This is a genomic window from Terriglobia bacterium, from assembly GCA_020072645.1.
Classification (GTDB): Bacteria; Acidobacteriota; Terriglobia; order Terriglobales; family Acidobacteriaceae; genus Angelobacter.
This window is the reverse complement of sequence record JAIQGK010000004.1, coordinates 24,117-139,459: the sequence shown is the minus strand read 5'-3', so window position 1 is coordinate 139,459 and position 115,343 is coordinate 24,117. Positions and strand designations below refer to the sequence as shown.

The 115,343-nt window shown below is 55.0% G+C and carries 96 protein-coding genes and 1 tRNA gene (1 of these 97 only partly in view); 31 read left to right on the top strand and 66 right to left on the bottom strand.

The genetic code is table 11. The features are described from left to right. Positions 1-9: the 3' end of a hypothetical protein gene (locus tag LAO76_07590; GenBank protein ID MBZ5490779.1), read on the top strand. 417 nt of this gene lie to the left of the window's left edge; 9 of the gene's 426 nt are visible here — the last part of the coding sequence; its start codon lies beyond the left edge, outside the window; it ends in the stop codon at positions 7-9. Positions 10-109: 100 nt separating this feature from the next. Further along, positions 110-1,237, top strand: a complete 1,128-nt coding sequence (locus LAO76_07585) for a hypothetical protein (protein ID MBZ5490778.1) — start codon at positions 110-112, stop codon at positions 1,235-1,237. A 269-nt stretch (positions 1,238-1,506) separates the two neighbouring features. Here LAO76_07585 and LAO76_07580 read toward each other — a convergent pair whose 3' ends face one another. Both LAO76_07580 and LAO76_07575 read right to left on the bottom strand, forming a co-directional pair. Further along, positions 1,507-2,499: an SCO family protein gene (locus LAO76_07580; GenBank protein ID MBZ5490777.1), complete on the bottom strand. Its 993-nt coding sequence runs from the start codon at positions 2,497-2,499 to the stop codon at positions 1,507-1,509. Between the two features lie 100 nt (positions 2,500-2,599). Continuing rightward, the gene (locus LAO76_07575; GenBank protein ID MBZ5490776.1) at positions 2,600-4,807 is read right to left on the bottom strand and encodes a multicopper oxidase domain-containing protein; all 2,208 of its coding nucleotides are present in this window, start codon (positions 4,805-4,807) and stop codon (positions 2,600-2,602) included. Positions 4,808-5,140: 333 nt separating this feature from the next. Between LAO76_07575 and LAO76_07570 the strand changes: the two genes are divergently transcribed. The 3 genes from LAO76_07570 (at position 5,141) to LAO76_07560 (ending at position 7,695) form a co-directional block, all read left to right on the top strand. Further along, positions 5,141-5,626, top strand: a complete 486-nt coding sequence (locus LAO76_07570) for a MarR family transcriptional regulator (GenBank protein MBZ5490775.1) — start codon at positions 5,141-5,143, stop codon at positions 5,624-5,626. Positions 5,627-5,817: 191 nt separating this feature from the next. Then, positions 5,818-6,657 (top strand): dienelactone hydrolase family protein, encoded by an 840-nt coding sequence (locus LAO76_07565; GenBank protein MBZ5490774.1) that lies wholly within the window; start codon positions 5,818-5,820, stop codon positions 6,655-6,657. A gap of 156 nt (positions 6,658-6,813) precedes the next feature. After that, entirely contained in the window at positions 6,814-7,695 is an 882-nt protein-coding gene (locus LAO76_07560) for a DUF4097 domain-containing protein (GenBank protein MBZ5490773.1), read from the top strand. A 48-nt stretch (positions 7,696-7,743) separates the two neighbouring features. On the opposite strand, the gene LAO76_07555 is transcribed toward LAO76_07560, so the two are convergent. The 8 genes from LAO76_07555 to LAO76_07520 form a co-directional block, all read right to left on the bottom strand. Next, on the bottom strand, positions 7,744-8,349 hold the full coding sequence (locus LAO76_07555; GenBank protein ID MBZ5490772.1) for a hypothetical protein: 606 nt from the start codon (positions 8,347-8,349) through the stop codon (positions 7,744-7,746). Positions 8,350-8,587: 238 nt separating this feature from the next. Then, positions 8,588-9,589, bottom strand: coding sequence for an SDR family oxidoreductase (locus LAO76_07550; protein ID MBZ5490771.1), 1,002 nt, complete (start codon positions 9,587-9,589; stop codon positions 8,588-8,590). A 36-nt stretch (positions 9,590-9,625) separates the two neighbouring features. Next, positions 9,626-10,408 (bottom strand): class I SAM-dependent methyltransferase, encoded by a 783-nt coding sequence (locus LAO76_07545; GenBank protein MBZ5490770.1) that lies wholly within the window; start codon positions 10,406-10,408, stop codon positions 9,626-9,628. 61 nt (positions 10,409-10,469) lie between these two features. After that, positions 10,470-12,185 carry a tetratricopeptide repeat protein gene (locus tag LAO76_07540; GenBank protein MBZ5490769.1) on the bottom strand — a complete coding sequence of 572 codons (1,716 nt, stop codon included), beginning with the start codon at positions 12,183-12,185 and terminating at the stop codon, positions 10,470-10,472. After that, positions 12,158-12,700 (bottom strand): C39 family peptidase, encoded by a 543-nt coding sequence (locus tag LAO76_07535; protein MBZ5490768.1) that lies wholly within the window; start codon positions 12,698-12,700, stop codon positions 12,158-12,160. The genes LAO76_07540 and LAO76_07535 overlap by 28 nt, the downstream gene beginning before the upstream one ends. 10 nt (positions 12,701-12,710) lie before the next feature. Beyond that, a complete protein-coding gene (locus LAO76_07530) occupies positions 12,711-13,115 on the bottom strand; it encodes a hypothetical protein (GenBank protein MBZ5490767.1) in 405 nt (134 codons plus the stop codon). A 235-nt stretch (positions 13,116-13,350) separates the two neighbouring features. Beyond that, positions 13,351-13,752 carry a hypothetical protein gene (locus LAO76_07525; protein MBZ5490766.1) on the bottom strand — a complete coding sequence of 134 codons (402 nt, stop codon included), beginning with the start codon at positions 13,750-13,752 and terminating at the stop codon, positions 13,351-13,353. A gap of 597 nt (positions 13,753-14,349) precedes the next feature. Then, positions 14,350-15,000: a TetR/AcrR family transcriptional regulator gene (locus LAO76_07520; protein MBZ5490765.1), complete on the bottom strand. Its 651-nt coding sequence runs from the start codon at positions 14,998-15,000 to the stop codon at positions 14,350-14,352. 220 nt (positions 15,001-15,220) lie between these two features. Between LAO76_07520 and LAO76_07515 the strand changes: the two genes are divergently transcribed. The 3 genes from LAO76_07515 (at position 15,221) to LAO76_07505 (ending at position 18,566) form a co-directional block, all read left to right on the top strand. After that, positions 15,221-17,263: a glycoside hydrolase gene (locus LAO76_07515; protein ID MBZ5490764.1), complete on the top strand. Its 2,043-nt coding sequence runs from the start codon at positions 15,221-15,223 to the stop codon at positions 17,261-17,263. Positions 17,264-17,357: 94 nt separating this feature from the next. Beyond that, entirely contained in the window at positions 17,358-17,942 is a 585-nt protein-coding gene (locus tag LAO76_07510; protein MBZ5490763.1) for a hypothetical protein, read from the top strand. A gap of 321 nt (positions 17,943-18,263) precedes the next feature. Then, entirely contained in the window at positions 18,264-18,566 is a 303-nt protein-coding gene (locus LAO76_07505) for a hypothetical protein (protein MBZ5490762.1), read from the top strand. A 346-nt stretch (positions 18,567-18,912) separates the two neighbouring features. Here LAO76_07505 and LAO76_07500 read toward each other — a convergent pair whose 3' ends face one another. From LAO76_07500 to LAO76_07480, 5 genes are all read right to left on the bottom strand, one after another. After that, positions 18,913-20,679, bottom strand: coding sequence for a hypothetical protein (locus tag LAO76_07500; GenBank protein ID MBZ5490761.1), 1,767 nt, complete (start codon positions 20,677-20,679; stop codon positions 18,913-18,915). A gap of 241 nt (positions 20,680-20,920) precedes the next feature. Next, positions 20,921-21,973, bottom strand: coding sequence for a CHAD domain-containing protein (locus LAO76_07495; GenBank protein MBZ5490760.1), 1,053 nt, complete (start codon positions 21,971-21,973; stop codon positions 20,921-20,923). Between the two features lie 17 nt (positions 21,974-21,990). Further along, the gene (locus tag LAO76_07490) at positions 21,991-24,033 is read right to left on the bottom strand and encodes a pyruvate kinase (protein MBZ5490759.1); all 2,043 of its coding nucleotides are present in this window, start codon (positions 24,031-24,033) and stop codon (positions 21,991-21,993) included. Between the two features lie 467 nt (positions 24,034-24,500). After that, positions 24,501-25,475 carry a hypothetical protein gene (locus LAO76_07485; GenBank protein ID MBZ5490758.1) on the bottom strand — a complete coding sequence of 325 codons (975 nt, stop codon included), beginning with the start codon at positions 25,473-25,475 and terminating at the stop codon, positions 24,501-24,503. Positions 25,476-25,767: 292 nt separating this feature from the next. Further along, positions 25,768-26,331: a hypothetical protein gene (locus tag LAO76_07480; GenBank protein ID MBZ5490757.1), complete on the bottom strand. Its 564-nt coding sequence runs from the start codon at positions 26,329-26,331 to the stop codon at positions 25,768-25,770. A gap of 479 nt (positions 26,332-26,810) precedes the next feature. On the opposite strand from LAO76_07480, the gene LAO76_07475 reads away from it, so the two are divergent. Then, positions 26,811-27,281 (top strand): DUF892 family protein, encoded by a 471-nt coding sequence (locus LAO76_07475; GenBank protein ID MBZ5490756.1) that lies wholly within the window; start codon positions 26,811-26,813, stop codon positions 27,279-27,281. 199 nt (positions 27,282-27,480) lie between these two features. On the opposite strand, the gene LAO76_07470 is transcribed toward LAO76_07475, so the two are convergent. Genes LAO76_07470 through LAO76_07460 form a run of 3 tightly spaced genes read right to left on the bottom strand, consistent with a single transcriptional unit; the run spans position 27,481 to position 28,667 of the window. Next, positions 27,481-27,963 carry a DinB family protein gene (locus LAO76_07470; protein MBZ5490755.1) on the bottom strand — a complete coding sequence of 161 codons (483 nt, stop codon included), beginning with the start codon at positions 27,961-27,963 and terminating at the stop codon, positions 27,481-27,483. Between the two features lie 18 nt (positions 27,964-27,981). Further along, the gene (locus LAO76_07465; GenBank protein ID MBZ5490754.1) at positions 27,982-28,407 is read right to left on the bottom strand and encodes a type II toxin-antitoxin system VapC family toxin; all 426 of its coding nucleotides are present in this window, start codon (positions 28,405-28,407) and stop codon (positions 27,982-27,984) included. Then, positions 28,404-28,667, bottom strand: a complete 264-nt coding sequence (locus LAO76_07460) for a type II toxin-antitoxin system Phd/YefM family antitoxin (GenBank protein ID MBZ5490753.1) — start codon at positions 28,665-28,667, stop codon at positions 28,404-28,406. Before LAO76_07460 ends, LAO76_07465 begins: the two co-directional genes overlap by 4 nt. 194 nt (positions 28,668-28,861) lie before the next feature. Here LAO76_07460 and tnpA point away from each other — a divergent pair, with 194 nt between their 5' ends. Continuing rightward, on the top strand, positions 28,862-29,305 hold the full coding sequence (tnpA, locus tag LAO76_07455) for an IS200/IS605 family transposase (GenBank protein ID MBZ5490752.1): 444 nt from the start codon (positions 28,862-28,864) through the stop codon (positions 29,303-29,305). 84 nt (positions 29,306-29,389) lie between these two features. On the opposite strand, the gene LAO76_07450 is transcribed toward tnpA, so the two are convergent. Then, positions 29,390-31,024, bottom strand: coding sequence for a UbiD family decarboxylase (locus LAO76_07450; protein MBZ5490751.1), 1,635 nt, complete (start codon positions 31,022-31,024; stop codon positions 29,390-29,392). Positions 31,025-31,394: 370 nt separating this feature from the next. Between LAO76_07450 and LAO76_07445 the strand changes: the two genes are divergently transcribed. Next, positions 31,395-32,480, top strand: coding sequence for a hypothetical protein (locus LAO76_07445; protein ID MBZ5490750.1), 1,086 nt, complete (start codon positions 31,395-31,397; stop codon positions 32,478-32,480). 91 nt (positions 32,481-32,571) lie between these two features. Here the strand turns inward: LAO76_07445 and LAO76_07440 are convergent, their stop codons facing one another. Continuing rightward, positions 32,572-35,127 (bottom strand): FecR domain-containing protein, encoded by a 2,556-nt coding sequence (locus LAO76_07440; GenBank protein MBZ5490749.1) that lies wholly within the window; start codon positions 35,125-35,127, stop codon positions 32,572-32,574. A 344-nt stretch (positions 35,128-35,471) separates the two neighbouring features. Here LAO76_07440 and LAO76_07435 point away from each other — a divergent pair, with 344 nt between their 5' ends. Continuing rightward, a complete protein-coding gene (locus LAO76_07435; GenBank protein MBZ5490748.1) occupies positions 35,472-36,146 on the top strand; it encodes a hypothetical protein in 675 nt (224 codons plus the stop codon). 136 nt (positions 36,147-36,282) lie between these two features. Here the strand turns inward: LAO76_07435 and LAO76_07430 are convergent, their stop codons facing one another. After that, a complete protein-coding gene (locus LAO76_07430) occupies positions 36,283-36,657 on the bottom strand; it encodes a hypothetical protein (GenBank protein MBZ5490747.1) in 375 nt (124 codons plus the stop codon). 222 nt (positions 36,658-36,879) lie between these two features. On the opposite strand from LAO76_07430, the gene LAO76_07425 reads away from it, so the two are divergent. Further along, a complete protein-coding gene (locus tag LAO76_07425; GenBank protein MBZ5490746.1) occupies positions 36,880-38,559 on the top strand; it encodes a M28 family peptidase in 1,680 nt (559 codons plus the stop codon). A 109-nt stretch (positions 38,560-38,668) separates the two neighbouring features. On the opposite strand, the gene LAO76_07420 is transcribed toward LAO76_07425, so the two are convergent. From LAO76_07420 to LAO76_07380, 9 genes are all read right to left on the bottom strand, one after another. Continuing rightward, the gene (locus tag LAO76_07420) at positions 38,669-39,982 is read right to left on the bottom strand and encodes a S8 family serine peptidase (protein MBZ5490745.1); all 1,314 of its coding nucleotides are present in this window, start codon (positions 39,980-39,982) and stop codon (positions 38,669-38,671) included. A gap of 638 nt (positions 39,983-40,620) precedes the next feature. After that, positions 40,621-42,006, bottom strand: coding sequence for a S8 family serine peptidase (locus tag LAO76_07415; GenBank protein ID MBZ5490744.1), 1,386 nt, complete (start codon positions 42,004-42,006; stop codon positions 40,621-40,623). A 44-nt stretch (positions 42,007-42,050) separates the two neighbouring features. Then, the gene (locus LAO76_07410) at positions 42,051-42,686 is read right to left on the bottom strand and encodes a hypothetical protein (protein MBZ5490743.1); all 636 of its coding nucleotides are present in this window, start codon (positions 42,684-42,686) and stop codon (positions 42,051-42,053) included. Positions 42,687-42,834: 148 nt separating this feature from the next. Next, complete coding sequence (locus tag LAO76_07405) at positions 42,835-45,711, bottom strand: CHAT domain-containing protein (protein ID MBZ5490742.1); 2,877 nt, start codon at positions 45,709-45,711, stop codon at positions 42,835-42,837. Next, entirely contained in the window at positions 45,712-46,308 is a 597-nt protein-coding gene (locus LAO76_07400; protein ID MBZ5490741.1) for an RNA polymerase sigma factor, read from the bottom strand. 25 nt (positions 46,309-46,333) lie between these two features. Next, positions 46,334-48,082, bottom strand: coding sequence for an ABC transporter substrate-binding protein (locus LAO76_07395; protein MBZ5490740.1), 1,749 nt, complete (start codon positions 48,080-48,082; stop codon positions 46,334-46,336). A gap of 23 nt (positions 48,083-48,105) precedes the next feature. Continuing rightward, positions 48,106-49,185 carry an ABC transporter permease gene (locus LAO76_07390; protein ID MBZ5490739.1) on the bottom strand — a complete coding sequence of 360 codons (1,080 nt, stop codon included), beginning with the start codon at positions 49,183-49,185 and terminating at the stop codon, positions 48,106-48,108. 67 nt (positions 49,186-49,252) lie between these two features. Beyond that, complete coding sequence (locus tag LAO76_07385) at positions 49,253-50,221, bottom strand: ABC transporter permease (protein ID MBZ5490738.1); 969 nt, start codon at positions 50,219-50,221, stop codon at positions 49,253-49,255. Then, positions 50,218-51,864: an ABC transporter ATP-binding protein gene (locus LAO76_07380; protein MBZ5490737.1), complete on the bottom strand. Its 1,647-nt coding sequence runs from the start codon at positions 51,862-51,864 to the stop codon at positions 50,218-50,220. The genes LAO76_07385 and LAO76_07380 overlap by 4 nt, the downstream gene beginning before the upstream one ends. Positions 51,865-52,308: 444 nt before the next feature. Between LAO76_07380 and LAO76_07375 the strand changes: the two genes are divergently transcribed. Then, the gene (locus LAO76_07375; GenBank protein MBZ5490736.1) at positions 52,309-53,145 is read left to right on the top strand and encodes a hypothetical protein; all 837 of its coding nucleotides are present in this window, start codon (positions 52,309-52,311) and stop codon (positions 53,143-53,145) included. A gap of 219 nt (positions 53,146-53,364) precedes the next feature. Here the strand turns inward: LAO76_07375 and LAO76_07370 are convergent, their stop codons facing one another. Continuing rightward, entirely contained in the window at positions 53,365-55,845 is a 2,481-nt protein-coding gene (locus LAO76_07370; protein MBZ5490735.1) for an ABC transporter permease, read from the bottom strand. A gap of 873 nt (positions 55,846-56,718) precedes the next feature. On the opposite strand from LAO76_07370, the gene LAO76_07365 reads away from it, so the two are divergent. Beyond that, positions 56,719-60,447 carry an SBBP repeat-containing protein gene (locus LAO76_07365; GenBank protein ID MBZ5490734.1) on the top strand — a complete coding sequence of 1,243 codons (3,729 nt, stop codon included), beginning with the start codon at positions 56,719-56,721 and terminating at the stop codon, positions 60,445-60,447. Between the two features lie 106 nt (positions 60,448-60,553). On the opposite strand, the gene LAO76_07360 is transcribed toward LAO76_07365, so the two are convergent. After that, on the bottom strand, positions 60,554-61,363 hold the full coding sequence (locus LAO76_07360) for a hypothetical protein (GenBank protein MBZ5490733.1): 810 nt from the start codon (positions 61,361-61,363) through the stop codon (positions 60,554-60,556). An 85-nt stretch (positions 61,364-61,448) separates the two neighbouring features. Here LAO76_07360 and LAO76_07355 point away from each other — a divergent pair, with 85 nt between their 5' ends. Both LAO76_07355 and LAO76_07350 read left to right on the top strand, forming a co-directional pair. Next, the gene (locus tag LAO76_07355) at positions 61,449-61,829 is read left to right on the top strand and encodes an RNA-binding S4 domain-containing protein (protein ID MBZ5490732.1); all 381 of its coding nucleotides are present in this window, start codon (positions 61,449-61,451) and stop codon (positions 61,827-61,829) included. A 242-nt stretch (positions 61,830-62,071) separates the two neighbouring features. After that, positions 62,072-62,746: an RluA family pseudouridine synthase gene (locus tag LAO76_07350; protein MBZ5490731.1), complete on the top strand. Its 675-nt coding sequence runs from the start codon at positions 62,072-62,074 to the stop codon at positions 62,744-62,746. A gap of 28 nt (positions 62,747-62,774) precedes the next feature. Here LAO76_07350 and LAO76_07345 read toward each other — a convergent pair whose 3' ends face one another. Then, on the bottom strand, positions 62,775-63,047 hold the full coding sequence (locus LAO76_07345) for a hypothetical protein (protein ID MBZ5490730.1): 273 nt from the start codon (positions 63,045-63,047) through the stop codon (positions 62,775-62,777). A gap of 289 nt (positions 63,048-63,336) precedes the next feature. Between LAO76_07345 and LAO76_07340 the strand changes: the two genes are divergently transcribed. The 3 genes from LAO76_07340 (at position 63,337) to LAO76_07330 (ending at position 66,308) form a co-directional block, all read left to right on the top strand. After that, entirely contained in the window at positions 63,337-64,938 is a 1,602-nt protein-coding gene (locus LAO76_07340; protein MBZ5490729.1) for a long-chain fatty acid--CoA ligase, read from the top strand. 315 nt (positions 64,939-65,253) lie between these two features. Continuing rightward, entirely contained in the window at positions 65,254-65,862 is a 609-nt protein-coding gene (gene yihA / locus LAO76_07335; protein MBZ5490728.1) for a ribosome biogenesis GTP-binding protein YihA/YsxC, read from the top strand. Positions 65,863-65,864: 2 nt separating this feature from the next. Beyond that, complete coding sequence (locus tag LAO76_07330) at positions 65,865-66,308, top strand: hypothetical protein (protein MBZ5490727.1); 444 nt, start codon at positions 65,865-65,867, stop codon at positions 66,306-66,308. A 191-nt stretch (positions 66,309-66,499) separates the two neighbouring features. Here the strand turns inward: LAO76_07330 and LAO76_07325 are convergent, their stop codons facing one another. The 5 genes from LAO76_07325 to hutU all read right to left on the bottom strand — a co-directional run bounded on the left by LAO76_07325 (position 66,500) and on the right by hutU (position 74,267). Beyond that, positions 66,500-69,190: a M1 family metallopeptidase gene (locus LAO76_07325; protein ID MBZ5490726.1), complete on the bottom strand. Its 2,691-nt coding sequence runs from the start codon at positions 69,188-69,190 to the stop codon at positions 66,500-66,502. A 54-nt stretch (positions 69,191-69,244) separates the two neighbouring features. Further along, complete coding sequence (locus LAO76_07320) at positions 69,245-69,766, bottom strand: hypothetical protein (protein ID MBZ5490725.1); 522 nt, start codon at positions 69,764-69,766, stop codon at positions 69,245-69,247. 33 nt (positions 69,767-69,799) lie between these two features. Further along, positions 69,800-70,891, bottom strand: coding sequence for a CapA family protein (locus LAO76_07315; GenBank protein ID MBZ5490724.1), 1,092 nt, complete (start codon positions 70,889-70,891; stop codon positions 69,800-69,802). A gap of 333 nt (positions 70,892-71,224) precedes the next feature. Then, entirely contained in the window at positions 71,225-72,514 is a 1,290-nt protein-coding gene (hutI, locus tag LAO76_07310; GenBank protein ID MBZ5490723.1) for an imidazolonepropionase, read from the bottom strand. Positions 72,515-72,575: 61 nt separating this feature from the next. Next, complete coding sequence (gene hutU, locus LAO76_07305; protein MBZ5490722.1) at positions 72,576-74,267, bottom strand: urocanate hydratase; 1,692 nt, start codon at positions 74,265-74,267, stop codon at positions 72,576-72,578. A gap of 114 nt (positions 74,268-74,381) precedes the next feature. On the opposite strand from hutU, the gene LAO76_07300 reads away from it, so the two are divergent. Next, positions 74,382-74,738, top strand: coding sequence for a hypothetical protein (locus tag LAO76_07300; GenBank protein MBZ5490721.1), 357 nt, complete (start codon positions 74,382-74,384; stop codon positions 74,736-74,738). A gap of 116 nt (positions 74,739-74,854) precedes the next feature. On the opposite strand, the gene LAO76_07295 is transcribed toward LAO76_07300, so the two are convergent. Genes LAO76_07295 through LAO76_07285 form a run of 3 tightly spaced genes read right to left on the bottom strand, consistent with a single transcriptional unit; the run spans position 74,855 to position 78,159 of the window. Next, positions 74,855-75,265 carry a type II secretion system GspH family protein gene (locus LAO76_07295; protein MBZ5490720.1) on the bottom strand — a complete coding sequence of 137 codons (411 nt, stop codon included), beginning with the start codon at positions 75,263-75,265 and terminating at the stop codon, positions 74,855-74,857. A 4-nt stretch (positions 75,266-75,269) separates the two neighbouring features. Beyond that, positions 75,270-75,737 carry a type II secretion system GspH family protein gene (locus LAO76_07290; protein MBZ5490719.1) on the bottom strand — a complete coding sequence of 156 codons (468 nt, stop codon included), beginning with the start codon at positions 75,735-75,737 and terminating at the stop codon, positions 75,270-75,272. Between the two features lie 52 nt (positions 75,738-75,789). Next, entirely contained in the window at positions 75,790-78,159 is a 2,370-nt protein-coding gene (locus tag LAO76_07285; protein MBZ5490718.1) for a type II and III secretion system protein, read from the bottom strand. Positions 78,160-78,364: 205 nt separating this feature from the next. On the opposite strand from LAO76_07285, the gene smpB reads away from it, so the two are divergent. The 3 genes from smpB (at position 78,365) to LAO76_07270 (ending at position 81,445) form a co-directional block, all read left to right on the top strand. Further along, positions 78,365-78,892 carry an SsrA-binding protein SmpB gene (gene smpB / locus LAO76_07280; GenBank protein ID MBZ5490717.1) on the top strand — a complete coding sequence of 176 codons (528 nt, stop codon included), beginning with the start codon at positions 78,365-78,367 and terminating at the stop codon, positions 78,890-78,892. A gap of 56 nt (positions 78,893-78,948) precedes the next feature. After that, positions 78,949-80,499 (top strand): leucyl aminopeptidase, encoded by a 1,551-nt coding sequence (locus tag LAO76_07275; protein MBZ5490716.1) that lies wholly within the window; start codon positions 78,949-78,951, stop codon positions 80,497-80,499. A 331-nt stretch (positions 80,500-80,830) separates the two neighbouring features. After that, positions 80,831-81,445, top strand: a complete 615-nt coding sequence (locus tag LAO76_07270) for a DUF4142 domain-containing protein (GenBank protein MBZ5490715.1) — start codon at positions 80,831-80,833, stop codon at positions 81,443-81,445. 140 nt (positions 81,446-81,585) lie between these two features. On the opposite strand, the gene LAO76_07265 is transcribed toward LAO76_07270, so the two are convergent. The 21 genes from LAO76_07265 to LAO76_07165 form a co-directional block, all read right to left on the bottom strand. Next, entirely contained in the window at positions 81,586-83,178 is a 1,593-nt protein-coding gene (locus LAO76_07265) for a DNA polymerase Y family protein (protein MBZ5490714.1), read from the bottom strand. Positions 83,179-84,196: 1,018 nt separating this feature from the next. After that, the gene (locus LAO76_07260) at positions 84,197-85,081 is read right to left on the bottom strand and encodes a tyrosine-type recombinase/integrase (protein MBZ5490713.1); all 885 of its coding nucleotides are present in this window, start codon (positions 85,079-85,081) and stop codon (positions 84,197-84,199) included. 351 nt (positions 85,082-85,432) lie between these two features. Further along, positions 85,433-85,726: a hypothetical protein gene (locus LAO76_07255; protein ID MBZ5490712.1), complete on the bottom strand. Its 294-nt coding sequence runs from the start codon at positions 85,724-85,726 to the stop codon at positions 85,433-85,435. A gap of 85 nt (positions 85,727-85,811) precedes the next feature. Beyond that, positions 85,812-86,573 (bottom strand): hypothetical protein, encoded by a 762-nt coding sequence (locus LAO76_07250; GenBank protein ID MBZ5490711.1) that lies wholly within the window; start codon positions 86,571-86,573, stop codon positions 85,812-85,814. A 124-nt stretch (positions 86,574-86,697) separates the two neighbouring features. Then, entirely contained in the window at positions 86,698-87,207 is a 510-nt protein-coding gene (locus LAO76_07245) for a hypothetical protein (protein MBZ5490710.1), read from the bottom strand. 28 nt (positions 87,208-87,235) lie between these two features. After that, positions 87,236-87,526 carry a helix-turn-helix domain-containing protein gene (locus LAO76_07240; protein MBZ5490709.1) on the bottom strand — a complete coding sequence of 97 codons (291 nt, stop codon included), beginning with the start codon at positions 87,524-87,526 and terminating at the stop codon, positions 87,236-87,238. Further along, positions 87,483-87,704 carry an HNH endonuclease gene (locus LAO76_07235; protein ID MBZ5490708.1) on the bottom strand — a complete coding sequence of 74 codons (222 nt, stop codon included), beginning with the start codon at positions 87,702-87,704 and terminating at the stop codon, positions 87,483-87,485. Before LAO76_07235 ends, LAO76_07240 begins: the two co-directional genes overlap by 44 nt. A 236-nt stretch (positions 87,705-87,940) precedes the next feature. Next, entirely contained in the window at positions 87,941-88,105 is a 165-nt protein-coding gene (locus LAO76_07230; protein ID MBZ5490707.1) for a hypothetical protein, read from the bottom strand. Between the two features lie 31 nt (positions 88,106-88,136). Then, positions 88,137-88,982, bottom strand: coding sequence for a hypothetical protein (locus LAO76_07225; GenBank protein ID MBZ5490706.1), 846 nt, complete (start codon positions 88,980-88,982; stop codon positions 88,137-88,139). 86 nt (positions 88,983-89,068) lie between these two features. Then, positions 89,069-89,821 carry a hypothetical protein gene (locus LAO76_07220; protein MBZ5490705.1) on the bottom strand — a complete coding sequence of 251 codons (753 nt, stop codon included), beginning with the start codon at positions 89,819-89,821 and terminating at the stop codon, positions 89,069-89,071. Positions 89,822-89,865: 44 nt separating this feature from the next. Then, the gene (locus LAO76_07215) at positions 89,866-90,072 is read right to left on the bottom strand and encodes a hypothetical protein (GenBank protein MBZ5490704.1); all 207 of its coding nucleotides are present in this window, start codon (positions 90,070-90,072) and stop codon (positions 89,866-89,868) included. Positions 90,073-90,286: 214 nt separating this feature from the next. Next, the gene (locus tag LAO76_07210) at positions 90,287-90,517 is read right to left on the bottom strand and encodes a hypothetical protein (GenBank protein MBZ5490703.1); all 231 of its coding nucleotides are present in this window, start codon (positions 90,515-90,517) and stop codon (positions 90,287-90,289) included. Between the two features lie 50 nt (positions 90,518-90,567). After that, the gene (locus LAO76_07205) at positions 90,568-90,879 is read right to left on the bottom strand and encodes a hypothetical protein (protein MBZ5490702.1); all 312 of its coding nucleotides are present in this window, start codon (positions 90,877-90,879) and stop codon (positions 90,568-90,570) included. Positions 90,880-91,073: 194 nt separating this feature from the next. After that, the gene (locus tag LAO76_07200; protein MBZ5490701.1) at positions 91,074-91,823 is read right to left on the bottom strand and encodes a hypothetical protein; all 750 of its coding nucleotides are present in this window, start codon (positions 91,821-91,823) and stop codon (positions 91,074-91,076) included. A 90-nt stretch (positions 91,824-91,913) separates the two neighbouring features. Next, on the bottom strand, positions 91,914-92,201 hold the full coding sequence (locus LAO76_07195) for a hypothetical protein (GenBank protein MBZ5490700.1): 288 nt from the start codon (positions 92,199-92,201) through the stop codon (positions 91,914-91,916). Between the two features lie 18 nt (positions 92,202-92,219). Continuing rightward, entirely contained in the window at positions 92,220-92,366 is a 147-nt protein-coding gene (locus LAO76_07190; protein MBZ5490699.1) for a hypothetical protein, read from the bottom strand. Beyond that, the gene (locus tag LAO76_07185) at positions 92,363-92,827 is read right to left on the bottom strand and encodes a phage virion morphogenesis protein (protein ID MBZ5490698.1); all 465 of its coding nucleotides are present in this window, start codon (positions 92,825-92,827) and stop codon (positions 92,363-92,365) included. The genes LAO76_07190 and LAO76_07185 overlap by 4 nt, the downstream gene beginning before the upstream one ends. Then, the gene (locus LAO76_07180; protein ID MBZ5490697.1) at positions 92,824-93,396 is read right to left on the bottom strand and encodes a hypothetical protein; all 573 of its coding nucleotides are present in this window, start codon (positions 93,394-93,396) and stop codon (positions 92,824-92,826) included. The genes LAO76_07185 and LAO76_07180 overlap by 4 nt, the downstream gene beginning before the upstream one ends. Positions 93,397-93,576: 180 nt before the next feature. Further along, positions 93,577-94,938 carry a hypothetical protein gene (locus tag LAO76_07175; protein MBZ5490696.1) on the bottom strand — a complete coding sequence of 454 codons (1,362 nt, stop codon included), beginning with the start codon at positions 94,936-94,938 and terminating at the stop codon, positions 93,577-93,579. 654 nt (positions 94,939-95,592) lie between these two features. Next, complete coding sequence (locus LAO76_07170) at positions 95,593-96,462, bottom strand: hypothetical protein (GenBank protein MBZ5490695.1); 870 nt, start codon at positions 96,460-96,462, stop codon at positions 95,593-95,595. Beyond that, a complete protein-coding gene (locus LAO76_07165) occupies positions 96,462-97,460 on the bottom strand; it encodes an alpha/beta fold hydrolase (protein MBZ5490694.1) in 999 nt (332 codons plus the stop codon). Before LAO76_07165 ends, LAO76_07170 begins: the two co-directional genes overlap by 1 nt. Before the next feature lie 72 nt (positions 97,461-97,532). Here LAO76_07165 and LAO76_07160 point away from each other — a divergent pair, with 72 nt between their 5' ends. Beyond that, positions 97,533-97,757, top strand: coding sequence for a zinc ribbon domain-containing protein (locus LAO76_07160; protein MBZ5490693.1), 225 nt, complete (start codon positions 97,533-97,535; stop codon positions 97,755-97,757). An 89-nt stretch (positions 97,758-97,846) separates the two neighbouring features. Beyond that, positions 97,847-97,921, top strand: a tRNA-His gene (locus LAO76_07155). Between the two features lie 23 nt (positions 97,922-97,944). On the opposite strand, the gene LAO76_07150 is transcribed toward LAO76_07155, so the two are convergent. After that, a complete protein-coding gene (locus LAO76_07150) occupies positions 97,945-98,958 on the bottom strand; it encodes a site-specific integrase (protein MBZ5490692.1) in 1,014 nt (337 codons plus the stop codon). A gap of 177 nt (positions 98,959-99,135) precedes the next feature. Next, entirely contained in the window at positions 99,136-99,534 is a 399-nt protein-coding gene (locus tag LAO76_07145) for a helix-turn-helix domain-containing protein (protein ID MBZ5490691.1), read from the bottom strand. A 185-nt stretch (positions 99,535-99,719) separates the two neighbouring features. Between LAO76_07145 and LAO76_07140 the strand changes: the two genes are divergently transcribed. From LAO76_07140 to LAO76_07125, 4 genes are all read left to right on the top strand, one after another. Next, positions 99,720-100,628, top strand: a complete 909-nt coding sequence (locus LAO76_07140; GenBank protein MBZ5490690.1) for a MoxR family ATPase — start codon at positions 99,720-99,722, stop codon at positions 100,626-100,628. A gap of 194 nt (positions 100,629-100,822) precedes the next feature. Continuing rightward, positions 100,823-101,299: a lytic transglycosylase domain-containing protein gene (locus LAO76_07135; protein MBZ5490689.1), complete on the top strand. Its 477-nt coding sequence runs from the start codon at positions 100,823-100,825 to the stop codon at positions 101,297-101,299. Beyond that, positions 101,296-102,213, top strand: coding sequence for a hypothetical protein (locus LAO76_07130; GenBank protein MBZ5490688.1), 918 nt, complete (start codon positions 101,296-101,298; stop codon positions 102,211-102,213). The genes LAO76_07135 and LAO76_07130 overlap by 4 nt, the downstream gene beginning before the upstream one ends. Beyond that, positions 102,210-103,550, top strand: a complete 1,341-nt coding sequence (locus LAO76_07125) for a TrbI/VirB10 family protein (protein MBZ5490687.1) — start codon at positions 102,210-102,212, stop codon at positions 103,548-103,550. Before LAO76_07130 ends, LAO76_07125 begins: the two co-directional genes overlap by 4 nt. Positions 103,551-103,785: 235 nt before the next feature. Here LAO76_07125 and LAO76_07120 read toward each other — a convergent pair whose 3' ends face one another. After that, positions 103,786-112,212, bottom strand: a complete 8,427-nt coding sequence (locus tag LAO76_07120; GenBank protein MBZ5490686.1) for a choice-of-anchor D domain-containing protein — start codon at positions 112,210-112,212, stop codon at positions 103,786-103,788. A gap of 377 nt (positions 112,213-112,589) precedes the next feature. On the opposite strand from LAO76_07120, the gene LAO76_07115 reads away from it, so the two are divergent. Next, positions 112,590-114,764, top strand: a complete 2,175-nt coding sequence (locus LAO76_07115; protein MBZ5490685.1) for a winged helix-turn-helix domain-containing protein — start codon at positions 112,590-112,592, stop codon at positions 114,762-114,764. A gap of 370 nt (positions 114,765-115,134) precedes the next feature. Here LAO76_07115 and LAO76_07110 read toward each other — a convergent pair. Next, a partial coding sequence (locus LAO76_07110; GenBank protein MBZ5490684.1) for a hypothetical protein occupies positions 115,135-115,343 on the bottom strand: 209 nt, incomplete at its 5' end.

Below are 115,343 nucleotides of genomic sequence, written 5' to 3'. Positions count from 1 at the left end.
ATTCACTAGAAATCTTTTGCGAATCGACCGATCTGCGAATCGCCAGATCACCCGATTTTTGCGCCTTCGGGGTACAATCGTTACCAATTTCCAACTCACAGAGGACCTTGTGCCTGAAAAGAACCGCTCTGCCGGGATCACCGTAATCGCCATTTTGCAGATCATTGGCTCTGCTCTGTTTCTGGGTTTGGCCGCGCTTATGGCGTTTGCCATGATTATGGCCACTCCACCCTCGAACGATCCCCGATTCCCGCGCATGTACTTCACAGCCATGAGGGTCGTGCTGCCGCTTTTTTATGCGCTGCCCGCTGTCTGGGGAATCATTACCTCGGTCGGCCTGCTACAGCTCAAAAACTGGGCGCGTATTTCCACCATTGTGATCTCCATTCTTCTCATCGTGTTTGGCGCGTTTGGAATCCTCACGTCCATGGTCTTCTTTCTCAAACCGCCTCCCGGCAATGGCGTGGACCCAAAAATGTTCACCATCATTGGAGCGGTCACGGCCGCATTCTCTCTGGCGCAAATCGGCACCGGCATCTGGTGGATGGTCTTTTTCAATCGCGCCAGCGTAAAAGCGCAATTCCAGCCGCAGCCATTTCCCTACCCATCCATAGGACAGGGAGCTGCGCCGTACGCCATTGACATGCCTCACTCCGCAACGCCGCCTCCACCTTCTCTGAGCACTTCAACGGAGGTCGCGAATCCGGCGGATGTCGCGCCAGTTCCCACTCCGCCCATCACGGCCCAACAACGCCCAACGCGTCCGCTCAGCATTTCCATCATCGCGTGGTTATTTTTAGTCGGCTGCTTCTTTATTCCTTTTAGCATTCTGCTCCACGCGCCTGCCATTGTGTTCACTGCCGTATTGACCGGATGGCCGGCCACACTCTACTTCCTGCTGTTTGCGGGGGTGCATATCTACGTAGGAATCGCTCTTCTGCAAATGAAACCTGCCGGCCGGCTCGTGGGCATGGGCTACTACATCTTTAGTCTCCTGAACGTTGCGGTCTTTTACCTGGCTCCGGGGAGAAGTGCCCGCATCGCAAGGTTTATCCAGCTAGAACAATCCATGTTTCCCTGGATGCGATCTGCGCAGACGGATTTTCCGTTTGCCGCTAACGTGATGCCTTTTGTAATCATCGGCGTAATTGGCGGGCTCGCCTTCTGCCTGGTAGTGCTTTACTTCCTAGCCGCAGCCAAGCCAGCGTTTGATAGAGCAGCGCAGCAGGCGGGATAGGGGACAGCGTCCAGCTTTCGATGATCTCCGCGTCTCCGCGGTGATGTTCTGCCTTTCCCATCACGCGCGATGTCGGCGATCCCTAAAGCCGCGCGGCGCAAATCGGGGCCCCCGACAAGCCCGCCATTTGGCGAGACGGATCAATTACGAAACAGGACAAGCCCCTGAAGAATCCCGCCCGGGAGAGGAATTTTCTTGGGAAAACCCTCTCCACTTAAAATTGGGCAGGCGCAGCCAAGGAGAAATTGTTAGGGCGCAACTTATGGCGATCAGTTTTCCAAGCCTTTTCTTTCAGCCTTCTCGTTTTCCCCGCTCTTTGTGGTGGACGCAACGTGACCTGACTTCGCGGTTTGACCCTCCAGATACTTGACCAGGGCTTCCGTATCATCGGGTCCCAGGCGGACATTGGGCATTCGTATTTCTTTGTATTGCTTGAAGAGCGCTGTGGCCAGCGGGTCTTTTTCCGTCAGCATCACATCTGGCTTTTGGATGAAACGCAAGAGCCATGTGCGGTCACGCATGCTGGTTACTCCCTGCAGGTCGGGACCAATCTTCACTCCATTGCCGATGGTATGGCACGGCGCACAACGCGTGGCGAACAGGTATTGCCCTCTGTCGGTCACGGCCAGCGGTTGGGCCTGGGCGTAGCTTTTGGCGGCAACTTCAGGCTTGTGCCGGTTCCAGCCGTCGATCAGGGTAGAGATATTTGTGGCAAGAAAACGGGCATTGTCTGTGGCGGAGTTGCGCAGCCATTGTCCTGTGGGCTCGTTGCCGATCATCAGATCAACGGTATGGCCATCACGGTTGAGGGTTGGGTCAGCGTCAAGACCAAGCTTTCTGCCCACCAGGTCAATGTCGGCCTTCTTGCCCGTGAGAAACAACCAGCCAGGCCCAACGTGAAATTTCTCAGCATAGGCTTTGAGCACAGCCGGAGTGTCATGCTCAGGGTCAATGCTGATCGAATAGAAAAACACATCTTTGCCAACATGGTCGCCCAGCATCTTCTGCACCTGCACCAGACGCGCTGTTTCCAGCGGACACGAATCCTGACACTCGCTGTAAAACAGGCTTACAACAACGGTCTTGCCCTTGAGTAAGTCGTCATAGAGGTGAACGGTATTTCCGTCCTGCGTGGTCAGGGGGACGTTGGGAAAATAGTTAGCTCCCCAGCGATTCGCAGCCGCGGCACGAGAGACGAAGATGCCAGCAAGCAAAAACAATGCAGCAAGCAGCGAAACACCTAATGGACCTATCCGTCGCATGATGAACTTCCTTTCCTTTGGACATCGCATTTCAGCGAGGGTCGGCGGAGAACTAATTAAAACACCGCCGGCCCTCACTCACCTTCTCCAAGAGACAGCCCTAGAAGGCCGTTGGGAGAATGTCATCCGGGTCTTCAAACGTCACTCCTTGCGGCTTGGGAATTGGCGTTGGCAGCGCTTTCAGGAACGCGCCGCCGGCATTATCAATTTCCCAGCGCAAGAGCATGGCATTGTCTTCGTGAACAGTGTTGTGGCAATGCTCCATGAACATGCCGCCGAAATCGCGGAACTGCATGGTTAAAGTGACACTGCCGCCCGGGCGCAGTCGATAAACGTCCTTTCGGCCCTTCTCCCATGCGGGCACGTTTGAAGCACTGCCGTTCCGCGCCAGAATCTGGCCTTCTTCAAAATGGATGTGGATCGGGTGGTCCCAACCACCACCTCCGTTCTGTAGGGTCCAGATCTCGCGCGTGCCGAACTTGGGCGCAGCGGAGATGCGTCCATAGTCCGCGTTCAGCGTGGCTCCCTGGTTATCAGTCTTGATGCCCCAGGGGCCAAAGAACGTGGACACAGGGTCGTTGGTTGTCTGGTTTCCACCGCTGCCGAACTCGAAAACACGTTCCCTTGTGACCGGGATGTTCGAGAGATCGGGGTTCGGAATCATTGTGGCCGGAACCTGGCTCACGTCAGGCGTAGCAGGATTCCGCACAATGCGGAATTCCAGGAATTTGCCGACACAAGGATCAGCCGATTGACCCGACAGGGCCTGAGCAATCGTGAGGTCATCTGCGGGTTTCTTTCCGTTTTGATGCTCGCACAGGTTCACCATCCAGACCTTGTCGCCGATGTTGTAACGAGAGAAGTCGATGACGATGTCATAACGCTCGGCAATCCCCTGCTCATCGAGCTGAGAGAGGACTACAGGACTCGGCATCAGGTTCCCATCATTGGCAATGAAGATCATCGGCGAGCCATCGCTCAACGCCACTTTGAAGAAGCGGGAAACAGCGCCGTTGAGGATGCGGAAGCGGTACTTGCGCCGTTCTACTTCGAAGAACGGCTTATAAACCAGGTTCACCGTCATGGCATCGCCCAGGAACCCGTCAAAGTCGAAAATATCGAAGAAGAGCTGTCCGTCCTGGTCCCATGCCTTATCAGCCAGCATGAGGTTGATGTCATACTCCTGATTGCCCCAGGACTTGGCGGTTCCGCTGGGCAAACGCAGGTTTACGCCGTCATTCAGTTCCTCATTGCCACGGTCAAGCGCGCTGTAGATGTTGAACATTCCGGCCATGCCCTTGTACACGTTCTGCGAAGTGAAGCTGAACATGTGGTCATGGAACCAGTGCGTGCTCATGGTCTCGTGCCAGTCGCCCGGGATCTTATTGATACCACCGCTGTCAGAAGGACCGCCGGCGCGAGGATCAGTGGCATCGGTATTTACGCTGTTGCGGCCCGCCAGAACGATTGGATAGTGGTAGTCGTAAAACTGGTTGGGAAAGAAATAAGCGCCGGTAAAGCCGTCATTCTCCGCTCCATGGTGGCCGTTATGCTCATGGGTGGAAATGCTGATACGGCCGAAACCTCCATTCTGGGTGAAGTCCGGCGGAAGTTTGTTGCTCAAGCGGAAGAGCACCGCATCGCCGCCGTACCGCACCTGCATAAGCTTGGGAGGAAAAGTTCCGTTGTAAGTCCAGAAAGACAGCGGTCCCTGGTCCGGCAGATTTGGGTGGAAGCGTGGATTGAACGGAGTGGTCGGATCGATGCCGGAATTGAAAGTCGAAGCAACGCCGGGATTGTAAACAGTGTTGACCTTGGCTCCCTCCATGGTGGCGGAAATAGCTACTTGAGGCGGAAGTTGAGTGAACTGCTGGTGGGCCCAGATTGGTCCAGGAGGACGGCCTTCAATCGGGCCGAAGCCGCCGCCCAAACTATCTGGCACTGCTTGTTGCGTCTGGTTGGATTCAGCCTGCGGCGCAGGGTTGAGAGATGTGAGTGGATTGCGCGGCAGCACGTCAAAACGGGGCATGGGTTGCGTGAAGGCCTGAACGCCGAAGAGCGGGCTTGGCGGTGCGCCGGTCGGTATGCTGCTACCGCCGTCTGCGTAAGCGCTTTGCACGAATGGATTCAGTCCGTGGATCGGTGCCAGAAGACCGCCGGTTGTGATGAGCCCCCATTTGATGAGATCGCGGCGTGAAACCTTGCCTTGAGAATATGCGCGCACAATTTCTGCGCGGTTTTTGCGCGCGTTTTCTGCTTCTCGCAGACGCGCTTTAGACGCTTTTTCAGGTAGATAAATAAAACTCATGGTTTGCGCTCCTAAAAGTCGTTCAATGAATTACCAAAGGTGGAACAAGGGCCGCCCTGAGGAAAGCCCGCTTGCTGCGTTGCGCGCTTTCGCCATGGTTCAACAATATCGCAATAGGATATATATGAAGAAAAAAAACAATATCGTAATGCGATATTGAATTGGGAGCAGCATACTACCAGCAGCACGCAGAGTCAATTACATTAAAAAGTCTTAAGTTGCTGCCCTTGGATTGACCGGCCCGGCGGTTATTCCCAACAGGATAAAATTGTTAGGTTTCTTAAGCAGTCCCTGAACATACTTCTGGAAAATATGGTAGAAAGTTTTCAACACATGCAAAATAAAAATCGCATTCGCGGCAATGATCAGGTTAAAACCCTGAGCCGGACAGAGTACAAGGCCCTGGCGGAGTTTCGTTATCAGATACGCCGATACCTGCGCTACATGGAGGAAAAGGCAAGGGGTAGAGGGTATAGCCCGCAGCAATATCAACTGCTGCTTGCCATTGAAGGCCTGCCGGAACACCAGATGCCCACCATCAAGACCCTGGCGGAACGGATGCAATTGAACCACAACACAACTGTGGGATTAGTGGACCGGTGTGAGCGGCGCGGTTTTCTTCGCCGTGAGCGTGTGGGGCTTGACCGGCGTGTGGTCACTTTGCTCCTGACGACTGCGGGGAAACGGATGATGCAGGAACAAGCGAGTGCTTCCAGGGCAGAGCTACAGGAAATCGGCCCCATCCTTTTTTCTTCTCTTCGACAATTGATTTCGAATCATCAAACAGGTCGGACGGCTCTGGTTCGCGGTGGCCGATGACCGCCTGCTCTGGGCCTGCCTGCTGCGCTTGGCCTTCTGACCCGTGATTTCTCGAAAAACAAACTGGCCGCAAGATATGACGCAAGACATGAAATGGCTCTCCTTACCTGCTACAGTTCAAATCTAAAAACTCCCCGCCACTAACGCCCTTCCATTTGTCCCACCCTCTCAATCCTAGTAAACTTTTCCGCATGAAAAGATCGCTTGCTGTCTCAATTGCGTTGTTGCTCTGCCTTTCCACGGGCTTTGCCCAGGACTGGGCCAAACAAAAACTGGAAAAATCTTCGCGGCATGGAGAATGGGTGCAGATCAAGCACGATAACCGCACCGTGCAGGCTTTCGTCGTTTACCCGGAGACCAAGGCGAAAGCGCCGGTGGTGATTGTGATCCATGAAATCTTTGGCCTTAGTGACTGGGCGCGTAGCGTGGCGGACGATCTGGCGGCCAACGGCTACATCGGGATTGCGCCCGACCTGCTTTCCGGCATGGGGCCAAAGGGCGGCGGCAGCAGCGAGTTTTCCAGCCAGGAAGTCGGGAAGGCAATCTCATCGCTGAACCCTGATCAGATTACCGCTGACCTGAACGCCGTGGCCGACTACGCCAAGAAGATTCCGGCCGCCAACGGCAAGATTGCGGTCGCGGGATTCTGCTGGGGCGGCGGACAGTCTTTCCGTTTCGCCACCAATCGCAAGGACCTCAGCGCGGCCTTTGTGTTCTACGGCCCCGGTCCGGACAACGTTTCCGCCATCACGGCGCCGGTTTATGGCTTCTATGCCGGCAATGATGCGCGCATTGGCGCCACGGTCCCAGCAACCACAGAGGCGATGAAGAAGGCCGGCAAAAAATATGATCCGGTAACCTATGAAGGCGCAGGCCACGGATTTATGCGCGCCGGTGAAGATCCCGCAAATGATGCGGCGGCTGCGAATAATGATCCTGCGGCAAAACAGAAGCACGATATGGCCGTCGCCAACAAAAAGGCACACGATGAAGGCTGGGCGCGCTGGCTGTCACTTCTCAAATCCATGTAAAAGCACTGCGGACGCCGGATTCCGTTCCGGCGTCCTTTTTTCCCTCCGCAACAGCCTCAATCGATTACCTTTGGCTTATTTTTTTGTCTGACGGAACCATGTGAGCTTCTCGCACGTATTCAACAGCAGGCAGAGTCTTGCCATCAGGAGGCGAATATGACCCCTCAGAATCAACGCACCATCGGCTGGCTCATTGCGATAGTGGGAATTGTTGCTTTGGCCACGCCCAGCTTGCTTAGCCAGTCCAGCACCAGTGCTGATCCGTCAACGCACTTTCAAAAGACTTTTAGCATTGCTTCCGGCGGCACGCTGGCCGTTGACAACTACAAAGGAACAATTCACGTTACCGGCTCTGACACGAACCAGGTCGCAGTCGACGTGAACAAGCATTTTGAAGGCAATGACGCTGATCGCAAATGGTGGATGGAAAACGTCCAGGTCAATTTCAAAAACGACAATAACCGCGTGAGCGTGGAAGTGAAATATCCGCAGTGGACTTGCACTTTCTGCTGGCAGGGCCATGACTACACGGCCGCTGTCGAGCTGGAGATTCATGTTCCCCGGCAGATTAATGTGCAACTTGAAAGTTACAAGCCCGACATCAAAGTGTCCGGGATTCAAGGCGACATTCGCGTGAAGAGCTACAAGAGCCCGATTGAGATTGCCGACACCACCGGCGCGGTGCGGATCGATACTTACAAGGAAACCGTGAAGCTGCGCAACGTGAACCTGCGCGGGCCGCTGGAAATCAAATCCTACAAAGCCGATGCCACAGTTGACGCGCGCAGCCTGGGCGAGTCCGTTACGCTGGAAAATGAAAAAGGCAGCATTGTGCTGCGCGTCCCCGCCAATGCCGGGATGGACGTGGATTATGACGGTGGACGCCGCTCCAGTTTCCGATCCGACTTCCCCATGACGTCACAATCCGGCAGCTTTAATTCAAGTTTCCACGGCAAGGTGAACCAGGGCGGCACGCGGCTTCGTCTGCGCACGGTAAAAGGATCGGTCTCTCTGGAGAAAGTTTCTGGAGCTTCGTAAAAAATAAAAAGCCATGCGACCCGCCGCATGGCTTTTCATTTCGTTGAGTTAGTACCGGCGCCAGCCGCCGCCGCTAATGTAACCTTCTTGGTATCCGCGTTCATAAGCTTGGCGATAGGCTTGTTTGTAGTAATTCCTGTCACCGTAGGTTGAGCTGTAGCCATGGTCGGCATGTTTGTAGTTGCCGTCCTGCGTCGGACGATTGCTGTGCCCGCTGCGACGGTCGCGCGCGCCATCATTAATTCCATCCTGATAGCCATACTGCTGCGCAGCATTCGCTCCGTATCCGCCGTAACCTCCATTGCCGCGGCTATAGACTCCGCGATCGCGGTCATCCCGATCCCCGTCGCCATCGCGGTCCCGGCCCCAACCGCCATTGTTGTAGCCGCTATATTGCCGGAAGCCGCGTTCGTATCCTGAGCGGTATGCCTGCCGGTCGTCGCGCTCGCGCCACCGGCTGTCGTCTGGATCAAAGCGACGATTGTGCCGCGCGTCTTCCTGTCCGCGGCGGAATCCTTCTTTGTACGCCTGCCGGTCATCGTTGTCGCGCTGTCCCCATCCCCATTGCACCGGGACCATGCTCTGTGCCACCGCCAGAGTCGTGGTTCCCGCCATTAACGCTGCGCCCAGCAGCATCGCCTTCATGTGTCTCATGGACCCTCCCGTTAAAACCGTCTCAAAGAAATTCCGGCATAACGTTCAAATAGATTTCCCTTACGGAATGCAAACACTCGCCGCGATACAAGCTCTCTTCAATTCCGTTAAGTTGTGTTTGCGATGGGTAAGGAATAGTTTGGGAATATGGCGTTTGAATTGCCTGCGACCTAAAATGCACAACCTTGTCCCTGATACAACCCCGCGCTGCCGAACGCAGGGCATTTGCAGAGAAGGACTATTTCGATTTCCCGACTTCCACTTCGCGCGCTCGCTGCTGATAGCCTTCCACCGTGTGCGGACGCACGGCCTGGAAATAACTGACCAGCTTTTTCACGTATGCCGCCACAGGCGTGTACTGCATGCCCAACTCTGCCTTGCTGCGCGCGTTGTCCAGTGACGACATCCACTTGCCACTGAACGGCGAGCAATGCGGCAACAAGCCTTCGCGGTCAAGTTCTTCGCGTGGCACGCGCACAATCTTCAACGGACAATGCATCGTCTCCGCCAGCAATTCCAGGAACTGAACCAAAGACAAAGTCTCATCCTGCCCGATGTTGTATGCGGACCCTTTGCCTTTTTCGCTTTCCGCCAGCCGCATAACCGCCTGCACCACGTCTTCACCATACACATGCCGCACCGGCGCTCCGTCTTCGTCGGGGATCAATAGCGGCCCTTCATCCTGAATGCGGAGAAAATATCCATAGATTCGGTCATAGTGGTCGCGTTCGCTGTTCACCATCGGCAGGCGCAGGCTGGTAAAAGGAAACTTGCCTTCCTTCCATGCGCGCGGGAATACATCTTCCGCCGCGCGTTTGTCGAAACCATAACGCCAGTTCTCGTATTCTGAAATATTCGAATTCGGCGGCTCCGCCATCACCGGCCCGGCATAATCATCCTCCTTATAAGGTCTTTCAGCCCCCACTCGCACCAGGTAAACCTGCCCCGTGCTCAGAAAGATGTACCGCCCAACTTTGCCCGTAAATAATTCGACCGCAGCCTCCGCCTCAGCGCCGGTGTACAGCGTGGTATCGATGACCAAATCGAATTCCCTGCCAGTCAAGACACGCTTCAGCTCTTCCGGATTCGTTCTGTCGCCGCGCAGCCGCTCAACTTCTTCCGGCAGGTCATCACGCGTTTGCCCGCGATTGAATACCGCAACTTCGTCCCCGCGTTGCAGCAGGGCGTGAACAATTGAAGGACCCAGATTTCTTGTGCCGCCGATGATGAGTGAACGCATGGGCATATTGTAAAAGGAACCGGCAAACAGACCGGCTTAGAGAGTCGTGCTCTTAGCTTTCGCCAGTACGATGGGTTGGTAAAATCCGCTCTCATCAGCACGAATCCAGCGGCACCCAGAGAATCCTGATCTTGCCAGAATTTCGCTCAATTCATCCCTCATAATCGAGCGATAGTTCGAAACATAATGCTGGGATTCCCATTCGTCTTGGATTTCCCTGGTTATATAAAGATGAAAAGTGTACCGGCGATCATCCAGCCAATCCCATACTTGATGGACAATCCGTCGGCCTTCTTCGCCAGAATAAAAATTGGGTCCTTGTACCATCGGCTTCTCGCGCACCAGACTGTCATAATCCCTTATGCTGGCCATGAAGAGCGCGCCAAGCCGCAATTTTCGCCGCATCTGGGTTACTGCCTGAAATAGTTGTTGCTCGCTCTCAAGATGCGGAAGGGCGTTGTCCATGCAGATAACCGCGTCGAATTCTCCATCCGGGACTTCCGTTAGATTCAGCATGTCTGCGGCGAAGGTCCGCACGCTCAGTCCTCTTTTGTCAGCTTCCATGCGGGTTCGTTCCACAGCGGAGGGACTCAGATCGCAGGCGGTGACTTGAAAGCCCAGCTTGGCCAGACCCAATGCTTGGGTTCCAATTCCGCATGCGCAATCTAGGACTTTTACTCTCGCCGGAGTGCCGCACTCGCGTTCAAGGATAGCTCCAAGGATTGCGGCTTGGCGACGGATTGAAACTTCCCAATCTTCAAAGATAAGATGGTAGCTGCCGGCCAACTGATCGTAGAAATCTTTAACTCCTTCAGCCATACGTCATTGTAGCGATTTCACGCTCGCGGAAGTGTACTCTGCCGCCAGCCGTTGGATTGCTTTACCACGTTACATCCGTATAAAACGCGTTGTTCCCCGTGCGCAGGTCTTTCCCGTAAAGCAACACCACGCCCACTCCCAGCACATTCAGCTTCGCCTGCGGGCCAAGATCAAACAACCATTTATGCGGACCAAGTGCTGCCGATGAATCCAGTATCTTGCCCGTATCCAGAAACGGCCCCAGCTTCACCGTCAGAATTCCGTTCGAATACACGTGTCTATCGCTTTCCCAGTTGGAAAGAAAATAATTCCGTCCCAACGGCGCGCTGCCTTTCTCCCCATGGCGCGTTCCAATGTGCGCCCGCAAAGGCAAATCATTGTCACGGTCCACGCCCAGCAGGAATAGTTCATCGAACGGTATTTGTCCAAACGTCTTGCCGGCATGCGCGCGCCATTGCATTTCATAATCGTCACCCTGCTCGCGCGGATACCAGTGCATGCCAACTGCGCCTTGCAATTTTTCAAAAGACTGCCCCGGTTCCGACCATAAGCGTCCCGCCTGGGACTTGCCGCTGCTGAAAATGGTCAGGCGTTTTTCCGGCGACCGCCATAGCTCATACGTGAACTGCGCTTTCTGCTTGATCTGGTAGCCCTTGGCCAGCAATTCCGGCGTCAACGCCACGCCGGGAACAACGTTGCGGAAATCCCTGTGTGAAAACTCCACGCCGGTTGTCCAACTCCAGCGCGCGCCCACAAACCGCGTGATCTCCGCGCCCACGCTTTCCCGCCGAAGGTTCGTCGCGCCCAGGAACGTGCTTGATCCAGTGAAAGACGTTTGCACGGTCCAGTTTTCATTGCGGAAGTCCGCGCCCAAGCGGTAGCGCCATTTCGGGCTTCCTCCAAGCGGCCCGTTGATCGCAGCCACCGCGCGACGCTTATCGGTATCGAACCGCGCCAGCGAAATAATGTTCGTGCCCGAGCCATGCAGGTTGTAATACTCCGGCGTAATCTCTTCAAAAAGTGCTCCGCTGAAGATGCGGACCAGCGCCTGAAGCTTGCTGTTGCCAAAACCATTCAGCTCCTGCGCGCGAAGGATTGCGTCAAACTTTCCGTCAGGCCGCGCTTCTAGACTCAGCTTGTACGTGGAAAAAATTTCCAGGCCGCGCAGCCGAAAGTTGCTGGCCAGCAATTCCTCCAGCGTCAACGTGCTGGCGGGCGCAAAAGCGAACGCATGGTCCAGCAGCGCCGGACGCACTTTTAACGCCGGCTCGCTTCGCACCTCAGTGACCTGTGGCTTCCCTATGCGGTTCCAATACTTGAGCGCCGCCTCCAGATTGCCTTCAAGGAAATAAACCGTCGCCAGAAATTCATTGGCGTACTCATCCTTCGCATCAAGCCGCAACGCGCGATGGAGATCATGCCGGGCCTCACCATATTTCTTCTGCTTAAACGCCACGCCGGCCAGCTCGATCGGAAAGCGCTTATCGTTTGGAGCAAGCCGCTGGCCGTCAGAGAGTGCTTTGCCCGCTTCCGCCCAGCGCTCAAGGTGCGCCAGCGCGACACCATAGTAATAATCAAGATCGGCATTGTTGCGGGGCGATTGCTGCAATAGCTGCGCCAGATCGCTCCATCTCTCCTGCTCAAAAAGTTGTTTGGCTGCGGGCGTGGGATTTGTCTGCGCCCAGCCGTGCAAATAGCCCAGCGTTGCCACCAGCAGCACGCAAACGCGAAGAATTTTTCGTGAACTTATCACTTCGGCAGCGCCAGCAGCGTCCAATGGCCCACGGCGCTCCACTGCTTTTCAAAACTCGTGCGGTCCTGCTTCAGAAGCTTGCGCTGCGCGGCATCATTCAGATAAACCACTCCTTCAGCAGGATCAATGCCGACCACCACCACAAAGTGCAGTGAACTTTCTAAGGACGAGGGCTTTAGTGCGGCAATCAGTGGACGCCCTTTTTCCAGATGCTGTTTCAAATCATCCCACTTCCCCCCGAAGGCAAAAGTCTGGAAGCCGTTTTGCTGGAAATAATGTTCCAGGTCTGAAGCGCGAACGCCATGGTCTTTGCGGGAATAAAGCGCACGCTGGATTTCCACCGCATCAGAGGCAGCGTCAATTTCCTTGGCCTGTTGCTTGCGCCAGTACTGCATCACCATGGCGATGCTGGCTGCGCCGCAACCATCTTTTTCCTGCTTAATAAAAGGGACGTCCAGCCACACGCCGTGTGTTGCGGCAAAGACAAAGCCGCAGAGACACAGGATACAAATGAGTCTCTGCGGCATATTTCGTGCCATGAAGATATTTCTAGCGGACAGCTACGATAATCAGCACCAGCACCGCGATGCCGAGAATAATCAGGATCAAATCGCGTTCACTGAGATCGCCGGCATAAAAGTCAGCCTGTGCTTTGTCGGCCCGCGCCGCCAATTGGGCCAGTTCCTGATCGTTAAGGGTTGAGACCGCGGTTTTCACCTGCTGCGTGTCCATCTTCGCCGACTTCAGGGCCTTTTCAGCCGTCGGCGTTGACAACAGGCGTTGAATTGAATCCAGGTTGTGCTGTCTTACCTGCGACGCTGCAGTTGCTGCCTTTTGCAGGTCCGCGGGGCTGACCACGTGGCTTTGCGCAAGCGCCTCCGTGGGAACAATGAAGAGTGCAACCAGAACGGTGGCAATTGCCATCCGCAGGGATTGCCGCAAATCAAAATGCATAGTCAAGCTCCTCCACTAATGTTCCGGCCAGATAGAAAGTATACATGACCGTATTGCGAGCACTTTTACCGGAGTACTAGTACTCCTGGTCTCGTCGCAGCAAAGCGCCAGCCATCTCCGCGCTCGCTGCGCAACCTCTATATACCCGGTGAATGGTCCAGTTCATTAGCTTTGAACTGCAAAGCAAGGGAGCAGTTGCCTGCTCCCTGTAAAAGCAAATTGATTCCGGCGGTTCTCAGTTTGTTGAAGCTGTTTTGCTCTGCGCCGTAGCTGATTCCGTTCCCAATTGCAGAGAGACTTTCTTCCCCGCAAATTGCAACGCCTTCAGTTCGCGCTCGCCTTTGGTTCCGTTGGATACTTCCGCCTGCGTCTCGCTGGCTTTGCTGTCCAGGGCAATTACCTGCGCCGGCGCGGTGGCCACTACTTTTTTGCCTTGCATAATGTTTACCTGCACCGTTGGCCCGGCGCCTTCCCACTGGGCGGTGTATTCGCCCGCGGGCAAAGTTGTGCCGTTCACCTGTGTGGCGGCGGAAATCTCAAAGCTGCTTTTATGGGAATCGCTGGCTGCAAAAGCGCTCGTGGTCAATGCCAGCGCCAGTGTTGCGAATATGATCCGGGAAAATAACGTGGACTTCATTACCGCTCCTTTGATTCTTTCCCGCTGTTCGGCGGGAACCGGTTGAGGGCGGCCTTTTTCCATCAGCAATGAAGTTTTCAATTCATTGCCTGATGACCTACAATTCTTGGGCGTGGGTTAAGAAACAGGCGCGCGTATGCGTGCCGATTTCCGGGGACTGTTCTCGCCTGGGGCCGCCAAAACCGTGGGCGCGAACATTCCCTGAACCCCGTGAACCTAAGTGCTACATTTTCAACTCTTGTCGTGCTCTTGTTCTTCTCTTCTCACTTGCAAAGACGATGCCAAACAATCAAAAGTTCCAACCAATTTGGCTTAGCATATTTTTTTAGACTGCAAGTGCATCAACGCGTTAGCGTTCACTCATCCCACTTACTCACTCCTTACGTTTTCTTTAACCACTCGTCCCACGCAACTGTGCGGAAATGAATCGTCGACGTTCGAAAATGAACAGTAGCATCTACGATGTGTGAATTTTCGTAATGGAAATCGATTGACTGCTTGAATATTTTTGGAAGAAAAAGTTTTGTGTGGGATGGAGCGTGGGATTAAACGATCGCTATCGTCGAACGTCGTCAGAGGTCAGCTGCAAAATCTCCACTATGCAGGCTTCGCGTGGTTTGAGAGATAGTCGGGAGTGGCAGAGAACGAATGCAGAACGTGAAGAAATAATTTTCGGATGTCCTCCGCTGTGTAGGACGATGCATAAGGAATTCTGCCGGAGAGCATTCTGTCGCGCAACAGTCCTTCCATCATTCCAATCAGCGCGGAGCGCATGCCTTCAATATTCAGATCGGAACGGAGCTGTCCCAGGTCGCGCATTTCCTTGAGCAATCTGTCCGCCGTGTTCACCAGCCCCAGGAAGCCCTTGGTCATTAGGACCATGTGGCCTTCTTTGCGGATTCTGCGGCCTTCAAGCAAAAATAATTGTTTGAGCTGTTCGTCTTCTTCCAGCTTGGAGAGAATCAATCCCACCAGGGCCTGCAATTTGGAACTAGGAGCCGGGATGTATTCCAGAGTGCCAAAAGCCTGGGCGATGTGGTTCCACCCGTCCTCAAATATCGCCTCGAGCAGTCCCTCTTTGCTGCCAAAGTGCTTAATCAACTGCGATTCGCTGGTTTGCGCCATTCGTGCGATTGAAATTGTGCTGGTGTTTTCAAAGCCCGATTCCGCAAATAGTGCTTTGGCGGCTTTCAATATGCGCTCGGCAGCGGGGCCTTTGGAAGTCAGCGGGTTAGGAACGGATGCCATAGTCCTTCTTTCGGAAGAAGCAGAGTCGCACAATGAAGTAGTACCACCACCCTAAAGTCAACGCAAGGTGGTATGTCTCTAATTCATTGAAAATATTGGGAAAACTATCTGGCAACTCCGGTCATGAATATTTCTTCTTAAGTTCAGCGGTAGTGCTACTACTGCCATCACTTTTGTAGGTTTCGGCCAGCTCCAGAAATTCACGCTTCAGGAGAAACCAATGTCAACGCTTCCCTCCCCCTCAGCACCCCCAAAATCAGGAAATAAAAACAGATTGACGGCGAGCCTCTCCAGTCATTGGCTCGCTTTGCTTGCAGTTGCTTTGGTTTTGATTCTGGCCCAGCCGGCTTCCGCCCAGACCGTGACTTCCATCAGCAGCACTTCAGGACCGGTTTCCTGGGACTTTGGTCCAGTCGTGGCAGGCACCGTTACCAACGTGGGTATTCAGGACACTTGTCCGCCCGGCGTGTGCGACAACCACGATTTGACAATTACGCTTCCCGCGCCCGCCGCAACTTTTTACCAAACCAACACCGTTCAAGTAACAATTAAGTACACATGGAACAGCACCGCGCCCAGCGATCTTGATGTCTTTGCCATCAGTCCAAACGCGGCGGACCACGGTCCCGGATCGCCTGACGTCACCAGCACTGGCCCCGGTGAAGAAGATCTGACGCTCACAGATCCAATTGATGGACTGTGGCATATTCGTTCCGTGGCATCTACGGTGCCGCTTCCTGTTTCTGCGCACGCTGTGGTCAGCATGACGGTTGCGCCCCGACCGACCACTGCGCCGCCTCCTCCACCTGCTCCCGGTGCGCCCGCTTTCGTCAACTATGCTGCTCCGGAAAATATTCCACCATCCGTCGGTTCCACTGATGCCAGCCAGCATGCGGCCGGCGAACCTTCCATCGGCGTTGATTGGAATACCGGCAAAGCTTTTATCGAGGCCGGAAATCACACGCTTCGCGTCACCTTTAATGACACTGTCACTCCCGCAACTTCAACCTGGGAAGACAAGCGCTCGCCTTTCGCGCGTGTCAGCCTTGATCCCATTCTCTTTACTGACGATGGCCACATGGGTGGCACGAACCGCACATTCTCTTCGCAGCTCAACGGCGTAACCAGCGAGCTTTCATTTACTGACGATGACGGAGACGACTGGCTTCCCACGCAAGGTTCAGGGCAGCCAGCGGGCGTCGATCACCAGACGGTTGGCGGAGGTCCATACGCTTCTCCCGCGCCGGCTGTACATACTTATCCGCACGCAATTTATTACTGCTCGCAGGATATCGCCACGGCATTCTGCTCACGCAGTGACGATGGCGGCGTCACATTTGGTCCGGGCGTTCCTATCTACACATTCACTACCGTCAACGGGGTGGACAAGCCCATAGCGCCGGGAACTTGCGGCGGCCTGCACGGCCACGTTCGCGTATCGCCAGACGGCACAGCCTACGTCCCCAATGAAAAATGCCAGGACACAGCAGGCGTCAGCCGCGCCGGCGTTGCCGTTTCCACTGATAATGGTTTGACCTGGGTTGTGCGCACCGTGCCGGATGCTACCAGTTCCACCAGCGATCCCTCTGTTTCCGCGGGCAAGAACAATACGATTTATTTTGGCTACGTGAACTCTGACGGCCATGCCAAGATTGCCGTGTCGCATGATCGCGGCCTGCACTGGTCGAAATCTCAGGACGCTGGAACTCCCTTCGGCATTCAAAACGCCGAGTTCGCTGAAGTCGTGGCCGGAGACGACAATCGCGCAGCTTTTGCTTTTCTCGGCACACCCAGCCTTGGCGATACGCAATCCGCAGACTTCCTTGGCGTCTGGCATCTTTACATTGCATTCACATACAACGGCGGGCTCACCTGGACGACCTCTGACGCCACTCCTTCAGACCCGGTACAGCGCGGCTGCATCTGGAACGGCGGCGGCAGCAATCCGTGCCGCAACCTGCTCGACTTTAACGACATCACCGTGGATAAATTTGGCCGCGTGCTCGTGGGCTATGCCGATGGCTGCACCGGAACCTGCGTGACCGATCCTTCGCAAAATGCCACGGCTGGGCCTGTGACGGCTCAAGACGCGCTGGCGACAATCGCGCGGCAGACCGGTGGGCGCGGGCTGTTCTCTGCTTTCGATGGCACGCAGTTCGGCATTCGCAGCGGTGACGATGAAGGCGGCGGCAAACTATGCTTCGGCGATCCCGCAAGCGGCGTCCACGGTGGGCCAGACTGCGACGACAACCGCCAACACTAATATGGTGTAGCCACCAGGCCCGCGCGGAAGAATATCTTTTGCGCGGGCTGTTTCTTTCTCCGCTACAGGTAAAATTCTGGGTCTGGAAATGTCCATGAAGAAGAATGTATTTCAACTCATATCTTGCGTCCTGCTGCTCGCCGGAGTGATGTCGGCCGCGCAAAAATCCCCCAACGATCCAAAGCAATCCAGACCGGATCCCTGCGCACTCCTGACCGGTGCGGATATTCAGGCCGTGCAAGGCGACGCGGTGCAGGACACTAAGCCGAGCACACAGCCTGCCGGCGGGTTAGTCATGTCGCAATGCCTCTTTCGCACCGCCTCTTCCAGCAAGTCCGTCAGCATAGCCATCGCAACTTCCGGGACCACTTCCCCACGCGCGTTCTGGCAAAAACAATTCCACTCCGGCAAGCCCGAGCCTGAAGAGAAAGAAAAAGACAAGGCGGCTGCTGGACGCCAAGGCGCAAAAGAAGCAGAAGCTGAGTCCACGCAACCGCGCACCACCAAAGGCGTGGGAGACCAGGCTTATTGGGTCGGCAGCCCCATGGTGGGAGCACTCTATGTTTTAAAAGGCAACACTTTTTTGCGCATCAGCGTGGGCGGAGTACGTGAACAGGCCGCGCGGATTCAAAAATCCATAGCGCTGGCGCGGCTTGCTCTGAAGCGCCTAAAGTCGTAAATATTTTCACTCGCGCCGGTCATCGATCATCATCTTTATTCATAATTGGTTAGCCTCAAACCCGACATTTTCTTTCACAATCCCTTTCTAATCTACGAAATTTCATCGCCTTGTGCTCTCTGATTGCCACTTTTATAGAAAATTAGACCTTTTAATTTCAGTCCAATGAAACCGTAATCTCGCGCTTTTAAAACCATGGGTAACGGATGAAGTTGCTCTGAAACGGATGAAGCACTCAGAGCACTAAGCAGCAGAAGGTTTTACAAATGGGCTTTCGGGGGCGGGCAGCTATTGTCCAGCCAGGAGGAGGATTTCCGCCATATGGAACTCTGTTACATGGTAAGCATGAGCACGCTGCATGAGGTTTTGCAGGCAGAAGCAAGACCCAACACCGCCTATCGGCTCCTGGCCGGCGAGGACACCGTCACGGTTGTCCATTACGGTCCAGAGGGCCTGATCAATCAATTCGCCTTTCCCATTGTTTACCGTGTAGAAGACGTTCCAGAGGACGAAGGAACGCTCATGCTGATGGTCGCCACGGAACGCAGCCGCGAATGGCAGAGCTTCTGGGTACCTCTGGAAAGCAAGCTCTCGCACTGCTGCTCTTTGAATACGGTGGCGTAAGGCACTTTTCGCAGGTCAGCGCGAAGCGGCCTTTGCCCGGACTGCCGGACTTTGCGGCTGCTCCGGCTCGAAACGCCGGCTCTTTCTAAAATCGTCTGTGGGATGCAAAATCTCTGTTGGTGAGGCCGCCAACGCTGCCAGATCGGCGCGGCTCAGGCCCCAAAGATGTTTTGCTGCAAGTTCCCAGTGTTCAGGTCGAGTAATGACTGCCAGGCCTTGCTGCCAATTTCATTAAAAAGTAGGATGCAGCGTTCCAGCCGCCATGTTGCTTTGTTGCAGGACAACTATGTTCCCGGGCAACAGTTGTTCTTATGCGCTTGCGGCGCGGGACACAAGCCGCAATGTGCTAGAGCGATTTCAGGTACTCAATAATCGCCCAGCGATCGTCAGGCGAGAGCGCCGGCCCAATCACTCCATTCCCTCTGGGACCGTCTTTGAATTCATGACCGTGATTGCTGTTGCCCGGATTCGCGGTATCAAAGAGGTAGCCGCCCTTTAACTCTGAAGTATCGTAGCCGACCTTGACGGGGTCATACTGTTTGCTACCCAGCCAGAATTTGTCTGGCCTCTCGCTCTGCGGTGAGAGCAGTGCGTATAAGCTTGGCACTGATCCGTTATGCAAGTATAAACCTACAGCCCATATCCCATTCAACGGACGGGCCTTGTAGATGGCCTCGGCACGAATCACCGGATCGGTAGGGTCACGGAATCCACTCCATTCAATCCGTTGCTGGGGAGTGAGTCCTTTGCTGTCAAAAAACTTCCCAGCCATTCCAATCGTTACCAGCTTTAACCCTTCTTCGGCTGAGACGCGTCCCTTCCCCAGATCACCGCTGTCGGCTGTGCGATTCAGGAAATCGACCGCTTCATGCGGATCAGTCCCCACATACTCCTGCTTCACATCTTTAACTTTGAAAAATTGTTTTCCCTGCGCGTTCTTCCACCAATACTTTGGCTGGGCTGATTTCAGGTCTTCCTGCAATTCAACAGGCGGAGGTTGGTGGCAGCCTTCGCAATGTTGTTTATAAAGCGCCGCTCCTCTGGTTACTTTGTCCTGCGCCAGCGGGGGAAAAACCGCGGGCCATTTAGGTGATGACAAACCTTGATAAGGCTCGCTTCCCGCCAGCAGGTCCTCAATTGTTTTCAGCCCTTCAATATGGACGCTGTTGCCCAATTCCTTGGCATCGTCGCCGTAGAGTTTTGCTGACGCTCTCACGCCCAGCGCTTCACCAATGTTGCGGACCAATGGATCAGCAATCGACGAGTTGTATTGGACCCAGGTAAACCATGAGGCGTCCCAGACCTGTGGGTAACGGACAGGCGCGTTCGCCGGCGCAAAGTTAGCGTTGTTTCGCATGTCGACGGCGAAAACCTGGTTGCCAATGCGGGTAAGGGCATCTGTACGGCCAAAACCCGCCAGATTCGTGTAAATTTTTTCCTGGTCGGTGGCGCTCTTCTCAAACATCGCCCTTGAGATGAATGAATCCAGTGCGATTTTTAGTTTCTTCTTGTCATCCTCGGTTGCAGTGGGACCCAGCACGTTCCGCTCAAAGCGTTTGTAGCGGAAAGGCATCTTGTCGGTCAGAATGAGCGCTACTCCGAGCGCCTTTTGAAATTGAAAAACTTCAATCATCGCCGGCGCGCCCTCTACCCGGACCGCGTACTTATCGAAATACAACTCTCCCGTATGGCACGCTGCGCATGTCAGTCCCACAACTTTGGATGTTCCCTTTGATTCGGGATCATAAAAATCATCTTGTTTAGCGAAGCCCACAGGCAGGCCATCGGGATTGAGTTGAGCGTCCTCATCACCCTCCAGAAATCCAAAGCGCGCAAGATAGGTTTTCTCGTGAAATGGCTTGCACTCGGCGATGGAGAAGCAAGGCTGCTCGAGCGCCATAAACCATTCGTAGGGTAAAAGACGCGTTCCTTGCGCAGTGTAGTGAAAGCGGTGGCGCTGCTCGTCAGTCCAGTGTTGATCCAGTTGGACCTTTTGCTCCGGCGGAGCTGCGTACTCCGGAACAACCACTCTAAGCTTGCTCCACTCGTGATAGAGGAAGTATCCCCCGATGACTAGTACGATCAATGCCCCGCGAATGAGTTTGCTCTTCATGCTGTCTCTTTCTTACCGCATGCGCAGTATTGCTTTAACTCGGGTTCCAGGCAAATCGGCATCAGCATTTGACTCTATGCCGATGATTCAACCTGGTTGCTGGTGGAGGCCGAATTATAGCCTAGCTATGAATAGAGGCACATGAAAAGTTGAATGAAGAATGGTTTTAAATAACATGTTGGCACAAGGTTCCAATCTCCCGCCCGGAGCCTTGGATTGCCCTGTGCCAACTCTGGAAAGGCTACTGATGATTATTTTTCCCTCCGTGCGCCGCCAGCACCTGGGAAACCCAGTGTTTTACCTGTAGGTAATGGTCTGATTTGCGCGTCATCTGAAAGAACATCTGCGCCGATTTTTTCTTGGTCAGGCTGTTGTGATGGATGAGTCTTGTGATGTGCTCCGCGGTCAGATGCTCCACCTTAAACGATTTGCGATGTGCCACAATCTCACGCAGCATTCTCTCCATAATCTCAAGGTCGTGCCAGACTCCAATGGTTCCCTGTAACGACTTCAGCCAGTTCAAGGTCTCAGTGCTTCCGGCAATATGCAGTTTGGCCATTACCTCAGTCAGATAGCGCAACCTCTTGGCCGCAATCCGCATGCGGTGAATAACGTGTTCACAGGGATCGTCGTGTGACCTCTCCACCGCAACCGCAAATTCCCGCCACCGGCTTGCCAGGGAGTTTACGATACGCTGGTAGACGATCGCCGTTTCTGCCTGACTGCGTTCTCTGGTGATCCCGTGGTTGACTCGCCGTTCGTTACTCAAGTCGAAATCGCGCTTGATATGTAGATAGGGCGTCGCCAAATTCAGGCGTCCCAGCTTTTCCAGAGTTACCACGGCCGTCCGCGCGCGCAAGGGCCTCAGGTACTCGCTCAGTGCTTTCCAGGCATCGGCTTCCGTCCGCCTGGTTGCGACGGCATTGTCCGCCACGTCCAGCAGAGCATCACAATTGCGCAGCTCTCCCAGTGTGCGACGGCACAATTGCAGCCGCCGGCGTAGCTTCTTAATGTGACCGGGGCGCGGCTTGCCATAAATGAGATCTAATATCTCCTCCAGCCGCCGGCATGAGACCCGCATTTCATTCACAGCCGTGAGATCTTCATGGCGCAGCACCGGTGGAAGCAGGTCGATGAATTTGTCCATTTGCCGCAATGCGATTTTACGGACTTTTGCCCACGCCCAGGATGGCTGGGTTTCAACGTGGTCCTGCGCCGGCTCATTGGGTCGCACCTTTGGCAGAGGAACGGCGAACTGCTTATTGTTGTCGATATTGATGATGGAATTGATCATGGTTAAAACTCCATTGCTCAAGCGGCCTCGGAGCCTCCTTTTTTATGAATAGAGGGCGTCTTTATGTCCCTTTTGGCCGCACGCGCGGTCCGTACTTTGTTAAGAGACCGAGGTTTCTTTGTCCTGGTCGCAGGCACATTGATGACCGAAATTGATGCATGCGGCATTGCGCGATAGTTGGAAGCTATCTTGAGGCTTCGCATCATGGAACTTTTTTTGGCTTGATGCGTCTCCATCCGGCGGAGTATGTCATCCAGGCTGCGCAACGCGTCCACAATATAGGGTCCTTTATTCAGCATCACGCATTCTGCGCGGCTTGCCATGGCTGCATCGGTTATCTCCGCGCGGGAAGGAATGCCATCTTTGGCCAGCCGTTCCAGCACCTGTGTGGCCCAGATCACCGGAACGTGCGCGGCTTCGGCAAACCACAGGATCTCTTCCTGCACCTCGGCAAGGCGCTCAAAGCCGCACTCTATCGCGAGATCGCCCCGCGCAATCATCACGCCCACTGAAGCGCCGTGCATCGCGGCCAACAAAAGGTCCGGCAGCGATTCAAAGGCTTTTCTGGTCTCGATTTTCAAAATAATGCCCACATGTTCACCGCCAAGATCGGCGAGCCGGCGCTGCAATTCGCGGATTCCGTGGGCATCGCGCACAAAGGAATATCCGACCATATCGGCATGTTTCGCTATAAACTCCAGCGCGCGCTGATCATTGCTGGTGAGCGGAGGCAGGCGCAACTCGCTTTCCGGCGCATTGATGCCTTTGTCCGCTTCAAGTTTGCTGCCCTCTGGAGAAGCATGCGTGATTTCAACCGAGATGGCGTCGAAATCGACGGTCCGTATGGCGCCGCCGATTTTTCCATCGTCGAACCAGATCGGCTCGCCCGGTTTTACCTGGTCGAATATTTCCGGTAAGGTCAGGGAAACTGTGGCGGGAGAGAGTAAGCGCCCTTGCTCATCGTAGATTGCCGGATGGCCAGGAGCAAAAGTCCTCGTCAAAATCAATGTGTCACCCACGCGTAGAACCAGGCATTGTACGTGTGCTGGAATATCCAGCGGCCGGGTTGCGGGGACATGGTCCACGTTGGCATCGTGCAGATGCCCTTCACCACGACGCTGCAGATGCAGATCAGTCTCTGGCGTGATGTAAGCGGTCTTGCTCAGCTCCGCCCAACGGTTGGCGCCTTCAGCGGCCACAATGCTCATCGTGCGGCCCGAGCCTCTGGCATCTTTGAAATGAATAGAATCGCCGGGTGCGCAGGATGCAAGCCAGTTCGGGTCGAGATTAAGGCAGCCGTCGGCGCCTGCCGGCGGCCGCGCTCGATTCTCATTTGGAGTTAGCCACAAGCGGGCGGGGCTCTCGATTCGGCCGAACACGTCGCGCCGTGGGCGCACCTTCATCACGCGCGGCCCTGGCTCTATGGGTCCAATACGCAATTTAGGGCCTGCAATATCCATCAGCAGATTGCATGGCTTGTCCAATTCCTCCTGCGCCTGATGCAAATTGGCGATCATGCGGCCCCACGCTTCAGGAGTGTCATAAGCACAATTGATTCGCAGGCAATTCATGCCGTTTTGCAACAATCGATGGATCAGTTCATAGTTTGTCGCGGCTTCAGACGGCGCGGTCACCAAAATCCTGACATTCCGCCCCACTGGTGTTGGCCCCAACAGTGCTTCTGTACGCGCTTTCAGCACCGGCGTGCACTTCTCTCCCGATTTTCGGTAGCTTGGAGCGCCGGGTGCGGCATGGTGGAGGCGGCGAAGAATTTCCAGCACACGATCTACGTCATCCAGAATATGTCCTTCAGAGCGGCCAAGCGATGAAACGCCAATCTCAGCCAGCCTCTTTTGCAATTTGCGCAAGTCGTGCCCGCGCAGGGCAAGGTAGTGGACCAGGTTTGTAGCGCTGCTTCGCTGATCGGAACGCAGCTCCCGGATGACCCGCGAGAAACGGCTTTCCAGCCGAACCATATCTGCACGGAGATCGGCCAAGGCCTCCATGGCGTCCCTGACTTCAGTCTTGTTCCACACCCGTAAAGTAGACCGGCTGCCCATATTCTTGTAACCTCATCCAAACAAAGTACTTGCTCCTTATAAACTCATTCTCATCTACCAGAGACTTTCCGGCTGTGACGTAGCTCACCAAATTTGCTCAAACGCCCTTGCCCCTCCAATAAACACACCTGAGGACTACCTAATGGCAGTCTAGGTGGCCTTTCCATGCGGGATAACTGTCAATCTATACAGGGAGAAGCAAGAACATTCTGAGTTCTTCTTGCTTCATTCGGCGGCGACCCGCACCCTATTGCTTCCTGCGCGCGTTCGCCAGGCGGAACTGCTTCTGCGCAGGCATACTCTGATCTGTGAAAGTGTGTCTTTGGTCATTACACGTTTTTGCTTGCGCCTCGTCTGAGAAAAGGAGCAGTGCGAATGCTCATGGCACTGATTGGAAGATTGTGAATTAATGCGATGCTTGGAAATCCACCGGCGGAGTTCGATCTTAGTCCGGTTCGTTTGCCCTGCTAAGGTTTTGCGTCCGGCGCTGCTGAAATCACACTGCGCTCGCGGAATGGCAGTCTTAGTTTGCGCACCACTTCAGGCCAGAACTCACGCAGCAGATCATAGCCCATGCTGCCGGCGATGCTAATGCCCACACGCGTTGCTGCCGGCGGAAATCCCTGATCATTTCCCGGATGATACAGGTTGGAAAGGGCCACGGTGCTGGCGGTTGTGGCCCACAATGAATAATTCGGCATCTTGTTGCCGGAATCGCTCCGCGCTATGACAGTATGGGATACGGCATACCACATGCGTCCCCGCGTGGATCCATTTCCTTTGCGATAGTAACGCGGATCTTGCCGGAAGATGACCGGATAGAAGAATTGACCAAAAAAGTTGGACGCCTCCGTATCTATCAAGGCCGCGCCATAACGCCTGCCATAGGCCACCGCTCCCTGGCCCCATTTGCTATCGTCATTTTGCCATTGCGAGAATCCTGCGCTGGCCGCCGCTCCTATAAAGGTCACGGGGTCGATGCTGGTCTCCACGAACATATCAAACTTCTGACCGGCATTCAGACCGCAGATCTTCTGCCCTTTCTTTCGCCGGGCCGGAACAGTCGTCATCTCCGGGTTGCGCGCAAACCACGCGGCAATTCTCTTGAGCGGGCCGTCATATTCGCTTGCGTCGAACAGTTCAGCCGGCCTGTCGCACGGCGTCTCGATTGCACTGGCAACTGCCATTATTGGCGAAGGTGGGACGGACGAGACGTTCAGATTCCCTGCTCCGGCTAACGCCAGTAAGGAGCTCCCGCCTTCTGGATTTGAAACCAGCAAGAATGGCTGTCGATTGGGCTGAGGCACATCGCCAGGCACATACAATGTCCATTCCGGGGCAGTCACTGTGGGATCGCCCCCCGGAATACCTGAGCTCTGCCCGGTCGCCGCGACGCCAAGCGACCAGATGAGCAGGTTCAAGAAAAGCCAGCGCGGTTTCAAGAGACGCCCCCTTTGATTTTGCCGGGCCCCTTAATCAACGACTAAGGGTACTGACGATACGCCAGGAGCGGAACTGACATATTTGACAGGGGCAGTAGAAATCCGGGTTATGCCTTGAAGCTGGCCAAGTCAGTGCCCGGCAGGGAATCCACGGTGACCTGTTGCGGTGCAAAGCAACAAACGCAAACAGAAACAAACAAAGCAACCAGAGCCAACGCCCCAACAGATTGCCTGCTCGTCTTGTCCCCTTTGCGGATATGGCCCCTGCCGGCTGACATTCAATGCGTTCTCACTACCACTTAAACACATCACTGAGCCGCCACGGATTCCGGAGCGCCTCAATTTCAAGCTCATTCTGTTTGTTGATCTTAAACTGGCACGCTGGAAGCAATGTACCTGTACCCTTGCCATTAGCGCCGAGATCAAGCTCGATTGCGGACAGACTATAGTCCTCTGAGCGGCGATCACCCCAGGCTTCGCCAAACGTGATGGGCCGGTCAGTGACCAGGCGAATCTTGCGTCCGGTCGGCGTCTGAAAGATCCGAATATAGTTGACGTCATAGCCCAATGTCCCGGTCATGCGGATCCGACCCTTGGAAGACATTTTGCTGATTGCATTAGTAAGACCGTTCATTCCGTGCGATGCGAATGCGTCTATCAGGACCTTTTGGTCTTCAGGTGTGGAAAGCTCATTGATCGTGATCGTCACGCCAAAAGTCTGTCCCATTTGCTGTCCTTCTCCGAATGCCTGTGCCTGAAATTGTTCGCGCTGCGCCTGTCCAGGCGAGCTTATGAACACGAGGAAAAATACAAGCGCGGCGGAAACCATAAAAAATTGCTGAATAGAGTGCCTCATTATTTCTTCCTTCCTAATCACCCTGTCTCATGCTCTTGGCTTTATCCGCGGCAAGGTTGATTTTCTTCTTGACGGGGCAAACGCACGCGGCCTTCAGCTTCCGTCACTTCCAAGGTAGAAGGTGAGAGCGTTCTCTGAAACTGTCAAAAGTCATAGAGATCAGCATTTCCTGATTGACTTGCAGAGAGCGGGGGGTCGGTGTCTATCCATGAAACATCACTCTTGAGACTGCGCATGGACGATCACACCTTGCAAAACTTTCGACTGTCAATATTGACAGTTCCGTGTGACGTACGCGGTCTTTAATGTGGACTTGCCGGCAGTACACCGGCAGGGCGTTCGCCGCAAAATGTAAACGAACGCAAAATGAGTCGACTCCATTCGGTGCGACCGCAATCGCATCGCCAACGATTGAGATAAAAAATAAAAAAATAAGGAGTAGAACCATGCCATTCAAGAATCCAAAGGAAGTCTTTGTCATGCTGCTCAGCGACGTGCGCCGCAGCACCGAGCGCTCGATCAAATTTTTCAATGAGATCATTCCGCTGGTGCAGGATACGGACGTAAAAGAAGCCCTGGAAGCAAGGGTCTTCGTGTCAGGCAACATGCTCGCATCGCTGGACCAGTGCTTTAAACTGATCGGCGAGCAGCCGATGAAACTCAGCGGGCGTCTGCAGGAGACGTTTGTTGAGAATTTCCTCGAGGAACTGTCCGAAATGCAGTCCCCCGTGGCGAAGCACCTGTTCATCCTTTCGAAAATCAGCCATCTTGTTCACCTGCGCATCGGTGAGCTTGTGGCCCTTACCACGGCTGCTGACGTGACAGGCCACTTTGCAGTAGGTGTACTGCTGGAGAGCGTCCTGGCCGATTACGTTGCTTTCGTGGAGCGCACGAGACGTTTAGTCAGAAACCTGATCGAGACCAAACTGGCGGAGCGGAAAGCTGCCTAAGCAGGTACGGTATTGAATCAGCTAAAAGTTGAGCCGCCCGTGGCTCCGGCAAGCTACCGGACCTACGGTGCGGCTCTTTAAATTGTGGCGCAATCGCCACGGATCGCCCGCCGTCTTCATTGGAGCCGATTAAGAGCAGCAAGCAGCCAAGCCCGCGCTAGCTGAGCGTGATGTTACCGGATGTCAACTCTATCCCGGATCAAGGATGCATCTGCCACTTGGTCTCAAACGTCGGACCCAGTATCTGGTTCAAGTGGTGCTTCAAGTGCGCGACGTAGTCTTCGGCGATCCAGCCCAGTGTGGCCGGCGAGTTGTTGCCGATGTTGCATGTTACCGTTGCGGCTTCTTCCGAAAGCTGGCCAATCACATGGGCAAGAAAACGATTGTATGCGGCCCAGAAATCGACCAGGAAGTTCCAGTCGACCTCGGCAAAATTCTGCAAGTCCACCAGCGCGTTTTGATCGTAACCGGGGAACGTAAGGCCGCCTTGCTGAGCGGCGCGGACGAAACGCTGATGGTTGTTGGACGCGGAATCCAGCAAATGGCCGAGGATCTCTTTTTTGGCCCACTTCCCTTCAGCAGGACGAGTGGATGTATCGGCGTTATCAAGTTTCAGCAGCAGCGGTTTGGCCTGGGCCACTGTGCGGCCAAGGTCAGAGGCGATGGGAGGAAAAGGGTTCATAGGCCACGCCTTTATAGATTACAGTTGCCAGGGATTCAATGTATTGATTCCGGCAACCTGGACATCCTTTGTGTTCCGAGTAACAAGAGTCAGGTTGTAGTGCAGCGCTGTTGCAGCCATTAAGCCATCGACGACCGCAAGCGGCGCTCCGGCTGTCTTGGCTTGAGCTGAGATCAGCCCCCAACGTTCGGCAATATCCAGACTCACATCAAGAATCCGTCCTGCAAAACGCAATACCAGATCATTGGCCAGCCAACTTTCAAGCAGAGCACGTTTGTTGCTGCGCGGAAGTGAGTCAATGCCTTTGCGGATTTCTCCGATGGTCAGCACGCTTAAATGGAGCAATTCCTCGCTCGAAGCCTGTATCCATGAAATAACCTTTGCTTCTGGCCGGACCTTGGTCAGCTCGGAAATTACATTCGTGTCAAGAAGATACCCGCTCACAGGTTGATTTCCCTGCCATAATCGCGCGGCCGATCAAGCTCCAGATTTGCCCCTGCCAGAGGGGACTTAGCAAAAAACTCGACCAGGCTTTCTGGCTGTCTGGACCGAGATCTCAGGCGTTGAAATTCTTCAGCTGCCACAACTACAACCGCATCTTTGCCCTGCCTGGTAACCCATTGCGGGCCCTCCGCCCGCGCTTTTCGGAAAAGCTCGCTGAACCGGGCCTTGGCTGTCTGCAGTTGCCAGTTTCTATCACCCATAGAAATGGCTCGGGATTTCTGTTTCTTTTTCATATTCTGACCAGTCTGACTAGTCAAGCATATCATAAAAGACTGCCAATCCACATCAACAGTTCGTCCATGCCTGTACGACCATAATCCTTTTTCAAACGAGAGAACGCCAAGTATAGATAGAATGACGGGGCCCGATCTGCATAAGTGCTTAAGGGGGATCTTTGCCGCGTATCCGCCATGAAGTCTTTAATCATGTTTTGTTCAGCACCAAGGGTCGTCACCCGACGATCCCCAATGATATGAAAGAACGCTTATGGACTCACATGGAAAGCATATGCAAGCAGGACAAGATAGGCGTGCATGCGATTGGAGGCACAACAAACCATGTCCATCTTCTGGTTGAGCCTCCGCCCACGCTTTCCATGGAGGAAATGGTGCTCAAAATACAGGTGGAATCATCTGAGTGGATGAATCGCCAAGTAGACAATTTTTCCTGGCAGGAAGGCTACGGCGCATGCAGCATCAGCAAAGCCCACGTTGGAAGTGTGGTGAAGTACATCCAACATCAGGAGCAATATCATGCAACGACGACTTATGAAGAAGAATTCCTCACGTTTTTGAAAGAGAATGGGATTCCTTACGATCCGCAAGATGTTTTTGGATGAGAAGATCAGAAACTTTTTGCCGCGAATCAACGCGCCCAATTTGCTTGATCTGCGCTCATCAGCGCAAATCTGCGGCGAATGGGATTACTCGATCCCCAAGTCTTTCCACTTCTTATCCACCTGCGCTTTAGTCTTCTCATCCATCAGGATTTCATCTGGCCATGGGCGTGTGAAGCCTTCAGTCGGCCATTTGCGCGTAGCGTCGATACCCATTTTGGACCCGAAATTCGGCAGGCGAGAAGCATGGTCGAGCGAGTCCACAGGGCCGAGTGTGAACTGGATATCGCGCTCAGGATCGATATTGTTGAAAACCTTCAACACCACTTCGCCGATATCCTGCACATTCACGTCTTCATCGACTACGACAATGCACTTGGTAAACATGGCCTGGCCCAGCGCCCAGATGCCGCTCATGACTTTACGCGCGTGTCCTGGATACGACTTGCGGATGGAAACGATCATCAGGTTGTGAAATACGCCTTCAACTGGCAGATTCACGTCCACGATTTCCGGCAGCGTGAGACGCATCAGCGGAAGGAAGATGCGCTCCACGGCTTTGCCCATCCATGCGTCTTCCATGGGCGGCTTGCCCACGATGGTGGTGGCGTAAATAGGGTTCTTGCGGTGCGTGATACAGGTGACGTGGAAGACCGGGTACTCATCTTCCAGTGAGTAGAATCCGGTGTGGTCGCCGAACGGGCCTTCTGTGCGCAACTCGTCAAGCTTGACGTAACCTTCAAGAACAATTTCCGCCGAAGCTGGAACTTCCAGGTCAACGGTTTCGCACTTCACCAGCTCGACCGGCTTTTGACGCAGGAATCCAGCGATGATGAATTCTTCAATCTCCGGGGGCGCAGGAACAATGGCGGAAAAAGTTAACGCGGGTTCGGTCCCAATGGCTACTGCGACTTCCATGGTCCCGCTGGGACGATCACCAGCGGCAAGCATTGACCCACCGCCGGAGCGTGCCATGATATCTACTCCAGCGCGGCGCTGCTGCACAGGCAAGAGTGCCTGTGCCACATGAGCTTTGCTCGCAGGCGAGGGCGCCTGCGCTCCATGGTCTTTATTTAATTGTGATTGTCCCTGGCGCAACAGATCGCGGTAATGCTCAGCAGCGACTTTCTGCCGTTGCCAGTGCATGCCAGCGGTGGTGGCATCATAAATCTGGATGCGGTACATGCCGGTGTTGCGCTTCCCTGTTTTGGGATCGCGGGTGATGACGCAGGGCAACGTGATGAAGCGGCCGCCATCCTGAGGCCAGCATTGCAGGACAGGAAAATCGAGCAAAGAAAAATTCTCTTTCTTAATGACCTCTTTGCAGGGCCCTGTGGGCACTATCTTGGGAAAGAACTTGCCCATATCGGCGAGCATGGGCAGCATCTTCAGCTTTTCCAGAAAGCCTTCTGGCGACTTCATATTGAGCAGCTGGCGGATGCGCTCGGCGATTTCGTCCAGGCTGTCCACCCCCAGCGCCATCTGCATGCGCCGCTCTGAGCCAAACTGGTTGATGAGTACGGGAACGCCGTTAGCGCCTTTCACGTTTTCAAACAGCAACGCCGGGCCGCCGGGGCGGCCATACTTTTTGACCGCGCCTTTAGACACGCGGTCGGCAATCTCAGTGATCTCCAGGATGGGATCGACTTCCGTGCGTATTCTCTTCAGTTCGCCGGCCTTGTCGAGCGCGGCAATCCATTGTCTTAAGTCGTCAAATGCCAATCGGAACTCCTGGGCGTGTATAGCTTTGCGTGACTGGCGATTATATAAGGAAGCAACTCAGCAATCAGCAGTCAGCCAACCCGATTTCACCGCAAAGGGCGCGAAGGACGCAAAGAAAGGAAACAAGTTTTAAGTGTCTGAAGCACGCCAATTTCCAGAACAAGAACGAACGGCCTTTTCAGACGACAAACAAATTGCTCAACTCCCCTTTGCGCTCTTAGCGCCCTTTGCGGTAAAAACAGGTTGCTGAACGCGCCGACAACCTGAAAGCAGCAGCCCACATCCTAATCTTCGAGTAAACCAGTTTTTGAAACGCCCAACTTTTGAGCAAACCAGCTTTTAAGCAATCATCCCAGGAGTCCCCGGTTCCATGGCCACAGCAATCAAGAACGAAAGCCAATATATTGATGCATTCTTAAAATTAACTTTGCGGCCCGCTTCCGCCTCTGACCTTATTCCCATGCTTAGCTCGCTTACGCCGGGCCAGAGGCAGGATTTTGTGGAGCTGGCGGATTCCAACCACGTGGTGATCCGAGCGTTTGAGGTATTGAACCGCGTAGCCGGTAATCGCGGAAATGCCGACATCCAAGCCTGGGCGGTAGAAACGCTGGCAAAAGAGCGCGCACGTATCTCCAATGCGTTGAACCATCTGGAAGCGGTATGTAATGCGCTGGAAGAAGAAGGCTGCCCCACGGTGGTAATGAAGACGCTGGACCACTGGCCTGATCTGGGTAACGACCTTGACCTGGTTTCAACCGGATCAAAGGCAAAAATTGTGAATGTGTTCACCAGGCGTTTTGGGGGCAAGGTGGAAGCGCGCAGCTGGGGCGACCGGCTGGCATGCAAATGGAACTTTTCCATTCCTGGATTGCCTGAGTCGATTGAAACGCATGTTGGCCGCCTGGGCCAGACCGGCGAACACATTGGATTGGCCAAGCGATGCATTGACCGTCGGGTAACGATACGGCTGAACGGAAACGCGTTTTATGTTCCCGCGCCGGAAGAGCGGATCTTTGCGGCCACGTTGCAGCGCATGTATCGGCACTTTTACTTCAGGGTTTGTGACATTCTGAACGCGACGGCCATTATTGAATCTGGCAAAGTCGATTTCCGCGAACTGCGCAATGCTGCGACTGTGGCGGGCATCTGGCCGGGCGTTGCCAGCTTCCTGAAGATTGTTTCCGACTACGTGCAGCGCTATCGCGGCACGCCGCTGGAGTTGCCGGCTGAAGTGATTACCGCCGCCACCATAAATGGCGACAAGATTTACACCCGCGCCCGCTTCTTGCGCGTGCCCATCATGCCGTACGGAGCGCGGCTTTACACAAAACAAATTACCCAGGCGGCTTTCAGCGGCAATGTTCCGGCCACATTTCGCCTGAGCCTTTTGCCGCCGCTAGCTTCCGCAGCGGCTGTAGCGTTCAAAATTACCGGCAGCGATAAAGGCGTCTGGTAGCAGCGGGTTCACGTTTTATCTCTAAACGCAGAGAAGAGCGACGGTTGGTTGTCCGTCGCTCTCTGTTTTCTTCGACCAAACTTTCCGCCGCTTAGCGATGGCCGGAAGACGATTTCGAATCGCTATGGCCGCCTCCGCCACCATGCGACGAACCTCCACCGCCGCCATGGGATGATGATCCGCCGCCGCTGCTGTGCGATGAGTATCCACCGCTGCTGTTGCGTGAGTATGAGCCACCGCCACTGTTGTGCGATCCCGAGCCCGCTCCTGAGTATGAGCCACGAGATTCACTGCGTGGCGCAGGCGGATTGTAGCGAGGCTCATTGTGTTGGGCCGGCGGATTGTATCTGGGCTCGCTCCCCCGTTGCGCGGGCGATGAATTGCCCGGCTGTTCTCTGGGCGTAACGATGGGCCGATGCAGATCGAGCGGAGGCCGGCTGTTGCCGCCAGAGTTGCCCTGCGCCGTATGATCAACGCGGTCTGCAGCGGAAATACCAGGGCCTGAACCGTGATCAATGGCTGGACTGTGGTCCTGGCCTGGACCGCGACCTGGGCCCGAACTGCGGTCGGCGCTGGACGGAAATTTCTGCCAGCCACCGCTTTCCGGCGTATGCGAAGTCTGTCCCGCGTTGCGATCAGAAGATTGCGACATCCCGGAATTAATCTGATGATCTCTCATTTGACGGTCGTTTATTTGATGGTCGTTGATCTGGCGGTCGTTGATCTGGCGGTCGTTGATCTGGCGACCATTCACTTGATGATCGCTCACTCCGCCGGAGGAGTTTCTCGGATTTCCCGACGATTCAGAGCGACCGTTTCCCACGTCGCCACCAGAATGAGTGGCGGGGGAACCAAACTTGTTCCAGCCGCTATGATCGCCGCGGGAATGGTCCTGCGCCGTGTTGCCTGGCGAACCAGCAGCGGTAGATCCGCCGTTCGGCGCATGCGCGTTGTTCATGCCTGACTCAATGCGGCCTCTCTCATTGAACGAGTGCTGCCCAGCGCTGGTGTTCTGAGCGCCGTTTGTCGCGCCGCTGGAGCTGCCATGGGAAGCACCGGCAGCTTCCGGCCCCACAACACGCTGCACGCGCTGCATCTGGTCATGGAATGATTCCTGCCTTGCCGCAGGAGGCGCGTGTTTGGTAAAGAAGCGATCGCTGTTGCGCGTCTGTATGCCCGCGGGCGCGCCAGCATTGCCGTTACCGGCATGCAGGCTTTCCCGCGAAGGAACAACCGGCAGGTTCGCCGTCATCACACGGGATTCGCGCAGCTCACGCTCTTCCACGCCGTGACGCCAGCCTTCATGGCCGCCGCGACCAAAGTTTTCGGCTGACACACTGGTGATCGAGCCGCGCACACGCGGGTTGGTCAACGCCAGACGCGCGTTTGAGTAATAGGGCTGACGTCCGCGCACGGCGAGCGGAGCAATATAGCCGCCATGGCCGTGGAAGTTATTGATCACGGTAATGTTGACTACGTTTACGCGATTGAAGCCGCGTCCGTACCACGGATAAAACGGATCATGAGGGCCTACGGGGAACCATCCGATTGAGCCAAAGCCGAAGCCGGAATGATGTCCGAAGCCGACAAAGAAGACGAATGCCGGAGACCACAGCGGCCGGTAGCCGACATAAAGAGGCCCAGGCCACCAGCACCAATTATTCCCGTAATAAAACCACCGCCCATAGTGATATGGTGCCCATCCCCACGGCTCATAAGACACCCAGGTCCAGCCGTAATAGGGCTCCCAGACCCATCTTCCCGTTTGATACGGGGCCCATGTTGCTTCCTGATAAGGTTGCCAAACGTTGCCATATCCCGGAACGTAAATCCATCTGCCGTGTTCATCCAGATCATTCACGCCGGTGTAATAGCGGTTGGTATGGCCGACGCTCTCTGAGTCCCGCACGATGTGGTCGCGATCACTATTCCAGCGGTCCCAATCATCTTTCTCTGGCGCGCTGCTGACTTTATATTCCGGCTGGTCCGTCCCGCGGATGGTGATAATCTCGCCTTCCCTCACCCGGGTGCTGCCCTGCGGCGTGGTAATTTCCGCTTCGCCCTCGCGCACGATCACATCTGTCTGCGAGTCTGAAACCACCTGCACGCGGTAGCGCCCCGGCCGCAGCGGACGCACCGCCACATTGGGCGAATCGATTTCCACGTCCGCCTCACTGCCCTTCAGCATCGTGTAACTTGCATATCCCTGCCCGACTTGCACTTGAATGCGCCGGGGCGTCAGGTCAGCAATCTTGGCCTGGCTATGCGCCGCCAGCCGCAGGATATTGGCATAGTCAAGCTGAACTTCTGTGCGCGCATTCTCGCCGGTAGCCACCTGGTCACCGCGCACCACAGGCGCGTTGATCGACGTGCTGCCCCAATCTCCGCTATCGCCGCGCTGCGTTGAAACATCGCCATGGATAAAACTGATTCTGGCCACTACAGGCGCGGGCCCTTCACTCCGTGGCGCCGCCTCGCCATTCGGTCCTTGCGGATAATTCTGCGCCAGCGCTGGTTCCTGTCCGTCATTGGTGGACGCTGCATTGCCATTCGACCCGTTATCGTAACCCTGGTCCTGCGCCCACGCACCCAGCGCTAATCCTGTCACCGCAAATAATATGATTGCTAACCTGGTCACCGTTTTCATGGGTCCTCTTTAATCTCGAATGCGCTAACCTCTTTTTTAAGCGGCGCGCCGGGGATCAGCTCGGCGCGCCTTTTACTTCCCTCTTGTAAAGCTACTGATTCAACCGTTGACAAGGTGATTGCATGTTCCGTGCCAATCGGATGGAGAGGTATCTGCCTGATTCAGTGCTCTTTAGCGGAGGTTAAGATAAGTAGACGCCCCCGATGGTGGTTTTCAACCACTAAAGGCGGTGGATTTAGGCCGGATCGCCGCCACATGGCCTTTATTTTTCCTGCAAGTTTCCTTCTCTAGCACCGATCTTTACCCGATGGAGCAGTCTAGCTACGCATTAGGAGAACGCTGCCATGCACTCTACCCGCTTTCGTAGTTCACTGATTCGTTTACTAACCTCAACAACTTCCATACTCGTCACAAGTTCCGTCCTGTTCCTTTTCGCTCTTGCTGCCGCGCAGGATTCCCCCGGACGCTTTGAAGCCGGCGCCGCCTTCAGCACCCTGCATATGCCGGGAATTGCGGCCCTTGGCTCCGCACTGGAAGGCGACGTCAACTTCGGACGCCACTTTGCCCTGGATGGCGCAGGGAGCTGGTTTCCCAACAGCACGCGGGGCAAAAGTGCCGCGACCGGCTTTTTCGGAGCCAAGGCAGGCATGCGCACACAGCGATTCGGTTTCTTCGGCAAGGCGCGCCCCGGGTTCATGACTTTTGGCAATGCCTTTCGCGGAGAAACCGTCATTCTTACCCCAGCACCGAACGGGATCGGCAGTGTCAGTAGCATTTCTTCTTTCCGTGTTGGCCGGCTCACGCAACGCGCGCTCGACCTTGGCGGCGTCGCGGAATACTATCCCGCGCGCCATTGGGCCTTCCGCTGGGACCTTGGCGATATGCTCCTGTTTCAAGATAAAGGTCCAACATTCACCTTCATTGGCGTAGGCACACCGAGTCTCCCGCCCATCATCGAGCGTTCCCCGGGTGTCACGCAGCATTTCCAATTCAGCACGGGCATACATTACCGGTTTTGAAAGAAGCACGGGAGAACACCAAAGCCGCTGACGAGCAGTTTAGTTTGCTCCTCCCGATCCGCGCTCATCCGCGTTGATCAGTGGCAAATGTTCTGCAAGGCCGGACTGCCACTTTCCCGCAGCTGAAGCGGCAACTTTAGCGTTGCTCCAGTACCTGGCCGATCATCGTGTGCTCTAAGCCGGCGTACTTGCAGTACGTCGCGTTCTCCTCTGTGCGGTGGTACGAATGTTCGCAGCGTCTCAGCGAACCCTGTCCGTCAAACCAGCAGACGTTGTAATAGGTCTCGAACTTATCGGACTCAAATATTTCGCCAGGCACGACATCCAGCGGCTTATCTTCTGGCGACGTCAGGTACCGGTAAGGGTTTTTGTAAACCAACGTCTGGCCATCGATTTCCAGCACCACATAAAGATCTGAGCCCACCATGAGACCGCGAAGAAACTTGCGCGCAATCGGTACACCCAACGCAGCCAGCGTCACAATAGATACAAATAAAATCCCTGTTATCAAGTGATCCTTCCCTTGCTGCGTCGGCTTTTACTGATTTCGCACATGATAAATGCGAAGCCGCGCCAGACTGAAAAAATCGCGCGTGCCAAATTCTGTTCAATCCCTCACTGCCTTTCTTGACCGACTTCTCCGATTGGAATACTGATGGAAACGCCCTGCGGCATGGCGCGATGATATCCTTGCACATTCCAAGAATGCCCCGGGGAGGAGCTATTGGCCGTCATGCGAAACGCATTCCTGCTGCTTACTGCCATATTTTTCACGAGTGCTGCTTTTACCGCGCAAGCCCAGCCACCGTCTTCCACGAAGCCGGAAAACAAAAAGGCAACAGCCGACAAGGGCATGGCGGCCGCAAAGGCCCCAGATTTCAACGGCGCTTCATGGTGGAACTATGTGAAAGTTTTGGCCTCCGACGATATGGAAGGCCGCGAAACCGGAAGTCCCGGCTTGCGTAAGGCGCAGGAATACGTTGTTGAACAGCTAAAAAGCGCTGGACTGGAGCCTGTGGGCTCACGGTCGTATTACCAGCCGGTCCGCTTTGAGTCGAGACAGATTGTGGAGCAGGATTCCAGTCTGGCTCTAATACACAATGAGCAGGTGGAACCGCTTACGCTGGGAGACGACGCTATCTTCAGCACGCGTGTTGATCTTGCGCCCGCCGTGGATGCGCCGCTGGTCTTTGCCGGCTATGGACTCACCATACCGGAGTTGGGTCATGACGATCTTACCGGTCTGGACCTGAGAGACAAGGTGGTCGTAATTTTCCCGGGCGCTCCGGCGGAGATTCCGGGCGCTCTGGCTTCGCACTATCAGTCGGCTGGAGAGCGCTGGAAGGCGCTGCGCAAAGCCGGGGCCGTGGGCGTGATTACTATTCTGAATCCTGCAGCCATGGATATTCCCTGGTCGCGTATGTCGGCCAACCGCGCCCATCCCAACATGGCCTTAAAAGGTGCTGAGTTTGACGAGACATCCGGAGAGAAGCTGGCAGTCATTTTCAATCCGGAAAAAGCCCAAAAGCTCTTTGAAGGCTCCGGACACACGTTGCAGGAACTGATTGATCTGGTGAAGGACCGCAAGCCTCTGCCGCGCTTCCCTCTTGTTCCAACCATTCGTGCAAAGGCTTCAGTCAATAAGAAGATGGTGGAGTCGGCCAACCTGGTAGCGGAACTTCCCGGCAGCGATCCAAAATTTAAAAATGAATACGTGGTGCTCTCAGCGCATCTTGATCATCTGGGAGTGGGTGAACCCATCAACGGCGACCGGATTTATAACGGCGCCATGGATAATGCTTCCGGCAGCGCGGTGCTGCTTGATCTGATCGCATCCTTGAAAAAATCGCCAAAGAAACTGAAGCGGTCTCTGCTTTTTTTGTTTGTCACCGGCGAAGAGAAAGGCCTGCTCGGTTCGCGCTATTTCACCACACATCCTACGGTTAAGCCGGGATCGATGATTGCCAACATCAACATCGACATGTTTCTTCCCATTGTGCCGTTAAAAGTCTTGACGGTATATGGACTGGCCGAATCCGACCTGGGTGACATGGTGCGCGAAGTCGCTCAACCGTTAGGCGTACAGGTGCAGCCCGATCCTGAACCGCAACGCAATTCGTTTATCCGCAGTGACCAGTACAATTTTATCCGGCATGGTGTGCCGGCACTGGCCATGAAGGTGGGATTTGAGCCAGGGTCGCCACAACAGGCAATTTTTAAGGACTGGCTAACTCAGCGCTACCATGCCCCTTCTGACGATCTGGACCAGCCAGTAGATCTGGCGGCAGCCGGCAAATATGAAGACGTTACCCTCGGGCTGATGATACGTCTTGCTGAGAGCGCAAACCGCCCGCAATGGAAGCAGAACAGCTTCTTCCGCCGTTATGCGCCCATGTCCCCGGGACTTTATTGAGAACAAAAAGCCCTGCCATGTGACAGGGCTTGAAGGAAAGGCTATCCGGTCGTGGCTTTCTTCTTTTACCGCGGAGTCACTGGAGTGTTTCCGCGTCTCTTTTCAGAGTTTACTTACAAAAGCTGCCAACGCCGATGCTGGACAACGCAAGACAAAGATCGACGCGTCCATGCCCCATCTGCTGCACGGCAAACGCCCGGGAAATTGCATTCGCCACATCGCCCGGTTTATACGTGGGCCGCGCCTGCAAAACGAGCGCTGCTTCTCCGGCAACCAGCGGAGTGCTGAATGACGTTCCCCAGCCCGCCGCATAGTTTCCGCCCGGATACGTAGTGATTACGCCTTCGCCGGGGGCCGCGATGAATACTGAATTGGTGCCAAAATTGGTGAAGCTGCTCTTCGTGTCAGAGTTATTTGTCGAGCCGACTCCGATCACGCTGTTATAAGCCGATGGGAAAACCAGAATCTGTCCGCCGTCATTCCCTGAAGCCGCCACTACCACCACGTTTTTGCTGAGCGCATATTGGATGGCGTTTTGCAGAGCCGGTGAACCCTGTGCAATTTCAAAACTCATGCTGATAACGTTCGCGCCGTTGTCCGCAGCGTAATAAATTGCGCGAACGATGTTAAAGAGATCGGAGCTTCCGTCGCCGGCAAAAGCCTTCAATGACATGATGTACGCGCCGGGAGCCACCAGGTGGACCAGGCCTGCCGTCATGGTTCCGTGACCGAACTCGCCGGGAGGTCCATCCAAAATGCTGGTGGTTGATTGGCTGAGGATTGCTACCGTGGAAGCGTTCATCTCCACCAGGTTCTGGCCATCGAGAATGCTGGTGGTGGACTGCGCCAGCGCGGCAGCCATCGCCGGGCTCAAATCGACCAATTCTGAAGGATCATTGACGTTGGCGATGAAATTGAATCCAGGAGCTAGAACATTTTGCAGCGCCGGGTGCGATGTATCAACTCCTGTATCAATAACGGCAACCGTAATCCCAGTGCCGGTAAAGCCGGAAGAAGTCTGCAGATCATGCTGGCGGATGATATTGGTAGCCGGCTGAGTTACATAATTGCTGGCCACCTGCGATCCGAAATAGTTGACCACGGTGCGATCCGGCAGGCCATCCAGAATCGATGTGGTGGATTGGGTCAGGCTGGCGCTTGTGGCCCCGGAAAGCTCAGGCAAGCCAAGAGCATGATTATGCTCAAAACTTTGCACTGCACTGTCAGTAGAAATACTTGGATCCACAGAAGAAGTTGAAACCAGAAAAACGCCGTGGGACGAGCCTTGTGTCAGTTGCGTGAGACCGTGTCGTCCGCAAACGTCCTGCACTTTGTCAGGCGAGGTTACCAGGACGAAGTTGTCCTGTCCCCAGAGCGACAGGCCCATCAAAAGACACAGGCCGACACAAATTTTTGCCAGCACATTGAATCTGCTGCTCAGAGAAGGACGCGACTTGCTTCGGAAGGATCTTCCATCCTCTGACGCATCAAAAAAAGCCAGCTCTCTATTTAACGGCTTTAGAAGCAGATTCTTTCGTGCTGCTGTCTGTTCCGCTATTCCGTCTCTCATATCGCAAATCTTCCCTTGGTAGTTTGCCATGCTGAGTCGTATCGCTCCGTGACGGCGGTCACAACCGTTCACTTTGTCTACGCTCAAAAATACGGTAGCACCGGGGCACGACGCCCAAAACCGGCCTGTTTCCGCGCGTCACGCCGAGATCGCTTTTTGTCGATTCCGTCGACCTGAGGGGAGTATAGCGACAGTATTTGCCTGGGGTGTAAAGGATTTTTTTTACGAATACAAAAGGCGTGATCCAGAAGCGAATTTATGACGAAATTAAAGATGCCACAGGCTGCAGCTTAAGAATGAATCAAGATGCTGATTCCAAAATACTTATTTCACAATTGACAAAATGATTAGGATCGCCCTAAGTCTAAATCTTGTAGATTAGCTGTTCCTAATAAACTCTGAAATAAGGCCTGAAAACGGGCCCAATCCTTAGACTTATTAATAAATTTTGAGGCCTTTGAGGGAGATGTTTTGGGGGGCTATAAGCTCTTTTACTTGCCGCTGGTGCTTGTGGTCGTCGTCGAGCTCGTTCCGCTGCTGCTGACCACGTTCATGAGTGACTGATAGAGATCGATACGGCCATATCCCATGTCACTAATCTGCTTGGTCTTGGAGAGTGCATTGGTAATATCGCCGGGCTTGCTCGCCGGACGTGCTTGCAGTACCAGTGCAGCAGCACCGGCTACCATCGGTGTGCTAAAGGATGTGCCCCATCCTGCAGCATAGTTGCCGCCTGGATACGTGGTGATGACGCCTTCTCCTGGAGCGGCAAAGGTGACCACGCCGGAACCATAGTTGGAGAACGCGCTTCTAAGATCAGTGCTGGTGCTGGAACCGATTCCCTGCACTCCGCCGTAGCTGGCGGGATAAACCAGGGTTTTCAGGCCGTCATTGCCGGACGAAGCAATCATCGTTACGTTTTTGCCCAGCGCGTACTGGATCGCAGCCTGCAAGCCGGGTGAAGACTGCGACATGCTGAAGCTCATGCTCACTACATTGGCACCATTGTCAGCTGCGTAGTAGATGGCTCGGATGATATCTGAGAGGTTTGAAGAGCCATCGGCGCGAAAAGCTTTCAGCGGCATAATCTTTGCCGTTGGCGCTACCAGGTGAACGATTCCGGCCGTCATTGTGCCATGGCCGAACTCAGCCAGCGAACTATCCAGAATCGAAGTCGTTGACTGATCGAGAATCGAAGTTGTGGATTGGTTCAGGATCGCCGTCGCCGAATTAAGTACCAGGAGGTTCTGCGCATCCAGGATGCTGGTGGTGGATTGCTGCAACTGGGCGGCTACTGTGGGATTAAGATCTGCCAGCTCAGAGGCGCCCAAAGTATCACGGGTAAAGTCATAGCCCGTAACCAGCGCGCCGGATAGAGCAGGATGTGTCAGGTCAGCGCCTGTATCAATAATCGCCACGGTGCCTGAGCCGGTCAGCTTTGTGGCTGTACGGGCATCGCCCAGGCGAATGATATTGGTTGCGGTCTGGGTGCTGTAATTGCTTGGCACGACGCTACCGAAGAAGGGGACCAAAGTGCGTCCTGGCAGCGTATCAAGAATGCTGGTCGTGGATTGAGTCAACGTGGGCTGCGTAAGACCTGTCAACTCCGGCAATACCGCGCGCTGCTCCGGCTCAAAACCAACTACCATCACATCCGATTCGACTTCAGTTTCAGTGCCGGCAACATCGGCGGATACCGAGGTCACCAGCATCACGCAATTCGTGCCGTCATAAAGCTCTTTCACCACCGTGAGGCCGTGCTGGTTCACTACGCTCTGCACATTGCTGGGGGACGCCGTGAGAATGTAGCTTGTCTGCGCCGTGAGCGGCAGACCAAGCGCCAGACACACCAGTAAAAGTTGAAGAAATTTCCTCATTGTCGTTGTCCCAGATCCAATGCAATGTTTTGAAGCGGATTTCCCTACAGTTGGGGCGTCTTGCCTAACTGTACTTCCAGTTCCTGGCCCCTGGACTCGAGCGGCACCAGCAAGCGAAGATCGCTTTCCGGAACATACTCAAGCTGGAATTCACCGAAAGTATTGCTGATCGAACGGGTGACTTCGCGGTTTCCTGCTACAAGAATTACGGGGAGGTTGGCCAGCAGCTCGTCTGGTGTTTTCTGGTTGGCAATCTGGCCGACCAACACCATGCTGGCAGATCCTTTTTCGTGCTCAAATCGAAGATCGACGGAGTAGTCGCCGGCATGGAAAAGCACCTGGCGATTAATCTGGTGGGTCCCGCGTACGCCCACTGGTTGCGGATCATTCACGCTGTCATAAACCAGGGTCGCCCACAAACGTTGCAGGGCAGAGCGGCGCGGCGCTTTGGCCAGGCCGATCATTGCCTTCACCTGCAGTTCCGCAGCCCGCGGAATCTGATACGACGCTTCGCGCGAACATACCGCAGCGAACTTTGACAACAAAACCTTGATTCGCTCGCACTTGGAGCAGCCACCCTGCAAATGGGCCTGCATCAGCTTGTGCTGATCGCTGGAGACCGTGCTCCTGACGTAATCAGCCCACTCAGTGATATCGAAATGGCGAACAGCTTCAGTCATAAGGTGACTTTTCCCCGTCTGGGTATCAAGGGGGAACACGGCTTCCGGGTCCATGTTCCCCTTTTTAGCAGTCGACGGATGAGCCTGCTTCTAAGCATAAGAGTGGGGCATGGGGCGAAAAATATACCCAGAGTGCGATTTTTCTCTCTCATGCGAATTTTCCCACCAGGGCAAATGCCGCCCAATAGTACGGATGTGGATGTCTTTGCTTCAACTTAAGCACCGCATTTCGTAATGCATTCGCTTTATTGGCCGAACTGCTGTATCCCTGGTAGAAGTCCCGCATGAATTCCGCCGTACTCTGGTCATGGACCTCCCACAAGCTCACCATCAGGGTCTGCGCTCCTGCGTACAGTAGGCCTCGAACCAACCCAATCAGCTCGTCACCGCCGATCACCACATTCATTCCGGTGCCACATCCGCTCAAGGTAACCAGCTCGGCATCAAAATGTAACTGATACAAATCAAACAAGCTTAGCAGTGAATTGCCGAGACGGATCGAAGAAAACATCGGGTTATCCTGTCGAAAGTAACCGTGCGTGGCAATGTGAATAAACCGGCTGCCTGGCCCATGCAGGCGCAGCTGTTCCTCAGTGGCTTGTTCTCCCAGAAAAAGCCGTACATTGCCCATGGCAGACGCCACGAAATGAGCTTCTTCTTCAATGTATGGCGCGCGGGCGTCCGGAACGGCCAATATCAGCGTATCGCCACCATCTGTTCGAGACGGCTTTTTCTGGCATACAGCGAAGATGCTGCTGCTGGGAGCATAGGAAACGGAGAAATGGTCGATAAGGTAGTGTTCTCCGTCAGATAGCGCATGGAACGGCAGGTAATGCAGAAATGCATGCGGGACGACAATCAGGTGCTCAGCGTTAAGCTGGTCGCGGATCGGGGCGATCAAGAGAGCGTAAAGCTCCTCCAGATGTGCCTGTGTGGCTCCCAGAAGCGCCTTTTCCAGAGGCTGGATATAGTCGGGTCCCAGGCGAAACTTGGCCAACTGGAGCTGCAAAAGACGGAGCTTTTCCCGAACGCCGTTTACATCACTCAAGGCCACAATCTTGAATTGTTTTCGCGAAACCAGGCACACATAAAAGCGATTTCGCGCCGTGTAGTACTCCAGCAGCAGCGTATTCTCCGGCAAAATCTCTTGCAGTTCTTCCACGGAAACCGTTTTGGCGCTTTGCAGGCTGGCAAATTCCCGGTTCACACTCTGCACCTGTGAAAATGCCTTCACCAGCGCGTCTTCATATGTACGGCTTAGCTGCCGTAATTGCTGAATGCGCTCGTTTGAGGTGCCGCCTGGATTCAATTCTTCAATCTCGATCTGGTGATATGTCCAGTTCAGCTTCTGGCGCAAGTCGCGGAACTCTCCCATGGCGGGCGAAAGCTCCTGCGGCCCTCGGGAGGAAGTTGAAATTGATGCTGTGCGAAAAGCAATCAGGTCGGCCAGACTGCGCGACTTGGCCTGCTCAATATAGCCAAACGCCTCTTTCTGCGCCCGCACGCCAAAGCTCACGGCCAGCGACGTGACCACCAGACCTTCATAAACCGTCAGCTTGTTCTTGAGAAATGCAATCTTCAACTCTTCCTTGCCCAGGTTGCTGCGCAGGTCTTCCAACTTCTTGAAGGCCTGCTCATACGCCTGGCGAGCTAGTTCGGTGTTCCCGCTGGCTTCCTCGGCCTGGCCCAGCATGAAGTAGGCCTGGTAGGTGGCGGGCGAATCCAGATGCGTAAGCCGGGAAAGCGCAGCGCTGCAGTAACGACGGGCCTCTTCCGTGTCTGAACAGCGCAGTTCCAGCGCGGCCAGCAGCAATTCGCATAATGCCGCCTTTGACGGCAACACCGAGTTGCCAAAGTACGCGAGGGCCCTTACCGCAAGATCTTCCGCCCGATCATTCTCTCCGGCCTGGTAAAAAACCAGCGCTTTGTACAGATCAATCAGCGGCGGCCAGAGCGGATTCCCTTCCTTCACGAAAAGGTCGCGCGCAAGATCGAAAGATTCAATTGCCTGCTTGTACCTTCCCTGCTGACTGATGGCGATGGCGGAAAAGGTAGCGGCCTTGCCGGCCTCGTACGTCATGCCTAGCTCGGTGAAGGCCGCAAAAGCGTCGAGCGCCAGCTCGGTACCGCCTTCCGTCAGGTTTAATTCGAGATAAATTTCCGATTCGTCCAGGTCGCAAAGTGCCTGGTGATAGCCATCACCCAGTTCGGCGCAGAGCTTGCGCGTTTGGTCATAGAGTTCTATGGCGCGGAGATATTCACCCCGCAGATAATGCAGGTAGGCAACGTTGTAATCGGCTTCAGCCACCAGAAGAGAGAAGCCCTGCTCCATGCAGTGCTGGCGCGCCAGGCGATAGGTCTCCTCGGCGCGGGGAAAATCATTCAGACTGATGTAGCAGACAGCCAGGTTCCGCAGTACGGCGGCGATGTCCAGGGGTTCGCCGCATTGAAGAAATTCGTTATACGCCCCTTCATAGAGGTCAACCGCTTCCTGGAATCTATCCTGCCGGTAATAAATATTGGCAATATTGCTATCCAGTCTTGCCAGCCGGAGCCGGTCTTTATGTGCGTGAAAAATTGACCGGGCCCGCTCCCCCAGGCGAAACGCCCTTTCATATTGGCCGTCATAAATCAGGCTTTGCAACGCGCCGCTAATGGTGCGGGCATAATCAAGGTCACGTCCAAGCCTCTCAAAGATAGCCAGCGCTTTTTCATACTCCAGGATGGCCTGCTGATATTTTCCAGTCAGGTATAGAACGTGGCCCACGGCGCGGGCGCTTTGCGCAGTTGAGCAGGGATCATTAATCTGTGCCGCTATCCACGAACCGGCCTGGGCCACTCTGTCAGCTTTTTGCAGGTCAACCCGCGCAAAAGTGACCACGGCCTTGTAAAGAGAATCCACGGCTGCTGTGCTGCGGGTTTGCGGACGCGCAGCCAGAAAAGCGCGACGCTGCTCCTCGTCGGCAATGGCGGCCAGCTCTGTCACCCATTGCTCCAGCCCGAAATTCTGTTCCTGTGCGACCATCTAGAAGCCCAGCTCAGACAGGATTTTTTGCAGCCTGTTGAGACAACGGCCCCTGATAAAGCCTATTGATCCGGTCGCCAATCCAAGCTTCTGGGCCACCTCGTTGTATGGCACCGGCGGCTGCTCATAGAACAACATCTTCACCAGTTCTGCGCAACGCGGGGTAAGCCGCAGGATGGCGTCGCGCACCGCCTGTTCCTCCTGCACCTCCTGAAGTACCATGGGAGCGGCCGCAATTTCCTCCGCCAATTCCTGCTCCATTGCATCCAGCTCAACCTCTCCGCGCTGCTGCTTCTTCCAATGGAAGCATTTATGTGTGGCCACCGTAATCAGCCACGAGCGCAATGATTCAATCTTCCTCACCTTGGAAAGATTGGTAAAAAGATCGATACAGACATTCTGGAAAATATCACCCGCATCATCCGGGCTGAAGCCGTACTTCACGGGTACGGAGTAAATCAGGCGCTTGTATTTATCGATCAGCGTGTTCCAGGCCTTTTCATCGCCGCTCAGACACTCCTGCACCAGCCGCTCATCTTCAGCGGTCCCAGCGTCCCGGATTGTGGGCAAAGTTAGTTCTTTGGTGTTTTCTTCCATCAAATTTTCCGGCGTTGCTTCCGGGTTACTTCTTTCCGGCGGGGGGGTGCCAAAAAAGTTCTTCTGCGTTCCAAAAAGTATACTGTTCAATGATGGCTGGATGGAAATTACCTAGGTTTTCCTGCGCCCCAACCAGAATATTGGGGCTGGCCAGATACACCATAGGAAGTTGCTGTGCCAGCACCTCCTGTACTCGATCATAGATTTTTTTGCGCTGCTGGTAATTCAGGGTGACAAGCTGCTTTTGCATTAATTGGTCCAGTTCCGCTTCCCATGGCGTGGCTGGATCTTTCTCGCCCAGGTGCCACAAGTGAGTCTGTCCGCTGGAAACCAGGACATTCATGTCCGGCGTTGGATCGGCATCGCCGCTGACCAAACCCATTACGATGGCGTCATAGTCGTGCGTGTTCAGCACGCGATCTGTGGCCGAACGGATTTCCATTGGCACGACATGTGCGGAGATCCCTACTGCCTTCAAATCATTCTGCACCAGAGTTGCTATCTGTCCGCGTTGCGTGTTGCTGGAGCCCACCAGAATCGTGAACTCCACAGGCTGTCCGGTTGAATCGATAAGGGTGTTGTCGCCCTTCCAGGAGAACCCGGCTGCCTTTAGTAAGTCACGCGCATGCGGCACGGAGCGCGCTGGAACCGCTATGGACGAGTCAAACCAGGCTTTATTGCCGGGACTGACATGGGTCGCAAGGGCTGCCGCCCGGTTGCGATATACCAGCCGGACTATGCTGGCCCGGTCAATGGCCGCGGAAACGGCCTGGCGAAAGCGCACGTCACGGAACCACTTTTGTTTGCGCGCCACCTCCGGAAGACGTCCTTCCGTATCGCTGTTCAGGTTAAACATCAGGAAGTTGTATTCAAGCCCGGGGCCCGCATCGTACATCTTGAAGTGCCTTGTTTTCTCCTCGGCTTCCAGAGTGGCGTAGTTGTCCGCGCTCAAGCTACTGATGATTTGCGAATCGCCTGCCTGAAAGCGGATCACCTGCGCGTCCTGCGTGGGCACCACCACGAAGGTCAGCTCGTCGAGATATGGCAGCCTCTGCCCCTTGGCATCGACTTTCCAATAATAAGGATTGCGCTCCAGAACGATGCGGTCGCCTGGAACTACCTGCTTCAGCCTGAAAGCTCCCAACCCAGCGATCTGCGCAGGCGGCGTATTAAGCGTCCAGTCCTGTCCGATCTTTCCTGCCTGATAGTCCTTCTCCAGCAGGTGGCGTGGCAGAATGGCAAGTCCATCGAATACCCTCTCCGCCGCTGAGTAAGGCGAGGGGAAGGTAAACCTGACTGTGTATGCATCAAGTTTTTCCACCTTCGTCGGCTTGCCGGAAATAATCAGCAAGTCGCGCTGCGACGAATGCACTTTCTCGTCCAGATACATCTGAAAGGAGAAGAGCACGTCGTCTGCGTCAAAAGGCTGGCCGTCAGAAAACCGGATGCCGCGGCGCAGCTTCAAGATGAATACTGTGCCATCTTTTGAAACTGTCCAGGACTTGGCTAGCGCAGGCTCGGTTTTCTGTGTGGCCCGGTTGATATGAATAAGATCGGCCTGGAGGCGCGCATTGATCCCGAGAGCATTCTGGTCAATGGCAACGACTGGATTGAGGGTCCGCGGTTCAGAACGCTGGGCGATGACAAGATTCCCGCCGCGAATGCCGGCTTCGGACGTGGTACGAAAGAGGTCCTCTTGTGTGGCGGTCTGCGCAGTCGCGAAAACCGGCAGCAACGCGGCAGCAATGAACAGCGTAGCGCCTTGTAACCTCAAAAAAACCCGCTTTCTCTTCTGGACTAAATATTTGATTTTATCCGCTCCTGCAGCGTCTCTGCCAATGAGTGATACGCCAGAAATACCGGGACCGGCGCCAGCCCCGGCAAGAGCATCCACCAGTAAGACACCAGCACATGATATTGCTGCGCCTGCGCCAGCATATTGCCCCAACTGGGAAATGGCTCGCCGATTCCCAGCCCTAGAAATGACAGAATCACCTCCGCCAGAATGAACTGCGGAATCAACACAGCCATCTGCGTGAGCAGCACGCTAAACGTCAGCGGTATCAGGTGTTTTCTAAGAAGATAGGTGTTGGATGCTCCAAAGCCCTTGGCAGCCAGAACAAAGTTACGCTCGCGCGCGCTCAGTATCACGCCGCGAACCAGGCGCGCAGGACGACTCCAGCCGACTATCCCAATCACCGAAACAACAAGCAGGAACGCCACCACCGGGCTGATCTGCAATGGCAGAAACGCCCGCACGGCAATCAGCAGGTAAAACCAGGGGATGGTGATAAAGACTTCGGCAAAACGCATGGCCGCATCATCCAGGCGGCCGCCGTACATTCCGGCGATCCCACCCAGCAAAAGGCCGGTGATCGCGGAAAACGCCGCGGCCACAAAGCCGGCAAACAGTGAAACCTGTCCGCCATACAGCAACCGTGAAAACTGGTCGCGGCCATAGCCGTCTGTTCCCATCAGAAAAAGGTTGGCGGGAGCCGGAACGCCGAACAGGTGTCGAGTGGAAGAGAACATCCCGAGGATGCTGTATCTGTCTCCTTTAGGAAAGAATTCGATACCTGCCGGCTGCGAACAATCCTGCTGATATTCATCTAGAGCGTTCTCCGCCGCTTTGGTGACATAAACGAATGGCCGAACGTGAAACCTTCCCGTGCAGTCCACAAAATGCAGGCGTGTGGGCGGAGCGTAAGGATGTTCGCGCTCTTGCGTTTCAAAACTGTAAGGGGCAACAAACCCGGCAAGCACGACCACCACATGAATGATCAATAAGAACCAGATCGCCCATGTGATGCGGAACTTTGTGTGAAATCCCGAGCGGAGCGGAGAATCACTATGGTTAAGACTACTCTGTCGGTTCATAGCTGAACCTCAAAGGTCCTTTTAGCGATAGGGTTCCCTCGCTGCGCTCGGGATTGCACAAAAAACTTCATCCCTGCCTCCTGATTCGCGGATCAAAGGCATAGAGCAGCACATCGCCCACTAGATTGCCTGCGATCAAGAACACCGTGGAAAGCATCACCGCGCCAATCACTAGAAAAAGATCGCGTGACATGATGGCTTCCAGCAGCAGCGGGCCAATACCAGGCCAGCTCATCACCACCTCGATTAGAAGCGAGACGCTCAGCAGCAAGGCCACGGAAAGGCCAAAAAGCGATATGAGCGGGTTGGCTGCCGCCGGCAACGCGTAGCCAAAAAGCAGTTTGAAGCGTGGCAGCCCATGGCCTTCAGCGGCGCGCATATAAGAAGATTCCAGCACCTCGATTACACTGGCGCGCACGTGGCGCAGAATGATCGTCAATGATCCCACCACCAGCGCCGCCACGGGCAAAACCATGTGCCAGCCCAGATCGCGCAACCATGCCCACATACCCTGGTCTTGCGCATTAATTGACGTCATGCCTCCTACAGGAAACACTCCAGTCTTTAAAGCAACCAGCAACGCCACCAGCGCGATAAGCACGTCAGGCAGCGCGAGCAGCGCAGAAGTTCCCCCGGAAAAGAGACGGTCCGCCCATCGTCCTCTCCATCCCGCGGCAAGCACACCGAGCGGCACCGCGATGAGCCAGGAAATCAACAGGGCCGGAACGCTGAGCAGCAGCGTATTGCGCGCTCGCGGCCAAAGCAGCGTGGATGCTGGAGCGTTATACGCAAATGAGTAGCCAAAATCGCCCTTGGCGGAAGACTTGAGCCACTGCCAGTAACGCACCGGCAGAGGTTGGTCCAGACCGTATTGAGCGCGCAGCAAGGTGATCGTTTCCGGCGATATCTGCGAGTTCATCTTCATCTCGCTCAGGAAATCCCCGGGAGCGGCCTGAAACAGAAGAAACAGGAGAATGGAAACGCCAAACAACATCAGCAAACCGTGTCCCGCGCGCCGAACAAAGTAGCGGATCATACTGCGGCCTCCACTCCCGGCGCGTGCAGCCGCTCGCTGGCTTCCACTAACTCACGCGTGGCTGGATGCGTACTTTCGCCCAGCTTCGCCGGCGTTGTTCGCTCCACGATTCGTCCGGCATCCATCACTACAACTTCGTGCGCGAAAAGCGAAATGAAGTTGAGGTCGTGGGAGATGTAGAGATAAGTGAGTCCGTGCCGCGACTGCAAATCCATCAGCAGGCGCACCATCTGCGCTTGGAGGGGCATGTCCAGGCCGGAGAGCGCTTCGTCCATGACGAGCAGCCTGGGCTCGGCTGCCAGTGCGCGTGCCAGAGCCAGCCGTTGGCGTTGTCCGCCGCTGAACTCGCCGGCAAGACGCGCAGCCCAATCAGGATCAAGGCCAACCTCTTCCATCAACTTCATAGCGCGAGACGTGCGATCTGCGTCGGTCTTCCAGCGCGCGATCTCCAGCGGCTCCGCCACAATCTGCCGCGCCGTGAATCTGGGGTTGAGCGATGTGGCGGCATCCTGAAAGATCATCTGTACCGGTGTTCGCGCACCACGTTTATCCTTTTCGCCTGTGGCGATAGGATTTCCATCCAGCAACATCTCGCCTGCATCGGGCGTCTCAAAGCCGGCGACGCAGCGCGCCAGAGTCGACTTTCCTGACCCGGACCGCCCGAGCACGGCCACGGTCGAGCCGGCGGATAAGGAAAGATCGATGCCCTCCAGCGACTGCACGACAAACTCTTTGCGCGACAGTATGCGCTTCTGTACAAATCTCTTGCTCAGCCCTCGAACTTCCAGCAGCGGCGATCCGCTCACTATCGATGAAACCGCGTGCGCTGCCAGACTTTTCTCTGGAAACAGAATGCCCTGCACATAGTCATCCGTACTCGCTTTTAACTTGTCCATCGTGCCACGCGCGACTGCTTCTCCTTCACGCATAACCACGATGTTGTCCGCCAGAGCTTCCAGCGCTCCGGCGTTGTGCGTGATAAACAGCACGGCCAGACCAAGATCGCGCTTCAATCGCTGCAGTAGTTCAAGAATGTCTGCCTGCGTGGCCGCATCCAGCGCGCTTAAGGGCTCATCGGCAATCAGGAGTTTAGGCCGGCATATGAGAGCCTGGGCAATGGCCACACGCTGCCGCTGTCCTCCGCTCAGTTCGTGCGGATAAGCGCGCAAAATACGCTCAGGATCGTCAAACCCAACCTGGCCTAACATCTCAGTGCAGCGCGCGATTACTTCCCGGCGCGTAAGTTTTGCATGCGCCCGCAACACGTCGGCAAGCTGCTGCCCCAATGACAAAACCGGATTCAGCGCCAGCGCAGGCTCCTGCGAAATCAGCGCAACTTCAGCGCCGCGCATCGCTCTTAAATCTGCGGGAGAGAGTTTCGCTACATTTTGGCCGCGATAATCAATGCTTCCTGAAACCACACGCGCGTTTTTTGGAAGCAGCCGCAGCAGCGCCAGAGCCAGTGAGCTTTTGCCGGAGCCTGACTCGCCCAGCACGCCAACGCTCTCTCCGTTGGCAATCTCAAGATCGAGATTGCGCAAGGCATGGACGACGTTTCCGCCGGCAGCGTCATAGTCAACGCTCAAAGCGGATACGCGCAGCAATGGCTCGGGTTTTGGCAAGCCCAGGTCGCCGGAAGACAATGTCTGAGTGTGCTCCCTATTTTGTGGGTGGAGCTTTGTGCAACATTATGACGCATCGGGCTTGGATTACGAATACGCCCCGTCACCTATAAAGCCCCGCGTCAGGAACTTACCGTAATCCAAATCTGAGAATGGTTCTGCGCACAGAACCGAAACTTCAGGCCAGCCAATCTCAAAACTAAAGAGCCTCACGGAAATCCCACTTACCCCCTAACATTCTGCTAACCAGCTTGATAGTAAACAAGTTACGTTGGTTCTGGAAAAGTCATTTTTCATGCAAAGGCTCTTTTCCAGCAGGGGTCATGTGCCCTTTACGGTTGCGAACATGACCTCCCGTTACGCCTTAATCTCCTAATCTCAGGCTTTCTACGTAATCCAAAACCGCGCCCCAGGGATTACAGTCCTGCCAACGCTTAACAAAAACAGTTTCAGCAAGGGGTCCCTATGAGGCTTTGGCAGGCTGCTCAAACTTGCTCGGCGATTCTCGCACTGTCTTTTTTGCTTGCCTCATGCGGCGGAAACGCTTCATCTTCCACCTCCGCCAGTTCTGCGCCAGCGCCCAATGCATCACCGACTCCAACACCCGGCACGGCGCCTTCACCCACGCCAACGCCAACCAGCTCTGCCACGGTAATCAATCGGGTGGAAGAGTCGCCCTGGCTGACCTGCGGCAACTGCGGCAATACCGGAGCTACCGGCGCGACTGCCGCGTACTCTGATACGCTCGGCATCGCCACGCCCAGTGAAGATGGCTCGTCCACTCAGTTCAGCATTGCGGCATCCGTTCCCTTTACCAACGGATACTTCTATCAGAAGCACACACCGGTTACTACGCAGATTGGCGCTCTCACATACGAGTTTGACCTCTATATCCCCACGGGCTCTGAAACTCTGCCGCAGGCAATTGAGTTTGAATGCCAGCAAATCCTTAACGGATGGGTCTATAACTTCAGCTGGCAGGCGCTTTATCCTGGCAGCCAGTGGCGTATTTTCGACTACGGCCTGAAACGCTGGGACGCAACCGGCCTTGCCTTTACGCCATTCACTCCGGGAACCTGGCACCACATTATTGCCGAATACCACAATGACACGGTCGCCCACACCGTACTGCATGACGCGCTTACCGTTGATGGCGTGCGCATGCCCGTGAACATCACGCACAACGCATTTTTCTCAGGGGCCGTAAATAACCAGTTCACGAACGCCGTTCAACTCGATAGCAACAGCACCGCCGCCGCTTACAGTGTCTTCATCGACCAAATGAAGATTACGTATCAGTAAACTTCAACACGCTTTTTAACCACAAAGGGCACGAAGCTCCGATGCAGCGGGTGACGGGGACCGGCAATTTGCCAGAACTGCCAAAATTGATCTTTATCCGCCGTTCTCCGTGACTCCGTAGCAGCTGTCGCTTTTCCGATCACCCGATCTCGGCGATCACTGGATCACCCGATCTTTCTTCACGTTCTTCGTATCCTTTATGGCTAGTGTTTTTACGTCTCACTCATAATGCAGCGCCACCATCGGATCCACTTTTGCTGCTCGACGCGCGGGAATGTAGCTGGCAAGAACTCCTACCACCGCCAGCACCAGCGCCATGGCAAGGAACGCCAGCGGTGAGTTAGTGTTCACGCCGTACAAGAACGTGGCAATCAAGCGCGCCAGCAGAAACGCAGCCACCAATCCTGCCATTAAACCAGCGCCCATCATTACGGCGCTTTGTTTCAGCACCATCATCAGCACGTCGCGCGGCTGCGCGCCCAGCGCCAGCCGAATGCCAAACTCGCGTATTCTCTGTCCCACGGAATATCCCACCACGCCATAAATTCCCACTGCGCAAAGCGCCATGGCAATCATGGCAAACACCGTGAGCAGGCTTGCGCCAAAGCTTGACGCCCATAGCGACTGCGAAATCACCTCGCCGATCGGCCAGACGTTTGTGATCGGCAGGTTGCGGTCCATTTCCTGTATCCGAGAGCGCAGCGTGTTCAGCACCGTCCGTGGATCGCCCTCCGTGCGGAAGAACACCGTCAACGCCGCGCTCGGATTCTGCACCAGCGCCACATACATATAAGGTCGCGGCTGTTCACCCAGGTTGTTATAGGTGGAATCGCGCACAATGCCGATCACCTTTGTGTAGTCGGTATCGCGGAAAAACTTAAAGCGCTTGCCAATGGGATCTTCATTCGGCCAGATCTGCTTGGCCGCCGTCTCATTGATAATGGTGGCGCGTGGCGTATCCTCACGCACACTGCCGTCAAAGCCCTGCCCGCGGACCATGGGAATGCCCATGGTCTGGAGGTATTCCGGCGACCCAACAGAAACCTGCGCTACATGGCCGCTCTGCCCGTTGGTGGAATCCTCTCCTTCACGAAACAGCGTTCTGCCAAAGCCGCCATTGAACAGCGGAACGGTGTTGGAGAGCGCAGCCGCCTTTACTCCGGGCGTGGACTGGGCTGCTTCCAGCGCTCGACGCGCAAACTCTTTAGCGCGCGCCGGCTCATAATTCAGCGCGCCCACATCAAACGACAACATTCCCAGGTTGTGCGTATCAAAGCCCGGATCCATATCATGCGCGTTGCGCAGGCTGATCAGAAAAAGTCCAGCGCCTACCAGCGCAATCAGGCAAACCGCCACTTGCAGCGAAATAAGAACGTCGCGGACGTTGAACCGCGATCCCTTGCGCAGATCGCCACCGGCACGCTCCTTTAACTCTGAAACCAGGTTCGGCCGCGACGATTGCAGCGCCGGCGCAAGTCCAAAGATCAGGCCCGTGCCAATCGCCACCGCGAAAGTAAACGCCAGCACGTGCCAGTCGAGCGAAAGATCCATGCCATCCGCCGGAAGCTGTGGCGGACGGAAGCGCCACATCATGTCGCGTCCCGCCAGTGCCAGCCCAAGTCCCAGAGCGCCGCCTGCAATCGCCAGCACCATGGCTTCAGTCAGCAACTGTGTAATCACACGGCTGCGTGATGCGCCAATGGCCACGCGGATAGACATCTCACGCTTTCTGCCCGCCGCCCGCGCCAGCAGCAGGTTGGCAATGTTGAAACACGCAATCATCAGCACAATGCCGACCACCGCCATCAACATCACGCCGGCACGCTGGAACTGTGCCCGCTGGTTGGGATTGATGCTCGACTCCAGCAGCGGCTGCAGCGTAAAAGTGCGGCCTTTATTGGCCAACGGAAAAGCCGTTTCCAGGTCAGCGGCAATCGCCTGCAACTCCGCCTTGGCTTGCTCCGGACGCGAGCCATCTTTCAGCCTGCCCACGGCGCTGAATCCCAGGAAGCGCCTCTCATTGAAAAGCTGCTTAAGAAAGCCGGTAAGAATCTGGTCATGCATTGACATGGGAACGAACATGTCCGGACCACCAATCACCGCCGTGCCCTGAAAACCTTTTGGCGTGACTCCCACAATCGTGAATCCCTGGCCATTTAGCAGCACGCTCTGACCGATCACCGCCGGATTCGCCCCAAAAGTCCGCTCCCAGAAACCATGGCTCAACACCACCACCGGCCCTGCTCCATCTGTGCGGTCTTCTTCAGGACGAAACGTGCGTCCCAGTTGCGCATGCACGCCCAGCACATCAAAGTAGTTCCCCGATGAAAGCTGCGCAAAATACTGGTTCGGCACGCCGTTCACCGTGATGCTCACCGGCGTGGCAAATGACTGATAGACCGTCACGCCGGAAAAAGATTGTGCCCGCCGCTGAATGTCCTGCCCATTGGGAAAGGATATGGGCAAGGTATTATTGTTGTTCGCACCAAAAATTTTGCGCTGGTCAAGCGTAAAGATCTCCATCAGCCGCGCTGGATCTTTCACCGGCAGCGGATGAAAGAACACCGCGTTCACCACGGTAAAGATCGCCGTGTTCGCGCCAATGCCCAGTGCCAGCGTAAGCACGGCAATCACGGCAAATGCGGGCGACTTGCGCAGGCTGCGCAGCGCAAAACGTATGTCCTGGGCAATGTTGGTCATGAATTCACCTGGAACGTTCACTTGAAAAAAGCTCCCTTGAAAACGTTTACCTGGAAAACGTTCTAATGTTTTTTAAGAGACGCTTTGTTAACAGACGCTCCAAGACGATGGTGGTTAGCCGCGCTACGCTTCGTCACACTCAAGTCCCGCTCCTGCGCGATTCTTTCTGCTTCGCGCCCTCTGCGACCTTTGCGGTGAAATTCATTGAAAGCAACCCGACCGTCCACGAGTTCTAGTGCGGCGTAGTTTTCAATTTTGGCAATTTTGGCAATTTTGGCAATTACGGCGATTATGGCAATCTCTCCACCTTTGTATTCCTTCGTGTCCTTCGTGGTTAGATGGGTTTTGTTTACTTCCCGGTAAATCTTTCGCCCACCCCACCCCCCTTAAACCACTTCTGTTGCAAACAAAGACCAAAGTGCCATTCGACCGGACGGTGACCGAGCGGTCGAAGCTCCTTTTTTGCTTCGTTCTGCCCTCGAATCGCGTTCAATTTTTCTGACCGTCCAAATCGGTAAATTTACTCTTTAGTTAATACCGTTCGGGGACTGAATGCTGAGCGCTGACGGCTCAATGCTGTTTGTCAAAGATCATCGACGCTTCCGGCCTGAGCCGACGCAGGCAGAAGACTCCAGGGAGCTTTTGCTCATGGACCATTATATCGTTTGTTATTCGCTGCGAATAGCAGGAACTAAATGGCCATAAGGCATCAGCCATCATTATTATCGGGACCACTATCCGCCAACATGGTCTGCGACGTCCTTTTTCGCTGAAAAAAAATGAAACGTTGGACGCGTTTTTATCACTAATCACTGGCCAATTCCCTATAGCCGATCTGTAACTGGCATTTTAGAGCGTGAGGTAAGACCAATAATGCCCAGAACGCGTGCGTTCATACTCCTCTTATTCAGCGTCTTTTTCATCAATTATGCGGAATCACAGTTATCACGTGAGCCGCTGCAACAGGATCCCAGCCAGGCTCGTACTGCCGCGGCGCATCTTTATAAATCGGTCCCGATCAGCTTTGAAGCCAATCAAGGCCAAGCCGATCACGAAGTACGGTATCTGTCGCGCGGCGCAGGATATAGTCTCTTCCTCAGCCCCGGCCGGGCTGAATTGGCGGTACGGGAGTCCGCGACCGTCCAGCCACAAAAACAGCAAGCCATGTTGGTCCAGCCACATGGCGGCCCAATAGCGGTTCGCCACATTACTATCCAGCTATTGGGCGCGAACCCCAATGCCGTAATCACCGGCTTGGATGAATTGCCGGGAAAAAGTAACTACCTGATTGGCAATGATCCCGAGAAGTGGCGCACAGGCATCGCCCATTTTGCGCGTGTCACCTACCGCCAGCTTTACCCCGGTGTTGACATGGTTTATTACGGCCATGGCGGCGAACTTGAAAGTGACTTTATCGTAGCGGCGGGAGCCGATCCGAAGAAAATCCGACTGGCCATCCAGAACGCCGCGCAAACACAGGTGGACTGGCGTGGCAATCTGGTGCTTGGCGCCGGGCAGAATATTGAAGTCCGGTTACGCAAGCCCGTGGCGTATCAGACCACCGGCGGGACAAGGCGTGAGATTCCAGTTCGTTACCGCCTTGTCGGCAAGGGAAAAGTCACTCTTGTAGTCGGCGCTTACGATCGGAATCTGCCTCTCGTAATCGATCCCGTGCTCAGTTACTCCACATATTTAGGCGGATCAAATCTGGATAATGGGACCGCCATCGCCGTTGACAGCTCCGGCTCCGCTTACGTAACGGGCGGAACTCCCTTTGGAGCGTTTCCCTCTACCCCGGGTGCATTTCAGGTTACAGGAGCCGGATTTGACGTTTTCATCACCAAGTTCGATCCGACGGGTACCATCCTGGTGTACAGCACTTTTCTGGGCGGCAGCCTTGATGAAACCGCTTTTGGTATTGCCGTAGATGCATCCGGCAATGCCTATGTAACCGGGCAGACCACTTCCACTGATTTCCCCCTGAAGAACCCGGTGCAGGCGACCTGCGGTTGCGGTCTGAACACAATCACAGGCGAACGGCGTACAGAGGCGTTTATCTCAAAAATTAACTCCACGGGATCAGCTCTCATCTATTCCACCTACCTGGGCGGCAGCGGCAATGACGCTGCCGGAGCAAATGCTCTGGACTCGGCCGGCAATGCCTATGTCGCTGGCGCTACCACTTCGCCTGACTTCAACACAATCAACCCCCTTCAAGTCAGTCTTGTTGGCACCGTCAATGCTTTTGTCACCAAGATCAACGCTGCCGGTTCGGCCTTTACTTACTCTACGTACCTCGGAGGAAGCGGGTTTGACTTCGCAAATGGGATCGCCGTGGATTCGTCTGGCAACGCCTACGTCGCGGGCGTCACCAACTCACTCAATTTCCCCACTACAACTGGCGCACTGCAAACCACGTTCGGTGGAGTGGGTAAGGGCAACGCGGGCGACGGCTTCCTCGCTAAGATCGATGCCGCGGGCAGCTCGCTCGCGTACTCAACCTACCTTGGCGGCAGCGATGATGACAGCGTCAATGCGGTGACCGTGGATGCCTCAGGCAACGCGTACGTAACCGGCGCCACCAGTTCGGCCAACTTTGTTACTACGACGGGAGCGTTTCAAACCACACTTGCTCCAGGCACATGTACCGGATTCGACCCGGGCGGCAATGCCTTCCAGTTCTCCTGTCCTGATGCTTTCGTAGTGAAGTTAAATGCCGCCGGTTCAGCCCCGATTTATGCAACGCTTCTCGGTGGGACCACAGAGGACTCTGGCAATGGAATTGCACTTGATTCATCGGGCAACGTGTTTGTTGCAGGCTTTGCCCGCTCAGCGGACTTCCCGCTCCTCTTCCCCATCCAGGCCGGCCCTGGTTTGAACGCTCTTGGCTCTGCACAGCACGCTTTTGTCTCTGAGTTGAATGCCGCAGGCTCAGCCTTGTTTTATTCCACCTACCTGGGAGGACAAGGTGCGGAAACCGCGGTCGGCATCGCGCTTGATTCCGCTGGTAACGCGTACGTGGCGGGTGTAACCAACTCGCCGAATTTTCCGGCCGTGCACGCCTTCCAGCCGGTACCGCAGGGCTCGAATGACGCATTTGTGGCCAAGATTGACGGGGCCACGGCTGGTCCCGCCCTGCAGTTCAAGCCGCTTACGTTGACTTTTGCCGCTCAGCTTCTGGGCACCACCAGCCCATCGCAAAACATAATTCTCAGCAATCCCGGCAACGGCGCGATGAGCATCGCAGGCATTTCAATAACCGGCCCCTTCACGCAGACAAATGACTGCGGCGCCACGATTGCACCCGCAGGCAGTTGCACGATCCAGGCAAGCTATGTGCCGGCGGCAACGGGCGACCAAGCCGGATTCGTGAACGTTTCCGATAGCGCAGCCGGAAGCCCACACAGTGTGTTTCTCAGTGGGACGCTCCTGTTTCCGGGCGGAGAACTTTCTTTGGGGGGAGTGAACTTCCCCGAAGAGCCAATCGGGGTTACCAGTGCTGCGATTCCTCTGATCTTGACAAGCAGCGGCAACGCGCCGCTGCATATCAGCAACATCACCACTCCACCAGGCTTCGCCCAATCGAATGATTGCGGGTCTACGCTTGCGCCGGGCGCGTTTTGCACCATCAACGTAACTTCCACTCCCCTCGCAACCGGCAGTTTTTTCGGCAACCTTGCGGTTAATGATGATGCTCCCAGCAGCCCCCAAACCGCGATTCTAACCGGCTTCGGGGTAGTGACGATCCTGGGAATCTCTCCCTCGGCCCTCAACTTTGGAACACAGCTCATCGGCAACTCGACCGTACAGGACGTTACACTGTCCAACGCCGGCGGTACGAGTTTTAACATCAGCAATATCGCCATCAATGGCGTGGAATTTACGCAGACCAACACATGTCCGGCGGTTCTCGGCCCCAGCGCGAGTTGCATCGTTCATGTGACTTTCTCTCCTGCCGGCTTCATCGGTCCCGGCGCGACGCTCAACATCACCGACACGGCCGGCGGCAGCCCGCATTCCATCGCGCTAAAAGGTATAGGCTCCACATTCCTGCTGCATTTGGCTGCGGGTGCGCCCAACTCCATTACAGTCAACGCCGGACAGACCGCCACCTTCAACCTGTTGGTGGATTCTTCCAACCAGCGCGATATTCTTAGCTTCACTTGTACGGCCACCATCCCTCAAGGCGGGTGTGGAGTGAGTCCGCCGCAGACCAATTTGCCTTCGGCTGGTCCTGTGCCGATTACTGTCACCGTGAACAGCGCCGCACGCGCCACTGCGGTCTCGATACCCCAAAACAGAATCAGCCTGCCTCCGCAGGTGCTGGCGATCACCCTACTAATGTGGTGTGTCGGCTTGATTCTTCTGCAGCTTGCAAAATGGGGCCGATTGCAGCCTGCATGGCGCGGACGGGCTTGGGCGTTTACCGTGCTTCCGGTGCTGATTCTGTTTGCTAGTTGTGGCGGTGGGGGCTCGGCAAATGTCACGCAGCCTCCTCCCCTGGCAGGCACACCCGCTGGATCTTACACTGTGACCGTTATAGGAAATGCATCTTCCAACAATCCAGCGCAAACAGTGCAGCTTTTCGTAAGAATCAATTGAGCGATGAACTGAGACGGCGTAGATTGGGAAGGAGATTGCTTCCAGATATCGGCTTTTCAATTTGGCAGGTTTTGGCTTTTGCAGCGGTTTTTAACCTGTTCAATCGCTAATCTGGAGGCCAGCAACGCACATTGCCACCGACCGGCCTAACCGTGGGATTCGTGCCCAGCACAACTGAAACCGGGTAGCTGATTACGGAGCTGGCATCATTGGCCTGCTGCCGCGCCAGCGGGATCTCTTTGTCCACACACTGAGGATCGGCCTTGGGATTGCCCGTGCACCTTGCTTTGGCCATCTCCTGTGCGCTTTTCTCATAGCCCTCCTTGCAGCCCGGCGTCGCAGCGGCTTCCAGGCTGAACTTTTTCTGAATGCTGCTCCAGCATGCGGCTTGTTCTTTAGGAAGATTGCAGCCTCCGTCCACGACGCGTGTATAGGCAATACTGACGTTCGGTCCACTGGCATCGGAAAACTTCAATTCACCCAGCGCAACGTCCTCAAAGATTTTCTTCATGGTCTTTGCGTCGTAGACCGCGAACCCCATCCCGCCATTCCATCCGTCATCGGCGTCAAAGAAAACCAGGCTGCCCTTGACTCCCTTGAAGTATCCGCTCCACTCGTCCGGGTTGACTACCTTCTCTGTCCTGCTGCGGGCGCGGACACACGGGACTGCGGTCTTTCCTGCCGGTACAATCGCCAGGCGCTCCGCTCCCTTCTCGCCCAGATCAACTTCTTTGACCATAAAGCCCGGGTAGTAATAGCAGGTGACTTTGCGGCGGGTCTTGGGTTGCAACTTGACGGCTGGGTTCGCTCCGGAAGGCCCCAGGTGCACGACCTTCTTGGTGAGCGGTTTGTCGAACGAGTCGGCGAAGGCCAGCCTGGTCAAAGCAAGAAAACTTAACAACAAGCGAAAAGCCACAATCTCCTCCGATCGAAACAAAATACTGAGTTGGCTGGTAATTCTAGAGTACCGCGAAACCCAACGCTTATAAGACAATACCTGTATGCCTTCCGTACGAATCGACAAATGGCTTTGGGCCGCCCGATTTTTCAAGACTCGCGGTCTGGCGGCGCGTGCCTGTGAGCTGGGCAGGATTCAGTCCAATGGACAGCCCGCGAAACCCGCGCGCGAGGTCCGTGTGGGCGACAAGCTGAAGATCACCAACGATGGCGGCGACTTTCATGTAGACGTGCTGCTGCTCAGCGAGGTACGTGGGCCTGCCTCGGTGGCGCAGACGCTCTATCGCGAAACGGAAGAAAGCAAGGAAGCGCGCCTGAAGGCCGCAGCCGAGCGCAAAGCGGCCATGCAGTTTGAACCCATGCCAACCGGACGACCGTCGAAGCGCGACCGCCGCAAGATCATCCAGTTCCGCGGTAGAGGTTGATGCCAGACCAATTGCATGCCACTGATTCGCTATCCCGCTGTTTGCCACGTTCACAAAATGATCCATAATGAATGGATCGCCAGGTCCAGCCAATGAAAAAACCTTCACGAAACGCTCGCAGCCGCAGGGAAAAACCCTCCTATTCAGATCGGCGAGACGATCGAGCGGAGGGTCGTCGTGAAAATCGTAGCAAAGAGCGAAGCAACTCCCGTCGGCGACCACGCCTTTCCCGTGAAGTTGCCGTGCTCTATGAAGACGATGCTGTGATCGTGCTGAACAAACCAGCCGGGCTGCTGGCTGTGCCAATCAAAGGATCCGATGTTCCGTCGGCCTTGTCTCTGCTGATCGCCGAACTTAAGCCACGAAGACAACGCGCCCTGATCGTGCATCGCATTGATCGCTTTGCTTCCGGCATTCTGTTGTTCGCCAAGACTGACCATGATCGCGACACGCTGATCCGCCAGTTTCTGGCGCATACTCCGGTAAGAAAATATCTGGCGGTGGTGCGCGGCAGGCTCAAGGAAGAATCAGGCACGCTGGTGCATTATTTCCGGCGAGAAGACATGTATCAGCAGTTGCGGACGGCCCGTGATCCTGAAGCTGCGCGCGCCGAACTGCGTTATACCGTGGAGCGTGCTTTTGCCGACGCGACGCTTCTCCGCGTGGAACTGGTGACAGGTTTGCAGAATCAGATTCGCGCGCAGTTTTCCGCCGTGGGTCATCCGCTGATCGGCGATAGGAAATATCACCGCAAGGAAGCCGAAGAGCCATTGATTGATCGAGTCGCGCTGCATGCCGCGTACCTTGAGTTTGTTCATCCGCGCACGGGCGACACAATCACCATTGAATGCGCGCCACCGCAGGATTTTCAGCAGCTAGTGCGGCAACTGGAGCGAACTGGACATCAGCGGCGTTGAGCCGAAGAGTTGGCAATCGAACGAGACGTTACTGTTCCTCGAACAAATCCTCTTTCTGATCGTATGGCATCCACGGGCTGTTAAACCCGCGGGGATCAATGAAGGAGAGCATGATGTTGAGCTCCACCACGTCACGAGCAGCGCCATCGGCATCAGAATTGCGATAGACGCCGGGATCCGGCCGTGGATCGACCAGCGCATACCAGTATTTCAGGATTGCAACCTCCTGGGCCTGGACAGCCGACAGAGTTGAGTCTGGCTCCGCGCAAGAGTTTGATTCGTCAGAAGCTTCGTGAGACATAAAGTCCCTTTCCTCAGCCGCCCGCGCTATCGCTCGCCTAGCCGTGGAGGAGACGGTCTGGCGAAGCTAGATTCCAATCTTCAAAAGCAATATGTTGGCGACCTGAAACATCATGCTCGCCGGAAATTAGAAGGTTCATTGGAACTTGATTAACTTTATTAATCGTTGTGAGCCTGACGTTGAGCTTGTCTGATGGGATGAATCCTTTGAGCCACTCTGGTTAATTGTCGCAGCGCTTAATTCTGGATTTAAAATGCCCTCAATGCCCTCGACCAACACTCTTCACACCATGATGGATTACCCGCTCACGCTCACGGCATTGCTGGAGCGCGCAGGCCGGTACGCGGCAAACGTAGAAATAGTTTCACGGCTGCCGAATCGCTCCATGCATCGCACCACCTGGGGACAGTTGCACAAACGCTCATTGCGGTTGGCCGAATGCCTGCAATCGCTGGGCTTGAAGAAAGGCGAACGCGTGGCCACGCTCATGTGGAACCACTACGCGCACCTTGAGAGCTACTTTGGCATTCCCGCCGCGGGAGGCGTGCTGCATCCGCTGAACCTGCGGCTGCACCCCGACGAAATTGCCTGGATCGCCAACCACGCGCAGGACCGTTTCCTGATCGTGGACGATGTGTTGCTGCCGGTGCTGGAAAAGTTTGTGGCCAAGGTAAAGTTTGAGCGCATATTTGTAGTGCGGCATCCGGGTGAGGCCATTCAGCACGGTTACATCGATTATGAAGACTGGCTGAAGCGTGCCACCGGCAACTTTACGCCTCCGCCGATCAGCGAAAATGACGGCGCCAGCATGTGCTATACCTCGGGGACCACGGGGAATCCCAAGGGCGTGCTGTACTCGCACCGCTCACAGGTGTTGCACAGCATGTCACAAGCCATGGCGGATTCGTGCGCGTTCTCGCAGCATGACACCGTGCTGCTGGCCTCTCCCATGTTCCACGCCAATGGCTGGGGATTTTCTTACACCGCGGCAATGGTCGGCGCAAAGTATGTACTGCCGGGTCCGCACGTTGATGCCGAGAGCCTGCTGGAGTTGATTGAGCGTGAAGGCGTGACGATGACCTGCGCTGTCCCGACGGTTTGGCTTGGCGTGTTACAGACGCTGGAAAAGCGCAAGAATTGGAAGCCCGCGCGCGAGGTCCGTATTCTGTGCGGAGGCACCGCGCCGCCGGAGAGCCTGATTCGCAACCTTGATCTTTACGGCTTCCACATCATTCATTCCTGGGGCATGACGGAAACTTCTCCACAGGCCACGGCGTCGCGCCTGCCACCGGCGGCGCTGCAACTGCCGCAAGACCAGCAGTACGCCATGCGATCCAAACAGGGATGGCCGCTGCCATTTGTCGACGTTCGCATTCGCAACGAACGAGGTGACGCGCCCTGCGACGGCCAGACCATGGGCGAACTGGAAGTCCGCGGGCCGTGGGTTGCCGGCAGCTATTACAACGCGCCGGAAACGCGCGACCGCTGGACCGCCGACGGCTGGTTTCGCACCGGCGACGTTGCGACCATGGACCCCGACGGCTGCATTAGGTTGGTGGACCGCAGCAAAGACCTCGTCAAATCTGGCGGCGAGTGGATCAGCTCCGTCGATCTGGAAAATACTCTAATGAGCCATCCGGCGGTGCGCGAGGCCGGCGTGGTTGCGGTGCAGCATCCTAAATGGCAGGAGCGTCCGCTGGCGGTAGTGGCGCTGAAAGATGGCATGCAGGTGTCGGCGGACGAGCTGCGAACATTCTTGAGCTCGAAGTTTGCCAAATGGCAGATGCCGGATGATTTTGTTTTCGTCCATGATCTGCCGCATACGTCGACGGGAAAGTTGTTGAAGACGGCGCTAAGAAAACAATATGCCGAATGGAAGTGGCGAGAATAGAAAGAAGTCAAATTTCATCACGGCATGCAACGGCGCCACAGAAATTCTCGCCCGTTTCATTGAAATTCCCAAACGTTTTCGTTTGATATCTGACGCCAGAATCAAATTCAGGGCCTGTGAATGGACTTGCGTCCTTCGGTTATGGCATTAACGCTCCTTGTTTCGCTGAAATATCTGGCTGGCGTTCTCTGGTGGTGAGACCATGCCCATCCCAACACATTGAGCAATAACTTCTTCTCTTTTCGATTCAACTGTAAGGACTCTATTGCCGCACTGCGTCAAATCTCTCTCACTTGCTAAACTGGTTGTTACCGAATGAAGCCTGTCATCGCCAAATTTCTTACCTCCGCCGCGGACCCCAAATTCTTTCCCGCTGAAGGTCCGCCGGAGTTCGCTTTCCTTGGCCGGTCCAACGTCGGCAAATCCAGCCTGATTAACTCCTTGCTGGGACAGAAAATGGCGCATGTCAGCTCCACACCAGGCCGCACTCGCACCATCAACTTCTTCGGCCTTTATGCCAGGGCCAACCAGCCGCATCCGGAGAGCCTGCTGGTTGATCTGCCCGGCTATGGCTATGCCAAGATCTCAAAAGAAATCTCTGCTGAGTGGCCCAGGTTCATTGAGCCGTATCTACAAGAGCGTGAGGCGCTGGCGCTCTCTATCGTGTTGATTGACTCCAATATTCCCGCCCAGCCACCAGATCGACAGTTGATTGATTTCCTGCGCAACGCGGGGCGCGATTTTCTGGTCGTCGCCACCAAGGCGGACAAGCTTTCCCGCAACAAGCTCCGCAATGCGCTAGCAGCGCTGGCGCGCGATCACGGCATTGACACTTTGCTTCCCTATTCTTCCAAAACCGACGATGGCCGCGCGGAGCTGTGGCGCGAAATCAGGTCGCGCATCGACCAGACGGCAGGCCACTGATCATGGACCCTTTTGCCCGCAAAATGGTCTACGGCTCATTTGTTTATGGCGGCATGTTGTTGGTGATGTTTGCTGTGCTCACGGTTGTGTATCTGCACACGCGACCGCGCTGCTCTGATCGGGTGGTGGCGGAATCAACTGATCCAACCGGACAATGGACCGCTACCGTGATGGAGCGGCGTTGCGGCTCTGAAGCGCCATTTTTTACCCATGTGAATCTTCGCCCTGCAGGACAAGACTTGCGCTTGGGATTTTTCTCCGGTTCGGCGACGGAAGGTGAAGTCTTTGTGGTGGAACAGGACGCCGCGAGCGCAGCCATCACACTGCATTGGATATCGCCGATGGCGCTGAGCATCACATGCCCGCGCTGCAGTCCCGTTCTGGTGAGAAAGCATGATGAACGCTGGGGAAATGTGACTATTAACTACGATGTTTCATCACGTTAGTCCGGGGTCTCTGGTTGACATTGCCTCTTGCATAACTCGTCATCCCGACGTCTGTTGAGCGCGCTCCACCAGCGCGCGAGTAGGATTGAGGGGGCCTTGTGTTGCCTTGAAAACCACGTTGCCAAGAAACCACGTTAGCTTTCGCGCCACATACCAAGTACTAAATACTAACTACCAATTACTAAATGCCTTCACTGTCCCCCGGGCCTGCTTGCGCCTGCATGCTGCTGCAACCACTGTTCCAACTCCGTCTGCAGTCGCGGACGCCGCTTCACGCAGCCTTCAATATCTTCTCTTGACTGCTTCAGCGCCCGCTCCGCTGAAGGAACTTTGTGTTCGGTGAAGAACTGCTGAACGTCGTCATTCAATTCGGCGCTGCAGAAGCTCTTTGTCGAGCCCACAATCTCTCCCCCGCTGGACATCGTGATTTTCTTTTCCACCGCGGGCCAGTGCGCCTTCACCCATTCCCAGGCTGTCTTCTGATTGTCGGGGTTGATAAGAAGCCTTGATATGAGCCCCGCCGCATCCTGATTGCGAACTTCATCGGACACGGCAAGCTCCATCACCTTTTCCACGATTTTCGGATCGCGAAATTCAGCCAGCGCTCCGCCCACGTTGTAAAACTGTTCAGGTGATCGCATGTGGCCCATCGCGTTCTCATACTGCTGGAACAGCTCTTCATTACCAGACCGTGCGGCCACCCCAAGCACGTCTTTGGCGATGCTTGCATCCACCGAGTCCGGGTCTTTCAGGTATTGCTGCGCCAGGCTGGTGGCCTGCCTGATCGTTTCTGGATCTTCCCCAATCGTGCCCAGAATATGAATCAGATTTCCGCGCAGTGTATGTACTTCAGCGCTTTCATTCGCAGCCGGCGTCCAGCCAATCCGTGTCATCATGGGCCCAAAATTCGAGCGTACCCAGGCACGAAATGGCGCCGTATCGGCGCCGGTCAGCAAGTAGCTGTTCACATAATCCAGCGTCGGCAAATAGCTTTCCACGATCTCGTGTTGCGCGTCACCGTTCATGACTGAAATTAAATCCAGATACGTTGCCATGCTTTGCTGTCCGGAGCCGACAAGCGCGGCCTGGTCGCGCAGAAGTGAAATGCGCTCCGCTGTCGTCAATTCCGTGCCGGCAATAGCGATCAGCTTCTGCAAGTCCGCTTTGTCATATTGCGTGCGGTAATAGCCCGCGGCATTTCCATTCACAAAGACCCATGGTGAGCATCCGGTGAGCGGCAGCGTTTGCTCTTTCAGGCTAAGTATCTGGCAGAACGGCTTGGCGCCGCCGGACTTCAAACATACCGGAACCATCCATGTGTGTTCTTGTTTTGACGCGTCAGAGGGGTTGGCCCAGAAACGCTGTTGTGAAACCGAAACCTGAGTCATGGGATGAGGTTGTATCGGTCTGCGCCGCGACCGTTTACCTTTGCGCGCGGGCGGCGCTTTGACCACCGGCGGAGTCGTGCACGATGATTTCACCGTCAACAGCGGCTCACCCGCCTGGTCCACAAATGTCGGCATGATTTTATCCACAGGGCGCCCGGACGCGGCGCTCAACGCGCTCCAGAAATCTTCCGCCGTGGCATTTCCATAAAGAAACCTGCGCAGGTAAACGTTCACGCCGCGACGAAAAACATCCGGGCTGACATAAGCCTCAACCATGCGCAACACCGCTGCGGCCTTCTCATAAGAAATCGGATCGAACAATTCATTGATCTCTTCCGGCGTTTCGGCCTTGGCACGGATCGGGTGTGTGTTTACCAGCGCATCCAGCGCAAGGGCCGTGTCGGTGGCCTGCACCGCATCCAGCATTGCATTCCATTCCGGATGCAACGCCTGCGATGGCTTAAGCGCCATCCATGTGGCAAAACCTTCATTCAGCCAGACGTTGTCCCACCACTTCATCGTTACCAGATCGCCGAACCACTGGTGCGCCATCTCATGCGCCAGGACTTCAAACACGGCCTGGTGTGAATCCACGGAGGAATTTTTGTCGTCAATAAAAAGCAGCGATTCGCGATAGAAAATTGCTGCCGTATTTTCCATGGCGCCCGCTTCAAAATCCGGCACACCTAGAATGTCCAGCTTCCCAAACGGGTATGGGATGCCGTAATACTGGTTGTAAAACTTTAGGATCTCAGCGGCATAACGAAGCGCGGCAGCGCTCAGCGGCTTCTTGTCAGGGGTTCCGCACACTCGAATGGGAATGTTATCTGCCGAGCCTTCCACGCACTCAAAATCGCCTACCGCCATCGCCACCAGATATGTGGACATCTTCGGGGTCGTGACGAACTTAATCGTGTGTTTTCCTTCTCCCGGCCCGGGCGTGTCAGAAGCTATAACGCTGTTCGAAATCGCGGTATCACCTGTGTTCACAATCAACGTAATGTCGAATGTCGCTTTGTATGCCGGCTCATCCAGAGATGGGAAAGCGCGGCGCGCGTCCGTGTTTTCAAATTGCGTGGTCGCGTAGTTTCTTGCTTTGGTGCGCGCCAGATAAAATCCGCGTAGCTTGTCATTCAAAATGCCTGTGTATTTGATATGGATGGTCGCCGGCCCCGGTTCCAGAGGATCCGCAACCGTCAGAGTGACTTGTTCTTTTTCCGGAGCAAAACTCCATTTCGCCACCTGCGTCTTGTTGTCCTGAATGATCGTCGCTTCCTGAAATTCCAGTTCGGCGGAATTCAACGTGAACTCATTGTCCGCTTTGTTTACTTCCACATCGAGCGTTTCGTCGCCGCTGAACACGGCTTTCTGCAGGTCCGGCGTAAAGGAAAGAGCATAGTGCTTTGCGCTCAAGCCGTAAGGCAGCCGCTGAGCGCCAGCCAGCAGCGGCAGAAAAATAAAAATCATCCAGACAGACTTTTTCAATAAGAGCATTTTTTCCTCATGAACTTTAACGACGCCAGCGCCAGACTATAGGCACGTTGTCACCTATTGCGAAAGGGCCTTGCACGGGTGCCGTGTAATTGCTGGCACTTTCTTCCCTTTAATCACTGTCGCGCAAAGGCTGGGTTTATACGCCTTGCCATCCCAGTCATAAACAGTGGTTTCCATTTTTGATGAGCCAATTTCAAACTGCCCCGTCAGAGAAGGCATTCCTTGTTTCACGATCTTCATAGGATGAAGTGAGGCATATTTCTCGTGCAGCGCCAGCTTGTACCCCTCTCCGCTTTTGAGATAAACCAGCGCGTCGCAATTCGTGTTTTGGCAGTGGCATGCGCCCTGCACCTCGACAATCGTTCCCACGTCGCGGCCGCCGGAACGGATCGGCAGAGCCTCAAGCGTTGGGTCGCTGGTATTCGTATTAACGGCGCTCGCGTCGCCAGCCGTCGTGCATGCGGCGTCCTTGAGCGCAGCCGCCTTTAAGTCCGGTGATAAGCTGTCCTGCTGCGCAACACCAAGCACCATCAATCCACTGATGAAGATAAAAGCAAATAAAGCAGTTAGTTTCATGGGTTCTGAGATGCGTCCTTATATATAGGGCTATTAAGGGAAGATACCACACGCGGCCGTGCCAAACCGTTGTTCAAGCAGGTCCGGGGCGTCGGCACACGGCGGGATTTCCGTTCCCGGCAGCCATAGCTCACCCTGCGGGCCCACCACGATTGCAGTCTGCGGAAAATCCGCATTGGAGAGCGCACGGAGCACCGGCAATATCTTCTTCTCGGGATCCAGTTTCGGTCCGCCAGGTTTCTCCTGCTTCACAGCGTAGGCCTGTCCCCGAAGGAATGTTCCATCCCAAGCCAGATGCGCTTCCTGCACCAGCGTCAATCCATTTTCCGCATTCAGGTTGAATGGACCATACGTGGCGAAGTTCCCCAGTGAGTAAGCAATCAGCTTCCCTTTGTAAAGTTCCATAGCGCGGACAACGTGCGGCCCCGAACCCAGCAGCAGGTCAGCGCCTGCATCAATCGCCGCGTGTGTGAACCGGCGCAGATCGCCGCGATCTTCGCCTAGAAAAGTCTCATCGCCTTCAAGAACATGCTGATGCGTTGCGCCTTCTGCCCCGCCATGAAAGCCAACAATCACCAGATCGGATTCAGACTTCGCCGCGCGTATGGTTTCGAGCGATGCATCCAAATCAAGAAAGTTGAAAGCTCCCTGATATGTTGCGAAGGCAACGATGGTAATTTTCCTGCTCTTCACCGTGAGTCGCGCGATGTCGCCAACTTCGCCGGTATGCGCAATCTGCAAGGCATCCAGCACTTGGCGTGAACTGGCGCGCCCTTCCAGCCCAAAATCCATCGCATGATTGTTGGCCAGCCCCATCGCGGTGAACCCCGCATCTTTCAGATATTTGCCATAACGAGTCGGCACGCGAAAAGCAAAGCACGTCCCTATTTTCTTCCCCCGACACTTGGCCGAGTCGCCGCCATCGATGATCGGGCCTTCCAGATTTCCGTACACCACGTCGCCGCGCTTAAGAAACGGCGTAACTTCGGTGAGCAGGTCAGCACCATCATTCGGCGGCAGCGTGGATTCGTCGGGAAAAGTCGTGCCGAGCATCACATCGCCCACAGCGGTAACAACGATCTCGTCGTAGGGATTTGGCGGATGCACAGCGTCAACTGCGATCATCTGAGGCACCGACGGTGAAGGCGATGGCGGAGCTTGCAGCGGCGATGGCGGCGGAGTAGGTGTGGGCAACGACTGAGCAGGTTGGGTAGGGTTAGCTCCTGGATGCGTTTCTTGAGGAGATTGTAACGCTCGAACCAGCCCCGGGAATGCCAGAAGAATACAACAGCAAATAGCCCTAGCCATACTACCGAAGCGTGGCATCCTGAGCGACACCGAGCGACGCAGGAGCGAGGTAAAGTCGAAGGACCCCGAGATCGCATCCATTGCCATGCAGCTACAGGGAATTTTCACGAATATCCATCCGATCTTCGGTTCATCAAATCCCCTGAATCTTCATGGTCGCCGATCCAATCCCACAACTTTTCCCGCCACTACCATTTCAACACAGCGGTCCCAGGCAAACCAATAAGCTATTTCCCTGTAATCTTTCACATCAAAAACCGCTAAATCCGCATCTTTGCCCGCCTCCAGACTGCCCTTCCGGTCTTGCATCTGCAAGGCACACGCGGCGTTGATCGTTGCTGCGGCAATCGCCTCCGCCGGCGTCATCTTCATATGTGTGCAGGCAAGTGAAATCACAAATGGCATGCTGGGTGTCGGTGAAGTCCCGGGATTGTAGTCCGTGGCTAATGCCACGGGCACACCTGCCTCGATCAGTCGTCGCGCATCGGGAAATTCTTTGTGTCCAAGAAAATAATTTGCTCCGGGCAGCAGGACCGCTACTGTGTCTCCGCGCGCCAGCAATGAAACATCTTCTGGCTGCACACAGTCCATGTGATCGAAAGAGGCAGGCTGATACTCAAGCAAGGGCTTCAATTTTGCCGCCGTAAACTGGCAGACGTGGGCACGTGTCCCCAGACCGTGCTTGCGCGCCGCCGCCAGGACCTTCTCCGACTGCTCTTGCGTAAATGCCCCCCGATCGCAAAATACGTCAACGTACTTCGCCAGCTTCTTTTTGGCCACCAGCGGAATCATCTCGTCGCAGACTTTCTTGACATAGCCGTCTGCTTTGCCCGCATATTCCTGCGGCACCACATGCGCTGCCAGCAGCGTTGGGACCACTTCTCCCGGCCATTGCCGCGCCCCATCGCGTATCGCCTGCAGCGACTTAATCTCATCTTCCAGCGTCAAGCCATAGCCGGATTTGGCTTCCACCACGCTGGTTCCCTGCTTCAGCATGGCATTAAGCGCCGTGAGCACCTTCTTGCTCAGCTCGCCCCGGCTCGCCCTTCGCACCCCCGCGACGCTCGACCGAATCCCGCCTCCAGCCGCCGCAATCTCTTCATAGCCCGCCCCGCTGATCCTCTTTTCAAAGTCGACCAAGCGCGGATCGGTGAACACCGGATGTGTGTGGCAATCAATCAACCCTGGGATCACTACCCCGCTCTGACAATCAAGCTCCTTGATTTTTTTGCGGTGGCTTCTCAACCAGGGATCGCGCAGCAATTCGCGCTGCGGGCCAGAGGCAAGGATCTTCCCACCGCCGCAAAGTACGGCAGCATCTTTTATTAGGCCGATTTCTTGAAGTTCGGTTCTGCGTCTTGGCGCAGCTCCACCGCGCAGCGTAAGCAGCTGACCGATGTTGGCCAGAAGAAGGTAGGGAGATTGAGTGGATTTTGGCAAAATGTCAGTGGCGCTGCCCTTCGTGTTCCTTCGTGTCCTTTGTGATGAAAGGGCTCCCTCGCTACCGCTCGGGACGGAGCTTCATCGGTACCTTCACGCCCGTTTTCTCCGCGAACCGCTCTGCCTCTTCATACCCAGCGTCCACGTGCCGCGCCACGCCAATTCCCGGATCATTCGTCAGCACGCGCTCAATACGCTTTGCCATCATCTCTGTCCCGTCGGCGACGGTAACTTGCCCGGCGTGCAATGAATAGCCAATGCCTACGCCGCCTCCATTATGGATCGAAACCCAACTGGCGCCGCTGGCAGTATTAAGCAGAGCATTGAGCAGCGGCCAGTCGGCCACGGCATCGCTGCCGTCTTTCATGCTCTCGGTCTCGCGATACGGCGAAGCCACCGACCCGCAATCCAGATGGTCGCGACCGATCACTATCGGTGCCTTGATCTTGCCTTTCTTTACCAATTCATTCATCGCCAGGCCGAACTGCGCGCGCTCGCCGTAACCCAGCCAGCAGATGCGCGCCGGCAGTCCCTGGAACTTGATGCGCTTGCGCGCCAGATCAATCCAGCGGCTCAGGATGCGGTTCTTCGGAAACATCTCCAGCACCAGATCGTCGGTTACAGCGATATCTGCCGGATCGCCGGAGAGTGCCACCCACCGGAATGGCCCGCGTCCTTCGCAGAACAGAGGACGAATGTATGCCGGGACAAAGCCGGGAAAATCATAAGCGTTCTTTACGCCCTGTTGGAACGCAAATGTCCGGATGTTGTTGCCGTAATCGAACGTCACGCTGCCCATCTTCTGCAGGCGCAGCATGCCTTCCACGTGGCGCGCCATCGCGTTCATTGATTTTTCCAGATACGCCTTGGGATCGTTCTTCCGCAGCTCGAGCGCCTGCTCCAGCGACATGCCGTTGGGCACATAGCCGTTCAGCGGATCATGCGCCGAAGTCTGGTCGGTAAGAATGTCCGGAAGCACGCCACGCTCGGCCAGCTCAGGAATTACGTCCGCGCAGTTCCCCACCAGCCCCACGGAAATCGCTTCTTTCTTGCGCACGGCATTCTTCAGAATACGCAGCGCTTCATCCAGATTGTTGACCATGAAGTCGCAGTAGCCGGTCTTCAGGCGCTTCTTGATGCGCTCTGCGTCCACGTCAATTCCCAGAAAGCACGCGCCAGTCATCGTCGCCGCCAGCGGCTGCGCGCCACCCATGCCGCCCATGCCGCCGCTCACGATCAGTTTCCCCGCCAGTTCGCCGCCAAAATGTTTTTCTGCCGCCGCGGCAAACGTCTCAAATGTCCCCTGAATGATTCCTTGCGAACCGATATAAATCCACGAGCCCGCCGTCATCTGCCCATACATCATGAGTCCGGCGCGTTCCAGCTCGTTGAACTTTTCCCAGTTTGACCAGTGGCCCACAAGGTTGGAGTTGGCAATCAACACTCGCGGCGCGTAGTCATGCGTTTTAAAAATTCCCACGGGTTTGCCCGATTGCACCAGCAGCGTCTCATCACTGTCCAAGGACTTCAAGGACGCAAGGATCGCCTCCAGGCATTGCTGGTTGCGGGCTGCTTTGCCCGTGCCGCCATAGACCACCAGGTCTGTCGGGCGCTCGCCCACCTCATCATCGAGGTTGTTCATGAGCATGCGCATCGCGGCTTCCTGCGGCCAGCCTTTGCAGGTGATTTCTGTTCCACGCGGGGCCTTCAGCGGAGGAAGATGAGTAGCCTGAATTTCAGTATCAACCGGCATACAAAGATGGTAGCAAATATGGGTCTGGTTAAGCGTTGAATCGCTACCGCCGTTCTGTGCCCCACCTTGAGCTCTGCTTCCGGCATCCAACCCTCAGACACCGGGAGGTGCGACTTGGACAGCAGAATTCGCGAAGGCATCGTTGATCGCGGGATTGAGAGAGGTGAATGGGAGATGAGAAATTTAGGCAAGCAGCTTGGCCATGAAGGATCCGATCAAGAACCACATGTAGGCGCGGTGGGCACGCACAATTCAGGCCAGATGTCAGCCGAGGCTTCAGACCAGACCGGCACTACGCCTTTTTTTAAAGAAACAGGAGAAGACCTGCCCGAGCGCGCCGGCATTAGCCGCAAAGAGCAGCATGCACACGAGCGCCAGGTCGATCCGGAAGCGGTGCGGGAATCGGAGAAGGAAGCGGAGCTTGATCCAATTGCTGAAACCGAGCCGGAAGAAGGCGAGACGGCCGCGTAAATTCATTCTGGATTACGTTTAAGTGTCTGAAGACGGCTTGGCGCGCAACAGGTGCTTAGAACCTATTCGCGACGATGAATCGCAAGCGGTTTGAAGCAAAGCGACAAAAACAAAGCTCACCAGGTGTTGTAAGCCGTGCCTTCAGAGCTGACCAGGCTTGATCCGCTTTTCACGTCGCTGATGCCCGGCTGCGTCTGGTCAATGCTGGTCAGCACGTCTTCCTGCACGGTCTGCCATGAATCGGTGGCATGGGTAAAAGGATCTTTGGGAATCGCGTGCAGATAGCCCGCTGAAACAATGTCATCCAGAGCTTGAGGTGCTTTGCCTTTGTCCTGCGTGTACTGATCAATGGCCTGCCGCATATTGTAAAGGTCCTCTTTCAGTACCGCTTCATTTGCGTGCAGGATGTGAATGCGATAAATCGGCACCATGATGCCCAGCAGAATGGAGATGATGGCGCACACGATGATCATCTCAATCAGCGTGAAGCCGCGCTGCCGCCTCTGTAATCTGAATGGACCGATCATAAAGTTACCAATCCTTATATTTGGTGCCATCCAGGCCGACACCGGTGGACTTTGTGTACACATCAAACACGTTCTGCCCGCCCCAGGAATCCGACTGAGGATCATCCTGCATGGAGCGCAGGCCCCAATCCGTGTTCCCGGTCATGGGGTCTACCGGGATGCGGCGCAGAAAACGGAGTTTCTTACCGCCTGCAATCTCCACGCCGTTGACCAGCGTATCCAAGTCCGGCGGATATCCCTCAGAACCCAGCTTCTGCTGAAACGCATTTTTGTCCGCTGCGTCCTTATAGCGATCAATCGCGCCACGCATTTCCCAAAGGTCGCGCCGCAAGTCCACTTCCCGCTGGCGGCGCACGCTTACTTTCAGCACTGGAACCGCCGCCCCCATCAGGATCAGCAGGATTGTGATTACCACAATCATTTCCAGCAGGGTCACACCACTCTGACGGCGCGCCGGCAAATGCCTGCTCATCAAACCCCGGCTCAGACGATTTGTTTGTCTCTGCCTCATCACGGACCTTCTACTAGTTTACCGTGATTGTGCTTTGCGATCCCAGTACGTTCACCGGCTGGTTCTTGCTGTTCCGTGCTCCCGGCACGGCAATGGAAATCGCGCCAGTACCTTTGGCCTTCGCCGTAAACGTCAGGTTAAACACAGTGCCATCGCCCGTGATGCCCTGCGATCCCGGAGGCCGTTGCGCGGTGATCTGCAGTCTGCCCGTTGCCGGGTCGTCGCGATACACCAGCGCCACGTTCTGGCCGTCTTTGGCCAGGAAATCACCATTCGTGACTTTCACGAACTGGAACACCTTTGGATCGTAACTAATTTGAATGGGAATCGATGCAATGTCCTCGCCCTGTGACAACATCACCGTCATGGGGAAGCTGCTTCCAACTCCCTGCTGCAATGCTCCAGGCTCCAGACGCAATCCCACCTGGCCTGGCTTGAGCGTTTGCTGCTGCGCAGGTGTGCCCTGTGGCGCTGCATTTTGCTGCTGCGGCGGCTGCTGCCTAGGAACCTGCTGCGGAACGGTAGCCGATGGCTGCCGCGCTGGAGTCATCGGCGCTCCGCCTGCGGGCTGCTGCGGCGCCGGCGTAGCTGCTGCCGGAGTAGCGTTGCTGGCAGGGACCTGCCGGCCCGCCATGCGCAGATCTATTCCGCTGCCCGTGCCCACGTCAAACGCGCGGCGATTCAAATCATTCAGTTCCTGGCCGCGCACAATGTGCGGTACCAGCACAAACACCAACTCATTCGTAATATGTTCTTTTTGCGTCGATGAGAACAGGTACTTCAGCAGGGGGATCTGCCCCAAAAACGGCGTGCCACCCGTCGAACTGGTGTCCTGCACTTCCAGGATTCCGCCCAGCAGGTTGGTTTCTCCGTCCATCAAACGGATGGTGTGCTCAACCTTGCGTGTGCTGATAATTGGCTGCGTAATGCCGCCGATGGTCTGCGATCCGTTCAGGTTTGAGATTTCCAGTGACGTCTTCAGCGTCACCTGTCCATCCGGATGCACGCGCGGCGTGATTTCCATTTTCACGCCGACGTCTGTATAGGTGAACTGCGTGTTCACGCCCACTGAACCTACGCCTGTGCCGATGCCCAGCGGCGTACCAAATGAACCTGTCGCGATCGGAATCTTGTCCGCAATGGTAAGCGTAGCCTTTTCATTATCCGTGGCGCGGAGCTTCGGATTCTGCATGATCTTGGTGTCGGCATCGGAAAACAATGCTACTGCTTTCAAGGGATCAATCGTCACCGCATAGTTCGTCGAATTCAGGTGTTGGAGATCGTTAAAGTTCAAGCCGGAGCCCGGGGTCGTCGTGGTAGTGGTGCCAGTGCCCGTACTGGTGGTATTGGTGCCTTGCAGGGCCACGACCATATTTTGCGGCGGCGTAATGCCCAGATTGCGCAGCTTGTCTCGCCGTACCTGCGCCACCCACACATCCACGATGACTTCAGGCTTGGATTTATCGATATCGTCGATCATCTTCTCAGCCAGCGCCAGTTGGTCTGGAGTGCCTTTAATTACGATGGCGCTCTGCGATGGAATCTGCTGAATGCGCTGCACTTCAAGCACCGTGCGGATGGCGTTCACAATGTCCTGAAGGTCAGTGGGGCCGGAAACGTTGCCGAGATAAAAAGTCTTTACTACGTTTTGCTCCAGTTCGCGGCGCTTCGCCTGCGTATCCTGGGCAACAAAAATTGTGTTCGGCGTTACCGGGCGCCAGAATGTGCGCGACTCCAGCGCAACAATGTCCAATCCTTCCTGCAAACTCACGCCTTTCAGCTTGATGCTCAGGCGGCGGGAAGTGTAATCGGGATCAAACAGCACGTTGATGCCGGCCAGCTTGCCAATCGTTTCATACGCCACTTTGGAATCTTCGGTCATTTCCAGCGCAGTGATTGGCGAATCAGGAAACTGGGCCAGGGCCACTGGAGAGCTGGCATTCTCCAGGCGCTTCCGTAGGGGATCTTCTTCTTCCTGCCGGCTCGGCGGCGTTGCAGTGGCTTGCCCTCCGCCTGCGCTTTTTTGGATCATGATCTCTGTGCGCCGGATCTCCTGTGCCGCAAGATCGTTGCTGGGATCAACCTCTAGCGCCTGCTGGAAAACCGTCAATGCTTCCTGCAGACTGCCCTGGTCCCTGAGCTTTTGCCCCCGCTTAATCTTGCTTGAGGCAGAGAGCATGCGGGTCCGCTCAAACGGTACCCGGTATTTCAGCTCGTCAGGCTTTTGTTGATAGGCGGCTTTATAGAACTCAAACGCGGCTTCGTAGTCCTGCCGCGCCTCTGCCTTGACCCCTTTTTGGAAGAGACTCTTGGCTGATTCCGCGGCGGACAAAAATGCCGCAAAAAGAAACAAAATGGTGAGGGTTGCTGTAACCTTCCTCATACGCTCCTACTCATCTAGGCTTTTTCCTAAGTCCTTCATTTTTCAGGGAAAATAGTGCGGGCAATTCCCGTCAATGTTACCCGGATTTAGAGTTTTTGGAAGCCAGATTATACACCGGTTTTGGTGCCTTACCTAGAACGACTTTAGTAACCAATTTTGCGCTGTGGTAGCATAAAAAGTTTGCCGTAAGCCGCCGAAGCATGCCATGGCCCGCCAGACCACACACCAAACCGAGCCTAACAAGCCCAAAAACGTCAAGCGGGATCCCATCGCTTCCGGCGAGCGCGATGCCACGTTTAACCGGGCCGCCAGCCACAATTACTTTCTTGAAGACAAGATGGAAGCCGGAATCGTGCTGACCGGGTCTGAAGTCAAGTCCGTACGCGCCGGCCGCGCGAACCTGAAAGATGGCTATGCCCTGCTAAAAGACGGCGAATTATGGCTGTTGAATGCTCACATTGGAGCCTATGAAAACGCCGGTTATGCTGGACATACTCCGCTACGCACCCGCAAACTTCTTATTCGGTCCGACGAGCTGCGTAAACTGCAGGCCAAGACCCAGCAAAAAGGCTACACCCTGGTGCCAACGCGCATGTACTTCAAAAACGGTAAGATCAAATGTGAGATCGCTTTGGCCAAGGGCAAACAGAGCTGGGACAAACGTGAAACCGAACGTCGCCGCACAGCTGACAAGGAAGCCCGCGAGGCCATTGCCCGGTCGCGAAAACAGTAGCCGCGTTTTTTGTTTTTAGAGATTTATTTTCAAAGATAGGAGTTAACCCCGCACTTATGGATATCCGCCTGATCGCCTCCAATCCCGCTGAAGTTGAAACCGAATGCCTGGTCGTTTTTGCTCTGGACCACGCCGCGAAAGACACTGCGAATAAAGATCTTGCCAAAAACAACCAAGCCGGCAAAGAAGCTCCCAAGCCTGAACCTCGACTGGCAATAAGAGACGGTGCTTTGGAAAAGGCCGTGGCGGAGCTGGTGGCCACTGGAGAAGTCACCGGCAAAGCCTTTGAAAGCGCCCTGCTCCATCGTCCCCAGGGACTGAAAGCCAAAAGGCTTCTGGTTGTTGGCGCAGGCAAGGCCAAATCTTTCACGCACGCTGAAGTACGCAAAGCCGCCGGCAGCGCCATCCGTGCATTAAAGCCCAAGGGGATCAAGAGCTGCGCCATTCTAGTGCCCGATCTCAGCAGCGGCGCGGAAGACGCCGTGCGCACAATCGTTGAAGGTGCTCTGGTAGCAGACTTCGATCCCGACACTTACCGCAGCGATCGCAAAGACCTGAGCGTAAAAGACATCACCCTCGTCGCGCCTGCCGGGGCAGATCAGGGCAAACTGCAAAACGCCTTGACGCAGGGCCGGGTCATCGGCGAATCACAGAATTTCACCCGCGAACTGGTGAATGAGCCCAGCAACCGCCTTACGCCAACCATGCTGGGTGATCGCGCCAAAAAGATGTGCGACACTGTGGGCCTGAAGTGCGAACTGATGGGCCCGGACAAAATCAAAGAAATGAAGATGGGCGCTTTCTGGAGCGTGTCTCAGGGTTCCGACGAAGAGCCTCGCCTGATCGTAATGCGCTATGAACCTCAGGGTGCGCCGGAAAAACCAGTGCTCGGCCTCGTCGGCAAGGGCATTACGTTTGATACTGGCGGCATCTCCATCAAGCCGGCCGACGGCATGGAGAAGATGAAATACGATATGGCCGGCGGCGCGGCCATGATCGGCGCCATGCGCGCCATTGCCCTGCTCAAGCCCAAAGTAAAAGTTATTGGCATTGTTTGCGCCTCAGAAAACATGCCCAGCGGCAAAGCCCAAAAGCCGGGTGACGTCCAGATTGCCATGTCCGGTAAATCCATTGAGATCATTAATACTGATGCTGAAGGCCGCCTCGTCCTAGCCGACGGACTCTATTACGCTCGCACTCTCGGCTGTACTCATCTCATCGACGCCGCTACTCTCACCGGCGCTTGCGTGGTTGCCTTGGGTTACGCCAATGCCGGCGTCTTCGCCAACGATGAAGACGCTTATAAGCACTTCACAACTGCGCTGCAACGCTCAGGAGAAAAATTCTGGCGTCTTCCGCTCGATCAGGAATATCTCGACCAGATCCGCTCCAACATCGCCGACATTATGAACACTGGCGGACGCTGGGGCGGCGCCAGCACCGCTGCTGTCTTCCTGAAAGAGTTCGTCGACGACACACCATGGCTGCACCTCGACATTGCCGGCACCGCATGGATGGAAGAAAACAAAAGCTGGATCGCCAAAGGCCCATCAGGAATCGGCGTGCGGAGCTTGATTGAGTTCGTCAGGAGCTTTGAGGGGAAGTAGGAGAGCAATTGGCTGTTGGCTTTAGCTCTTGTCTTCTCTGTCACTCGAAGCCATTTTCAGGTGAGACAAAGTGGTGTCTCTGAAATAACTCGACAATGCATGCAATAAACAAGTCATTGTGGACCGCAGCCGCCCTCGGCTGCGCGCAATAATCTTTTGGGCAAACAAGTATCGGGCCAACTCTTGGTAAAGGTATTTGTGAGACACCACACTGGATGCATTGGTTGAGCATGGTTTATTTCTAGCGGTATTTCCCAGCTTTGTTTCGCCCATCCCCGTGCCTCTTCCGTACATCAAAATTCTTCAGTACCGCCGAAGGAGTTTTTCATCCATGAAACAAAGTGTTTTCGCCCTGCTGGTGCTGGGATTGATAAGCGTTGGCTGCACCAGCACAAACAAAGCGTCCACGCCTGATACCACTGCTCAACCAAATTCCGGGACGGCTGCTTCCAGCCCTTCCAGCAGCCCGTCCAGCAACCCTGATCAGGAGTTCGTCACCAAAGCCGCTCAGGGCAACAGTGCGGAAGTTGAGTTGGGAAAGATTGTCGCCGCCAAAAGCAAGAACCCCAGCGTGAAGCAGTTCGCGCAGATGATGGTAAAAGACCATACCACGGCGCTGAATCAGTTGCAGGAACTCGCGCAAACCAAGAACCTTAACTTCAATGACGATCTGCCCGATGATGCCAAAGCTCTACAGCAAAAACTTTCTGGCGATACCGGAAAACAGTTGGACAAGGACTATATGGACGGGATGGTGGAAGACCACCAGAAGGACGTTCAGGAATTTACCGATAAGTCGCAGAATGCCAAAGATCCTGACGTGAAGCAATGGGCCAGCAAGACGCTGCCGACATTGCAAAAGCATCTGGAAAAAGCCCAGCAGATTGATGCCAAACTGAACAAAGGTAAAGCATCCGGCTCGGCTCCGAGCGGTGACAGCCAGTAAGGCATATCATCCCGATTAACAAGCATTGAGAATAAAGAGGCTGCAAACATGCAGTCTCTTTTCTCTTGATCTTTCTTTGATCTGCGCTTTCTGCGTAATCTGTGATAAAAACTGCGCGGCGCTATCGCCGCGGCTCACTCTCAGTCATACATTCCCTGCACAAACCACTCGCCCGTTTGCGCTTCCCGGAAAATCCGATAGACACTCTTTTTTTCACTAACTCCCGTTTCCACGTCCCATTCTTCCCGTTGCGATGCGTCACGGGAACTCCACCACTCGCCGTCGTTGCGCCACGGACCACTGGCGTGCTTCACTCTTGCTCTTCTGTTATTGAAGGCTATCGTCGCCGGCGCATAGCCAGGCACTTGCACACGCGCCCCCACAGCCGGGCGAAACATGCGCATCGGCAACAAGGAAGCATCCGGACGCTTTCGTCTGTTCTGGTCATTTTGTTTTGGCACGTAACCCGGCAACACCGCAAAACTATCTGGACGATGTGAATCCAGCACCACAGGAAACCCCACCCGCCCGCGACCTTCTCCATCTGTTTCATCCACCACCGCGCGCAGGCGGGCCAGCGTGATCTCCAACTTTGCCGGCTCAGGCCCAGCCGGCTGGAAAAAATTGGTCTGCGTGGTGCGCGCCCGCGTCGGCATTAATTCGATCGTCACCTTTCGGACTGGCGCCCACGGCGGCCGCTCCGCCAGATCGAGCTGCAACAACTTCAACAGCACCTTCCCATCTTGCGTGGGGACTGGAAGCTTCAACCTGCTCTGGCGCCGTGTTTCACTCGCTTCCGGCAATGCATGAACTCCTGATTGCCGGCCAGCATGGACTTCCAGTTCAAGATCGATGCGCGCTTCGTCCGTAGCCAGAGATCGCGATTTCAGTCGCGTCATCAACTGCTGTAGCAGGCTGTTCAGCACAAATCCCATCGGCTCCAGCAAATCAATCGCTTCTTCCAACTCGAGGCTCTCCTGAAAATGCTCCCGCGGCTCTGCTGGAACAAGCTCGCGTCGCACCTCGCCTCGCGCCAGCCGCTGCAAGTGCAAACCATGCTGTCCGAGTCTTTGTGAAAGCTCCAGCTGCGGCAGCGCAGCCAGGGACTTGAAATCGTGTATGCCCCAGCTCTCCAGCATATCCAGCACTTCCGGCTCAAGCCCTAGGATTTCCACCGGCAAGCTGCCCAGGAGCTGCGCCTCGTCTCCAGCGGTGATGATTGTTGTCCCTGCATTGCCGCGTGCAGCACAGTAAGCCGCATCAGGATTCGCGGCAATTCCTATATTTGCCTCAAACCCAGCTTCCACGCTTCGCTTAGTCAGCTGTTGCGCGATCTGCCGCGGAAATCCCAGCAGGCGCTCCGCGCCGGTCAGATTAAGAATGACCGTTCCCGGACAAGTGGACTCGACTCGCGACGCAAAATCATAACCGCAATCAAGCAACGCGTGATGCGCCAGCATCTCCTGCTCCGCATCCCTTTTTCGCAGTTCTACTCCCCTGCAAGCTTCGGCCTGAAACTTAGTCATCCCTGTCCGAATACCCAGCCTCCTCGCCCTCTCATTGCATGCAGACACCTTTAGCAGACGATCTGGACCATCCAGTACAGCGATCGGAACAGTTCTAAAATAAGATCGCACCTCGTCAGGCGAAAGCGAGGCCGGACTGCGTAGCGCAGCCTGCACTGGAAAATCGGGAAGATGAATGCAACCGAATACATGGATATGATCGAACATAGACTTCATCCTGAGAATTGTGCGCTGCATTAATTCGAATCTAATTTAGCTCTTGCTCAGTTTCTCTTCGTATTGCAATAAGTGTCTCGCGATTCAGATGCCTTTTTCTTTAATCAGCTTGCTGTTTGGCATTAATACTTTCTGTCGACATAATTAGCGAGCCTCATGGACTGCATGATTTCAGTGATGGGGAAAGCGGATAGCTTTTCTTTCTGTCGGAAGTCTCTGGATTCTCTGAGCACATTGCCTCTTCTGAACTCTCTGACTTCTCTGCTGCCGTCGGATTTAGCGGCCTTGGCATCGAAACAGTCCCTTGGTGTTGATCAAAGCTCTCGACTTTGTCTCCCAGCGGCTTGCAATAAAACAGAACACAGGACTAGATTCTGCCTGAGGACAGATTTTTCGGGATGTAAACCTGCGTCCAGCGCTTGAAACATTGCCCGTTTACGTGCCGCTACGTTGATACGTATCGGCTGACACTCCTTGGATCTAATAGTCCACGAGTAGCGTCACTTGTCCCGCAAACGAACCGTGTCGCCACTAAAAAACATGGGGAGCGGCAACAATCGTGGGAGCCGCGCCAATACAGGCCAAGAACTGGCAAGCAATGATGACAGCGACGATAGGAGAAGATACTGATAAAACTGAGGCGTGACGACTAGACCATAAGATGGGAAGTAACAGAAGCACCTCCAACCTATAATGATGCGAGCCGAACAGGATGGTAACTCACCAAATATCTATATGCTATAGTGCAGCTGTAGCCTTCTGCTTAGAAGGCAGAAGGATGTGACATATCGGCTGGGGGTTGCTGTTACGGTACATACATTTATCAGCGAGCTCATCATTTGTTTAAGATGTGACGGATTACTCATTGGAGCATTAGCTTTCATAAAGTTTAGTTTTGGAACAAATAGCTATTGGCGACGAAACTCTAGCAGAGCACAAAGAAAAACGATTTTACCGATCTATATCTCTGCGATCTCCAGAGACATTGTTGTGGGCGCTTTTATGTATTCTACTGCTCCCTTGCAATTGTTCTAATATTTTCGTTCCCTGGGCAAATAGCATTGAGCGCTTCAGCTTTAGCGTTTATGCGAATTCGTGAATAATAGCGCGACATTTTGATGGACTGGTGACCCGCGATTGACATAATCGTTTCGTCAGGCGCACCCGATTCAAAAAGCTTCGTGATGACCTGGTTGCGAAAGTTTCGCGGCTGCAGCCACTCCAAGCCGGTCTTTTTGCGCATCGTCCTGAATGCCGACCGTATAAAGTATGTCGATACCGGCTTAGTCACGTCATAGCTCCCGCGCTTCAGTCGATAGGGAAAAATGTAATGGTCGGAATGCCATGCTCCCAAGCGTTTCGCTCTCTCCATGATCCTGCGCACTTGTTTCGCGGCAACAGCATTCAGCGGCACCACGCGCGCGCGAAATTCGTTTTTTACTTTGCTATCCGGGATATGGATTGTTGGCGGCTCGTGCTCCAGAAAGACATGTTTCATCTGCAGGTGCCGCAACTCGATTCCCATTGCTGAAGTATTATTCGTCAGCGACACAGCCCAGTACGCCACGCCCCAATCCGGATTGCCCGCCACCACGCGAAAGAATCTTTCTTCTTCCTCCGCGGTCAGGACTTTCGGCGGCGTCCAATTTGGCAGGGGCAGCGGCTTATAATGTTTTTCGATCAGGTCCCACAAGTCGGCCGACTTCAAAATCTGTGCCAGCGTATTCAACTCATGGTTCACGCATGACGCTCCTGCTTCCATCCGCCGTTGGCGCTGATATTCCAAAAAATGCCCAATATGAATTTGCGACAGCAACACCCCGGCAAACATTTTGCCAAGATTTCGGATATACCATTCGTACATTTCTATTGTCCGGGGTTTTCTGCTGTGCATTTTCTTGGATCTCCAGCCAGTGCTTGGCTGCTTCCTCAAAAGGAAGTGTGCGAAACTGTAATGGCGTCATCACTCTCATAGTTCGGGGCCTGCTTTGCGGTGCTCCGGCCGTAGGAAGTAGCCGGGTGCAACCGTTACTTGGGTTCGAAAGTTATTCTATGCGATTCGTCTTTCATTCGCTACAACAAAATATAGCGCAGCCCTGGGGTACTGGCCCACAACATATAGCTTTTGGTTAAAAAAAACTCTGGGAACCAGGAAGATCTCAGACTAGATTTCAATTGCTCAGCATTTGAGAGTTTTTTCGATGGCGCCCGTCCTTGCTGAATCACTCTCTGCGCCTCCGCCTTTTTACCCCTCGACCGCCGGCTGCAACGGCGTACTCACCGGCATGAGCGCCATCACGCTTTCTGGCGTCAGTTCTTTGCCTGCCACATCGTAGGCCGCTCGAATCGCGATTACCGCCAGGTTGCCAAACGCCGCTGTCGCGCGTTCCATTGTGGCCGCATCAAAGCTGCCCGCTCCGCTGGCCGGCGCAACTGCGCCAAGTATCTGTTCAATGAATAACGCTGCGTCCGTCACCGTCTTCAGCGTCTGTTTCAGTTTGTCTGCGGTGGAAATACTGGTTACAGGATTTGTTGCCAAGATTGCACCTCGTGAAAATCGGTTTTTAGTAATTGGTATTTGGTACCTGGTGGAAGATCGATCATTGATGGCCGGGAAAGCCTCCTTAGTTTGTGTCCGGCGATTCCAGCCTTAAAATCGCCGGCTTCAGAGCCGCAATCGCCGCCACGGGATCTCGAACAACCGGCAGCTTCAATTCACTCACCGGCTTCTTCCCCATCAAACCGCGCACCGCGTTCAGTAGCGCGGGAAACTCTTCCAGCAACCCTATAACCGCTACTTGTTTCTCCTGCACCGTTGCTGCTTTATCTTTTGCCACTTTGGCCACGGCATACGCGGCAAAAGCGTCAACTGCGGCAATCTGCGCCTGACGCGCTTTCTCCACGGCCTGTTGCGCTTCGCGCGTCTGCGGCAGATAAAACACGCGCGGATCAAACGCGGCATCCTGTGTGCCATCCTGTGAATCGGCGCACACATGCCGGATATCGGCGTCAAAGTGGTTATAGCCCGCCACGGCGCAATCGATCAGCGCTTTGCTCGCGGCCAGGGGTTCGTATGTCGTCTGGTCCCAGGAACTCACGCATCCCGCCAGCAGCGCGCATGCAGGGATCGCTAAGCACAACGCAAGTACGCTGGTAATCTTCGTCCAGTCAGTAATGCGCACGGGCTGGTTACCCGGCAGTGGCGACTGCTTCAGATATAGCAGCACTGACTTCACGCCAATCACCAGCGCCGCCGCTCCCACTTTCGTCAGCCCGGCTTTGGAAAAGTTAAAGCTCGCTGGATCCAGTTGCATGGTGGCCAGCACGGTAATCATTGAGCTCAGCGCAAATACGCCCAGCCCCTTGAACCAGGTTGCAAGGTTCATGGTGTTGTCCTCTTTTCAGTTTGAATTATTTTTAAGTTCGGATCATGGAAAGCCAATGCTCTTGGCTCGAATTCATTCGTGGCGTCGCAGCGGCCTAAAGATATTGGGTTTTAGCCCCTGCGATTTACGCCTCTGCCCTTTTCAGCCATCCCGCCAAATTCATAGACTGGGCCGGATTGTTGGTGGCTATGTGGCGGTAGTGCCAAATGCTGAACTGGCAGAGCAGCCCGTAGGAAGTTTGCGGATCCATGGCATTAATGGCTGCCAAAGTCCTCGGCCCCATCTTGCCGTCTTCAGTGAGCTGCCGGCCCTGGGAGTTTACGGCGCGCTGCGCATAGACAGTCGCCTGCCGCACTCCCATATTCACGCCGATATCAAAAAGTTTGTTGGCAACGTTCTGGTTCTCCACTTGCGCCAGACACATGGTGTCCCAGTATTCGCGTTCTTCAATCTTTTCCGCTTCGGCCAGCGCGTCTTCCGCCGGCCCGGTGAAAAACTCCTCGGGCAAATCAGGATGGAACTTTTCCGCAATGCCAAAGCGTGTACGCCCGCCCGCATCCACAGTCACCTTGCCGGAACGGGTTGAGTCTTCATGTTGCAGCGTGAATAAAAATGCCGTTTTGAAATCGGCCATGCCCTTTATCTCCAGGATTGAAATGTCATTAAAGCTCGTTGTCAGGGGTTGTCGATTCCTGCTTTGCGTGATCAGCAGGACTAGCGTCGAGTTCCGCTGTCTCAACGGGAGCTGCCTGCACGTGACGCCATGACAGCTCTCTGGCGATACGTGCGATTGTCGCGGCTGTCACGCCGTATTCACGCGCCAGTTCGGTCATATACATGCGGCCTTGCGCCAGCAGGGTTTTGATCCTGCTTACTTGTTCCGCTGATAGCTTGGAACTGCGAATCTTTTCACCGACTGGGGCTTCGGCCTTTTTGTCGCGTGTCGCCTGCATTGTCACGAGGTGTTCCCAGGAATAAATGATCTGGATTAACGCACGCCCGCACATCACACTTGTGGCATACGACCAAATCTGGACCGATCTCACCACGAAATAACAGCCATGCAACGCGATGCGCTCGTTGCTGCGTGCGGGCAAGGGTCACGATCCCGTATCCGTCCTCACGAACCATGCCCCGCCACAGCCAGCACCCGCTGGCCGATTCGGGACACACCTTGGCGAGAAATCTTTCTCTTGGAGTAAGTTTCATTGGATTCACCTGAAAAAGCAGCTAGCAGTTAAGAGTGGAGTGATAATCCGCCGTAGCGCGAATGAACGCGAATCCGAACTTAGAAAATGATTTGTATTCGCGTATTTCGCGTTCATTCGCGGGCCGATTGTTCCTCGATTTGCCGCAAATTGCGCTCGCTAAACACTGGCCGCATGCTTGCCGTTTGCGCTGATGCCTTTGCGCTCGGCAAAGTCTGTCCACATCAGCTTGTGCTGGTACACAATGATTGACATCTTGCGATAAATCCCCAGCAGCACCAGCAGGTTCGCTGCGGTAACAAAATCGGTAAAGTGAATTTGCATCAGGTTCCCTCACTTGAAAGAAATGGTTCACTCAAAAACAAAATCGCGCCGGCAAGGTGAATCCGGCGGCTCGCTCCGCTAGAATCCGAATGTGAATCAGGGCGCGTCCCACAATCTCCTTGTTGCGCTGGGTAGTGATCTTTTCCTGGGCGCCATTCAAATACCTTTCAAGCTCGGCGAGCTTGTCATTGTATTTTTTGCGGTCTGCTTCAGCTTCCTTCTGATCATTATTTGCTTCGTCGAGTTTGATTTGGTCGTCCAGGGCATTGAGCTCTTCCTGAAACCGGGCATACCGGTCCGCAACTTCATTGGCGAGTTGCTGCTGGTCACTGGAACCAAGGAAGAACCGAGCCAGTGTCCCCTGGGCCTGGGACTGGAGCAGCTTGTTGTTGGCCTCGATCGCTTTTTGAATCGAATCCCTGAGCTTGTCGGCTTGCTCAGCCGCTTCGGCAAACGCGATCTTGGGCCCGTTGATCGCAGGCTTCTTTTGCAGGGTGCGGATCTCGTCTTCCAGGCGGAGATTGCTGATTCGCACCGACTCACCAAAGTCATGGATATCGGCTGTTGCCTGAACCGCATCCCTGGCCAGCTTTTCCAATTCTTCCCGATGTTTTTTGGCTGCTTCGATCGCGTCATTAATAGCTACAATGAGCGAGATCACCGCGAGCGGAGCAAAAGCCTCGTCCAGCGCCGGCGCCAGCAGCTTGCTCGACGAAATCAGTGTCTTGAAGGCATCAGGCACCTTGACGCCGATGAGGTCTCCCAGCATGTCCACCGATTTGCCTGCTTTTTCAATCTGGTCCTTGGTCAAATCGGTGGCTGCTTTGAGCGAACTGGCATCCCCGGTTATTTTTATCGGTACTTCGTTGTCAGGCATAGTCACTCACTCCCCGGCTGTTCCCAGATGAAAGGCAATAAATAAGGCAGCCCGGAGGCTGCCTTGGAATTGAAAAGACTTCAGAGTTATTCGTCGATAACCCAACCGTCACCGGATTTCTTCAAGGCCATCTTTCCAGGTTGGGGCGTGCTGCTTTGATCTATGTTTCCAAGATTGAAGCTTGGATCATGTTTCCCGCGTCGCGACACGACTTCTAAATAAGGCGTTGTCCGGTAGCGCTCTTGTTGAGAAAGAGCGTCGACCAGCTTGACCCCATCCGGCTCAAGCTTCCATTTCCAGATAAAATCTACTTCCATCTTCTGATCGGTTATCTTGCGCAGATTGACAACCTCCGCGGATTTGGATGCGACGTTAAAAGCCCACAGAAGGTAATCGCACCCATCCTCGGGGTGGCGCGTGACTGTCTTCAAGTGTTCCACAATTTCCGGCTTCGGGTTTACCAGGTCCACCTTCCAGAAGGCCGGGCCATCCGGAGCGATGCTTATCAAGCCAGCTTTTTGTGCGGCGTGATCTTGGGTAACATTGGCGAGGTCCTGGTTTTCCTCAAAGCCGACAATGGGCGTGCACTTTGCGCTAACCCGCCCGATATAGACCAACAGGTGAAGCGCGTCGCGCCGCAGGCTTTTATTGATGGCTTGCGCGGCGGCCTGCTTGTCTTTATTGCCTGAACATCCCGCGAACAGCAGAGATACCGTTAACAAACCACTCAGTACCACAGTTACGCGACTCTTACCGAACTGAGACGATGCCTCACGGTGAAACCTGTAGAAGCAAGACGAATTGAAATCACGTTTCTTCTTTTGTCCGTGCACCTTCATTTATCCATGCCCTCCATGGCGAAACATAAGTTCTCCGACATCAGCTAGTGAACGCGCCAGCCGTCGATCATTCTCTGGAATTTAACCTTGCCATAACCGATGAAGTCTTCTGCCGGAACCGGTACTGGAAGCAGTTCAACGAGACCATGGATGTGTGTTTGTAACTCCGCCTGCTGAATAGGATCCAGGGCAGGAAAGACTTTACCATCGCGACGCAACATTGTCCCAGACCGGTTACCTTCCACTTCCATGAATAATCGGCTTCCGGGGCATTCGTGTCAGCCGTTACATCTGTAACACTCACCAGCTCTGGAGTGGCGACGAGAAACTCCACCTGCTGGTAATCGCAACCCGAGATACTATTGGACGATTTCACCTGTTGTAAAGATCAAAATTACCGACACCGAAAAAACGAAGATTCTAAAGGTACCCCTCTTGTTACCAGCCCGGTTAGACCTTATAAAGTTAAGCCTTATAGAACTGAGGAAGCTGTTTGACTATGCTTCCCCCCGCCCAAGACACAGCCTGTTTCAAGTCTCCAAAGTTCGCATCCGATAATTTTTGAGTCTTGCCGGCTGTTTTCCGCTTGCCTCCCATCAAATACGCCGCCACCAGAACGTGCGTCGGGGGATAATCCTTCCAGTACGCCATCAGATCATTCAATTCCCACAAAGTCAGCTGCTCGATCTCATACAACGTCCATCCGGTAGCGGTGGCGACGTGGCCAAAAACAAACGGCCAGTCAGCTATACCGGTACCGGAGTCGGTTCCCCCGCGGCCGCCTTCTTCAGACCGGACACTTCAAGCATGGCGTTGAAAAGAACATTGAAATCATCAAACGTAAGGCCGTTCTCAAGCTGCTCGGCGGTCAGGTCTTGATGTACTTTTCTTACGGCATTCTGGATCACGGGCAGATACCGGAGCAATGAAGCCAGTCCGGAATTTTCCGCGGAAGGTTTTTCCTGGAACAGCGAATCGAGCTGGCGCAGTTCACCGAGCGTGAGTGACGAAACCGTAAGTTCTCCCAGTGATGTGGGGACAGTTTGTTGCTTAAGCATGATTTCCTCCTGATAGAAATTGGCAAAGCCATGGATAGAAAGAAGCGGGCGCGGCAAGGAGCCTGGCCCGCATGGGAGAGAGAGCTATTCGTTGGAATACATATCAATGACCTGGCCGGCGGCGTTCCACCCCAACCGGCCAAAGAGCGCGCCGGTTGGGGACCCCGGCTCCAATCTTCGTGAACTCGGTTGAGCTATTCGTTGGAATACATATCAATGACCTGGCCGGCGGCGTTGGCAAAGGCCTCAAAGTCAAACTCTGGAATGATGAAATCTTCCTGTTTGGTGACGAAGCTGAGCGACGCCACAACCGAGTAGAGAAGCACGTTGAATTGGTTGCCGTTGTAAACGTTTTCCAACAACACTTGGATGGTCGGCGCGAAGCCCATGAGCTGGTTGGTGATATTGAGCTGTGATCCGACAGCCGCAAGCGAGTACGTGTAGCTGATAAGAGCTACGGCGCCGGCCACGTTATCCGCCGAGGCAAACGTGTAAACCCCACCGGCGGTGACGGAATATTGTCCCAGCACAGGGGCGGAGGCAACGCGAGTAAATGGAAGCCCGGTGGCCGCGTAACGTACTCCCCAATCCTGCACAAACACGCCAGAGTTCGGCGGGGCAATCGTCACTTGGAAAGGCGTAGCGGGGATGGCGTGAGATTCATCAAGAGAAACCTGTTTCATGCCGGCCGGCATCGTCTGGCCGAAGAACAGGTCATTCAACATTTTGCCGTTAATCGCGGCAAATTTTGACTTGCCGGTGATCTTGCATTTTCCCCGGGCAACAGCCTCAGGAAACTGTTTCTGTCCGTAAAGCTGCTTGACGTCGCCCGAAATATCGAGGGAGACATCCTGCAGCGTTCCGAATTTCATGGGAGTGGGGTTGGCGGCGGTATTGCCGCCGACGGGAAAGCCCCACAAGGTACCTGCGCCAAATTCAAACATTTTTTGTTTCTCCTTTTGGGGAGCCGGCCCTGCACTCCCATAAATTGAAGTCCGCGGAATGACCGCGGCTTGTGAGCTGAATGTGGTGTCTTAAGCGGTGGTGAGAATTTCTATGGGCACCACTGCGAGAGCGATGGACCCAACTACGTTTTCAACAATCTCAATCTTTCCTTCAATGCGGCAGTGCGAAACCTTGCCGCCAAGCGACTGCGCAATTCCCGGCGTCGCGCTACGAATGGCCGCTTCCACGGCGTCCAGAAGTGAATTCAATTCAGTGGAAGGAACCGAATTGGGTTCGCTGTCTCCCGCCGTGTAAAGAACAAGCTCAACCGTCAGACTGGCGTGGATAGGCAGGCCATTCACGCTGGTCCCCGTCAATTCGTCCTTCTGCACCTGCTAGAGCGATGGACGGTCCGCGGGTGAGAGTTGCGAAGGATCCTGCCAGCGCCGGCTGACCGTTTTGAACGGACCAGCCGGCGTGAGGAGCGCGCCCTGCAACACGGAGAACAGCGCGGAATAAATTTGCTCGCGGGGAAAAATCACTGCGACACCTGAACTTGCTGGATCGCCTGCTCAAGCAGAGCAGGCAATGCCTTTTGAAGATCATTGATTGCGGGACGCAAATAAGGCCGTGGTCGAATGTAAGAACGATGTCCGTCCTTTTTCTTATATGGTCCGCGCCGGCCCGCGAAGCCTCCGTATTCGTGAATGCGGGCGTAGGGCAGTTCCGACCCAATACTGACCGTCAGGCTATCGCCATTTGTCTTCGTCCCAATCGACTGCAAGACCGAATTGAGTAGCTTGCCGCTGCGCGAAGTCAGAAGATCACTGGAACTGCCCTTGCTCGCCGATCCGGCAAAATATTTTGGTACCGCGCTGCGCAATGACTGATAAATGAGCGGTTGCAGCGCCTCATAAACCTGGGCCACCACGCAAGGCGCGAGTCCGGCAAGCCGCTGCTGAAGTTGCTGGATGGCGGAATCGTCAATTTGGACGCTAATCACAGCGCTAGCCTCCGATACTGGCTGAAAATGGCCATGGAGCGCGGCGGAACATCGCCCATATCGAACAAAACATTTACCTGGCCGCTCATGCTGTTGGATTTCTCGCCGATGCGGACGCGCTGGCGATACGTAAGGGCGAATGCCTCAATGGCCGCCTGCTTCAAGTCAAGCGGCACGCTGGGATAGACAGCGGAATACGAAAGTTGAACATTCTGCACACCGCAACAGAAGCGGAACCCACGCAGCAAGATGCGCCGTCCGTCCCACAGATACCCAGCGGTGGTAGAAGTGGTGGCCGCCTGGATGCTGACTCCATCGATGTTGACGCTGCTGACAGAAATGATGGGGAAATTGCGCGGGAGCAGCCGGTCCGAGTCATTACCGTCATAGTTTTCCGTCAGCAGCCCAAGCACCGATGACAATATGTGCGGGCGATCAATGTACTGCAAGACTTGCAGGCTTGCGTTGGTGATAAGGCTTTGCAGAGTGACATCGTCATTATTGCCCTGGTTGGGCAGCCACGATTTGAGTTCTGCAACGGTGCAAAGATCGTCAGGTGCGGCAGCCATTGGTGACCTCCAAAAAAAGAAACAGTTCGCAGCGCAACGCTGTTGTGTGAAAGTTGAAAAGAGAAAGGCAGTCTGGGCAGAGAGGAACCTCAGACTGCCTTCCTTCTCCTTCAAGCCTGCTGGTTGGCAGGCGAGGAGCATCGGCAGCGATTCGCGGCAATCAAGCCGCCGATGAATCGTTTATCCGTTAGCGACGTTGGCAATTACGCCAAGCGAGAACGGTGCGCGGCAGACGAGAACCTCGTCGGCATATACGCCATAGACATACTGGCGAGAAACGACGGGCCACTCGATCTGGTAATAGTCGCGGCGGCAGCGGACAAAAGAGACGTTGTCCACGCCGGAAAGCGGGTACGGAATTTCCGAGCTGTTGAAGAAGATCGTTCCCGGAGCCAGGTTTGGGTGGATGCGGATGTCCAGGAACTGCTGCGTGAACTTGTTCCAGTATTTTGCAATACTGGCGCCGCCCAGCAGAGCCGGCTTGTCATCTTCCGATCCAGTGCCCCCCGGCAAAGTGAAACGGAACAGCGGCACGCCGCCGGAAGCAACAATCTTCTTGTTGATGTTGCGCGCTTCCTGCGAGTTTACCCAGATTTCCGTGGGGCTAAGACGCTTGTTGTCCCAGAACCACTGTAGCGCCGTATCAATTTTCAGAATGCCGTTTGCCTGGTCGGCGGTAAGCGTGTTGCCGTCAAGCGAAGCAAAGTAACCGGCATTGGACTTCAATGCTTGCGTAAGAAAGCCGTCGAAAACCAGAGCGTTCGCGGACCCATCCGTGTTGGAGTTTGCCGCGTTTGCCAACTGGGTGCCCGCGACCGGAGCGCTGATGGTGACCCTGTTCACGGTGGTGATTGTGTTCAAGGTTGCAGTTGCAGCGCTGGTGCCGATATACCACGCGTATCCGGCTGCACCCTTCACAGCGGGCACAGTGGCTACGACAGTCTGCTGACCAGCAGTAGTCACGGCTGCGGAAGATGCGGCGCTGATGGCGCTGGCGCCCGCGCCATACTGCGTGGACGTACCGTCAATGTTGACGCGCGTTACCTGACCGTAAGGCACGCCGCTGATGGAAACAGTGGAGTTGGCAAGCGCGCGCGCGGTGAGAGCCGTCACGAAAACAAGTAGGCTCAGTCCGGAGCCCAGTGTTCCGCCGTTTGCCAACGCAACGGTTGGCGCAGTTGGCGTGCCCAACGGCATGGATGCATTGCCATTGAGAATCACGTTCTCTTCGCCAATCATGACTGCGCGAAGCAATGACTGCACGAGAGTGGCTTTGTTATCGAACTCTTTACCGCCGGACCAGACTGCTTCCCAGTCGATGGAAGCTTCGAGTCCGAGGCCCGCGTAGGACGCAACGTAATCCTGCTCGGTGACGCTCATTTCCGCTGAGCGGCGGCCCGGAGCAACCCCGAGTTCGAAGCCCTGCGTGTTGACGCCGGTAATGGCCTTCCAGCGCGTGGCAAGATCGCCACGGTCGCTCACCTGCCGAGGCAGGCGGTTACGTAGCGCCCGCCACGTTTCCCTACCGTCGCATTTCCACAACCCGTCGCATTTCCACAACCCCTCACATTTCCCCAATCCTCCACATGTCTCTGGGCCTCACATCTCTCGATCCTCTACATTTATTCGACATAAACACTTATCCGATCCTCACGTTTTCTCAATCCTTTCATTTCCCCGATCTTACATGTCATGACCCTCACATGCGCGACAACCCATCTTCCTTGAGTCCCAAGCTCGCTTGACTCATGTTCACGCCGCCATTGACTTTGCCCTTGCCTCTCGCGTTATACATCGCATTGCATTTGCTGCGGTCGTTGCATAAAATCGCACGTCGCTTTTGCCCAAATTGGCTGCCCAAACTCCCGTCGCTCGGTTCGACGGTCCTGACACTGCCCTCAAAATCATGCTGCCCTTGTCACCTCGGCCTTCAGCGTCACGTGTCGCTGGTCTCACGCGCTGCATTGAACTTTGAATCGGGCGTTATCTGAACGTTCGTTGAGAGCGTTTAACTATAAGTTTTGGTTGTATTTACCTATATTTCCCAGTTGAATTGGCTTTGACTCGAGATCACATTAACCTTATGTAGATTATGAAATGCGCACGCTTTGCGACGGCTGCTTAGTGGCGGGACTCCATAGTTAAGGGCTCGTGTGCCAGTTGGGAGAAAACAATTACATCAGGGACTTCAGGCATTTAGAGGCTCGGCTGTGAATTGGAAATCAATTGCACAATGGCGTGTTGCAATAGATTCAGTCCGATTGTCCATCGACGCACCGGGTCGTAGTCGCTATCGCCAAAACCAGTCACATACGCTGTTATGCAGAAACCCGTGACGGACACGTTCGGGCCGTCCATACGGGGATCGTCTCGCAATCGGTCATCATCGTTTTCGTCCAGCGGGGTCACATTAGCAGTTTCGTTCTGAGTAACGACATCCAAATGCTCGTCGTCATCCGTAGCGCCGGCGGGACCGTCAAAATGCATTGCCCTTATGGTGGAATCTACGTGCTCAATGCAACGCGCGATATCGGCCTGCTCATAAACCTCTACAGGTTTTCCTGGTGAAGTTGAAGCTGGCTCTCTCGTCGGCGATAGAGATCGACCTTCCGGCTCAGCACTCTCAGAGACCGAACGTTCCTGGTGGTAATAACAGTGGCGCACGACCAGTTCTACAGTGGCAGCGATTTCAGGGGCATGGCCAAGCAACCGGCAAAGCTCTTTGACAAACGCTTCATGCTTTTCGAAAGAATAACGGTCGCTTTCGTCAATAAATATCAGGTCAACGTAAGACACAAGTTTTCGATCACCAAAGATCTCTTCTTCTGGCGCGACTTTGCTGCTTGACCACACGTCACACTTTGCGGTTGCCAGCGGAAATCCGGCAGCGTTGATGCGCGAAAGAAACGAAGTGAGTTCTGGATAGGCGCGTGCTTCAGGGATTTGCAGCACAAGCTCAGGATGCATTTTGAGATCATAGTAGCGCACGCCGGGATCATCAGATCGCCACGGGATTTCCAGCGCCGGAGCGTCGCCGCCCAACTCAACGGAAAAATCGGTTTGCATCAGATCATTCCATGATGTTGAAAGAAGTGCATAATCTGGCGTTCCGCCCAGCGCCCGTCGTATCCATTTGGCTGCGCCAAAAAAGCGCAGTGGCCGCCGTGAGCGGTTTCCAACAGCGTAATGCGCGGATTAGCCGCGATCTTGGCCCGAGTTTCCGGGAGCAGACGGATAAAAGGATCGTCTGTGGCATGGATGACCAGAGTAGGCAGTGCGATCTTTTCAATCACGCGGTACGCGCCGGAGCGGGTGTAATAATCCTGCGCATTTTCAAAGCCGCAATAACGCGCGGTAATCACATCATCAAATTCCCGAATAGTGGTGGGAAAGCGATCAACCTTTTTATATTTGCCGGGAAACAACTTACGTTTGCGTTCATACGTGCGCATAAGGCTGACAAGAAATTTCCATTCATAGATACGATTGCCGCCCATGTGCATAGCGTCGGCCGAGGCAGCCAAATCCGCCGCTGGAGAAACGGCCGCCACCGCCTTCAGTTCGGCAGGCGCATCAGCGCCCAGTTCACCGGCAAGCTTCAGCACCAGGTTGCCGCCCATCGAGTAACCAATCAATCCCACACGCGAAACTTTTCGCTGCTCAATCACCGTACGCAGCACCGCGCCCACATCGCTTGAAAGCCCGGAGTGGTACAGCGTGGGCGTCAGCTTTCCCGTCCCTCCGCAGGTACGCATGTTCATCCGCACAACGTTCATTCCAGCGTCCCAGGCTTTGGCGGAGTTGCCAACCACATATTGTGACAAGCTTGAACCCTCAAGCCCATGGACGATAATTACAGTTGGGCGGCGCTCGGCATCGGCTTGCCAGTGACAATGGCACAGGACCTGCGTATCAGCATCAACCCTATACAAACATTCTTCTGGCGCGGGCAGGCTATTTTTGCGGGGAAGGAAGTTGCCGGCCAGCGTCATGGCGTGGCGATTGCGCAGATAGCGGCGCGGAATAAATGGATCGAAAATCGGGTCTCTTGGATTTTCAGCCATGCTGCTAGAAACCAACACTTGCGGGTTCGCCTATAATAATGATGCTGTAACTATTTTAAACGAGCCAGCAATATGCCGATTTTTGAATACGTCTGCCAGCAGTGCAACCACCAGTTTGAAGCCATTGTTATGAGCAAACAAAAAGCCGCCTGCCCCAAATGTGAGAGCAAGCGGCTGAGCCAGCAGCTTTCCAGTTTCGCCGTAGGAGGCGAGAAGTCTCGCGCAACGACTCCTGCAAGCGGCCCGTGCGGGAGCTGCGGCGATCCTCGCGGCCCGGGCTCCTGCAGCATGAATTAGCGGTCTGTTTACTTCAGCCCATCGACTGGCATGCGCATTGGCCCGGGCGGGCTGCCGAAATCGTGTAAAATGGGTTTCTAGCCTTTATGGTGGGTATAGTTCAGTGGCAGAACGCCAGACTGTGGCTCTGGATGTCGTGGGTTCGACCCCCACTACCCACCCCAAATTTCCTAGTCAACTCAACGAGTTACAAACGCGCGTGTGCAACGCGTGTGCAATTAGCTCTTTGCGAGCGCAACGCCATCTGCACAACTTTCGAATTGGCGCTGCGCATCGGCTCAGGCATGGCATTCCCATACTCGTTCATCGTGGTCCTGATGTCGGCATGCCTCATCAGGTCCTTGATGATCGCAATAGGAGTGTTCGAGGCCCCCATCCATGAGCGATAAGAATGTCGAAAGATCTTTGTCGGCTCGCCTTTCAGCAGATGGGTCAAGCCTGCACGCACAGCTGCTGCGTGGATCTTCCGGCGCACCGCGGTTGGGAAGTACGGGCTCCTGCCTCCAGCGAAAGGACTCGCAAAAATCCAATCGGAAGGAGCTGTAAATTCCACCTTCGACTTCCAGCGGCGAAGTAATATTGCCAGCTGTCGGTCGAGGGGAACTTGCGCTTCCGAGTACTCGGTTTTAAGTTCCCCCATGCGTCCCTGCACAACACCGCGTCTTACGGAGATTTGCAGCTCTTTCCAATCAATGTCGCCCCATTGCAATCCCAACACTTCCGACAGACGTAAGCCCAAGCACATCCCAAGAATCACAAACAAACGCACGTGATCCTCAGGAATGTTCTCGAGCAAAACGGCAACTTGACGCTGGGACAGGATAGCCGGTCTGTATCTCCGCTTTATTCCCCCTTTGATAGCGACCAGTTCCATGGGATTACGTCCAATTGGAAACAGTCTCCATTTCATGGCGAGAGTAAACAGGATGTTCATCAATCCTCTTACATGCCCTTTTGATTTGGGTGACAGATCGATTTCTGCCAGCCATTGCTCGACAACCAGCGGGTCGGCCACCGATTCGATGGACGAATAGCGCCAACGGGGCAAAATGTGTACATCCAGCCACGACATGTAACTGTGTCTGGTCGAGTAGCGCTCCGGCATTTGCTCCTTCTTGTATCGTTCAACCAGCTCACCGAACGTGATCGTGCCGTTCTTTTCGGCGTTATCCGCTCCGAGGTGTTTCTCTCTGAGTTTCAAACGTTCAGCTTCTGCGCGGGCCCGGGAGGGGCTTCGGAATTGCGAAATCGTACCGAAGATTTCGCCTCTCTGAACCCCGCTTTTGTCACGCCAGCGAAATATCCAAACGTGGTCACCGCTGGCTCTTCTGTGTAAAGAGATATAACCCTTCTGAAACGAGTTTCGTGTCCTCTTCAACTATTCGCTCCTTTCCGACGGACACGAATTGCGCTGTCGTGAAGATAGCCTTTCCTCACACCATTTTTCAAGGGCTCTCAGACTGAACCGCCATCTGTTCCCAATACGCATAGCGGGAATTTCTCCAGCCTCCGCCATTCGCTTCACAGTTCGTGGGCTGCATGATAAGAACCGTGCCGCTTCCCTTGCGTCGACCAGGCTGGAAACTACTGGCATGACCTGGAGGCGTTTGGCTTCGGGGTTCGGCTGCAGGAACGATGAATTGTCCGTGAGTGTGCGATATGTGCTCGCAGCCGCAGGAGGACGTCGTTCCGATCCCATCTTGGCTTTTTCGCGTTCGACCTTCGGATGGGGACGAAAGGGATCGCTCTTGGTTTCCGTGAGATTTTTGGTTGACATCTTTCGCCTGCTTATCATGCACTTCCCCGTTAAGACTTCAGGAGGTACGCCAGCATGTGTAAAACAGGTCTGACGCTCGGTCAAATAACGTCATTTCTCCAAAGCAAATTTGACGGGGTTTTCGTTCGGTCTTATGTTCTTTCTCGGGCCATGGCTTATCAAGGTCACAAAGACAAGGAGTCGCTGTGTTCCTGTTTCCCAAGCAGACCGAGGAGGCACTTGCTTCAGTCGGCTACATCACGAATGAGGTAACTGCAACGGTTGTATATCTGGCTAACCGATTGAGCAAACCGGTACTGCTAGAAGGGCCTCCGGGAAGCGGAAAGACGGAACTGGCCTATGCAGTTGCCAAGGCAACCGGTACTGAAGTCGAGCGCTTACAGTGCTTTGAAGGCATCAACGAAGAGAAAGCCATCGGCAAATTTGACGAGGCGCTACAGCACCTGGCAGTCGATCTGCGCATCAAGTCAAACGCGGAAGAATGGGAAGGTTTCAAAGCAGAGCTGCACACGAGAAAGTTTTTCACTGCCGGCCCATTGCTACGGGCGCTCGAATGCGGGAAGCCCTGTGTGCTCCTTATCGACGAACTCGACAAAGTTGACCCAGCATTCGAGGCAATGCTCCTTGAGGTACTCAGTGTATTTCAGCTAAGCATTCCCAAGCTAGGCGTGATCAAGGCACAAAGCATTCCCTTTGTTGTGCTTACCTCAAACGAGGAACGGCGGATTGGCGACCCACTGCGGCGAAGAAGCTTTTATTTGAGGATCGAGCACCCGTCACCGGAGACAGAAGCGAAAATCCTTCGGCTGCGAACGCCAAACCAGAGTCCTGAATTTCATCGCGGCATGGCAGGGCTTGCGAAAGCCCTGCGCGGCTGGAGTCTCGAAAAGCCACCGTCGATTTCAGAAATGTTAGACCTTGCACAAGCCCTCGAAGTGCTTGGGCAGGACGAGATTACCGCCGAGATGCGCGACATTCTCCTGCCGCTGCTGGCGAAGACAGAAGCAGATCGCAGAAAACTGATGCTGAGGGACGGATGGGCCAGCTTGATCCACGATGCCCGGCAATATAGCGAGGAGGCGATGGAGCGATGACTTGCGGGCGTTATGTGATTTACAAAGATGCGTACGATGCGTACAGTCACAATTTTCGCATCATTAAGAAAAGTACAACAATGAAGCCACGTTGTACTTTCACAAGACAGCCAGTCCCGAAGCCGGAGGATGTAGATGGGACACCATGCCTTCGACTTTCCCTCAAATGGGCCGTATTGCTGTTGGTATTGACATTGGCAGTCCGGTCTTGGGCTACGACTCCAAACGGTTCAAGCCAATCAAAGCGCGAAGCTGAATACTACGTCACCGCATTTGCACGGCATTACCAAGTGCCTCTGGAATTTGTGCGTGCGATTGTCAGCCAGGAGTCCGGATGGCAGAAATGCGCGGTCTCGCGGAAAGGAGCAGCCGGGCTGATGCAGCTGATGGCCGGCACAGCGGCGCGGCTTAATGTGCGGAACCGATGTGATATTAGCCAAAACGTGTCGGGCGGTGTGCGCTACCTGGCGTGGCTGATGAACAAGTTCCATGGAGACCTGCGGCTGGTAGCAGCGGCCTATTACGCAGGCGAAGGCGCGATTGAGCGCCGGGGTCTCCGCTATTCAACCCCGGAGGTGGTCGCCTATGTAATGAGCGTTCGCGAAAGATATGAGCGAGAAAAGCATTCGCAGGAAGTGAATTCACAACCCATTTATAGGAGAAGCAGATGAGAGTGCACTTGGTGTTTTTTATATACCTCGTGGCCACGGTCGGCACGGCGCAAATGGAGAATGGGAGAGTCATTCCCAAGATCACGAGCCTGCCAATCGAGGAGGGCGAGGTAACGCTAATTCATCTCGTGCCTGGCTACACGACCTCGGTGAGGTTTCCCGAGGAGGTCAGGTCGGTGGTCCTTGGGAATCCAGCTAGCTTCAAGGCGGAACATTCCGAGGCCGCGCCCCGGATGGTGTTTCTGAAGCCTATTACCTCGGAGCCGAGCGAGAGCAATGCCCTGGTCACAACCAAATCCGGGCAGCAGATCAGCCTGCAACTGGTCAGCGCAGGCAAGGGGGTAATCGATGCGCGTGTGGACTTTGTCGTTGAATACCACCAGCGGCGCAGTATGGTCATCGACCAGGAGACGCAGAGCTCTGTAATCGCCGAAATACGGCCCCCCGCTACGATTGGCCCTCCATCTTCTGATCCTCCAAGACCTGACCCTCTTGCGCGGGAACTCACAAGACAAAGGAGTTTGCCGTCACCGGAGTGGAAAGGAAAGGAGATTCTGGCAGCGACCGGTGAAAGCGTCGAGCAGGACCATCAGACCATTCTCGGATTCTCCGTGCTCAACAGCTCAAAACGAGTGGTTGAATTGTTGCCGCCGCAACTCGAACTGAGCAGCAATGACCATGGAAAAAGCAGCAAGCGGACTAAGGCCGAACCGGTTGCCATCGCCGAATACCGTTTAACCACGCGCCGCCTGGCGCCCGGACAACGGGCGGATGGCGTGGTGATATTCGAACGGCCAGTGTTCAAGGAGTCGAGCGAGCGGCTGCAGCTACAGTTGGCGGAGGCGGAGAGGGTGGACCGACCGATCCTGTTGCCTGTGCCATTCACAGCTACCAGTGTTGGAGGCACGCAATGAAGAATGTTGAGATGAACGGAAAGCGCGAAGGTGTCACCGTGAAGCAAGGGCCAGAGGAACTAAAAGCTTCGGCGGCTCCGATAGAGAAGGAACCCAAAGGGATAGAAGCACCTTCACAAACGACGGCGAAGACGTCGCTCAAGGACAACAAGCGGCTGCTGGTTTTGGCGGTCGGCGCCGTAGTGCTCATGCTGATACTGGCACTGGCATTCAATGGGCTCATCAATTCCTCTTCGACGCAGAAGAAATTGAGGGCTTCGCGAGATAGGAAGGGGCAGGCAAACTCCAATACCAGCAGCGGCCTGACCAATGCAGCGAGTGTCGCTCCCATCCTCGATGCAGGACGCGCGCCGGCACAGAACAGCGATTCTGACCGGATAACGGCTGAACTTGTGGGACAAACTGCAAAGAAACAACCCAAGCCAGCCATGCCGTCTATGCTTGGCGGGGTAAAGCCATTCGAGAACCCTCAGACATGGCAGCCGCCGGCCTATCAGCCCGGCGCACAGCCTTTGGAACCCGCCAGCGGCGAGACCGGCCGGGAAACAGCGGGAACCAAGAGTGAGCGCGATCTCATGGACAAGCCTTCGCTCGTCTTCGTGAAAAGCAATGCGTCTCCCTCGACTCGTGGTGGAAGCAACGAGACGGTGGGACCCATTGAACTGGGAATCGGATTGCCTCCCGGCTCGCGGTTGCGGGCAAGGCTTGAGTCAGCGGTCAGCACCGTGGTCCGGACGCCTGTGGTTGCGGTCATCGAGTACAACTACGAGCAGAATGGAGAAATTGTGGTACCGGCGGGCGCAAAGGCATTCGGGCATCTGGAGGCAGCGGACCGCTCCGGATATGTCGGCATCCGCTTCGATTCGCTCCTTCTACCCGATGGGTCGAGCGTCGGGGTCGAGGCGGCAGCGACCGACCTTCAGCTCCGACCGCTACGGGGCAAGGTGGAGGGCAAGAACGCGGGCAAAAATATTCTGGTGCGTTCATTCGCTGGCGTCGGCGAAATAGCGGCGACGCTGGTTGGAAGGGGCAATCTCAATCAGCCATTGAGCGAGGGCGACCTGTTGCGAGAGCGGGTGAGCAACAACATCGGGCAGGCATCGGATCAGACCATTGCCAACCTAGCCATCACCCAACGTATTGTCGTTTCCGTGCCCGCCGGAACCGAGCTGTATGTGGTACTGCAGAAGGCGGCAAAGCAGAGTGCAGCCACCGCTGAAGATAAAGCACGAGAAAAGCCGGGTCCGGGATCGACGAGCCTTCAGGAGCTGCGCCAGTTGTTGCAACTCCAGAGAGAGCTCAACCAGAGTGTTACGTTGCCCGGATCAAATCAATAGGTCCTTGAACGCTGTCGCGGCTCAGATCTCTGCCGTGACAGATCTAAAAACGGTTTCAGAACCCTGAGGAAGGCTCATTGGACAGTCATTGGAGGTAACGGTGCGCAGGATTCCACACCCAGTAGGTTTCAGAAACGGATGACTTCAGAGACCACACCGTACCAACATTGAAGGGCACCACGTAAGCCGAAACAGTCGCCCCTCAACATCGGCGAGAATGCTGTCCAAAGGGATCCTATTTTCCTGTGCCTGTCAAAGCAACACTTTGAGGACTTGTAATCGCGTTGTCTGCGACATTAAACACTGCGCTGCGTGATCCGGGTGCCGTTGGCGAAAACACGATGCTGACTGTACAATTCGCGCCAGCAGCCAAAGTTGAACCACATGTTGTTGCACTTTGCCGGAAGTCGCCTGGGTTCGTTCCTCCAAAAGAGAAAGTAGAAAAAGTCAGCGGGGTGGGAAGGTTGTTTTTAATTGTAACCGACTTGTTCTGGCTTGTCGTACCAACCTTTTGCGTCCCAAAGCTGATCGATGCAGTTACCGTGACAGGCAAAATGCCAGAGCCGCTGAGCGCAACGCTTTGCGGGTTGTTGGTCGCGTCATCCGTTATGGTCAATGCTGCAGTCCGCGTGCCTGTTGCCGTAGGTGCAAACTCCAGGGTCACGGTGCAAGAGGACGTCAATGCCAGCGTCTGGCCGCACGTTGTGGACAACTGGACGAAATCGGCGGCATTAGTCCCGATCACTGCGATGGATGAGAAGCTGACCAAGACACCGGTGTTATTTGTCAGAGTTATGATTTGAGATCCACTCGTACTTCCAAGTGCTTGATTGCTAAAGGCAATACTAGTCGGCGAAAAAGTCAGAGGCGCTTGGCCAATGCCGTCCAATGGGACCGTCTGAGTACCCACGCCATCCTGCAGTGTTATTGCAGCAGATCGGAGACCGGCAGCCGCCGGCTTGAATGTGACACTGATGGTACATGTGCCTCCTGCTCCCACGCTCGTACCACAGGTATTGGTTTGGATGAAATCACTTCCGCTTGTGCCAGCAACGCTGACACTGGTGATGGAGAGTGCCGAACCGCCCGTGTTGGCGACATTGATGGTCCGCACGGAGCTAGACACACCCACTGGTTGAACGCCGAAGGAAAGGCTCGTAGGCGTCAACTGCACAGCTGGTCCGGCGGCCACGCCTGTTCCGGTCAAGGAAATGCTCTGCGTACCTGCATTGTCTACGATGGTGACTGCCGCAGTGCGAGTGCCGGCGACAGTTGGGACGAACGTGATGCTAATCGTGCAGTTTGCTCCGGCTGCCAGGCTGGTGCCGCACGTGTTGGTTTGGGCAAAGTCGGCGCTATTCGCTCCGCTGATTGAAATGCTGCTAATGGAAAGGGTTCCGTTGCCTGAATTGGTGAGTGTCACCGCTTGAGCTGTGCTGCTCGTGCCGACGGTCTGATTAGCGAAAATGAGATTGCTGCTTGATAAGTTGACTGCAGGGGCCGTTCCGGATCCGCCGACCGTGGCGGTTTGCGTTCCTACGCTGTCTACGACCGCGATGCTTGCGCTCTTGCTTCCTGCGCTACTCGGCGTGAAAACAACGTTGATGGTACAACTTGATCCGGCTGCAACGCTTGTTCCGCACGTGTTTGTTTGCGCGAAATCGCTGCTGTTGACCCCTGTGAGGCTGATGCTCGCTACGCTCAGAGCGATGTTGCCGCCGTTGGCGAGCGAGATTACCTGTGCAGCCGAAGGAGTGCCCACCGGCTGATTTGGAAAAGCCAGACTAGCAGGGGATAAGGCTGCTAATGCTGCTGTACCTGTGCCACTGACATCTACGCTCTGTGTTCCGACACTGTCGGTCAGGACCAAAGTTGCAGTCTTATTGCCAAAAGATGAAGGCGTGAATATCACGCTGACTGTACAACTCATACCGGCTGCCAGGCTAGTGCCGCAGGTATTGGTTTGTGAGAAATCGCCGGCATTGGCGCCGCCGAGTACCACGGATGTCATGGGAAGGGAGGCCGTTCCCGTGTTCTGTACGGTAATGGCCTGCGACGTGCTCGAGGTTCCGACAAGCTGGCTCGGGAATGTTAGTGCAGCCGGAGAGAAACTGATAGCAGGTGCAATTCCTGTGCCAGTCAGAGTTATGTTTTGTACACCAAGGCTGTCCGTCAATGTCACAGAAGCAGTTCGAGGGCCTGATGCTGAAGGTGTGAACACGATGCTGATCGTGCAGCTTGCTCCGGCTGCCAGTGCTAAACCGCAGGTATTGTTTTGTGAGAAGTCACTCGCGTTGGGGCCAGCTAACGCAATGGAAGTGATGCCAAGGGATGCGTTTCCCGAATTTGACAGTGTCACTACTTGAACAGGGCTAACCACACCTACCAACTGAGAGCCGAAAACTAGACTAGTCGCGGAGAGATCCCCTGTTGGAACACCCGGAATAAAGGTGGCAATCACGCTCTGAGCCGCATTCATCGTGACGCTGCACGGTTGTGTGCCAGAGCAGGCTCCGCCCCATCCGGTAAAGACTGATCCCGATGCCGGTGTGGCCGTCAGAGTGACTATGGTTCCGCTATTAAAATTTGCCGAACAGGTAACGCCGCAGCTAATGGATCCATCACTGCTCATCACGGTGCCATTTCCGGTTCCCTGCCGGGTGACCACGAGCGGCACAGTTGATCCAGTGCCAGTTAAGCTGACTATTTGAGGACTGCCGGGGGCGTTGTCGCTGATGGCCAGGGTCGCGCTCCGCAGGCCGGTTGCCTGAGGGGAAAAGGTGACGGTGATGAGGCAACTGCTATGAGTTACAAGAGTTGTGCCCAAACACCCGTCGGCTTGATAGGAGAAATCGGACGGATTGGCGCCGGCAATACTGATTGCTATACCGGAAAGCGCTGCCGCGCCAAAATTGGTCAGCGTAACAGTGTTTGCAGTGGCGCTGGCGATTGGTTGGGAGCCGAAGTTCACGCTGTTCACGCTCAGACTGGCAAATGGAGTTATGCCCGTGCCTTGAAGCGGAAGCGTCAATACAGCCGGCGAGGCGTTGGAGTTGATCTGCAAGGAATCACTCGCTGGCCCTCCCACTGCCGGATTGAACGTTACTGAAACTGTACAACTGTCGCCTGCCGCCAGACTCGCCCCGCAGGAATTTGCAACAACATGGAAAACCTGGCCGGAAACCAGCGTGATCGGCTGCAGCGTCAGCTCCGCAGTCCCAGAGCTGTGAATGGTAAAAGTTGTCCCGGGGCTCGCGGTTCCTACCGGTTGATCGACAAAGTTTCCAATGGACGGTGCAACGGTAATGGCGGGATACGTCACAATGAGCGACACCGTCGCGGTCGCCACGGAGTAATCGGTGGTATCTGTTGGTGTGAAAGTCACGGAGACTGTTTGTGGCCCCGCTCCCAGTACCGTGCCTGCAGCCGGGTTGTAGATGAACGTGCCGGCAACCGAAGCAGTCGCGTTCAATTGCAATGCCGAGAGCGCTGTCCCCGAGATAATAGGTGCTGGCGCTGCCCAAGTAATGACGGGGAGCGCCGGTTGCAAGACCTGCGCCAACGCCGCCGTGCTGCTGGCATACGTGGCATCGCCGCCATAGCTTGCTGCGATCGAATGCGTACCGGCCGAAAGGCTGGAGGTAGACCAGGTTGCGACGCCAAAAGCGTCTACCGCGCCAGTACCCAAAGTTATGGGACCGTCGGTAAAAGTCACTGAACCGTTGGGCGTCCCCTGGCTCGAGGTTACCGTAGCTGTGAAGGTCACGCTCGAAAGTGCCGTGGCCGGATTCAAACTCGACGTCAACGCCGTTGCCGTGCTGCTCAGCGTCGTTCCGTTCAGAGCTACGCTCTGCGGAGAGTTGGTTGCATTGCTGCTTGATATGGCCAGGGTCGCTGTGCTGTTGCCGGCATGGCTCGGCGTGTAGGTCACCAAAATCGTGCAGCTTCCACCGGGCTGAATGCTGGAATTACAGGTATTACTTTCGGAGAAGTCGTTGGGATCAGGCCCGCTCACGGCTATTGTGGGCACACTCAGGATCGCAGTGCCGCTATTCTCCAGAAGTAAACGTTGCGCAACGCTGGTGCTACCTACGTTTGTCTCCTGAAAATTGAGCGGAGCGGCAGCGGCGAGGACTTCCCTGACTCTGTTGTTGGATGAATCACTAAAGTATAGATTCCCATTGTTATCCGCGGTTACGATACTGCCATACTGGAACGAATCGAACGCCAATGCGCCGCTGGTAGCGCCTCCGCCATCGCCCGAGTAGCCGACAGTTCCATTACCGGCCACGGTGGTTACTATTCCCGTCACACGATCGAGCCTGCGAAGGAGGGCATGGCTGGAATCGGCGATATAGAGACTGCCGCCCCGGTCGAGCGCCAAACCTTCTCCCACTATGCCGGGCACATCAGTGGAAGCACATCCATCTCCGGCAGCGTTCGTTTGCTGTGCACATCCGCTGCCGGCGCCCGCTAAGGTGTAAATATGTTGTGTTTGGGGATTGGACAGGCCGGGAACATTCCCGCCCTGGTAAATCACCCGGATGCGAAATAGTCCGTCAGCAATAAAAATGTTCCCAAAACTGTCTATGGCCACAGCAGTAGGAAAAGTCACGGTAGAGTTAACGGCGAGGCAGCCGTCGCCAAGCCCATCAATCCGCTGGGCGCAGTTTGCGCCGCCACCCGCGAATGTGGTTATGACCCCGGTATTCTTATCAACCCGACGAATGCGCTGGTTTGCCCAATCGGCAATCAGAAGGTTGCCGGCTGGATCAAACGCGAAACCCTGAGGAATGGCGAGTGCGGCGCTTGTCGCTGGTCCACCGTCTCCCGAGTACCCCTGAGTACCATTCCCGGCTACTGTCTGAATTGTTCCCGGCGCAACGCTCACACCAAATACTGAGATGGAGTTCGATTGAAGATTCACTACTCGAATGCGGTCGTTATTCGCATCCGAAAGATACAAATTCCCTGCGGCGTCCAGCGCAACCGCAATCGGACCCCATATTTGGGCGCTATTAGGTGGTCCGCCGTCGCCTGAAGAGCCGGCGACACCAGTGCCTACAATGGTAGCGATCGCGCCGGGCGGGATCGCTACCCCGGCCACCGTAATCGGGCTTGCCTGGGTGTTGACCAGGCGAATACGATTATTGTCGAAGTCAGCCAGGAACACGTTACCGTCCCTGTCCACTGAAACCCCTAGAGGGAAATACATTTCAGCGCCACTTGCCGGTCCCTGGTCACCTGCATAACCCTGCATGCCATTACCGGCAACCGTAAGCATTGTGCCGGGCGAAAGCGCCATTGCCGTATTGCCGGACGCGCTCGTGAAGGTTGCTTCCACCAACGTATTGTGAGCCATAGACAGGACGCAAGAACCATTTCCTGTGCAAGCGCCACCCCAGCCAGTGAAGGTATTGCCCAGCAATGGATTTGCCGTCAACGTCACCGGAGTATTGGCCGGATAGAAGTAAGTGCAGGTGGTTGAGGTGCAGTTTACGTTGCCATCACTGCTGCTCACCGTGCCATTTCCGTTAACTGCCGCTGTCAAGTCAGCACCGGCGCCGCTTAGAAAAATTGCTGTAACGGATTGGTCCTGTGTCATGGCTATGACGCACTGGCCATCGCCGGTACAGGTGCCACTCCAATTCAATAAGACACTTCCGATCGGCGGATTGGCGGTTAGTGTTACAAATGCTCCATTCGGGTACTGATGGGAGCAGCTTCCCGGACAATTAATACCGCCGTCAGAGCTCGTCACCGTTCCGCCGCTGGCAGAAACAGACAATGTGTAAGTCGACGATGTCGTGGTGAAGCTTACCGAACTACCCTGGTTGCGGCCGCCTATATTGGACGCCACAGCCCGGTAGTAGTAGGTACTGCCGGGGGTGAGCCCGCTCACGCTGGCACTGAAATTGTGACTTAAATTGTCCGCCGCAACATTCTGGTTAGCCGTCTCCTGATAGGTCCCGAAGGATGGATCTGTGCCGTACTGAAACCATCCCAAAGCAGCAGACCCGTTCGGGTTAAGTGCACCGTTCAGCACGGCAGATGTACTGGTAATCGCTCCGGCTGAATCCGTCGTAACTGCCGGCGCCTCTGCTGTGGGGCCGCTTCCATTCACCACAAGAGTGGTAGTAGCTACATGCGCGCCTGCGCTGCCCACCGCGGAAAGGAACAGCGTATAGCTTCCGGGCGGAGTGTTGGACGAAGTGGCGATTGTGAGAAAGGCAGTACGTCCTGAAATCACCGTGGACTGGTCGAAGCTGGCCTTCGCGTTGGCCGGCAGATTTGACACGTTCAGGGCCAGGCTTTGTGGTGAACCGCTGATGGTGGACGTGGTTACAGCAAAAGTCACCGAGCCGCCGGCAACTATAGTCTCCGAGGTGGGACTGATGTTGACGGAAAAGTCGCCGGCGCCGGCATCGCTTGCCGTCGTAAAGCTGGCGACCGGAAGCGACCAGTTTCCATACTGATAGGGATTGCGGCCGTGGACTTCCCAGTAATAAACCGTACCGGACAACAGCGTCCCGGCAGGCGGAGTGAACGAGTTCCCGGTAAACGATCCCGACGGAGGCCAATTCAGCACGCAGCCTGCTCCGCAATTAGGATCTGTAGGATCGGTGGGCAGCGCCGAAGGAGTTGTGGCAATAATCAGGCGGTAACCACTAGTGGCGCCGGGAACAGCACTCCAGGAGAATGTGGGCTGTAGAGCAACACCGGTCGAGCCGTTAGCGGGGGCAATCAGCGTCGGCGCCGGCAGCGTGCTCAGCGTCGTAAAGCTCAGTATGTTAGTGGCTCGAACTGGAGTGGGACCATTGCTGGCTACAGCACGATAGTAGTAGATCGTATTGCAAGCCAAGCCCGTCTTAACTGCGCTAAAGGAAACCGGAGCCGTTCCCGTGGGAACTGTCTGGACAGCTGTTTGCGTGAAATTAGAAAGCTGACTGTCAGTACCAAACTCAAAGTACACACTGGCAGCCGATACGTTGAGATTCACGGTGCCATTGAGCGTGGCTGTATCACATTGCAGATTCGAGGCCGCCGAGGTGGTAACCGCAGGTGCAAGCGGAGGGCTGCTTATGAAATTGAGCGTGAATGTCAGGCTCCATACGTTGCCATCTATGTTTTCAGTGGGACTGGAAAAATTGGAACCGAGCGTGCTGGTCAGAATACTCGGTATGTTGACAGATGTTCCACTCACAAGGATAGGCCAGGACAAGGTCCCGGGGCCCGGCCCAATGTTAGTGACTTGGTACTCACCAAGTGGGAGATCTGAAAAAGTCTGGGGAACCTGGCTGCCCGGTTGGAGCGACGCAGAGTTCCCCAAGCTTCCAAACAGCGTGTAGCTCAAAGGCTGAGGGTCTGAGCCGGGCGGGGGCCAAGCCTGGCCATTCAGGGTTGCCTGGACCTTGATGCTGGTAAGTTGACCTGGGGTAATAAGCGCCTTCGGCGGCGGTGGAACCAGCGTGAAGTAGGTTGAATCTTGAGTTACCTGCAGAAAACCTAAACATCGGTTCAGGTGCGGAATCGGGCCCGGGGTAAGCCCAATGAGCGATGGCCAACAGAAAGTCTTGGTCCAGACACTCGAATCCAAAGGGTTACTCAAATCCTCAAGATGCGCTAAGGACTCGGAGCTTGGTAGGTTCGGGGTAATTTTTTGGCTCTCTATCCCCACAATGTCGTCGGAGAAGCCTAGAGTTCCCGCGGGGTCGGTCCAACTGACCTTAGAGTCAGGGTAGTAAGAATAAAGTGCATGAATGGATTGAGGGTTCTTGTCGGCCGACTTATTGGCAATCGTCCCTGCATAGTTCAGCGCCTGGAGAAACGTCGACTCTGGTTGCAATTCGGTTCTATTCACCGACTCAGAGAGACTGCAGACGCCAGGTGGAAGCTCAAAAGTCGCCAGGGGTGTGCCGGCATTGGGTGTGTCCAGCGTAATGAGGTCTGCCGTGTCGTAAGCGTAAAAAGCGTCGTCCTCACCCGGAGCACACACACCATTGTCATAGTCAGGAAATCCGGTGAAAGGGTATCGGGCATAGCAATATCTTTTGGATGCCAGATTCTCCATATATGCTCTGGCTACCAAACCTCCCTGGCTATGGGCAATCACGATCACGTCCTTAATGTGGGTAATGGCCGTGATCCGTTTGATTACCCTGGACAGCTCGTAGGCTTTATTCAGAATCGATATGTTGGCTACATCTGCGATATTAAAAGTCTTGTTAACTGGGTCATAAAAGGTCATGATAAAAAAGCGTGCGTCATAAGGAACCAAGGCCTCCGGAACTGGAGTCACACCCTGTTGAAAAAATACCTGGTCTGCCCCCGCGTCATACCAGGCTCGGTAAGGCACATACTTTGGATCAGCATGAGGGTATAGCGTCGGATCCAGTCTGCCAATAAGGCTGTTGTACAAGTTATCCCACGAATACAAGTTATTCCATGCATCACCGGTAGCGTCCCCGCAGAAACCATAAACAAACAGAATCGGCCGGCTGGCCGGATTTGGGGGATTCTGTTGAGCTTCGGCTAAACCCGTATGCAGGAAGATTCCCAGTCCCAGAAGGCTCAGGAGCACGGTCTTGATTGCCGCGCCAAAGCACATGACCGTCTCCGCCGCGCGCACCGGCCGTGCGCATTCCGCTCGTCCCCTTGACATAATGCCTCCTTTTCGGAAGTTCGCTCGTCAACCTATAGCTTGTTAAGCATTTCCTCATCGTCCTTGGCGCCGCCAATAAGGCCAAAGTCCCTCTGTGGTTCTCCCAGGTTCACGGTATTCATTTCCACTTACGTTCGGTCGCAGGACGTAATAAAATTGGCGATCTCGACACACTATTGGGCAGAAACATAAGGGCTAAATGCCGGAAGGCTATGCGCATCGGTCTTGATGAAAAGCAGAGCCCCCAGTGCAAAACTTTTGCAACTCTAACGGCCTGTGTCTGCAAAAAGTGAAGCGTCAGCGAGTGCGACACTAGCTAAGTAATCTTGCGAGGTCAATTCAAAGATTCCTCAAATATTTGTCAAGCGCCTATGTCAATGGAAAAGAACGTTATCTATGAATTTGAGCAATTTCGTTTAGATCCCCAGGAAAGGCTTCTCCAACACGGTGGAGAGCAGGTAAAGCTCACTCAAAAAGAACTGAATACGCTTTTGGTGCTCGTGGAAGGCGGCGGCCGGTTAATCACGAAGCAGGAATTGATCGCCAAGGTATGGCCGAATGTTCATATCAATGATCACAACGTCGATGTGACCATGAGTAGAGTCCGAGAAGCCCTTGGTCAAGACCAAAGCGGGAACACATACATTCAAACGGTCCCTAAAGAAGGCTATCGGTTTTTGGTGGCTGTGCAAATCAAGGACCGTAGGCCCACTGCTTTCGGTTCTCCCGGTGAAACTGCTCTTGCAGGATCTAATTCAAGCCAGGCCTCTGTGCAACATAGCGGCTATATCCCTGCGGTTGAACCAAGGCGCCAAAGTTCGGCGCTGCCGGTCCAGCGGACTAACTGGCGAACATTGCTCCGCATCAGCTTCTTTTTGGCCGCCCTGGCGGGTGTGCTCATCTTTTTTCTTATACGTTCAACAAGTAGCGCCCATCTTCTCAGGTTCGAGCCTCTCACGGATGATGGCCAAGGCAAAGGTGGACTTCTAACCGACGGGAGCAGGCTTTTCTACAATGAATTTGAAGTGAACCGGCATATTCTGGTTTCTTCTCCCATCAGGGGCGGGCCTCCGCAACAGGTTGACACGCAGTTTTCCAATGTGGATGTGCAAGATATTTCCAAGGATGGTCAGCGCATCCTTGTCTCGTCTTTTGAGGGAGTGGAACTGGCGAAGCGGCTGTGGACCATTTCTGTTGATGGCGGACAAGCACATCCGGTGGGCGATGCGCTGTGTCGTTTTGCCCGCTGGTCGCCCGACAACCGGCACATTGCATGTGTAATCGGAACAACTGCGCTTTTGCTCAACTCAGATGGTTCAGCCTCTCATACCCTCGGATCATTCCCATCGGGTCCTACCAACTTGACGTGGTCGCCTTCGGGCGATGTGGTCAGGTTCGTCTTAAGCGACAACACTGGTACGCCAAAATCAGCATGGGAAATCACCGTCGACAAAAACGGGAACCCAAGCCCGGCCTCTCAATCCAAGCTTCCATTGGACTCGTGCCTGGATTGGACATGGACAAAAAACGACAAAAACTTTCTCTGCGTGAAGCGCCGGGCTGATGGCCAGCACTCCGTTTCAATAGTGCAAAAAAACCACTGGTGGACTGGATGGGGGCGCGAGATTGAACTTCCAGTAACATTGCGTTCCATCGAAACAATAATACCCGGCGAAACCGGAAACAAAGTTTATCTACTGCAGGGAGGCGCTGATCGTGGCGAGCTTTTAAAATTCGACGCCCAGAAGAAAACTTTCGAAGCTTATATTCAACGGTTGCGAGATGCTATTTTCCTGGCGTTTTCGCGGGACGGCCAGTGGGTTACCTACCAAAGCACCCTGGACAATTCGCTGTGGCGAAGCCGCGTGGATGGGACCGACGCACTCCGATTGACGCAGCCTCCCATGGCTGTCGAGTTCTCAGCCTGGTCGCCCAATGACAGCCAAATCGCATTCATGGGCCAGTTCCCCGGAAAGCCGTGGAGGATTTATCTGATCGGGAAAGATGGCGGCACCCCGATAGAGGCATCCAATGGCAATGACGGTCAGGGCGCCCCAACTTGGTCCACAGACGGCAAGAAAATCGCGTATGGCAACGTATTATGCGAGGAGACGCAAACATGCTGGGTACGATGGATTGATTTGTCCGCCAGAAGGGCCGATCGAATATCAGGGTCGCACGGATTCAAGACTGCGCGGTGGTCTCCAGATGGAAACTACATTGCAGCGCTGCAAAATGAATCCCATGAGCTGATGCTGTTCGATGTGAAAAAGCGACAATGGACCGTGCTGGCCGATTCAGTGACTGGTGACAACATTAACTGGTCAAGCGACTCTCACGCCATCTATGCAGATAGTCCGCAGGGACCAAATCCAAAAATCGAAGAGGTTCGTATCAAAGACAGACGACGCACCGCAGTCGTAGATCTTACTCCTCTACAGAATGTTCCCGGCCGTGTGCAATTCTGGTTTGGCCTTACCCCTGACAACTCGCCCATTTTGCTTCATGGGTTCGCGGCCACTGAAGTTTATGTCCTAGAGTGGGGAAATTAAGATACAAAGAAATTTGTCGACAGGGCCGTATGGTCAAAAATTTATCCACGACATTCAGCCCGCATCGAGTTCGTAATGTTGAGCAAGCCGTCTAGCGTTGTGTCGGCATCGGAGTTTCTGGCAATTTTGCCCCTTGATAGTCCCAGAAAGAAACCAACATTGAGCAAATACAAATTGCAATAGGCGGCGCACTACTCTTATGGAACTCAGTTCGTTGCAATGACTGCCAGAGCAATTCGATTTTTGGTTTGGTTTGACTTCCCACAATGAAATCCTTCTGCATAACCGTTACGCAATCAGCAAAATTTACAAACACAATTGGAATCACTGGTATTCCCTCACAATTAATCAGCAACAGCAATTTGCCTGATTAATGCGTCGAGAAGATAAATCGTGTCGATCGTGCACCACCCGGATTGATCACTTCGATACCAAACGTTCCCGCCGTAGCACCGAGATTGATAACCATCGTAAAAGAGGTTTGGTCAGGCGATGTCAGGTTTAGAATCTGAGTTCCACTCAACGTACCCAGTTTCGTGCCGGCGCTGTTGAACACATCCACGGTTAGCCCCGGTTCAA

Bases quoted from the DNA above. Each gene is read 5' to 3' on its own strand.
- LAO76_07525 (MBZ5490766.1), bottom strand. From the start codon at position 13,752: ATGAAGTCCACGTTATTTTCCCGGATCATATTCGCAACACTGGCGCTG.
- LAO76_07125 (MBZ5490687.1), top strand. From the start codon at position 102,210: ATGAAGAATGTTGAGATGAACGGAAAGCGCGAAGGTGTCACCGTGAAG.
- LAO76_07235 (MBZ5490708.1), bottom strand. From the start codon at position 87,704: ATGGTTCGTGAGGACGGATACGGGATCGTGACCCTTGCCCGCACGCAG.
- LAO76_07370 (MBZ5490735.1), bottom strand. From the start codon at position 55,845: ATGACCAACATTGCCCAGGACATACGTTTTGCGCTGCGCAGCCTGCGC.
- LAO76_07530 (MBZ5490767.1), bottom strand. From the start codon at position 13,115: ATGCATTTTGATTTGCGGCAATCCCTGCGGATGGCAATTGCCACCGTT.
- LAO76_07480 (MBZ5490757.1), bottom strand. From the start codon at position 26,331: ATGAGGCACTCTATTCAGCAATTTTTTATGGTTTCCGCCGCGCTTGTA.
- LAO76_07270 (MBZ5490715.1), top strand. From the start codon at position 80,831: ATGAAACAAAGTGTTTTCGCCCTGCTGGTGCTGGGATTGATAAGCGTT.
- LAO76_07355 (MBZ5490732.1), top strand. From the start codon at position 61,449: ATGCCTTCCGTACGAATCGACAAATGGCTTTGGGCCGCCCGATTTTTC.
- LAO76_07495 (MBZ5490760.1), bottom strand. From the start codon at position 21,973: ATGATCAATTCCATCATCAATATCGACAACAATAAGCAGTTCGCCGTT.
- LAO76_07120 (MBZ5490686.1), bottom strand. From the start codon at position 112,212: ATGTCAAGGGGACGAGCGGAATGCGCACGGCCGGTGCGCGCGGCGGAG.
- LAO76_07410 (MBZ5490743.1), bottom strand. From the start codon at position 42,686: ATGACTGAAGCTGTTCGCCATTTCGATATCACTGAGTGGGCTGATTAC.
- LAO76_07160 (MBZ5490693.1), top strand. From the start codon at position 97,533: ATGCCGATTTTTGAATACGTCTGCCAGCAGTGCAACCACCAGTTTGAA.
- LAO76_07165 (MBZ5490694.1), bottom strand. From the start codon at position 97,460: ATGGCTGAAAATCCAAGAGACCCGATTTTCGATCCATTTATTCCGCGC.
- LAO76_07295 (MBZ5490720.1), bottom strand. From the start codon at position 75,265: ATGATCGGTCCATTCAGATTACAGAGGCGGCAGCGCGGCTTCACGCTG.
- LAO76_07330 (MBZ5490727.1), top strand. From the start codon at position 65,865: ATGGACCCTTTTGCCCGCAAAATGGTCTACGGCTCATTTGTTTATGGC.
- LAO76_07225 (MBZ5490706.1), bottom strand. From the start codon at position 88,982: ATGCCTGACAACGAAGTACCGATAAAAATAACCGGGGATGCCAGTTCG.
- LAO76_07550 (MBZ5490771.1), bottom strand. From the start codon at position 9,589: ATGCGTTCACTCATCATCGGCGGCACAAGAAATCTGGGTCCTTCAATT.
- LAO76_07375 (MBZ5490736.1), top strand. From the start codon at position 52,309: ATGAGGCTTTGGCAGGCTGCTCAAACTTGCTCGGCGATTCTCGCACTG.
- LAO76_07130 (MBZ5490688.1), top strand. From the start codon at position 101,296: ATGAGAGTGCACTTGGTGTTTTTTATATACCTCGTGGCCACGGTCGGC.
- LAO76_07490 (MBZ5490759.1), bottom strand. From the start codon at position 24,033: ATGGGCAGCCGGTCTACTTTACGGGTGTGGAACAAGACTGAAGTCAGG.
- LAO76_07205 (MBZ5490702.1), bottom strand. From the start codon at position 90,879: ATGCTTAAGCAACAAACTGTCCCCACATCACTGGGAGAACTTACGGTT.
- LAO76_07475 (MBZ5490756.1), top strand. From the start codon at position 26,811: ATGCTGCTCAGCGACGTGCGCCGCAGCACCGAGCGCTCGATCAAATTT.
- LAO76_07250 (MBZ5490711.1), bottom strand. From the start codon at position 86,573: ATGAACCTTGCAACCTGGTTCAAGGGGCTGGGCGTATTTGCGCTGAGC.
- LAO76_07565 (MBZ5490774.1), top strand. From the start codon at position 5,818: ATGAAAAGATCGCTTGCTGTCTCAATTGCGTTGTTGCTCTGCCTTTCC.
- LAO76_07365 (MBZ5490734.1), top strand. From the start codon at position 56,719: ATGCCCAGAACGCGTGCGTTCATACTCCTCTTATTCAGCGTCTTTTTC.
- LAO76_07180 (MBZ5490697.1), bottom strand. From the start codon at position 93,396: ATGGCTGCCGCACCTGACGATCTTTGCACCGTTGCAGAACTCAAATCG.
- LAO76_07230 (MBZ5490707.1), bottom strand. From the start codon at position 88,105: ATGCAAATTCACTTTACCGATTTTGTTACCGCAGCGAACCTGCTGGTG.
- LAO76_07340 (MBZ5490729.1), top strand. From the start codon at position 63,337: ATGATGGATTACCCGCTCACGCTCACGGCATTGCTGGAGCGCGCAGGC.
- LAO76_07570 (MBZ5490775.1), top strand. From the start codon at position 5,141: ATGCAAAATAAAAATCGCATTCGCGGCAATGATCAGGTTAAAACCCTG.
- LAO76_07345 (MBZ5490730.1), bottom strand. From the start codon at position 63,047: ATGTCTCACGAAGCTTCTGACGAATCAAACTCTTGCGCGGAGCCAGAC.
- LAO76_07575 (MBZ5490776.1), bottom strand. From the start codon at position 4,807: ATGAGTTTTATTTATCTACCTGAAAAAGCGTCTAAAGCGCGTCTGCGA.
- hutU (MBZ5490722.1), bottom strand. From the start codon at position 74,267: ATGCCGGTTGATACTGAAATTCAGGCTACTCATCTTCCTCCGCTGAAG.
- LAO76_07170 (MBZ5490695.1), bottom strand. From the start codon at position 96,462: ATGCAAACCGATTTTTCCGTTGAGTTGGGCGGCGACGCTCCGGCGCTG.
- LAO76_07405 (MBZ5490742.1), bottom strand. From the start codon at position 45,711: ATGGTCGCACAGGAACAGAATTTCGGGCTGGAGCAATGGGTGACAGAG.
- LAO76_07555 (MBZ5490772.1), bottom strand. From the start codon at position 8,349: ATGAGACACATGAAGGCGATGCTGCTGGGCGCAGCGTTAATGGCGGGA.
- LAO76_07520 (MBZ5490765.1), bottom strand. From the start codon at position 15,000: ATGGCATCCGTTCCTAACCCGCTGACTTCCAAAGGCCCCGCTGCCGAG.
- LAO76_07580 (MBZ5490777.1), bottom strand. From the start codon at position 2,499: ATGCGACGGATAGGTCCATTAGGTGTTTCGCTGCTTGCTGCATTGTTT.
- LAO76_07500 (MBZ5490761.1), bottom strand. From the start codon at position 20,679: ATGAAGAGCAAACTCATTCGCGGGGCATTGATCGTACTAGTCATCGGG.
- LAO76_07285 (MBZ5490718.1), bottom strand. From the start codon at position 78,159: ATGAGGAAGGTTACAGCAACCCTCACCATTTTGTTTCTTTTTGCGGCA.
- LAO76_07385 (MBZ5490738.1), bottom strand. From the start codon at position 50,221: ATGATCCGCTACTTTGTTCGGCGCGCGGGACACGGTTTGCTGATGTTG.
- LAO76_07560 (MBZ5490773.1), top strand. From the start codon at position 6,814: ATGACCCCTCAGAATCAACGCACCATCGGCTGGCTCATTGCGATAGTG.
- LAO76_07505 (MBZ5490762.1), top strand. From the start codon at position 18,264: ATGGAACTCTGTTACATGGTAAGCATGAGCACGCTGCATGAGGTTTTG.
- LAO76_07260 (MBZ5490713.1), bottom strand. From the start codon at position 85,081: ATGCACAGCAGAAAACCCCGGACAATAGAAATGTACGAATGGTATATC.
- LAO76_07145 (MBZ5490691.1), bottom strand. From the start codon at position 99,534: ATGTCAACCAAAAATCTCACGGAAACCAAGAGCGATCCCTTTCGTCCC.
- LAO76_07220 (MBZ5490705.1), bottom strand. From the start codon at position 89,821: ATGAAGGTGCACGGACAAAAGAAGAAACGTGATTTCAATTCGTCTTGC.
- LAO76_07265 (MBZ5490714.1), bottom strand. From the start codon at position 83,178: ATGTTCGATCATATCCATGTATTCGGTTGCATTCATCTTCCCGATTTT.
- LAO76_07245 (MBZ5490710.1), bottom strand. From the start codon at position 87,207: ATGGCCGATTTCAAAACGGCATTTTTATTCACGCTGCAACATGAAGAC.
- LAO76_07545 (MBZ5490770.1), bottom strand. From the start codon at position 10,408: ATGGCTGAAGGAGTTAAAGATTTCTACGATCAGTTGGCCGGCAGCTAC.
- yihA (MBZ5490728.1), top strand. From the start codon at position 65,254: ATGAAGCCTGTCATCGCCAAATTTCTTACCTCCGCCGCGGACCCCAAA.
- LAO76_07535 (MBZ5490768.1), bottom strand. From the start codon at position 12,700: ATGGCACGAAATATGCCGCAGAGACTCATTTGTATCCTGTGTCTCTGC.
- LAO76_07215 (MBZ5490704.1), bottom strand. From the start codon at position 90,072: ATGGAAGTGGAAGGTAACCGGTCTGGGACAATGTTGCGTCGCGATGGT.
- LAO76_07290 (MBZ5490719.1), bottom strand. From the start codon at position 75,737: ATGAGCAGGCATTTGCCGGCGCGCCGTCAGAGTGGTGTGACCCTGCTG.
- LAO76_07445 (MBZ5490750.1), top strand. From the start codon at position 31,395: ATGGCCACAGCAATCAAGAACGAAAGCCAATATATTGATGCATTCTTA.
- LAO76_07320 (MBZ5490725.1), bottom strand. From the start codon at position 69,766: ATGAAACTAACTGCTTTATTTGCTTTTATCTTCATCAGTGGATTGATG.
- LAO76_07200 (MBZ5490701.1), bottom strand. From the start codon at position 91,823: ATGTTTGAATTTGGCGCAGGTACCTTGTGGGGCTTTCCCGTCGGCGGC.
- smpB (MBZ5490717.1), top strand. From the start codon at position 78,365: ATGGCCCGCCAGACCACACACCAAACCGAGCCTAACAAGCCCAAAAAC.
- LAO76_07325 (MBZ5490726.1), bottom strand. From the start codon at position 69,190: ATGCTCTTATTGAAAAAGTCTGTCTGGATGATTTTTATTTTTCTGCCG.
- LAO76_07470 (MBZ5490755.1), bottom strand. From the start codon at position 27,963: ATGAACCCTTTTCCTCCCATCGCCTCTGACCTTGGCCGCACAGTGGCC.
- LAO76_07415 (MBZ5490744.1), bottom strand. From the start codon at position 42,006: ATGAGGAAATTTCTTCAACTTTTACTGGTGTGTCTGGCGCTTGGTCTG.
- LAO76_07510 (MBZ5490763.1), top strand. From the start codon at position 17,358: ATGAAGAAGAATGTATTTCAACTCATATCTTGCGTCCTGCTGCTCGCC.
- LAO76_07275 (MBZ5490716.1), top strand. From the start codon at position 78,949: ATGGATATCCGCCTGATCGCCTCCAATCCCGCTGAAGTTGAAACCGAA.
- LAO76_07315 (MBZ5490724.1), bottom strand. From the start codon at position 70,891: ATGATCGCAGTTGACGCTGTGCATCCGCCAAATCCCTACGACGAGATC.
- LAO76_07390 (MBZ5490739.1), bottom strand. From the start codon at position 49,185: ATGAACCGACAGAGTAGTCTTAACCATAGTGATTCTCCGCTCCGCTCG.
- LAO76_07240 (MBZ5490709.1), bottom strand. From the start codon at position 87,526: ATGCAGGCGACACGCGACAAAAAGGCCGAAGCCCCAGTCGGTGAAAAG.
- LAO76_07440 (MBZ5490749.1), bottom strand. From the start codon at position 35,127: ATGAAAACGGTGACCAGGTTAGCAATCATATTATTTGCGGTGACAGGA.
- LAO76_07515 (MBZ5490764.1), top strand. From the start codon at position 15,221: ATGTCAACGCTTCCCTCCCCCTCAGCACCCCCAAAATCAGGAAATAAA.
- LAO76_07435 (MBZ5490748.1), top strand. From the start codon at position 35,472: ATGCACTCTACCCGCTTTCGTAGTTCACTGATTCGTTTACTAACCTCA.
- LAO76_07400 (MBZ5490741.1), bottom strand. From the start codon at position 46,308: ATGGAAGAAAACACCAAAGAACTAACTTTGCCCACAATCCGGGACGCT.
- LAO76_07115 (MBZ5490685.1), top strand. From the start codon at position 112,590: ATGGAAAAGAACGTTATCTATGAATTTGAGCAATTTCGTTTAGATCCC.
- LAO76_07460 (MBZ5490753.1), bottom strand. From the start codon at position 28,667: ATGGGTGATAGAAACTGGCAACTGCAGACAGCCAAGGCCCGGTTCAGC.
- LAO76_07425 (MBZ5490746.1), top strand. From the start codon at position 36,880: ATGCGAAACGCATTCCTGCTGCTTACTGCCATATTTTTCACGAGTGCT.